The following is a 113,838-nucleotide window of genomic DNA, read 5'->3' on the forward strand; positions in this document are numbered from 1 at the left end:
CATCACACGAGTCGTATTGCTAGGGTTTCTGGAAGCAACATCCATCCCCAGCAATAACATGCTCTACCTCTTCCCGCTGGTTCCTTTTTCTCTCGTCCTGCTTCCCATCATCTTTTTGGGCTTGCTACGATGCCAAAGGCATTTTTAAACAAATAAAACCATGCAACGAGTTCAGCGACTCCAAATCCAAAAATTTTTACAACGCTATTTTAAAAATTAATAGTAATTAGTGATCAAAATTCAAAGATCCCAAGGTATTTATAATGCAAAAAATAAGCTGGCGCTGTGCACTCATAGGGATATGGATCATTACTGCCTTGGTATACATAGGCAACACATGGTCTCCCTCATCCTATGCATATCCACTGAGAAACAACTATGCCTACGTAGATATCAAACCGACATTGGGCCAAGCCCGGCCTATCCGAGCAGATGAATGGGGTGTTGTTACCCCCTTGACGCAAGCGACAGTGCGCAACCAATTTGAACGCTACAACAAAACATCGCTTTATCAAGAGGATCTGCGTATCAACTATGGCCTACCGATTGCTGATTGGGGCTTGGCCTTCAAACCTACCATGTGGCTTTATGGACTCGTCAATCCGGCGTATGCATACTCATTTCATTGGTTTGCTGTCTTTACGCTTTTCATTACGGGCTATGCATTTTTATTTACGCGATTTGGGGCCAGCAAAGCGAATGCAATACTACTGTCTTTCGGCCTTTACTTCACCGGATTCAGTCAATTCTGGTGGAATGAAAAAGGGCCGATTTTGGCAATTTTCCCTTGGGTCATCATGCCATTTTTGCTTAATTTGCGCTTACGCTGGCAGCTCATATGGTTTTACTATGCTGCTGTTTTCTGGCTACTGACCAACTTCTATCCACCTGTGCAGATTTCATTAGCATTTGCGGGATTCGTGTTATTAGCGGCCAAACAGCCGCGACTTTTCCAACCACGGACCTTGATGTTGGTACTAGTGGCTGCGGCATTGGCCGCTGGAACGGTGGGGATTTATCTGTACGACTATCTATCTGCCACCAGTGCTACCATCTACCCGGGAAGCCGACACTCTATGGGCGGAGGTGTCGGCGGCCGGTTCGTAATCTCCTGGATTTTTCCATCGATCAATTTCAGTTGGGTATACAACAGCCTTATTGGCCTCAACATTAGCGAAATCGGCACGGTAGGAATGTACTACTACATTGCTGCATTGTTCTTTCTTGATTATAAGAATTTCTCTTTACTGGGGCTGGACAGGGCAAAGCGCCGAGTTCTGCTGGTACTGGTTGCAGGCTTGACGGTTCAGTTGCTATGGATGCTGCTGCCAATCCCATCTGTATTTGGCAAGATATTGCTCTGGGACCATGTAGAGCCCGCACGCATGCAATACGCAAGTGGCGTGTTATTGACAATCATTGTGCTGTATGTAGCTAGCGTCGTGGGGTTGACTTTTTCATTAGGACGGCTACTGCTGCTCTGCACTTTTGTATGCGTAGGCTGGTGGCTCTTCAAGTATCCACTCGGAACGAAGCGGGGCGAAGATTTGTTTATTCTACTGCCGCTGGTGTTGCTTTATTTGTTCGCACGTAAACGAAATGACTTGGCCCACGAAGGGCTTGCATTAGCCTCATTGATTTTCGGAGCGGTCCTTTTTGGACGGTTTAACCCGTTGCAGTCAGCTTGGCCAATATTTAACCTACCACCCAACGAAGTGGTTAAATATCTACAAGATCAAGAAGAGAAAAATAATGGAGTTCTCGTGTTTCCCCACTTGCATGCAGCTACTGCCAATGGACTGGGATTTCGCGCTCTCAGTCATACCAATGCAGTACCACCTATGGCATTTTGGAACCGCCATTTCCCTGACACACCTACCAATGAACGCAATGCGATCTTCAATCGCTACGCGCATGTCGTCCCCGACTTGATGCCCCGGCCTCGCCTTCAGCAGACAGATGCTGTGCAGGTGCCAATGGATCGTTTTGTCAATGTAGCGCATGCTAATGTGGTGACGCACTTTCCCGACAATCTCTCCCAGGAGGGCGGTTTCGAGGTGAGCGCCCGTTACAAGGATGCGTTGGTTCTTCATGGTTGGGCCGGCTGGACAAGTGCACCAGAAGGACATGGTTTGGAGGTCGTCACCTATCCCCCCACTATCGGAACTGTGCAGTTTACACCGATGGTACGGGCCGATCTGCCTTTGAATACCCAGCAAAGAATATCGGCGTTAAATGGCTTTAAGGTCATGATTCCGCATGCAGAAAATGCCCCTCTGCAGTGCATAAGCCTGGTATCTTTGGACGCGCAAAGCGGTGAGCGACGGCTGCTTAACAACCCTGCGGAAGTCCCCACCTGCCCATCCACCTCGTTGCGCGGCTCAATTCCCAGTACCCCTTTGGGGAACCCTCCTCAGGATTTTGCACGGTGATTTATACGCAATCCAAGGCCTTCGACGGAGCTGCCTACCTCAGCAGCCGTCGAATCCCAGACAACTATTCCGCCGCGAGAAACGCTGTGCTTTTGCGTTCAAGCGAGAAATCCCTTTGGGAGGCCGCTAGGACCCCCTCGGGGAAGTTTGCCGCCGTCGCCAACTTACACCAACACCTCACCAACCTTTACCATCGCCACCAATCAACTCTTAAATATCGTGAGGTAGTGACGAATAGATCGGCACCTCCTGCCGAAAATCTAGTCTTCGGTATTGAGATGCCGTCCTCCGATGGGCCAGCTGCGTTGGAATCTGGTGCACTCAATGGACGCGGTCGTCGGGAGAGTAGCAAATCGCGGTTCACATTTGGCTTTTGTAGCGTGCTTCATCTTTTCTCCATATGTGCTGCTGCAATTGATCAAGAGCAGGGCTTTGCCTCGTGGCTACGGCAGCCAATTGCGGTCCTGTTGGCTACTACCACCCTACCATCCTCATGTCACCGGCGACGTAAGTCGTCGTCGAGGGGCAGCTTAAAGGTATGCCGCGCTCCCAACGCAATTACAGGCACAATTCGGCAGCCTCTTGAATGTTAAAAAATAACTCCGACATGACCGAGAACCCATCCAACCTCTACCGCAACCAGCGCATCGCCGTCATCCTCCCCTGCCACAACGAAGAGCTGACCGTACGCCCCGTGGTGGAAGGCTTTCGGCAGGCGTTGCCCGAGGCGGAGATCTATATCTTCAACAACCTCTCGACGGACCACACTGCCGAGATTGCCCTTGAAGTAGGCGCGCATCTGCGCAATGTCAATCTAAAGGGCAAAGGCAATGTGGTGCGCCGCATGTTTGCCGATGTGGATGCCGATATCTACGTGATGGCCGACGGCGACGCGACCTACCACGCGCCATCAGCACGCAAGCTCATCGACATGCTGATTGACCAACAGCTGGACATGGTGGTGGGCGCGCGCGTGGAGGCCGAACCCGCACCCGGCGACACAGGTATCACCTACCGCCCCGGCCATCGCTGGGGCAATAAGCTGTTGACGGGTACGGTACAGCAGATTTTTGGCGGCAGTTTCCGTGACATGCTCTCGGGCTACCGGGTGTTCTCGCGGCGCTATGTCAAATCCTTCCCTGCGCATTCGCAGGGCTTCGAGATCGAGACAGAGCTCAATGTCCATGCGCTGGAGTTGCGCATGCCTTGCACGGAAGTCGATACGCCTTATGGTGCGCGCCCCGAGGGCTCCGCCAGCAAGCTGTCCACCTACCGCGACGGCTGGCGCATCCTCAAGACCATTGGCCGCCTGGTAGTCAGCGAGAAGCCCCTGCAGTTCTTCGGCTGGCTGGGCGCTGCGCTGGCACTGATCGCCATTACACTGGCCGTTCCCATATTGATGGAGTACGGCCACACGGGCATGGTGCGACGCTTTCCCACCTTGGGTTTGGTAACCGCCATGATGGTTTGCGGAGGCGTGTCCTTTGTCACCGGCCTGATCCTGCAAGCCATCACACTGACACGGCGCGAGATCAAGCAGTTTGCCTATCTGGCATCTGTAGCCAATACACCGAGCAAGTGATGGGTTTCAAGATCAAGCGCTCGGTGCTGTGGTTTCTGATCGCAGGTTCGCTCGCTTTTGTTGTCGATGTTGCGGTACTGACCTTGCTGCGCGATGCCCTCGGTGTATATGCCGCACGGGCTGTTTCGTTCTGGCTGGCGGCCACCACCACCTGGCTGATCAACCGCAATATCTCCTTTGCCGGCCGCAGCGCCAGCGGCAGCTTGCTGACAGAGTACCTGCGTTATCTGGGGCTGATGCTGGGCGGGGGCGCAGTCAACTTGGCGGTGTACTCGTTGCTGGCCTGGATCTTTCCCCAAGGCCCACTGTGGCTGATGCTGTATGTAGCAGCCGGTACCCTGGTCGCGATGACGGTGAACTACCTCAGCATGACCCGGTTGCTGTACCGCCAACGCAGCCAACACTGAGCTTACCCAGTTGGCTATGGCTTGCACCGAATGCATCTTGCCAGCACATGCAAGACAAATTCTTAGACTGAAGCACGCATGAAACCGCAGCGCCTGCACCAGGCCAATAATTTTGACGCACTGCGCTTGGCGGCTGCCTTGGCCGTGCTGTTCAGCCACCAGTACCCGGTGACGGGGACCAAACCGCCTGAATGGATGAATGTGGCCATGGTAGGTGGTGTCGCCGTGATGGCTTTCTTTGTTATCAGCGGCTACCTAGTGACGCTCAGCTGGTTTTCGCAGCCACGCTTGTGGGTGTTTTGTGCCAAGCGCGCGCTGCGCATCTGGCCTGCCTTGGCGGTGGTCGTGCTGCTGGCCATATTTCTGCTGGGTCCAAGCCTGACAACACTGCCTCTGAGCGATTACTTCAACCACCCCATCACCTGGGACTATCTGCACAACCTGCTGCTGCAGATTCGCTGGAGCCTGCCTGGGGTTTTTGAGAACAATGCCTTGCCCCATACGGTCAACGGATCGTTGTGGACCATTCCCATGGAAGTGAGCTGCTATGCCGTACTGGCTGCAGCCGGAACTTTGGGCTTGTTGCGCTGGCATTGGGTATGGGCATGCTGTTGCCTAGGCTACCTGCTGTGGTTCCTCACCCAGATGACCATGGACCTGCGGGGCGTCATGACCCACTGGTGGGAGTTTCCTGCCTATTTTGTATTTGGGTCGCTGATCGCTACGCTCAACGACGGGTTTCTGCGCCACCGCCTGGCCTGCTGCGCTGCGGCCTGTGTGGCCGGCGGGCTGCTGTGGGCCTGCGGCTTTAGCTATTCGGCATTGCTGCTGTTTCTGCCCGCCGTTCTGGTGGGGGTGGGAACGCTGTCCTGGCCAGTGCTTCGCCAGGCAGGCGGCTGGGGTGATGTATCGTACGGGGTTTATCTATATGCCTTCCCGATCCAGCAGACGGTTCGCCATCTCTGGCCCGACTTGGGTTTTGCCAGCAGTCTGGCACTGGTGGCCACGCTGACCTTGCTGGCCGGCTGGCTATCCTGGCAGTTGGTAGAGGCACCCACCCTGCGCCTCAAACGTTTTTTACGCTGATCTCTCGCTGTTCCCTCTCTATGCTTGCTTTGAACCAATGGCTGCCGACCGCCCCCATCCTCGGCCTGCTGACCGATATCGACGACACCCTGACCACAGAGGGCAGCGTCCCTGACAACGTGGTGCAGGCCATCGCTGCCCTCAAGGCCAAGGGCCTGGCCGTGGTCCCCATCACCGGCCGGCCGGTGGGCTGGAGCGAGCCCTTTGCCGCTGCCTGGCCGGTGGATGCCATCGTGGCCGAGAACGGTGCCGTGGCGCTACGCCGCAATGCCAGCGGCGGACTGGACAAGCTCTACCAGCAGGACGAGGCCACGCGCATCGCCAACTTTGCCAAGATGCAGGCGGTGCTGACGCAGATCGAGCAGACGGTGCCGGGCGCCCAGCGCGCCACCGATTCGGCCGGGCGCGAATGCGATATCGCTGTGGACCACAGCGAGTTCACGCAGATGCCGCAGGCTGATATCGACCGCTGTGTGGCGCTGATGCAGGCGGCTGGCATGAACGCCACCGTCAGCTCCATCCACATCAATGGCTGGTTTGGCGGGCACAACAAGCTCGAAGGCGCACGCTGGATCGTCAAGACCTTGTTCGGTCGCGACCTGGACGCGGAAATCGGCCAGTGGTGCTATATCGGCGATTCCACCAATGACCAGCTGATGTTCCAGCATTTCGACAACAGCTTTGGCGTGGCCAACATCGAGCGCTTTGTGCCCCAGCTGCAGCACCTGCCGCGCTATGTGACGCGCGGCGAGCGCGGCGCTGGCTTTATCGAGCTGGCCGAACGCATCTGCGCGCTGAAGTAAGCGCTGGGGCGGCGAACCGGCCGCCCCTGCACGGCAAAAACGCCCGCGGCACCTGAGGTGCAACGGGCGTTTTGTCATGCGGAAGGCGTGGAAGCGCTATGTCTGCATCAAGGCTTGAAGTCGAACTGCTGCTGCAGGATGACCTTCATGGGCTGGTTGTTCTTCATCGCGGGGCGGTACTTCCACAGGCGCACCGCGCGCTCCACCTCGGTGGCCATATCACGGGAGGTGGTGGTCAGCGTCTTCACATCGCTGACGGCACCGTCGGTGTTGACGACGAACTGCACGCGCACGCTGGCCGGTTGAGGCTGGGCACCAGCCGGGTAAGGAAAGCGTGGCGATGCGCCGGTCAGCAGCTGGGGCGCCGTGTCGCAGGCATTGTCGGCGCAGCCGGCTGCAGCGGGGGCTGCAGTGGCGGCTGGGGCCGTGGTCGCAGCAGCGCCAGCATCAGGCGTTGGAGCCGGCCCATTGGTGGCGCAACCTGCCAGCAGTGCGGCAAGAACGGTGACAACGGCAGAACTGGTACGGATCAATGGCATGGTCTGAAGCTTCCAAAAGTCTCATGGTGGTGCGGTCCAGGCCAACCTGGCGTGCACAGGGCGCGGCGCAACAACGGTGCCCGCGCAGCAAACCCCATGTTTTACCACGGGCCTGCGGCTCTAATGTGGAGAAATCGGGTACATGCCCGCCCCAGCATGTCGAAATTGCCGTGCGTGACTACGCGTACTGGCACTAGCGGTTAGGATTTACAGCTGTTCGCCCGCAGCCGTGCCCCGGCTGCCCGCGACGGCCCGACCACTGGATACCTCCAAGACACGCAAGGAAAAATGGCAATGACCACTGCATATCCGGATACCCGACTGCTGATCAACAACGAATGGCAAGATGCCTCCGATGGCAAGACCATCGATGTGGTCAACCCCGCCACCGGCAAACCCATCGGCAAGGTTGCTCATGCCACCAAGAAAGACATGGACCGTGCATTGGAAGCCGCTCAGGCGGGTTTCCTGGTCTGGCGTGCAACCCCTGCCATCGAGCGCGCCAACACCATGCGCCGTGCTGCTGCGCTGCTGCGTGAGCGTGCCGAGCAAATTGGCCGCCTGCTGACCCAGGAGCAAGGCAAGCCTTTTGCCGAAGCCAAGGGCGAGGTGCTGGCCGGTGCCGGCATCATCGAATGGTTTGCCGATGAAGGCCTGCGCGTCTACGGCCGCATCGTGCCCGCCCGCGTGCCCAATGTGCAGCAGCTGGTGATCAAGGAGCCGGTCGGCCCCATCGCCGCGTTCACGCCCTGGAACTTCCCGGTCAACCAGGTGGTGCGCAAGCTAGGCGCCGCACTGGGCACCGGTTGCTCCTTCCTGTTGAAGGCGCCTGAAGAAACCCCCGCATCCCCTGCCGCGCTGCTGCAGTGCTTTGTCGATGCCGGCCTGCCCAAGGGCGTGCTGGGCCTGCTGTTCGGCTCGCCCGCCGAGATCTCCGAGTACCTGATCCCCCACCCGATCATCCGCAAGGTGACCTTCACCGGCTCCACCGCCGTGGGCAAGCAGCTGGCCGCACTGGCTGGCGCCCACATGAAGCGCGTGACGATGGAGCTGGGCGGCCACGCACCGGTGATCGTTGCAGAAGACGCCGATGTGGAACTGGCCGTCAAGGCCACCGCTGCCGCCAAGTTCCGCAATGCCGGCCAGGTCTGCATCTCGCCCACCCGCTTCTTGGTGCATGCCGATGTGAAGGACGCCTTTGTCAGCGCCTTCGTCAAGCACGCCGAAAGCCTGAAGCTGGGTGATGGCCTGACGGACGGCACCACCCTGGGCCCCCTGGCCAATGCCCGCCGCCTGACCGCCATGGCCCAGGTCGTCGAAGACGCCGCCGCCAAGGGTGCCAAGGTCGCCACCGGTGGCGCACGCGTGGGCAGCGAAGGCAACTTCTTCGCCCCCACCATCCTGGCCGATGTGCCGATGAACGCCTCGGTGTTCAACGATGAGCCTTTTGGCCCGATCGCCGCGATCCGCACCTTTGAAAAGCTCGAAGACGCGATCACCGAAGCCAACCGCCTGCCTTTCGGCCTGGCTGCCTACGCCTACACCCGTTCGTACAAGAACGTGCAGCTGCTGTCGAACCAGATCGAAGCGGGCATGGTCTGGATCAACCAGGCGGCCACGCCAACGGCCGAGTTCCCCTTCGGCGGCGTGAAGGACTCCGGCTACGGCAGCGAAGGCGGCCCGGAAGCCATGGAGGCTTACCTGAACTCCAAGGCAGTGTCGATCACCGCCGTGTAAAAACTGCCCAAGGGCCTGTGCGCAGGCCTTGGACACAAAAAAAGCAAGTCTGCGGACTTGCTTTTTTCTTGGGCGCAACCCTCAGGCCGCAGCAGATTCAGGAGGCTGCATCGGCCTCGCGTTCGCGCCGGCTCGGCAGGCCAAAGGCGATCGCGCCCAAGGCCCCCTGCACCAACGCATATACGCCGTAGATCAGCCCCACGCCCACCGCCAAGGCCGCCGGCACGCCAAAGGGCGCCAACGCCGCCGCACTGGCCGCTTCACGCGTGCCCCAGCCGCCCACGCTGACGGGCAAGGCCGCCATCAGAAAAATGGGGGCCATCGCAAAGGCCCAGGCGGCCAGGTCCAGATGGATGCCCAGCGCCAGCCCACCCAGCGCCAGGGCTGCGGCGGACAGCAGCTGCACCAGTGCAGAAGAGCCAGCTTGCACCAGCATCTGGCGATTGAAGTCCGGCCGCGCAGCGGCCTGCAGCAAGGGCTGCAACCAGCCCGGCAGGCTGGCCGCCTGGCGCTGGCCCAGCCACCACAGCAGCAGCCAGGGCAAAGCAATCCAGACGGCGGTGCCCAGCAGCATCAAAACCTGCAGCGCTGCTGGAGAGATTCGCAGCACAGGCGCCAAGGCGCTGGCGGACAGCACCGCGCCGATTGCGCCAATGGCGCAGAGCATCCACAGGCCGCTAAAGCGGTCGAGCAGCACCGACAGCGAGGCAGCGGCCTTGCCCTGCCCACTGCGCTGCAGCACCACGGCGCGGTAGACATCGCCGCCCACCACCGCGCCGGGCAGCAAGGCATTGAGGCCAATCGCCTGAAAATACCAGCGCAGCGCATCGGGCCAGCGCATCGGTGCGCCCAGCCACTGCGCCAGTGCACGCCAGCGCCAAGCAGACACCACGTTCGACGCGATGGCTGCCGCCAGCCCCGCCAGCAGCCAGCGCCCGTCAGCGGCACGCAAGCGGGCCCAGAGGGCGGCAGGGTCGGCAAAATAGGCCACGGCGCCCAGCAAAGCGGCGCCACACAAGGCCTTGATGCAGGCTTTTTGTGTACGGTTCACACCAGGCGGCGCTTAAAGACTCGAAGCGGCAGCGGGCTGCACAGCCTGCTCGCGCGCTGCATGGGCGTCCAGGCGCACCATGCGGGGGGTGCCGCCGGTCTCGTCGATCACATAGTCGTCCGCATAGTACTGGCGGCCACCGCCCGACTCGTAGTAGATGCGGGTCAGCAGCTCACCGATCAGGCCGGCGGCGACAAAGGTCATGCCCATCAGCACCAGCATCACGCCGATGATCAGCAAGGGCCGGCCGCCAATGCTCTCACCCATCAGCTTGACGATGAACAGGTAGGCCAGGATCAGAAAGCCGGGGGTGGCCAGCCACAGGCCCAGGCCGCCAAAGGCATGCAGCGGGCGCTGGCGGTAGCGCATCAGGAAGACCATCAGGATCAAATCCAGAATCACGCGGAAGGTGCGGTCAATGCCGTACTTGGAGACACCCGCCGTGCGTGCGTGGTGGCGCACAGGTACTTCGGTGATGCGGGCACCGGCATCGCGCGCCAGCGAGGGGATGAAGCGGTGCAGCTCGCCATAGAGGTGCACGCGGTCGATGATGTGGCGGCGGTAGGCCTTGAGCGCGCAGCCATAGTCGTGCAGCTGCACGCCGGTGGCGTTGGAGATCAAACGGTTGGCAATCTTGGACGGCAGCTTGCGCGAGATCGCGGCATCCTGGCGGTCCTTGCGCCAGCCGGAGACCATATCGACGCTCGGGTCGGTCTCCAGGCGGTTGAGCAGCAGAGGAATGTCGTCGGGCTCGTTTTGCAGGTCGGCGTCCAGGGTCACCACATAGCGGCCCTGCACCCGGTCAAAACCGGCTTGCAGCGCACTGGACTGGCCATAGTTGCGCGCGAGGATGACTGGGCGCAGCCAGGGCCGCGTGGCAGCCAACTCCAGCAGGCGCTTGGCGCTGTCGTCCTTGGAGCCATCGTCGACGGCAATCAGCTCATAGCTCAGCGGCTGCGAGCGCATGGCCGCGTCAATCCGGTCGACCAGGGCGATCAGATTGTCGAACTCGTTGTAGATAGGGACGACGATGGAAACAGCAGGGGACATAAAAGGCACATTGCAAAAAGCCGCTCAGACAGGCGGCTGGGCCGGTACCGGAAACGGTGTGCGGCGCAGCCCAACCGGGGTGGGCGACTCTTCTGGCATTGGTAAAACAGCGGTCGCCTATACTACCTGATCCGCTTTTTCCTCTGCTGCTGATGCGACAGGCTGGTGCCGCGCCTTGGGGCTGCGGGCCCTGTATGCACCAGCATTTCGTGTTTCTGCCATGACCTCTGCGTCCCCCTCCCCCGCCAAAGATTGGCAGTCCCAGCTCTACCGCCACCCGCTGGCCTGGGTGCTGCTGCTGGCCTGTGCGCATGTCATCTCGCGCGTGGCCATATCGGACGGCATGAAATGGGACGAGTCCGAACAAATCCTCTGGTCCCAGCAGTTCCTGCTGGGCTACGGCGCCCAGCCGCCCGCCTACAGCTGGCTGCAATGGCTGGTGGGCCAGCTGCTGGGCCCCACGGTGCTGTCGCTGTCGCTGGTCAAGCACAGCCTGATCGTGCTCACCTATGTGCTGGCCTGGCAAACCGGCCGCGCGTTGCTGCCGGCCAAGGGCGCCTTCTGGGTCGCTGGCGGCCTGCTGCTGATGCTGCCGTTTGGCTGGGACAGCGTGCGCGACCAGACCCACACCATTCTGGTAACCGCGATGACCTTTGGCGCCTGGTGGATGGCCTTGCGCCAGGTGCGCGCACCGGCGCTGGTCAACTTTGTCGGCCTGGGCATCTTCTGCGGCGTGGGCATGCTGGCCAAGTACAGCTTTGCGATGCTGATCGGCGTGTTTGCCGTGGCCGCCTTCAGCGTGCCCCAGGTGCGCCGCGCGCTGCTGGGCCGGGGCTGGTGGCTGGCGCCCTTGATTGGCCTGCTGATCTTTGCCCCGCACGGCTACTGGCTGCTGCACCACTGGCGTGAGGCCACGACCGAGACCATCAACAAGATGGACATCTCCACCCAGGTGTCCCACCTCAAGGGCCTGGGCGCCTTGGCGGCCGCCGTGTTCTCGACGCTGGGGCTGTGGCTGCTGGTCAGCCTGGCCAGCTACCGCAGCCGTTTGTGGAAAGCCGATGCGGCACCATCCCCCGCTGCAGATGCGGCCCTGCCGGAATGGCGGGTCTGGGCCTGGCCGCTGCTGTGGCGCTACCTGGCGCTGGTGTTTGCCATCCTGGTGGGCATGGTGCTGGTGGGCGATGTCAGCAGCTTCAAGCAGCGCTGGGTGCTGCCGCTGACGGCTGTGGCGCCGCTGGCCTTGTATGTATGGCGCCCACGCCTGCTGGCCGATGGCGTGGGCCGGGGCTACACCACCACGGTGCTGGTGTTTGCGCTGATTTTCCTGACCCTGGCAACGGTACGCCCCTGGCAGTCCAACCTGCGCAAGGATCCGGACGAGCTCAACCACCCCGTCGCGCAGCTGAGCGCGTCGCTGGCTGCTGCTGGCTACGACGGCCAAGGCGTCATCGTCGGCTCGGACAACATGGTCGCGGCGATGCTGCGCTCGCGCAACCCCCGGGCCTATGCGACGGCCTGCACGGCCGAGTTTGGCCGCATGGCCGACTGCCTCGCTCAGGCCCGCGCCAAGGCCGCGCAAACCGGCAGCGGCCTGCTGTACATTGCCCGCATGGACAAGGCCACGCCTGCCTGGTGGGAGCCGGTGCTGGCCACGGCGCCCGGCGCCGCCATCCAAGATCTGACCCTTCCGTTTTCCCATATGCGTGCCAGCACGCCGCCCATGCACTACCAGTTTGTGTGGCTGCCCGCACCCATCACACCATGAAACCTGTTCTCGTCACCGGCGCTGCCGGCTTTATCGGCATGCACTGCGCCTTGCGCCTGTTGGAGCGGGGCCTGCCCGTTGTCGGCATCGACAACCTCAACAGCTACTACGACGTCGCGCTCAAGCAGGCCCGGCTCGCGCAGCTGCAAAGCCATCCCCACTTCCGCTTCATCCAGCTCGATCTGGCCGACCGCGCCGGCATGGCCGCGCTGTTTGATGAAGTGCAGCCCCAACGCGTGCTGCACCTGGCCGCCCAGGCCGGGGTGCGCTACTCCATCGACCAGCCCAACGACTACACGGATTCGAACCTGCTGGGCTTTGGCCATGTGCTGCAGGGCTGCCGCAAGCACCAGGTGGCGCACCTGGTCTATGCGAGCAGCTCCAGCGTCTACGGCGGCAATGCCAAGATGCCTTATGCAGAGAGCGATGCGGTCGACCACCCGATCAGCTACTACGCGGCCACCAAGAAGGCCAACGAGCTGATGGCGCACACCTACTCGCACCTCTACCAGATGCCCACCACCGGGCTGCGCTTTTTCACGGTCTACGGGCCCTGGGGCCGGCCGGACATGGCCTTGTTCAAGTTCACCAAGGCTATGCTGGCGGGCGAGACCATCGACGTCTATGGCAATGGCCAGCTGGTGCGCGATTTCACCTTCATCGACGACATCGTCGAAGGCATTCTGCGTGTGCTGGACAAACCCGCCACGCCCGATGCCAGCTATGATCCTCTGCAGCCCAACCCGGGCACCAGCACCGCGCCCTACCGCATCTTCAACATCGGCAACAGCCAGCCCACCGTGCTGATGGACTACATCGCCGCGTTGGAATCCGCGCTGGGCATGCAGGCCCATAAGCGCATGCTGCCCATCCAGCCGGGCGACATGCACAGCACCTCGGCCGACACCCGGGCCTTGCAGGCCTGGGTGCAGTTCGCCCCTTCTTTCACTGTCACAGACGGAATCCAGCGCTTTGTCGACTGGTACCGCTCGTTCTACCGCGTATGAAAGTCACTGTTTTTGGAACCGGCTATGTCGGTCTTGTTCAAGGTGCCGTGCTGGCCGATGTCGGCCACCAGGTGCTGTGTGTCGATGTGGATGCGGCCAAGGTCGCCGCACTGCAGGCCGGCCAGATCCCCATCCATGAGCCGGGCCTGGACAAGCTCGTCACCAGCAACCATGCCAATGGCCGGCTGCGCTTTACCACCGATGCGGCGCTGGGCGTCAGCCACAGTGAGGTGATCTTCCTGGCCGTGGGCACGCCCCCTGATGAGGACGGCAGCGCCGACCTGCAGTACGTGCTGGCCGTGGCCCGCACCATTGCCCAGCACATGGATGGCCCGCGCATCGTCATCAACAAATCCACCGTGCCGGTAGGCACGGCCGACAAGGTGCGCGCCGTGATCGCCGAGGGCCTGGCCGCACGCGGCGCCAGCTACGGCTTCGATGTGGTCTCCAACCCGGAATTCCTCAAGGAAGGCGCCGCCGTGGCCGACTGCCAGCGGCCCGACCGCATCATCATCGGCACCAGCAACCCCACATCAGAGGCGCGGCTGCGCGAGCTGTATGCGCCCTTCAACCGCAACCACGACAAGATCGTGGTGATGGATGTGCGCAGTGCCGAGCTGACCAAGTACGCCGCCAACGCGATGCTGGCCACCAAGATCAGCTTCATGAACGAGATCGCCAACCTGGCCGAACGCCTGGGCGCCAATGTGGAAGCGGTGCGCCGCGGCATCGGCAGCGATCCGCGCATTGGCTACCACTTCATCTACCCCGGTGTGGGTTATGGCGGCAGCTGCTTCCCCAAGGATGTGAAGGCCCTGGTGCGCACCGCCGAGGAAATCGGCTTCGACCCCTTGCTGCTCAACGCCGTCGAGGCCCGCAATGCCGCCCAGCGCCATGTGCTGTTCGAGCGAATCAGCGCCTTCTACGGTGGCCAATTGCAGGGCAAGACGGTTGCGCTGTGGGGCCTGGCCTTCAAGCCCAACACCGATGACATGCGCGAGGCGCCCAGCCGCACCCTGCTGGAATCGCTGTGGGCCGCAGGCGCCCGTGTGCAGGCCTATGACCCCGTCGCGATGCAGGAGGCCCAGCGCATCTATGGCGCGCGCAGCGACCTGGTGCTGGCCGCCGACCCCGAGGCCACCTTGCAAGGCGCCGACTGCCTGGCCATCGTCACCGAGTGGCAGATCTTCCGCGCGCCCGATTTTGGCCAACTGGCCCAGCGCCTGCGCGACCGCATGATTTTTGATGGCCGCAACCTCTATGACCCGGCCTTGGTAGCCGGTTATGGCCTGGGCTATGTGTCCATCGGCCGCCAGCCAGTGCCGCGCAGCGAATAAGGCGCCCGCTGGTCAGCCCAAAAAAAAGCGAGTCCTAGCACTCGCTTTTTTGCTGCCTTGGGGGCCGCCACTGCAACCCTCCCCACTTATTTGTCGCCCAGCACCTGGCCATCAAAGCGCATGTCTTTATAGGCCACGGTGCGGCTGCCTTTGGCCAAACGGTAGCCCCACCAGATCAGCAGGAACACCGGCAGGCCGATATAGGTGGCGACCACACCGCCCCAGTCGATCTGGTCCTTCAGGAAGGCCTCGTAGTTCTGCCCCAGGGTGATGACCAGGCACAGCACAAACGCAAAGATGGGGCCGAACGGGAACCACGGCGAGACATAGGGCAGCTGCGACACCTCATGGCCCTGCGCCAGAAAGCCCTTGCGGAAGCGGTAGTGGCTGATGGCAATGCCCAGCCAGGCAATGAAACCCGTCATGCCCGAGAGGTTGAGCAGCCAGAGGTAGACCGTCTGCGGGCTGAACAGAAAGCTGAAAAAGCACAGCCCGGCCATCACCGTGGTCGCCAGCAAGGCCATCACCGGCACGCCGTGGCGCGAGAGGCGGCCAAAAATGCGCGGGGCCATGCCCTGGCAGGCGAGGGTGTAGAGCATGCGGGTGGAGGCATACATGCCCGAGTTACCGGCGGACAGCACCGAGGTCAGCACCACGGCATTCATGATGACGGCCGCCGACAGCAGGCCTGCTTTCTCAAACACCAGGGTGAAGGGGCTGACGCTGATATCGCCCACATCGTTGCGCAACAGGTGAGGGTCGGTATAGGCAACCAGCGAGCCGATCACCGCAATGGCCAGCACGTAGAACAGCAGAATGCGCCAGAACACCTGGCGCACTGCGCGCGGAATGTTCTTGGCAGGGTTCTCGGACTCGGCCGCTGCAATGCCGATCAGCTCGGTGCCCTGGAAGGAAAAGCCCACGATCATCGCCACACCGATCAGGGCCGCAAAGCCACCGGCAAACGGCGCATCGGCCACCTGCCAGTTGGCGATGGCGCCCCAGACGCCGTCGGCCGGGCCGCCTTTGAGAATGCCAAAAATCATCGCCACACCCAGCGCAATGAACACCAGCACCGTCGTCACCTTGATCGCCGCGAACCAGTACTCGGCCTCGCCAAAACCTCGCACCGAGATGGCATTGAGGGCCACCATCAGCATCAGGAACAGCGCGCTCCACCAGTAGCCCGGCACATCGGGGAACCAGTAGGCCATCACCAGCTGCGAGGCCACCAGGTCCACCGCAATCGTGATCGCCCAGTTGTACCAGTAGTTCCAGCCCAGCGCGAAGCCAAAGCCCTCGTCCACGTAGCGCGCGCCATAGGTGGCAAACGAGCCCGACACCGGCATGAAGGCCGCCAGCTCGCCCAGGCTGGTCATCAGGAAGTAGACCATCAGGCCGATGACGCCATAGGCCAGCAGCGCCCCGCCGGGCCCCGCCTGCGCAATGGTGGCACCCGATGCCACAAACAGCCCCGTACCGATGGAGCCACCAATGGCAATCATCGACAAATGGCGTGCCTTGAGATCACGGCGCAGTTCATTGACTGGCGCGCAAGAAGAGGGAGACCCAGAACCCGGCATAAACAAAAAAGCATGGCCGCAAGCGCCATGCCGACAATGACAAGGCCGCCATTATCGGGTTTTCCCCTGGCCTGCGGTAGTGGCCGCCCACAATTCCGCTACAGGGTCTGTGTTTCCCTCTTGCAGTCCAGTCCTTAGGCCAGGGTCAGGGTCTGGCTGATCGACCACTGCTGGCCCGGCGCCAGCTGCACCGGCGTGTCAATGCTCGCGGCCTCCACACAGAGCATCTGGCGCCAGCCGTCATCGGGCATATCGGCCAGGCTGTGGCTCAGCTGCACGCCCGGGTTCCAGACCACGATCTCGCTGGCCGTACCGCTGTGGACAATCTCCATCCGACGACCAGCTGGCAGACCGGGCTGCTGCAGCTGTAGCACCTTGCCCGCTGCACCCGGTGTGGAGAACACCCGGTCAAAGCCCGGTTCCGTGGTCGCGGCAAAGCCCACATCGCCCGGCGGCTGCACAAAGCGGGTATCGGCCAGCGCATCCCAGCAGGCCAGGCCCTGCAGGCCGGTCAAGCGGGTTTGCGCCACATCGTCCACCTGCAGGTAGCTGTGCAGCGCGCAGGTCATCGACCAGGGTACCTGGCCGGTGTTCTGCACATCCAGGCCAATGGTGAGCTGGCGCGCATGCACCGTGATGCGCAACCGGGCATCAAAGGCATGCGGCCAAAAGGCCCGGGTGGCCGCGCTGTCCGTCAGCTGCATCACGATACCGTCCTCATCGGCCTGCAGCATCTGCCAGCGCAGGTTGCGCGCAAAGCCATGCTTGGGCAAAGGCCCGCGCACATTGAACTGTGGAAAGCAGACCGGCACGCCGCCGCGAATGGCGGCCTGGCCATCGCGCAGGCTGGCGGGGCTCAGGTACAGGTGCTCGCGGCCATCAGCCGTCTTCCAGGACAACAGCTGCGCGCCCTGCTCCGCCACCACTGCCGACGTTCCATCGGCCCACTGGGCACACCAGGCGGGAAAGCCTTCGTAGCTGATTCGGGTCCACGCATGCGCCATCTGTTTTGCTCCTGTGAATGCAGCCATTGTGACATTGGCAGCGGCCCTGGCCGCCGTTGGCGAGCCATACAGCGGACAGCAAAAAGGACAGCCGTAGCTGTCCTTAGGTAGATGCGGTATTGAAGCAAGTGCCCCGCCGCAGCCGGGCACGCTGGCTATCAATATTCCCAGAAAATGCGCTGGATTTCCTTGGGGTCGTTGGTCTTGGTCAGCGCCAGCGCTGCCAGCAGGCGGGCTTTCTCAGGACGCAGGTCATGCGCGACCACCCAGTCGTACTTGTCATCCGGCTGCTCTGCATTGCGCAGCACAAAGCCATAAGGCACGCGTGCCGAGCGGATCACCTGCACGCCCTTGCTGCGCGCTTCCTGCAGTGCAGGCACGATGCGGTCTGCCACCGAGCCATTGCCGGTGCCGGCATGCACGATCGCCTTGGCGCCGGTGCCGACGAAGGCATCGATCGCGGTGCGCGGCACATTGCCGTAGCTGTAGACCACTTCCACCGCCGGCAGGCTGGTGATGGAGTCGATGTTGAACTCGGACTGCATCGTGTGGCGCTTGACCGGGGCACGGAACCAGTAGTTCTTGCCCTCGACCACCATGCCCAGCGGACCCCACTGGCTTTGGAACGCGCTGGTCTTGATGTTCACATCCTTGTTCACATCACGCGCGGTCTGGATCTCATCGTTCATCGTCACGACTACGCCCTTGCCTTCGGCATCCTTGGAGGCGGCGACGCTCACGGCGTTGACCAGGTTCAAAGCGCCATCGGCCGACAGCGCGGTGCCTGGGCGCATCGAGCCCACCACCACGATGGGCTTGTTGGTGTGCACCGTCAGGCTCAGGAAGTAGGCCGTCTCGGCCAGGGTGTCGGTGCCGTGGGTGATGACCACGCCATCCACATCCGGCTGCTTGACCAGCGCGGAGACGCGCTTGGCCAGCACCAGCAGGTTGTCATTGGTGAAGCTCTCGGATGCAATCTGGAAGACCTGCTCACCGCGCACCTGGGCCACCTTGGACAGCTCCGGCAGGCCTGCCAGCAGCTTGTCGACCGGCACCTTGGCGGCACTGTAGGTGGCGCTGTTCATCGCCGATGCACCGGCGCCAGCAATCGTGCCGCCAGTGGCCAGCACGACCACATTGCGCTGGCCTTGCTGGGCCGGCTGGCTGGCAGCGGCGGGAGCAGCGGCAGCGGCAACGGGAGTCGCAGGAACGGAGTCCACCATCTTGGTGGCTTGCGGGCTGCTGGCGCAGGCACCCAGGCTCAAGGTGATCGCCAGGGTCACGGCACTCAGTGCGGGAAGCCTCCAGCGGGCGTTCTGGGATGAATGGGTCATCGATTTGGATGGCATCAGTAGCACCTCGTGTCAAAAGCCGCTATCTTAGAAACTGTGTGCAGGCCGCGCATTGGTGAACACACCTATGGTTTTTTGCAAGCCCATAGGTTGCAAGATTGACGCCCAGGCGACGATCCGCCGACACAAAGACACATACATATTCAGGGCTATGTGGGCCGGCCGCCAAGCGGGAGACCGAGCCCGCTAGACTTGCCGGATCGGGGTTGTTACCACTGTTAATATCAACAGCTGCTTACCATGCAGCACCAAGAAAGCGCGGACCCGGCGCCCCAGCCCCATTGCAGGAGATCAGTGCATGTTTTCGTTTTTTGAGCGGCGGGTGCCGCCCTACCCCAATGCCGAGCCCCAGGTTCCGCCCAAGGGGTTTTTTGCTTTCATGTGGGCCTGTACGCAAGGAATGCGTGGCTGGATTGGCCTGCTCACGGCCACCTCGGCGCTGTTGGCTGTTTATGAGGCCATGCTATTTGCGGTGATGGGCCATGTGGTCGACTGGCTGGCGACCATGTCGCCCAACAACTTCTGGGCCGAGCAAGGCAGCACCGTGCTCGGCATCGTCGGCGTGCTGCTGGGCAGCGTGCTGCTGCTGGGCCTGCACACCCAGGTGATGCACCAGGTGCTGGCCATCAACTTTCCGATGCGTTTGCGCTGGGTCTTCCACCGGCTGATGCTGGGCCAGAGCATGTCCTTCTACGCCGACGAGTTTGCCGGCCGCATTACCACCAAGATCATGCAGACGGCGCTGTCCGTGCGCGAAGTGGTGTTCATGATCGTCGATGTGCTGGTGGGCGTGAGCGTCTACATGATCGGTATCCTGATCCTGGCGGCCAGCTTCGAGTGGCGCCTGATGCTGCCCTTCCTGCTGTGGCTGCTGGCCTATATTGGCGCCTGCTTCTTCTTTGTGCCGCGCCTGGGCAAGATCGGTAAGGCCCAGGCCGATGCGCGCTCGATGATGACCGGCCGCGTGACCGACGCCTATACCAATATCGCCACCGTCAAGCTGTTCGCCCACACCAAGCGCGAGGCCGAATACGCCCGCAGCGCGATGGAAGCCTTCAAGCAGACCGGCCATGCGCAGATGCGCCTGGTGAGCCTGTTCGAGATCACCAACCACCTGATGATCACCCTGCTGCTGCTGGGTGCCTCGGGCACCGCGCTGTACCTGTGGCTCAATGGCCAGGCCAGCGCCGGCGTGGTGGCCGCCGTGATCGCGATGGCACTGCGCCTGATGGGCTATTCGCACTGGGTGATGTGGCAGATGACGGGCCTGTTTGAAAACGTCGGCACCATCCAAGACGGCATCAACACCTTGACCAAGCCGCGCAGCATCGTCGATGCGAGCGGCGCCAAGCCGCTGGTGGTGCAGCAAGGCCGTATCGAGTTCGACAACGTCAGCTTTGCCTACAAGGATGCCGGCCGCCCGGTCATCGACCAGCTCAACCTGACCATCAACCCCGGCGAGCGCATCGGCCTGATCGGCCGCTCGGGCGCTGGCAAGTCGACCCTGGTCAACCTGCTGCTGCGCTTCCACGACCTGGCCGGAGGCCAGATCCGCATCGATGGGCAGGACATCGCCAAGGTGACGCAAGACAGCCTGCGCAGCAATATCGGCATGGTCACGCAAGACACCTCCTTGCTGCACCGCTCGATGCGCGACAACATTCTGTATGGCCGCCCTGACGCCAGCGAAGAAGACATGCGCCGCGCCACCGAGCGCGCCGAGGCCTCGGACTTCATCAGCACCCTGAGCGACCGCTTTGGCCGTACCGGCTACGACGCCCAGGTGGGTGAGCGCGGCGTCAAGCTCTCGGGCGGCCAGCGCCAGCGTGTGGCCATTGCCCGCGTGATGCTGAAGGACGCGCCCATCCTGCTGCTCGACGAAGCCACCAGCGCGCTGGACAGCGAGGTCGAAGCCGCCATCCAGGAAAGCCTGGACAGCCTCATGCATGGCAAGACCGTCATCGCTATTGCGCACCGCCTGTCCACCATCGCCGCGATGGACCGCTTGATCGTCATGGACAAGGGCCAGATCATCGAGCAGGGCACACACCAGCAACTGCTGGCCCAAGGCGGTATCTATGCCAAGCTCTGGGCCCACCAGAGCGGCGGCTTCCTGGCCGAGCCGGTGGATGGACCTCTGTAAAGCTGCCTATGGCCATTGAACTGAAAAAGGACGTGCACGAGCGTGCCGTCCAATCCATCGAACGCTACTTCGAGCAGAGCCAAGGCGAGCGCATCGGCAACATGGCGGCTGCCGCGCTGTTGGACTTCTTCCTGCAGGAAATCGGCCCCAGCCTCTACAACCAGGGCGTGGCCGATGCCCAGGCCCGCCTGCATGAGCGCCTGCAGGAGCTGGACTATGAGGTGCATGAGGACGAGTTTGGCTACTGGAACAAGGCCAGCGGCAAGCGAGTGCCACGGAGCTAGCGCCCTGCGCGCAGCCGCCTGCCGCGCAGGGCTCAACATGTTCCCAACCGGAGCGATACGATGTCTGCTATGACTTCCCATTCCGATCTCACCACCACTGGGGTGCTGCGGCTGGTGGCTTTCTACGAATCCCTCACGCCCGAGAACCTCCAGCACCTGGGCAACTACTACGCTGCCGATGCCTTTTTCAAGGATCCCTTCAACGAGGTGCGCGGCATCGCGGACATCCGCGCCGTCTTTGAGCACATGTTCGCAGCCTTGCATGAGCCACGCTTTATCGTCACCCAGCAGCTGGTGCAGGGCGATCGGGCGGCCCTGGAGTGGGAGTTTCGCTTCCGCTTTCAGCGCTGGAACGCGCAAGCGCCGCAGTGCATCTACGGCGCCTCGTTGCTGCGCTTCGATGCGCAGGGACGTGTGGCCCACCACCGCGACTACTGGGACGCGGCAGAAGAGCTGTACGAGAAACTACCGGCGATTGGCGTGTTGATGCGCTGGCTGCGGCGCAACGCCTCGGTCAGGCAATAGGGGCCGCTGTCGCACCAGGCGCCGCAGCAGGGCCGGCGAGGCCATGGAAGGTGGTGCCGGTGACCCATTCGATGATCTGGTCATCGCTGTACTGGCCCGATTCCTTGAGCAGGCCCAGCACCGGATCGCAGGCCCGTGCAAACAAGGTGTAGAGCACCAGCTCAGCGGGCAAGGCCGCTGGCAGTTGGCCGCCGGTCTGGGCCTCGGTGATCCAGATACTGAGCCGGTTGCTCAACGCAATGAGGCGGTCCATATAGGCATCGTTGGATTGCAGCGACGCGCTGAGGTTGGAGTTTTGCGCCGGCAGCGAGGGCATCTGCCCTTCCAGCTGGGTGCGCATGGCCCAGCGTACCACCGCCTTCAACTGCTCCAGCGCCGCCATGGGCTGGCCTGATTCGGCAGCCTCATCGGCTGCGCTGCGCAAGCCATCGACAAAGGCCAACGCGCGGTCCAGCACCCCGACCATCGCAGCGCCGGCCAATTCTTCCTTCGACGTGAACAGCTTGTAGAGGCTGGCCTTGGCCATGCCCGCCTCCGCCGCCACTTCGTCGACCGTCATGGCGTCGTAGCCCTTGGTCGCGAGCAGCCGGTTGACCGCCGTCACGATGGCCTCTTCACGCACACGCTGTATTTGTTCCTTGATGGCAGACCGAGCATTCATGCCGCCATTTTATGACGTCGAAGGTCAGTAAGAAAACTAAATGGTGCATTTTTGATATTTGTGGTTTATAGTGTGAACTCATCAGTTCAGCAATTGATCTTAATGGTCTAAACGCTTGACTGCTGCATCTACAAGGGGCCTTTCATGCAACGCATCGCTGTCATCGGATCAGGCATTTCTGGGCTGGCTGCTGCCGCCCACCTGGCCCGCACGCAGACATCGCACCGGGTCTGCCTGTTGGAGGGTGGCAGCCACTTCGGCGGCCATGCCAATACGGTAGACCTGCGCCTGAACGGCATCACGCACGGCGTGGACACCGGCTTTCTGGTCTTCAACCACCGCACCTACCCCTTGCTGACCCAGCTCTTCCAAGACCTGCAGGTCGATACGGTGGCCTCCGACATGTCGTTCTCCGTCCAGGTTCCCGCTGCCAACGGGGCCTCAGCGCTGGAATGGAGTGGCCGATCCCTGCGCAGCGTGTTTGCCCAAAAACGCAACCTGCTGCGCCCGCGCTTTTGGGGCATGCTGCGGGACATCGCCCGCTTCAACCAGCTGACCACCGAGATCGCCGAGCGCCAGGCCGAGGCGGAGATGACGGCCTCGATCGCTGCCTTCCTGGACCAGCACCGCTTCTCTGCCGCATTCCGCAGCGACTATCTATTGCCAATGCTGGGCTGCATTTGGTCTTGCCCCACGGACCAGATGCTGCACTTCCCCATCGCCACGATGATTCGCTTTTGCCACAACCATGGCCTGATCCAGGTGCGCGACCGGCCACAGTGGTACAGCGTGCGCGGAGGCTCGCGCCAGTATGTGCGCCGCCTGCTGGCCCGCTTGACGCAGGATGGCCGCCACGAGGCGCGGCTGAATACGCCGGTGCTCGGCCTGCAGCGACACCCGCAGGGCGTCATGGTGCAGATGGCCCAGGGCGCCGAATGGTTTGATGCGGTGGTTCTGGCCTGCCACAGCGACCAGGCCTTGCAGCTGCTGGGCGAGGGCGCTACGGCCGCTGAACGCGCGGTGCTCGGCAGCATCCGCTACCAGCCCAACGAGGCGGTCCTGCATACCGACAGCAGCGTGCTGCCCCAGCGCCAGGCGGCCTGGGCCGCATGGAACTACGAGCGCGCCGCCGCATCCAGCACCGAGCAAGCAGGTGTCTGCCTGCACTACCTGATCAACCAGCTCCAGCCCCTGCCCTGGCAGCAGCCGGTGCTGGTGTCGCTCAACCCGGCACGCCCCATTGCCGCAGACCGCGTACATGCCCGCATCCAGTACAGCCACCCGGTGTTTGACCAGGCGGCCATCCTGGCCCAGCGCCAGCTGCCCCAGTTGCAGGGCCAGCTGAGCACCTGGTACTGCGGCGCCTGGTGCGGCTATGGCTTCCATGAGGACGGGCTGCGGTCCGGCCTGGCAGCCGCTGAGAGCCTGTGCCAGTCGCTGGCCGGCGCAGCGCCAGCCCTGCAAGCACCTGTGCTGGAGGAGGCCGCATGAGCAACCGCTCGCTGATCGGCTTTGGCCACATCTGGCACCAGCGCTTGCGCCCGGTGGTGCATGCCTTCCGCTACCCCGGGTACTTCTTGCTGCTGCCTTTGCGCAGCTTGCGCGACCAGCCTGATGCGCTGCTGCACCGCAACCGGCGCGCTGCGATCAGCTTTCATGACCGCGACCATGGCGACGGCAGCGCGGACTGCCTGGCTTGGTTTGACCAGCTGCTGCAGCAAGAAGGCATCGACGACGCGGCAGGCGAGGTCTGGTTGCACACCTTCCCGCGCGTGCTGGGCTATGCGTTCAAACCCGTCAGCTTCTGGTATGCGCAGCGCGCAGACGGTTCGCTGGCCGCAGTGCTGGCCGAGGTCAACAACACCTTTGGCGAACGCCATGCCTACCTGCTGGCCGGGCCCGATCTGGCCTGGGGCACGGAGCAGGTCGCGGCCAAGTGCTTCCATGTATCGCCGTTTTGCACGGTCCAGGGTGAGTACCGCTTCCGCTTTGTGCGCAGCGACAGCCGCAACCTCGTGCAGGTCGATCTGCATGACGAGACCGGCCCGCTGCTGCGCACCGGCGTCGCAGGCGCACTCCAGCCCTTGACCCCAGCCACAGTGCGGCGCGCATTTTGGGGCATGCCCTTGATGACCTGGGGCGTCGTGTTCCGCATCCACTGGCAGGCGCTGCGCCTCTGGTTCAAACGCCTGCCTTTCCACCGCAAACCCACCGAGCCCAAGCGCTTCGTCACACGATGAACTCCACCACTGCATCCCTGCCGAGCCCGTCCGCCCACGCCGGACGCTCCATCCCCCGCAGCGCGCGCCAGGTGCTGCAGCTGCTGGAACAACTGCCCTGCGGCCAGCTGGACCTGCAGCTGCCCGATGGGCAACTGCGGCACTTCAGCCAACAGCCCGCAGCGCAGGCCGATGCGCGCTGTGCCATCCAGGATTGGGAGGCGCTGGAGCGCGTGCAGCGCTCGGGCGATATCGGCCTGGCCGAAGGTTATATCGACGGCCAGTGGGACAGCCCCGATCTGACCGCGCTGCTGCGCCTGTGCATCGCCAACCGCGACCACATGGAGAGCCTGGTGTACGGCCACTGGTGGGGCCGGCTGGGCTTCCGCCTGCGCCACCTGCTCAACCGCAACACCCGCTCGGGCAGTGCGCGCAACATCCATGCCCACTACGACCTGGGCAATGATTTCTACCGGCTGTTCCTCGACCCCAGCATGAACTACAGCGCGGCCTGGTTCGAGGGGCGCAGCGGGGAGGCACTGGCACAGGCCGATCTGCGGCAGGCCCAGCAGGCCAAGATGCGCCGGGCCTTGCAGGAGACCGGGCTGCAGCCCGGCCAGCGCCTGCTGGAGATTGGCTGTGGCTGGGGCGCCCTGGCCCAGACCGCCGCCACCGAGTTTGGCGCCCAGGTGACCGGGGTGACCTTGTCGCGCGAACAGCGCCAATGGGGCCTGGAGCGCATTGCGCAAGCGGGGCTGCAAGCCCAGGTCGATCTGCGCTACCAGGATTACCGCGATCTGGCCGCCCAGCACCAGTCGCAGCCCTTTGATGCGATCGTGTCCATCGAGATGTTTGAAGCGGTGGGCCAGGAGTACTGGCAGAGCTATTTCCAGTCACTGCGCCAGTGCCTCAAGCCCGGTGGTTATGCCTGCGTGCAATCCATCACTTTGCGCGATGACCTGTTTGCGCGCTACCTGCGCTCGACCGATTTCATCCAGCAGTACATCTTCCCCGGCGGCTTGCTGCCCAGCGTCCCGGCCTTTGAGCACGAAGCGCGCCGCGCCGGCTTGACGGTAGAGAAGAAGCTGCACTTTGGCAGCGACTATGCCGAAACGCTGCGGCGCTGGCGCCAGGCCTTTGAGCAGCAGATCGATGCCATCCGTGCGCAGGGCTTTGATGAACGCTTTCTGCGCATCTGGCGCTTCTACCTCGCCTACTGCGAGGCCTCGTTCGACATGGGCAACACCGATGTGGTCCAGTTCACGTTGCGCAGGCCCGACCATGCCTGAACTCCGCCGACGCCAAGCCCTGGGCTGGGGCGCCAGCCTTGTTGCTCTCTCCATGACTGCTATGACCCACGACCTCCTCGCCGCCCCCCCTGCCATCCCTGCCGAGCTGGGCACCGCCTTGCCCGGCGCGCGCCTGGTCGGCACCGGTGTGCTGCGGTTTTTTGGACTGCGGGTGTATGAGGCGCGCCTGTGGGCCACTGCCGGCTTCAACCCGCAGGACTACGCACGCCAGCCTTTTGCGCTGGAGCTGGTCTATGACCGCAAGCTGGAGGGCGAGGCGATTGCGGAGCGCTCCATTGCCGAGATGCGCCGCGTGGCGCCCTTCTCCGAAGAGCAGGCCCGCCAGTGGCTGCGCATGATGAAGCAGGCCTTTCCCGATGTGGTGGCGCAGGACCGCCTACTGGGCCTGAACGACGGCACGGGCAAGGTCGTTTTTCTGCACAACGGGCGCGAGACCGCCGCCATTGACGATGCGCTGTATGCGCGCCTGTTCTTTGGCATCTGGCTGTCGGAGCAAACCTCCGCACCGGCGCTGCGCGCTGCGCTGCTGGGCCAGGGCTGAGGACGGTCCGCCATGAACGCCATCCCGGTTCAGCAAGCGCTTTCCTGGCGCACGGGGCTGGCCTATGGTGCGCTGGCGGCACCGCTGGCCTTTGTATCGCTGCCCTTGTATGTCACCCTGCCCCACTACTACGCGGCCGTGGCCGGTGCGCCGCTGGCCGGCCTGGGCGCTGTGCTGCTTGCCACCCGGGCCTTTGATGCGCTGCTGGACCCGGCATTGGGCCGCCTGGCAGACCGCCTGCTGCAGCGCGGGCGGCATGCCGCCTGGCTGGCGGCGGCGCTGGGCAGTCTGACCATGGCCTTGGGCTTTTTTGCGCTCTGGCATCCGCCCACCAGCAACCAGCTCCAGATGCTGGGCTGGCTCGCCGCCTGCCTGCTGCTGAGCACCTTGGCCTACAGCGCGGTCGCCATCCTGCACCAGACCTGGGGCACCCGCTGGGGTGGCCAGGCAGCTTGGCGCACGCAGGTGACGGCCTGGCGCGAGGGCGCCACCTTGCTGGGCGTGCTCACCGCCAGCGTGCTGCCCAGCCTGCTGGGCATGGATGCCACCAGTGCCTTGCTGCTGGCCGCGCTGGGCCTGGGTTTGCTGGGCTTGTACCGGCTGCGCGATCCGCGCGCGGGCGCTGCGGGTGCGGTTGCACGGGCCGCACCGCGCGGTGGCCTGCCCCAGGCCTCGCCGTGGCGCGATGCCGCCTTTCGCCGGCTGCTGTCGGTCTTCATGCTCAACGGCATTGCGGCGGCGATACCGGCGACGCTCTTGCCCTTCTTTGTCGTAGACCGGCTCCAGGCGCCCGAGCTGCTGCCGCTGTTTTTGCTGTGCTACTTCGCCGCTGCCGCACTCGGCCTGCCGCTGTGGGTGAAAGCCGTTGCCCGCTGGGGCCTGGCGCCCAGCTGGCGCGCCGGGATGCTGGCCAGCGTCATCGCCTTTTTCTCCGCCTCCTTGCTGGGCGCGGGGGATGCCTGGGCCTTCGCGGCCATCTGCATCGCCAGCGGCCTGGCGCTGGGCGCCGACCTGGCGGTGCCCGGCGCGCTGCTGACCGGCGTGATCCACGAATCGGGCCATGGGGGATCCGGCGACGGCCGCTACCTGGGCTGGTGGGCCTGTGCCACCAAGCTCAACCTGGCCCTTGCCGCCGGGCTCTGCCTGCCGCTGCTCGCCGTTGCCGGCTACCACAGCGGCAGCACCGACACCGCCGGTCTGCAGGCGCTGGCCTGGGCCTACGGCGGCCTGCCCTGCCTGCTCAAGCTATTGGCCCTGGCCTCTCTCTGGCGCGCTGAGCGCCTGCAACCCTCCTGGAGGTAATGATGACATCCATGCCAAGCACCCACCGCTTTACTACCCTGCGGCGCGCCGGAATCGGCCTGGCCCTGGTCGGCACACTGGCGCTGCTCAGTGCCTGCGCCAGCCCCTCAGTCGAGGACTATGCCCAGGAGCGCCCGGCGCTGGATCTGCGCCAGTACTTCAACGGCCCGCTCACGGCGCATGGCATGTTCACCGACCGCCAGGGCAAGGTAGTCAAGCGCTTTACCGTGCAGATGACCGGCAAGTGGACGGGCAATGAAGGCGTGCTGGAAGAACACTTTGTCTACAGCGATGGCACGACGCAGGAACGCACCTGGCACATCCAGTACCTGGGTGAGGGCCGCTACAGCGGCCAGGCGGGGGATGTGGTCGGCCCCGCCACAGGCCAGGCCGCCGGCAACGCGCTGCATTGGAACTATGTGCTGGCCTTGCCGGTGAACGGCCGGGTCTGGAATGTGCGGATGGACGACTGGATGTACCTGATGGACGGGCGCATCATGCTCAACCGCACGGCGATGAGCAAGTTCGGCATCCACCTGGGCGATCTGACCATCTCCTTTACCAAGGGGTCGGAGTAATGTCGCTGCTGCAAGCCAAGCTCAATCCGCCGATGGCCGATTGGCAAGGCCAGTCGGTGTGGATCATCGGCGCCTCCACCGGCATTGGCCGGGCCACCGCTGAAGCGCTGCAAGCCCGGGGCGCGCGCGTCATCGTATCGGCCCGGGACCTGGCTGCGCTGCAGGACTTTGCCAACAGCCGCCCAGGCTGCCTGGCACTACCGCTGGATGTGAGCCAGCCCGACACCGTGGCCGCTGCCGCACAAGCGGTACACACGGCCCTGGGTGCTGCGCCAGATCTGGTGCTGTACTGCGCAGGCCACTACCGGCCGCTGCGCGCCACCGCCTTCGACCTGCCCGAGATGCAGAAACACCTGGCCGTCAACTATGTCGGCGTGCTGCATGTGCTGGACGCCATCCTCCCGATGCTGCTGCAAGCGGGCCGGGGCCATATCGCGCTGGTCGGCAGCGTTGCCGGCTACCGGGGGCTGCCGATGTCGCTCGCCTACGGCCCCACCAAGGCGGCGCTCAACAACCTGGCAGAAAACCTCTACCTGGATCTGCACCCCAGAGGGCTGGGCGTGTCCATCATCAACCCCGGCTTTGTCGAAACCCCCCTGACCGCCCAGAACAGCTTCCGCATGCCCGCACTGATCAGCCCCGCCGAAGCGGCGCAGCATATCTTGCAAGGCTGGGCGCGCGGACAGTTCGAGATGAACTTCCCCCGCCGCTTTACCCGCTGGATGCGCCTGCTGCGCTGCCTGCCGGACCGCTGGTACTTTGCCAGCGTGCGGCGGATCACCAAGGCCTGATGCGGGAGCTGGGACGACAGCAGCACGGCATGCGCGCCCATTGCCGGTAGCCCCGCAACGGGCCAGTCTTGCAGCAGGCCTGTTCATCCACTTCTCCCGTTTGGCCCTGCCCTAGACACAAAAGGAAATCTACGATGCCTTTCTCCACAAGCGCTCTCATCCGCGCCACGGCCATGGCGCTGGTCATCACCGGCGCTGCCGTCGCGCTGCCCGGTTGCGCCGTTTCCGTCCCCCCAGGTGTTCAGCCGGTCAGCAACTTTGACGCCAGCAAATACATGGGCACCTGGTATGAGCTGGCACGCCTTGACCATCGCTTTGAAAAAGGCTTGACCCAGGTGACTGCCACCTACAGCCTGAATAGCGATGGCAGCGTCACCGTGCTGAACCGTGGCTATGACGCTGCCAAGCAGAAGTGGCGCGAGGCGGAAGGCAAGGCACACTTCCTCGGGCAGGCCGATAAGGCGGCGTTGAAGGTCTCGTTCTTCGGCCCCTTCTACGGTGGCTACAACGTGGTCAGCCTCGACGACCAGTACCACACTGCCCTGGTCATCGGCAGCAGCCCGGATTACATGTGGATTCTGTCTCGCAGCAAGACCATTCCGGAGACCCAGCGGCAAGCGCTGCTGGAGAAAGCGCAGACTTTGGGTATCGATTTGGCTCAGGTGATACGGGTCGAGCAGTAACCCTGCTTGGATGGATGGCCCCCATACATAGGCGCCCATAAAAAAACGCAGCCACCCAGGCTGCGTTTTCGCATTCAAAGCCCCACACGCCCCCGCCCAAGCAGCGGCGCGCGAGCCTCTCTATCAGCAGTCGCCCACGCGCTTGCTGGTCACCGTGGTGGTCATGCCCTGGCCGGCCATGTCCATCTTGCTGGTGACGGTGTTCTCGGTGGGCGAGACGTAGACGGCTTCGAGGTCCATGCTCATCTTGCCGTCGCCGCAGCTGAAGTGCATCGATTCCTTGTTGCCATCGGTCTTCACGTCGGCGGGGCTGCAACCTGGCATGCTCTTGAGCTGCGAATCGGCCAGCGATTGCAAGGTCTTGCCAGCCATCTCGGGGGTGATGCACATCTCTTGCACCAGCTTGCCGCCTTCGATCTTGGCGTTGTCCAGGTTGGCGGCCTTCTTTTGCTCAGGCGACATGGTTTTGAGGGCCTGCTCCACACCGGTCAGCGCCTGCTGACCCATGGGGCCGCTCATCTCGGTGGTGGCCTGCCACTTGCCGGGCTGCACCTTTTGTGCAGCAGCGGCGGGCGCTGGCGCAGGGGCCGGAGGTGCTGCAGGCGCTGGCGCCGGGGCGGCGGCAGCCGGTGGGCTGCTGGGGGTTTCTTCCTTCTTGCTGCAACCCATCAAGCCGGCACAGACGACCACGGCGGCTACTGCGATTCCTGTTAGTTTTTCCATTTTTTCTCTCCTCGTTGCGTCACGGCATTGGCATGCGGCGTGCGACGCCTTGCCCTCCCTGTGAGCACAAGCGCGTGGCCGCAGTGTATCGATCTGAGACGTAGAAATGGTTACCAATTGCGTTTCCAGCGCGCTCCAACGGGAGCGGAAAAGCATCGCAAAACATGCGCTTCCGCCCTCTTACCAGGCTGGGCGACTGCCGTAGTAAAGAATGTAAACAAGCTTAAAATACCGCGAATAATTCTTATTCATAACACTTTATGCGCTCCACTTTCAGCTGGACTCTGGCCCTGCTGGCCGGTTTGCTCAGCGGCCCTGCCCTTGCCCAAACGCCCGCAGCGGCGCCTGCAGCCACCATCGCTGCCCCCCAAGCCCAAGCCACCGATGCCCGCCAGCTCTGGCAGCTGCTGGACTATGTCGCCGTCGACTACGGCGGCGCGGTCGAGAATGGCCAGATCGCCAGCGAAGGCGAATATGCCGAGATGCTGGATTTCAGCGCCAATGCCTTGCAGCAGGCCCAGGCGCTGCCGGCCCATGCCGACAAGGCGCGGGTCGTGGCACTGGCTGGGCAGTTGCGTGCAGCGGTGCAAGCCAAGGCAGCGGCCGATGACGTAGCCCAGTTGGCCCATCAGGCAGCCCAGTTGCTGGTGGCTGCCTACCCGATGCCAGTGGCACCGGCCAAGGCTCCCGATATAACAAAAGGCTCTCAACTCTTTCAACAAATCTGTGCGAGCTGCCATGGCGCCAGCGGCGGTGGCGATGGCCCGGCAGCACAAGGTCTGGATCCACAACCGATTGCCTTCAGCGATGCCCAGCGTGCCAATGCCCGCAGCCTGATGGCCTTGTACCAGGTGACCTCGCAAGGCGTGGAAGGCACCTCGATGGTCTCCTTTGGCGCGCTGCCCGAAGACGACCGCTGGGCGCTGGCCTATTTTGTCGGCGGCCTGTCGTACAACGACGAACTGCGCGCCACCGGCAAGGCGCTGTGGCAGAGCGATGCGGGCCTGCGCGCACGCTTTGGTGACCTGGCCGCCCTCAGCACCACCACCGCGCAAAGCCTGACCCCGGCCATGCCGATCGAACAGGCCCGCGCTGTGCTGGCCTATCTGCGCGCCAACCCCGAGGTCATCAGTGAAGGCAAGGCCACTGGCGTGGCCCTGTCGCGCCAGCGCCTGGCGCAAAGCCTACTGGCGCTCAAGGCGGGCGACCGCAACCAGGCGATGAAGCTGGCGCTGTCCGCCTACCTGGATGGCTTTGAGCCGCTGGAGCCGACGATTGCCGCGCGCAACAAGGCCTTGATGACCCAGGTCGAATCGGCCATGGTGCAGTACCGCGCCACGGTGGCCAGCGGCAGCCTGCCAGAGGCCGAGGCCGCCGCCCAGCAGTTGCAGACCATGTTTGGCCAGGTCGAGGCCGAGCTGAACGCAGGCGCATCGGACGCCACCGCCACCTTCGTCGGCGCGCTCACCATCTTGCTGCGCGAAGGGCTGGAGGCCTTGCTGATCGTCATCGGCATGGTGGCGCTGCTGCGCAAGGCCGGGCGCCAGGATGCACTGCGCTATGTGCATGCGGGCTGGAGCTCGGCCCTGGTCGCCGGCGGCCTGACCTGGGCGGTGGCGACCTATCTGGTCGAGATCAGCGGCGCCAGCCGCGAGGTGACCGAGGGCCTGGGCTCGGTGGTCGCCGCGCTGGTGCTGCTGAGTGTGGGCCTGTGGATGCACAGCAAGAGCAGCGCCGGCCGCTGGCAAAGCTATTTGAGCGAGAAGCTCTCGGCCAGCATGGGCCAGGGCTCCATGTGGGGCCTGTTTGCACTGGCCTTTATCTCTGTCTACCGCGAGGTGTTCGAGACCGTGCTGTTCTTCTCGGCCCTGGCCTCGGACGGCCACCACGGCGCGCTGCTGGGCGGCGGCCTGGCTGCGGTGGCGATCCTGGCAGTGATTGCCTTTGTGCTGCTGCGCAGCAGCGCGCGCATGCCGGTGGGCCGCTTCTTCTCGGCGACGTCGATCCTGGTGGCCGTGCTGGCCGTGGTGCTGGTGGGCAAGGGCGTGTCCTCGCTGCAAGAGGCCGGCTGGGTCAGCGCCACGCCGCTCAGCGCACCCCGCATCGAGCTGCTGGGCATGTTCCCCACAGTGGAGACCCTGCTGGCCCAGGCCCTGGTGCTGGCGCTGGTGGTGCTTGGCTTTGCCTACAACCGCGCTGCGGCACGCAAGGCAGCTAGCGCCAAACCCTGACCACCGCCGCATCGGCTGCCAGACCTCGCCCGGGTGCAGACCCGGGCGAGGTCTTTTTCTTTGACCGGCGCGGCGCGCAGCGACTACCATCGGCAGGGTTCCCGCGATCTCTCCACCCCTCCCCCCGACCATGCGCATCATTCACACCTCGGACTGGCACCTGGGCCAGCATTTCATGGGCCAAAGCCGCCAGGCAGAGCACAGTGCGCTGATCGACTGGCTGCTGGAACAGGTGGCGGCGCAAGCCGCCGATGCGGTGCTGATCGCTGGCGATATTTTTGACACCGGCGCGCCACCCAGCTACGCCCGCGCGCTCTACAACCGCCTGGTCGCGCGCCTGCACCAGGCCGGTGTCGCGCTGCTGGTGCTGGGCGGCAACCATGACTCGGTCGCGGTGCTGGAAGAAAGCCAGGGACTGCTCCAAGCGCTGGGCACCCAGGTGATTGCCGCCACCGGCGCTGCCGAGCAGCATGTGCGCATCCTGCCGCTGCGCGATGGCAGCCCTGGCTGCATTGTCTGCGCGCTGCCCTTTATCCGTCCCCGCGATGTGCTGCAAAGCCAGGCCGAGCAAAGCGCGCAGGACAAGCAGCTGGCCTTGCAGCAGGCGATACAGGCCACCTACCAGCAGGTGTATGCGGCGGCACTGCAGCAGCAGGCGGCGCTGCAGGCCAGCCTGGGGCGGCAGCTGCCCATCATCGCCACCGGCCACCTCACCGCCGTCGGCGCCAGCAGCAGCGAATCGGTGCGCGAGATCTATGTCGGCGCGCTGGAGGCCTTTCCGACCCAGGCCTTTCCGCCGGTGGATTACATCGCGCTGGGCCATATCCACCAGCCGCAGACAGTGGGCGGGCTGGCGCACATCCGCTACAGCGGCTCGCCGATCGCGCTGGGTTTTGACGAGGCACGCCAGACCAAACAGATGCTGCTGGTTGAACTGGGAGCGCCGGGCTTGCAGGCGGTGACCGCCCTGCCCGTGCCGGTGTTCCAGCCCATGGCGGCGCTGCGCAGCAACCTGGCGGACTTGCCCGCCGCGCTGCAGCAGGCCAGCGCGCTGGCCCAGGCCGACAAAAAGGTGTGGCTGGACATCACGATCGAAGAAGATGACTACCTGGCCGACCTGCCGCTGCGCGTGCAGGCGCTCGCCGACGGCTTGCCGCTGCAGCTGCTGCGGGTCAAACGGCAGCGCGGGCGGGCGGCTGCGCAGTGGAGCGGACCGGCCGCCGAGGCGCTGGATGCGCTGACCCCTGCACAGGTGTTTGAGCGCCGACTGGCGCTGGAAACCATGGACGCCGAGCTGCAGCAGGCACTGACCGCGCGCTACCAGAGCGTGCTGCAGTCGCTGGCCAACCCCAGCGGGGAGCCGCTATGAAGATACGCAGCCTGCGCCTCAAGAACCTGAACTCGCTCAAAGGCGAGTGGCGCATCGACTTCACTGCCGCGCCCTTTGCCGACAACAGCCTGTTTGCGATCACCGGCCCGACGGGTGCGGGCAAATCGACCTTGCTCGATGCGATTTGCCTGGCGCTCTACCACCAGACGCCCCGGCTGGCGACCATCAGCGCCGGCAGCAATGACCTGATGACGCGCCACACGGCCGACTGCCTGGCCGAGGTGGAGTTCGAGGTCAAGGGCACTGTCTACCGCGCCTTCTGGAGCCAGCGCCGCGCCCGCGACAAGGCCAGCGGCGCGCTGCAAGGGCCCAAGGTGGAACTGGCGCGCGTGGCCGATGGCGAAATTCTGAGCACCCACAGCAGCGACAAGCTGCGCCAGATGGCCGAGATCACCGGGCTGGACTTTCAGCGCTTTACCAAATCGATGCTGCTGGCCCAGGGCGGGTTTGCGGCGTTTTTGCAAGCCAATGCCAATGAGCGCGCCGAGCTGCTCGAAGAGCTGACCGGCACCGACATCTACAGCCAGATATCGCAAACCGTGTTTGAGCGCGCCCGCGATGCCCGCCAGGCGCTGGAGCGCGACAAGGCCCAGGCAGGCGGCATGCAGCTGCTGCCCGAGGCCGAGCGCGATCAGTTGCGAGCCGAAGCCCAGCAACTGCAAGACAGCCTGGCCAGCTTGCAGACGCGCCATGCCGCGCTGCAAAGCCTGCAGCGCTGGCAACAGCAAACCACCCAAGCCGCGCAGGCGCAGCAGCTGGCTCAGGAGCGCCTGCAGCAGGCCCAGCAAGCGCTGCAGGCGGCCGCCCCCGATCTGCAGCGCCTGCAGGCCCATGCCCCGGCACAAGCGATTGCCCCGCTGCATGCGGCCTGGCAGCAGGCACAAGCAGCCAGCGCAGCGGGCCAGGCCCAGCAGGCCCAGTTGCAGAGCCGCCTGGTCGACGCACAGCACCAACAGTGGCAGCTGCAGCAGCATGCCAGCACCTTGGCGCAGCAGGCCCAGCAGCAGGCCGAGCAGGCGCTGCAGCAGCTGCAAACCCAGCAGACGGATCTGCAGCACTGGCTGCAGCAGCACCCCGCCCATGCCGCGCTCGGCGACCGGCTGAGTGGCTGGCGCGAGCAGCTGGCGCAGCGCCAGCTGCAGCAGCGGCAGTTGGGGCAAGATCGGGCCGCGTTGCAGTTGGCCCAGCAACAGGGCCAGTCGCTGCAGCAGCAGCTGGCGGCACAGGCCAACAAATTGCAGCAAGCCCAAGCCGCGCAGCAGCAGGCCGCTGCAGCAGCGCAGGAAGCACAGACCGCCCAACACCAGCGCCTGGCGCCGCATGGCGGCAGCCTGGGCCAGTTGCGCAGCCAGTGGCAAACGGCCCAGCAGCACCAGCAAGCCTGGCAGCAGCTGCTGCAGCATGCCCAGCAGCGCCCAACGCTGGCGCGGGATGCAGAGCAGTTGCGCGATGCGCTGCAGGCCGGTGCTACGCCCTTGCTGCAACAGCAACAGGCTTTGGCGGCCTTGCGCAGCCAGTACAAGGCCCAGAAAGAACAGGTGGGCGACAAGCAAAAACTGCTGGCCCAGGAACAACGCATCCAAAGCCTGGAAGCCCACCGCCAGGCCCTGCAGCCTGGAGAGGCCTGCCCACTCTGCGGGGCCCATGAGCACCCCGCCATCGCAACCTATGCGGCGCTCGATGTGACCGCCACCGAAGCCGCACTGCAGGCGGCCCAGGCCGAGCTGGAAGCGCTGCAGCAGCAGGGCGAGCAGCTGAGCGCCGTGCATGCAGCGGCCCAGAACCAGCAGACCAGCCTGCAAGCCCAGCGCACAGCGGCCGAACAGCGGCTGGACGCTTGGCAACAGCAATGGCTGGCGCTGAGCGCGCGCATGGCCCAGCCCATCGCCGAATCTGCCTGGCAACAGCCGCACACCCTGGCCGAGGCCCGGCAAGCCAGCGCCGCGCAAGCGGCCCAGTTGCAACAGGACCTGACCGCTGCCGAAGCCGCCGAGCAGGCGCTGCAAAGCGCCAAAGACAGCGCCCATGCAGCCGCCCAGAGCCTGCAAGAGGCGCAGCATGCGCAAGCGCGCCTGCAGCAGAGCCAGCAAGACAACCACAGCCAGCAGCAACGCCTGGCCCAGGCGCTACAGGAGGTGCAAGCGCTGGCCGACACGGCCGAGACCGCCTTGCAAGCCAGCCTGGCCCCGCTGGGCCTGGCGGTGCCGCCCGCCAACGGCGACGATGCCTGGTTGCAGGCCCGCCAGCAGGAATGGCAGCAATGGCAACAGCACAGCACGCAGCTGCAAAGCATTACCCATCAGTTGGGGTTGCAGCAGCTCCAGGCCAGCCAGTGCGCGCAAGAGGTCCAGCAATGGCAGCAGCGTCTGGCGCATGCCACCGCGCCCGCGCTGGCTGGCACCACGCCCCTGGCACTGCCCGCCACGCTGGCAGATTGCACAGCGCTGCTGGAACAGACCCGCCAAACACTGGCCAGCCTGGAAGGCCAGGCCCAGCAAGCGGGCCAGCAACTGGCCGAGCGGCAGTTGGCCGAGACGCAGGCCCAGGCCGCCTGGAACCAGGGCTTGCAGGCCAGCCCCTTTGCCGATGCACAGGCTTTTGCACAAGCACTGCTGCCCGCAGGCGAGCTGGAGCGGCTTAGCCAGCAGCGCGATGCCTTGCAGCTGGCGCTGCAGCGCGCTGGTACGGTGGCCGAGGAGGCAGCGCAACAGCACCAGCAGTTGCAGGCCCAGGCCTTGACCGAGGAGGCACCCGAGGCGCTGGATGAACAGATACAGGCACTGGAGAATGAGCGCAACCAGACGGCAGAACGCATGGGCGCCCAGCGCGCGCGCCTGGCCGATGACGACCAGCGCCGCAGCGGCCAGCAGGCCTTGCTGGCGCAGATTGCAGCGCAGGAGCGCGACAGCGAGCTGTGGCAGCGGCTCGATGGCCTGATCGGCTCGGCCAAGGGCGACAAGTTCCGCAAGTTTGCCCAGGGCCTCACCCTGGACCATTTGCTGGCCTTGGCCAACGGCCATCTGGCGCGGCTGCATGGCCGCTACCTACTGCAGCGCAAGAGCAGCGGCGAGCTGGAGCTCGATATCGTTGACAGCTGGCAAGGCGATGTGGCGCGGGACACGCGTACCTTGTCGGGGGGCGAGGCCTTTTTGGTCAGCCTGGCACTGGCGCTGGCCTTGTCCGACCTGGTCAGCAGCAAGACCTCGATCGATTCGCTGTTCCTGGACGAAGGCTTTGGCACCCTGGACGGCGACACCCTGGAGATCGCGCTGACCGCGCTGGACACGCTGAACGCCAGCGGCAAGATGATCGGCATCATCAGCCATGTGGAAGCGCTCAAGGAGCGTATCCCGGCGCAGATCCGGGTGGAGAAAGGGGCGGGGATCGGATACTCCCGCTTAGAGCTGCAAAGCTGACGCCGCCAACACGGCTTATAAGACGTGCCAACGCGTTTACCTTATTGCGCCATGTGGATGCGCCCCGGCCGGCCGCCCTGCTGCGGCCATATCAGCTACCATCCATGCCCTTGCTTGATAGGTACAAGCCATGATCCGGATTGCAGAACTCAAACTCCCCCTCTCGGCGGTGCCCTACCACCCCGACAACCACACCGAATACGCGCCCCAGGAGGCGCTCAGCCAGCTGGCAGCCCAGCGCCTGGGCCTGCAGCCGGCGGCCATTGCCCAGCTGCAGGTGCACAAGCGCAGCTTTGATGCGCGCAAGTCCGAGCTGCTGGCGGTCTACATCGTCGATGTGACCTTGGCAGATCCTGCGCAGGAAGCGGCCTTGCTGCAGCATTTTGCGGCAGACTCGCATGTGAACCCGACGCCCGACATGGCCTGGCACCCGGTGGGCCAGGCGCCGGCGGACATGCAGGATCGCCCGGTGGTGGTGGGCTTTGGGCCCTGCGGCATTTTTGCAGCGCTGGTGCTGGCGCAGATGGGCTTCAAGCCCATCGTGCTGGAGCGCGGCAAGACGGTGCGCCAGCGCACCAAGGACACCTGGGGGCTGTGGCGCAAGCGCCGGTTGACGCCGGAATCGAATGTGCAGTTTGGTGAAGGCGGCGCAGGCACCTTCTCGGACGGCAAGCTCTACAGCCAGATCAAGGACCCGCGCCACCTGGGCCGCAAGGTGATGCAGGAGTTCGTCACCTACGGCGCGCCGCCGGAGATCCTGTTCACCGCCCACCCGCACATCGGCACCTTCAAGCTGGTCAAGGTGGTCGAGGGCATCCGCGAGGAGATCGTGCGCCTGGGCGGTGAGATCCGCTTTGAGCAAAAGGTTACCGATGTACTGGTCGAAGGCGATGCGCGCCAGCTGGTGGGCCTGCAGGTGCTGGACCAGGCCAGTGGCGAAAGCTACACGCTGCCCACCCGGCATGCAGTGATGGCACTGGGCCACAGCTCGCGCGACACCTTTGCGATGTTCTACGAGCGCGGCGTGGCCATGGAGGCCAAGCCCTTCTCGGTGGGCTTTCGCATCGAACACCCGCAAAGCGTCATTGACCGCGCACGCTGGGGCAAGGATGCCGGCCACCCGCTGCTGGGCGCGGCCGACTACAAGCTGGTGCACCATGCGAAGAATGGCCGCGCCGTCTACAGCTTTTGCATGTGCCCGGGCGGCACCGTGGTGGCCGCCACCAGCGAGCCCGAGCGCGTGGTGACCAATGGCATGAGCCAGTACTCCCGCGCCGAGCGCAATGCCAATGCCGGCATGGTCTGCGCGATCAACCCCGAAGACTATCCGCAGGATGCCGAGAGCTTTGCCTGGGCCTTTGGTGGCAAGACCTATGGCGTGGAGGCGCAGGCGCCCGGCGCCTTCCATCCGCTGTCGGGCATTGTGCTGCAGCGCCAGCTGGAGTCCAAAGCCTATCTGCTGGGCGGCCAGAACTACAGCGCGCCCGGCCAGCTGGTGGGCGATTTTGTCGTCGGCACGCCATCGACCGCCTTTGGCAACGTGGAGCCCTCGTACAAGCCGGGCATTGCGCTGGGCGACCTGCACCAGGCCCTGCCCTCCTATGCGATCGAGGCCATGCGCGAGGCCCTGCCTGCCTTTGGCAAGAAGATCCGCGGCTATGACATGCGCGATGCCATCCTGACCGGCGTGGAGACCCGCACCTCGTCGCCCGTCAAGATTGGCCGGGGCGCTGATTTCCAGAGCGACAACACGCGCGGCCTGTACCCTGCTGGTGAAGGCGCCAGCTATGCGGGCGGCATTCTGTCGGCGGGTGTCGATGGCATCAAGGTGGGTGAGGCGGTCGCCTGCGCCATTCTGGGGCTGGCGGTGCCTTCGTCGGGCTCGCGCGGCTCGGGCGGTGCTTTGTAAGGTGCGTGGCGGCGGTTCCGCCTGCAGCCCCTGAAAGCCGGCTGGAGGAGACCGGAGCGCGGGCCCATGCCCGCGCAGCAAGCAGCAGCCAGTCCCCCCAGCGCTGCAACAATTTACGGCATGTACCGCTTAACAGCCGCTTAAGAAACGGCTTCTTACAACTTTGAGGCCCAGACGCCACAAACGAATCCCGACCTTCAGCGCGTCCACCTAGAATTTTGGATTGTCCTGCTGTTGCTGAAGGTTGCCCATGTCTGCGATTCCCTCTACCTTCTGGTCCCGCCGGAACGCTTCTGGCCTGGGTGCGGCCAGCTGGTGTTCTGCCCTGCTCTGCGCACTGTCCAGCTCTGCCTGGTCAGCCAGCGTCGATGACCCGGATGGCAGCGACAGCTCCGCGCTGTCGGGCTGGACCTTGGGTTACGCCCCCTACACCTACCACTACTCCAACGCCAAGAAGGAGCGTGACTTCGAGCCCGATGACGAGCGGCACAAATATGTATGGTTGCTCAACGCCGAGAAAAAGCTCGATGACCACCAGGTGGCCGGCTTTGCCTATTTCAGCAATTCCTTTGGCCAGCCCAGCCAGTACGCGTATTACGGCTGGCAGTTCCAGCCGCTGTCCAGCACGCCACAGCTGTTTCTCAAGCTCACCGGCGGCGTGATCCATGGCTACAAATACCCGTACCACCGCAAGATTCCGCTCAACAACCGCAACGGCTGGGGCATTACCGCCATCCCTGCCATCGGCTGGAACTACAACCAGCACTGGGGCGGCCAGCTCAATGTGCTGGGCAAGTCCGCGCTGATGTTTCAGCTGAACTACACGATGCGCTGACCCGCGCTGCAGACCGTGCCCTGGTCAGGGGCCTGGCCCGCCGTGCCACTTCAGCGGCGCTCCCAATGCCCGCCACGGGCCTGCCAGCCATGGGGGCCGCGCACCCATTCACGGGGCACCCAACGGTCACCATGGTGCGGAGGTGCCGCCCAGCGGCCTTCCCGCCAGACATAACGGCCTCCACTCCAATCCCAGAAGCCGCCAATCCAGACCTGGGTCGCCATCGGTGCCACCGCTACGGGTGCTGGCTCGTAGCGCAGAGGCGGCGGCGCTTCCGCCGATACGACCACCGCCGCAGGATTGCCATAGGCATAGGGCTCGGCGGGTGCGACAACGCAGCCGGTCACCAGGAAGGTGACCGCCAGGGCCCCGGCCCCCAAAGCGGCCGAACGCCCAGGGATGCTCTGCAAAACCCTCGCCAAGCGGGATGGACGCGGATCGGGATGAGACGCAAGGCGTCTTTTGCAGTCAATAGCCGCAGCTATTGACAGGGAAGACAACGCAGCGGATCGCCCGGGATCGCGTTCGGACGCCGGCAGGGAGTTTTGCAGAGGGTCCCTTGAGGTGGAAGTGTGCGACATGGTGCATCTCCAGTCATTGCAAGAACTCCATTGAAGGCGCGCCCTCTTAACGCCCGGTGAGCGGCGCGTAAATCGGCGGTAAAAGCCGGGGTGGCCCTGCCGACACCACACCGATCCACTGGCCTGGCGCCCACAAAAAAGCACTGCCGAGGCAGTGCTTTTTGAGTGGCGACAAGCAGAAGCTTATTGCACCTGGTTGTTTTGCAGTGCAGCCACACGCTCTTCAATCGGCGGGTGCGAGCTGAACAGCTTGCCCAGGCCGCCGGTGATGCCCATGGCCTGCATGCTTTGCGGCAGGGTGCCAGGCTGCATGCCACCCAAGCGGTGCAAGGCATTGATCATCGGCTGCTTGCGGCCCATCAGGCGGGCGGCACCGGCATCGGCACGGAATTCGCGCTGGCGCGAGAACCAGGCCACGATGATGGCAGCCAGGAAGCCGAAGACGATATCGAGCACGATAGTGGTGATCATGTAGCCAATGCCGGGGCCCGAGCTTTGCTCGTCATTGCGGCGCAGGAACGAATCGACCGCATAGCCGATGACGCGCGAGAGAAACACCACAAAGGTGTTCATCACGCCCTGGATCAGCGCCATCGTGACCATATCGCCATTGGCCACGTGGGCCACCTCGTGGCCGATGACGGCCTCGACCTCTTCACGGGTCATGCCTTGCAGCAGCCCGGTGGAGACCGCCACCAGCGCTGAGTTCTTGAACGCGCCGGTTGCAAATGCATTGGCCTCACCCTGGTAGATGCCCACCTCAGGCATCTTGATGCCGGCCTGGTCCGAGAAGCGGCGCACGGTCTCGACAATCCAGGCCTCGTCAGCGCTTTGGGGCTGGTTGATGATCTTGACACCCATGCTCATCTTGGCAATGGGCTTGCTCATCAGCAAGGAGATGATGGCGCCGCCAAAACCCATGATGAAGGCGAAGCCGAGCAGGGCCCCGAGGTTCAGGCCATTGGCAGTCAGGTAGCGGTTGACACCGAGCAGGCTGGCGACAATGCCGAGCACCACAACGACGGCGATGTTGGTCGCCAGAAAAAGGAACATTCGTTTCATGGGGTTGATTCTCCAAGGAGGGGAACACAGTGCTCGATAGCTGGGGGCATTGTCTTGCTAATTCAAGACCTTACCTCCAGTTTATGGCGACGGCGGGTGCTTATGATATTTGTGGCCGTCGGGCCGAGCGAAATACGTCTGGGTCATCGTAGAAGGAAACCTGCTGGTTCTCCTGCCACCATCCCGGAACGCCCAGCACCGGCAACGGAGTAAAGGGCTTGCCAGCCAGGTGCGCAGCGTCCAGAGAGTCGGCGATGACCTCGTCGATATTGTCCACGATCGGCCAGGGCTGCGGGGGGCAAAAAACATGCGCGGTGATTGGTTTTCTGGGGGTGATGAGCTTTTCCAGCAGCGCATGGCCGATGACGATGAGCTGCGCCTGCTGCCACAGCGGCCGCAGCTCGACAAAGAGCCGCTGCCATTGGCGCTGCAGCAGCGCCTGCCACAGTGGCTGGGGTGCCAGCAGCACGGCACCGTTTTCATCGAACAGGGTCAGCGCATCGCGCAAGGGGCCCCGGCTGGCCCCGACGACGCCAGCTTGCGCAATGGCCTGGGCCTGCAAGGCGTTGAGCCGCGCCTTGGTGCGCGCAAAGCGCTGCCAGACCAAGCCGTTGAGCCCGTCGTGCATATGTTCGCGGGTGGGCACGCAGCCGCTGCGGGCGATAAAGCTTTCATAGGCCTCGCCCTCTGGCAGGGCCGACTGCGGCACAAAGCGGCGGCCGCAGTCGCCCAGGCGGTTGAGCAGATCAGGCATGGCCAGACCTTGCCGATCCAGCGCGCGGACCTGCAAACCCAGCGCCCGGTAGGGCTGCAGCCAGGGCGCCTGCCAGTCCAGCGCCGACCAGCCAGGCTCGGGCGGAAGGTCTGCAGTGGCCCTGCGGTTATTCACGCATCAAATGACAAAAATGCTCAGTCAGCCAGCTTCCAGGGCAGCGCTTCGCCCGAGCGCAGCGGCTTCAAGTCTGCCTGGCCAAAGGGATAGGACTCGGGCGGGGTCCAGGATTCACGCACCAGCGTGATGCGGTCAGTGTTGCGCGGCAGGTTGTAGAAGTCCGCACCATGTAGGCTGGCAAAGCCTTCGAGCTTGTCCAGCGCGCCAACCTTGTCGAAGGCCTCGGCATACATCTCGATGGCGGCATGGGCGCTGTAGCAACCGGCGCAGCCGGTAGCGTGCTCCTTGAGCTGGGCGGCATGCGGGGCGCTGTCGGTGCCCAGGAAGAACTTGGGGTTGCCGCTGGTGGCGGCCTGCACCAGCGCCAGGCGGTGCTCCTCGCGCTTGAGCACGGGCAGGCAGTAGTAATGCGGGCGGATACCACCGGTAAAGATGGCGTTGCGATTGAACAGCAGATGCTGGGGCGTGATGGTGGCGCCAACAAAGCGGTCGCTCTCGGTCACATACTGGGCCGCTTCGCGCGTGGTGATGTGCTCGAACACGATCTTCAGCTCGGGGAAGTCGCGGCGCAGCGGCACCATATGCTGGTCGATGAAGGCCGCCTCGCGGTCGAACAGGTCCACCTCGCTGCCGGTCACCTCACCGTGCACCAGCAGCAGCAGGCCTTCGCGCTGCATCGCCTCCAGCGTGGGGTAGATCTTGCGGATATCGGTCACCCCATGGTCGCTGTTGGTGGTAGCACCGGCGGGGTAGAGCTTGCACGCCACGACACCGGCGGCCTTGGCACGCACGATCTCCTCCGGGGCAAGCCTGTCCGTCAGGTACAGGGTCATCAGCGGCTCAAACGTCAAACCCTGGGGGATGGCCGCCACGATGCGCGCCTTGTAGGCCAGCGCCAGCTCGGCGGTCGTAACCGGGGGTTTGAGGTTGGGCATGACGATGGCACGGGCAAATTGCCGCGCGGCATGGGCCACCGTGGTGGCCAGGGCTGCGTCATCGCGCAGATGGATGTGCCAGTCGTCGGGTCGGATGATGCTGATGGAGGAGGGTGCGGTGCTCATCCCTCCATTGTCGCACTGGTCATGCGGGCGTCATCGCTGTGTCCGAGTATCGATAAAAGTAACCCAATGTTAAGGGTAGGTTCTCATAGAGTACACAGTCTCTATGCGTATCATAGATAGCTGTAGGAATTCTTAATCAAGGACTGTGCAACATGTGGCTAAACCATATTTTTCGCGGCGCTGTGCTGCTATGCATTGCCAGCAGCAGCCTGGCTCAGACCCCTTTGCCCGACAGCTGGGACAAGATCAAGGAGTCGCAGCGCATCACCGTAGGCTACCGCCCGGACGGACTGCCTTTTGCCTACGAGATGGGAGAGACCAAGAAGCCGGTCGGCTACGCCATCGACATCTGCCAGGCGCTGATTGCCAAGCTCCAGCAGAGCATGGGCCTGGCCAAGCTCGATATCCAGTACCGTGCCATCAACGGCCAGACCCGCTTTACCGATCTGGCCAGCGGCGCCATTGATGTCGATTGCAGCAATACCACCAACACCAAGGACCGGCGCGAGAGCAAGCATGTGTCCTTCAGCCTGCCCTACTACATTGCTGGCGTGCGCATGCTGGTCAAGTCCGACAGTGGCATCAACGATGTGGATGACCTCTCGGGCAAGCGGGTGGTCACCACCAAGGGCACCACCTCGCTGCAGGTGCTGGAGCGCCGTGTGGCCGTCAACGGCCTCAAGATCCAGCACACCGAATGCCTCACCCATGATGCCTGCTTCAAGGCCTTGCAAGCGGGCACCGCCGACGTCTGGCTGATGGACGACATCCTGCTGGCCGCCCACCGCGCGCAGTCGGAGAAGCCCGAGCAGGTCAAGCTGATCGGCAAGCTGATGTCGATCGAGCCGCTGTCGCTGATGATGCGCGACACCGATGTGCGCATGAAGAAGGTCTTCGACGCCGAGATGCGCGTGCTGTCGCAGAACTTCGAGATCACGCGCCTGTACAAGAAGTGGTTCGAATCGCCGCTGCCGGGCAAGAACTTTGCGCTGAACGTGCCGATGTCCTACCTGCTCACCGACATGCTGCGCTTCCCCAGCGACAAGTTCGACAACTGATGCCTCCGGGGCCGCGTTCTGCGGCCCCAGCTTCGTCACACCGCGCTAACCCGCAGCGCGCGTCATGCAGCCTCAGCGCACCGCTCCTCGACGGTGGCCCGCCCTCTCCCCCTACAAACCATCCACCCATAAAAAATGGCCGCATAAGCGGCCATGGTCGTGTGCGAGATAGGCTGCAATCAGTGTTGCAGGATCTTGCCCAGGAAGTCCTTGGTACGGGGCTGGCGCGCGTCGGGGTTGCCGAAGAAGTCTTCCTTGGAGCAGTCCTCCAGGATCTTTCCGCCCACGTCCATGAAGATCACGCGGCTGGCCACCTTCTTGGCAAAGCCCATTTCGTGCGTCACGCACATCATCGTCATGCCTTCGTTGGCTAGGCCGATCATCACGTCCAGCACTTCGCCGACCATTTCAGGGTCGAGTGCCGAGGTAGGCTCGTCGAACAGCATCACGCTCGGGTCCATCGACAGTGCACGGGCGATGGCCACGCGCTGCTGCTGACCACCGGACAGCTGACCAGGGAACTTGTCCTTGTGCGCCATCAGGCCCACACGGTCGAGCATCTTCAGGCCACGGGCCTTGGCATCGTCAGCGCTGCGTCCCAGCACCTTGATCTGGGCGATGGTCAGGTTCTCGGTCACCGACAGGTGAGGGAACAGCTCGAAATGCTGGAACACCATGCCCACGGTACTGCGCAGCTTGGGCAGATCGGTCTTGGGATCGTGGATGGGCGTGCCATTGACCCAGATCTCACCCTTCTGGATGGGCTCCAGCGCATTGATCGTCTTGATCAAGGTCGACTTGCCCGAACCCGAAGGGCCGCAAACCACCACCACCTCGCCCTTGGCAATGCTGGTGGAGCAGTCGTTGAGCACCTGGAAGCTGCCATACCACTTGGAGACATTCTTCATTTCAATCATTTGGATATCCTTTGTATTGCAGCATCAACGGATGATGGCGATCTTCTTGTGCAAACGCTTGACGAACCACGACAGCGTAAAGCAGATGATGAAGTAAAGCACGGCGGCAGCCAGATAGGCCTCGACCGGACGGCCGAAATTCTTGCCCGCCACTTCAAAGCCCTTGAGCATGTCGTAGGCGCCAATGGCATAGACCAGCGAGGTGTCCTGGAACAGGATGATGGTCTGCGTCAGCAAGACCGGCAGCATGTTGCGGAAGGCCTGGGGCAGCACCACCAGACGCATGTTCTGGCCATAGGTCATGCCCACGGCCTGACCGGCATACACCTGGCCACGCGGAATGGACTGGATACCGGCGCGCATGATCTCGGAGAAGTACGCGGCCTCGAACGCCACGAAAGTGATGACCGCTGACATCTCCGCCCCGATGGGCTTGCCGATCAGCAAAGGCACCAGCAGGAAGAACCACAGAATCACCATCACCAGCGGCACCGAACGCATGCCGTTGACATAGATCGTGGCAGGCACCACCAGGATCTTCTTGCCCGACAGGCGCATCAGTGCCAGCAAGGTGCCAAAGAAGATACCACCCAGGGTGGCCACGATGGTCAGCATCACGCTGAACATCAGACCCTTGATGATGAAGTTCTGGATCAGGTCCCAGTTGTAGAACGAAAAATCAAGATTCAAATTCATCTCAGTGACCTCCGGAGCCGCCAGCGGCAATGAAGCCCGGGATACGGCTCTTCTTTTCAATGAAGGCCATGATGCGGTTGATCACGAATGCCGAGATCATGTACAGCGCGGTCACCGCCAGGTAGACCTCGATGCCGCGAGAGGTTTCCTCTTGCGCCTGCATCGCGAACAAGGTCAGCTCGGCCACCGACACGGCAAAGGCCACGGACGAGTTCTTGAAGATGTTCATCGACTCGCTGGTGAGCGGCGGAATGATGATGCGGTACGCCATCGGCAGCAGCACATAGCGGTAGTACTGGAAGGTCGTGAAACCCAGAGCCATACCGGCATAACGCTGGCCACGGGGCAGCGCCAGGATACCGGCACGCAGCTGCTCGGCAATACGCGCCGAGGTGAAAAAGCCCAGCGCCAGCACCACCAGCAGGAACCCAGGCACTTGCTTGAGTGCGGGGAAGATGGCGGGCACGACGTGGTACCACAGGAAAATTTGCACCAGCAGTGGGATGTTGCGGAACAACTCCACCCAGGCATTGCCCAGGCGCACCGTCCAGGGCCGGTCAGGCAGGGTACGCAGGGTACCGATGATGGAGCCGACGATCAGCGCGATCACCAGCGCACACAAGGAAACGGAGATAGTCCATCCCCACGCAGACAACAACCAGTCCAGATACGTGACATCGCCGTTTTTACCGAAACAGCCCTGCACGACCTGGCGCTCAATCGTGTCTTCACAAAATACTTGCCAATCCCAATTCATAGGACTACCTCTTTTTTTGTCTTTGTAGCAATGTTTGGTGCCTGGTCGCAACTGACAGAAACCAGTACCAACAAAAACGCCCCCCCAAACCCCAGGCTGGAAGGGCGGTACCTAAATGGTGTGCTTACTTGACTTCGTAGGCTTCCATGGGCTTGTCGTTCGGGTTGGCCCAAGCATCCTTGGTTGCAGCCGACAGCGGCAGGCCCACCTTCACGTTGTTAGGAGGGATAGGTTGCATGAACCACTTGTCGTACAGCTTCTCGAGCGAGCCATCCTTGATCTGGCGCACGATGGAGTCGTCCACAGCCTTCTTGAAGGCGGTGTCGTCCTTGCGCAGCATGCAGGCGATCGGCTCGACCGACAGCACTTCGCCGACGACCTTGTAGTCAGCAGGTGCTTTGGACTTGGAGATGTTGGCGGCCAGGATGGAGCCGTCCATGATGAAGGCGTCGGCGCGGCCAGACTCCAGCATCAGGAAGCTGTCGGCGTGGTCCTTGCCCATGACTTCCTTGAAGGTCAGGCCATCAGCGCGCTTGTTCTTGCGCAGGGTCTGCACCGACGTGGTACCGGTCGTGGTCACGATGGTCTTGCCGTTCAGGTCCTTGATACCGGTGATGCCGGAGTTGGCCTTCACAGCGATACGCACTTCTTCCACATAGGTGGTGAAGGCGAAAGAAGCATCCTTTTGGCGCGACTGGTTGTTGGTGGTGGAGCCGCATTCCAGATCCACGGTACCGTTTTGCACCAGGGGCACGCGGTTTTGCGAGGTCACGGGCTGGTACTTGATGTCCAGCTTGGCCAGACCCAGTTGCTTTTGCAGGTCGCCCACGATGTGCTCAGCCATCTCGGTGTGGAAGCCAACATACTTGCCGTTACCCAGCGTGTAGCCCAGGCCCGAAGACTCGCGCACACCCAAGGTGATGCTGCCAGACGACTTGATCTTGGCCAGCGTATCGCCCGCTTGCGCAAAAGCGCTACCTGCAGCAACCGCTGCGACTGCAAAAGCCAGCAAATGTTTCTTCATCATCAGACCTCCAGATAAATCAATAAAGTTGACAACTATTGGCCTCGGAAGACGCCAAAGCGACAACTGACACGCAACGTATTGTGCAGTCCGTCCAGATAATGCCAGCAGACTGAGCGCTGCAACTATCCGGAAAAATCGCAATGAACTGATAACAATTCATAGCCTTTTTCGAACAAATCGCGTACATCTAACCAACTGCAACACGAGCAATCCGCAAGCATTGCACAGAAAATTTAAGTCGCATATTAGAAATTACCCTGCAAATCCAAAATATCTATATTCTTATAGATGTCATGAATTTCCAGCAGTGTTGCGGGATACGAGGTAGTCCCACAGGGCCTGCGCACCGGTCTTGACCGCATCACTGGACTGGGGCTTTTCGCGGTAGGCGCGCACATCCATCGCCACTTCCCACTGGGCCGAGCTGGGGTAGTCGGCACGCACCAACTTCTTGGCCTTGAGCTCCTTCTTGGCCGCACTTTGCGGCAGGAAGGCCAGACCATGTCCTTCCATCGCCATGGCCTTGAGGCCTTCGGCCATGTCGGTCTCGTAGACGCGGTCCAGGTAGGCAGGTTCGGGCGCCTGCTTGAGGGCCAGGTCGGTCACCCGGCTCAGATAGGCCCCGGGCGCATAGCCCAGAAAGGGCAAAGGCACTTCGGCCGCGCCAGGCAGCAGGAACAGCGGCAGGCCATCGAGCCCCGGCTTGCAATACGGCGCCATCACCTCGCGCCCCAGGCTCACCATTTCATAACGCTGCGGGTCCAGCTGGATGGGCTGGGATTCATGGTGGTAGGCAATCAGCAGATCACAGCCGCCTTCGACCAGGCGCATCACCGCATCGTGCACGTTGAGGGCGATCAAGCGGCTCTTGAACAGGCCGAAGTCATTGCGCAGGCCCGACACCCAGGTCGGGAAAAAGGTGAAGGCCAGGGTGTGGGGCACGGCAAAGTCGATGATGTCCTTGCCCGAGGACGAATGCACCCGCAGCATCGCACGCGTGCTCTGCACCGCCTGCAGGATCTCGATGGCCTGGTTGTACAGCGTCTTGCCCGCTGGCGTCAGCCGCGTCGGGTAGGAGCTGCGGTCCACCAGATCGGCCCCTGCCCAGGACTCCAGCGCCTGAATCCGCCGAGAGAATGCCGGCTGGGTGACATGGCGCAACTGCGCCGACCGGCTGAAACTGCGCGTTTCCGCCAGACTCACAAAATCTTCAAGCCACTTGGTTTCCATCCGCGCATTATCCACACGCCCATCACCGTTGGGGACAAGTTGCTCGCCGAGATCTGCTGCCTGCACCGGCAACACAGGCGACTGAGAGGGCCCATCCCCGGGAAAAGGATGGCTTGCAAGCCCCCTGATCAAGGCCATAATCGGGCCCCACTGGCCCACCTGCCAGGCGCGGCGCTGCCGCAGATACCGATCTATCCGATACCGATGGTCCGCCCACAAGGCGGTTTGTGTTTTCCGCATTCACCCTTGGCTTAGCCAAGCCCTCTCGCGACCGGTTGTTATGGCATCACCCTCCCCTCATGCTTCGGGCGGCAGCAGCGCTGACCCTTCCTCTTCCCTCCCCAGCGAGCCCGCCCCAGCCAAAGGGCTGTGGCTGGAAGACTGGCTCACGGTCGTGATCATGGCGCTGCTGGCGCTCATCACCTTTGCCAATGTCATCGTGCGCTATTTCACCGATGGCTCGTTTGCCTGGACCGAAGAGATCTCGGTGTTCCTGATGATTCTGCTGGCCATGGTGGCCGGCTCGGCAGCCGTCGCGCGCAACCTGCACATCCGCATCGAATACTTTGCCGAACGCGGCGACGCGCGCCGGCGCAAGGCCTTTGCCCGCTTTGGCGCGTTGACGGTGGCCCTGCTGTTTGCGCTGATCTGCGTGCTCAGCATCCGCGTCGTGTACGACGACTACCGCTATGAGGAAACCTCACCCGGCATTGGCGTGCCGCAGTGGTGGTACTCCATCTGGCTGCCGGTGTTCTCCGCGCTGATCACCTTGCGCGCGCTGGGCCTGTTCCTGCGCCAGGGCCGGGCCAGCTTTGCGCATGTGTACTCCGAAGGCAGCGATGCTGCAGCCAAGGAGCACGCATGATTGCCACCCTGCTCTTTATCGGCTTTATTGCGCTGATGCTGCTGGGCGTGCCCATTGGCGCCGCGCTGGGCCTGGCGGGCGCCGTGGCCATTGCACTGGCCAATGCCGATGCGCAATGGTTTGGCCTGCTGGCCATTCCGCAGAACTTCTATGCCGGCCTGGGCAAATACCCGCTGCTGGCCATTCCGATGTTCGTGCTGGTGGGCTCGATCTTTGACCGCTCCGGCGTAGCGCTGCGGCTGGTCAACTTTGCCGTGGCCATCGTCGGGCGCGGCCCGGGCATGCTGCCGCTGGTGGCCATTGCCGTGGCCATGTTCCTGGGCGGCATCTCGGGCTCCGGCCCCGCCAATGCGGCGGCAGTGGGCGGCGTGATGATTGCGGCGATGCGCCGTGCCGGCTATCCGGGCAGCTTCTCGGCCAGCGTGGTCGGGGCCGCTGCGGCCACCGATATCCTGATCCCACCGTCGGTGGCCTTCATCATCTACTCGGTGCTGGTGCCCGGGGCCTCGGTGCCGGCGCTGTTTGCGGCCGGCATGGTCCCCGGCATTCTGGCGGGCCTGGCGCTGATCATCCCGGCGGTCTGGATGTCGCGCAAACACAAGATGGGCGCGCTGGAAGCCAGCCTGCCCCGCCCCGCGTTCTGGAAGAGCCTGCGCGAAGCGGCCTGGGGCCTGGCCGCGCCGGTGCTGATCCTGGGCGGCATGCGCATGGGCTGGTTCACACCGACTGAGGCAGCCGTGGTCGCCGTGTTCTACGGTCTGTTCGTCGGCATGGTCGTGCACCGCACCATCGGTGTGCGCGACCTGTTCCCGATCCTGCGCGAGGCCGGTGAGCTGTCGGCCGTGATCCTGATCGTTGTGTCGCTCGCTGGCATCTTCGCATTCTCGCTGTCCACCCTGGGCGTGATCGACCCGATCACCAACGCGATCGTCAACTCGGGCCTGGGCGAATGGGGTGTGATGGCGCTGCTGATCCTGATGCTGATCACCGTGGGCATGTTCCTCGACGGCATCTCCATCTTCCTGATCTTTGTGCCGCTGCTGATGCCCATCATGCAGCACTACCACTGGGACCCCGTCTGGTTTGGCGTGATCCTGACCCTGAAGGTGGCGCTGGGCCAGTTCACGCCGCCGCTGGCAGTGAACCTGATGGTCAGCTGCCGCATTGCAGGCGTGCGCATGGAATCGACCGTGCGCTGGGTCGGCTGGATGCTGTTTGCGATGTTCTGCGTGATGGTGCTGGTCATCGCCTTCCCGCAACTGGCCCTGTGGCTGCCCGCCAAGCTGGGCTACTGATCGGAGCCCGGGCTGGGTACAGGCGCCAACGCCGCTACCCAGCCCCTGGATTTGCACAATTTCCCCTTGAACCACCCGGAGACAAAACCATGAAAACCCGTCAATTCCTCGCCACCGCCTTGGCCGCCGCTGCGGCGCTGAGCTTTGCCGCGCCCGCCGTGCAGGCCCAGGGCAACTACAAAAGCGAGTACCGCATGTCGCTGGTGCTGGGCACGGCCTTCCCCTGGGGCAAGGGCGGCGAGATCTGGGCCAACAAGGTGCGCGAGCGCACGCAGGGCCGCATCAACATCAAGCTCTACCCCGGCGTGTCGCTGGTGCAGGGCGACCAGACGCGAGAATTCTCGGCACTGCGCCAGGGCGTGATTGACATGGCAGTCGGCTCCACCCTGAACTGGTCGCCGCAGATCAAGGAGCTGAACCTGTTTGCGCTGCCCTTCCTGATGCCCGACTATGCCGCAGCCGATGCGCTGACCCAGGGCGAGCCTGGCAAGCGCCTGTTTGCCCGCCTGGAGAAAGCCGGCGTGGTGCCACTGGCCTGGGGTGAGAACGGCTACCGCGAGATCTCCAACTCCAAGCATGCGATCAAGACCCCTGCCGACATGAAGGGCCTCAAGATCCGCGTGGTCGGCTCGCCGCTGTTTGTCGACACCTTCAGCGCGCTGGGCGCCAACCCCACGCAGATGAGCTGGGCCGATGCCCAGCCGGCGATGGCCAGCGGCGCGGTGGACGGCCAGGAGAACCCGGTTGCCGTCTACCAGGCTGCCAAGCTCAACACCGTGGGCCAGAAGTACCTGACCCTCTGGGGCTACATCAATGACCCGCTGATCTTTGTCGTCAACAAGGACATCTGGGCCAGCTGGAGCAAGGCCGACCAGGACATCGTGCGCCAGGCCGCCATCGAAGCCGGCCAGGAAGAAATCGCCATTGCGCGCAAAGGCATGATCGAAGCGGACAAGCCGCTCGTCAAAGAACTGAGCGCCAATGGCGTCACCGTGACCGAGCTGAGCGCAGCCGAGCGCGAGGCCTTTGTGAAGGCCACCCGCCCGGTGTATGACAAGTGGAAGCAGCAAGTGGGCGCCGACCTGGTGACCGCCGCCGAGAAGGCGATTGCTGCACGCAAGCAGTAAGCGCTGCAGGCCTCAACGACAAAGCCACCGGTTGATGCCGGTGGCTTTTTTAATGGCCGCTGCTGCAGGCCCCGCCTGCGTGCAGCGCAGCAGGCCGCAGCCCTTATTCGATCTTGAAACCCGTCGCCTTGACCACCTGCTTCCAGCGGTCGGTCTCGGCCTGGATCTCCTGCGCAAAGCTCTCGGGCGTGGTCTTCACGGGGATGTAGTCGTACTGTTTGAGTTTGGCCAGCACATCGGGCATCTGCATGACCTTGTCGATGTTCTGCGACAGGGCGGCCACGATTTCCTTGGGCGTGCCCTTGGGCGCAAGCAGGCCGGCCCAGGAGCTGAACTCCATGTCCTTGACACCCAGCTCGACCAGGGTCGGCACATCGGGGAAGGAGGCCGCACGCTGGGGCAACACCACGGCCAGCGCCTTGACCTTGCCGGCCTTGATCATCTCCACGGCGGCAAAGGAGTCAAACGAGAAATCCACCTCGCCGGACACGACGGCCTGCATCTGCGGGCTGGTGCCCTTGTACTGCGCATTGATGATCTGCGGCGCCTTGATCACATGCTTGAACTGCTCGGTGATCAGGTTGATGATGGCACTGCCTGACGACGCCGTCAGCGGCTTGTCCTTGTTCTGCGCCAGCGCGATCAGCTCCTGCAGCGAGTTGGCTGGCAGGTCCTTGCGGGCAATGATGATGAAGCCCACCGAGCAGACCTTGGCCACCGGCGCAAAGCTGGCAGCCGCCTCATAAGGCGCCTTGTAGATCACCGGGCTCAAGGTCTGCGCACCGGCGGTGTTGAACAGCAGGGTGTAGCCATCGGCCTGGGCGCGGGCTACTTCGCCGGTGCCGATCATGCCGTTGGCGCCGCCCCGGTTGTCGATGACAAAGCTGGCCTTCATCAGCTCGCCCATCTTCTGCATCACCAGCCGGGCCACCACATCAGTGGTGCCGCCTGCGGCAAAGGGCACGATCACGCGCACCGGCTTGTTGGGGTAGGCCGTTTGCGCCTGCGCCCATTGCGGCACGCTGGCGGCGCCCGCAGCGGCTGCGAGGGTGGTGAGGAAATGGCGGCGCTGGGTCATGTCCATGCAATGTCTCCTGTCTCTGTACGATTGTTGTCAGCCCATTGTGGGCAGCGCTGCGAGTGCTGTCTAATACTTGCCAGCAATGCCACCATTCGCAGCCGCTATCGCCGGATGGTTGCACAGGGTGGGCCCGCTGCAGACCGGGGGCAGCGGCCGTCTGTCTCACAGGTGTCTTGGTGCAAGGTCTCTCACGAAGGCTGTGGAGTCAGGCACTGGGCTGACGTTGCCAGCACTGCGGCAGTATCTGGGTGCTGCATACGCCGCTGATCGCAAGCTGATGCAGCGAGGGACCAAGGACTATCCATTCGATAGCTTTTCTCTTATTAATGACTAATAAACATAGCCAATTTTTACCCATAGTAAATACCCTAATTTAGGGTAATTACCAGGGTTAGCTGTCACATATTTGTAAAAGTTCCAAGCTAATTCAGCCAAATTTCGGAACAATCCGTTTGATTTTTGGCTATTTATCAGAGATAGATACCAATATAAACTTCATTCCATCGTTAAACAAAAGCTACACCGCAAACCACAACGGCTTGCAGACGTAGCAAAAAACGATGCGAGTCGACCAACAGGCCGGACGCAATACCAAAGGAAAGAAAAATGAACGCACGTATTCTCGCTATCGCCGCAACCCTGGCTCTGGGTGCTTCCGTTGCCCAAGCCAACCCTTTTGAAGGCGACCAAGCCATCACCCCTCAAGCCGCTGCTACCAGCGCCGTGAACCGCGCTGATGTGCAAGCCCAGCTGGCTGAAGCCCGCAAGACCAACACGATGATTGCCCAAGGCAACCAGTCGACCGTCAACGCCTACGAACTGGGCAAGGGCCAGCTGAGCCGCGCTGAAGTGACCCAGGCTGCCCGCCAGGCACTGGCCAACGGTTCGATCCTGGAAGGCGAATAAGCTTTCCCCGCCTGCCGGCAACCACGAAGCCGGCATGCTATCCAGGGACGGCGCATACACTCCCCGTCCCATGGGAACAGGCCACTGCCGCGCAGTGGCCTTTTTTGCGTCTCTGTGCCTACCAGGGCACCAGTAATGGCTATAGGCTGGGGGCTACCAGCGCAAAGGCGGCGCAAGCTCTATGATGCGGGAACCTCTCCATGTATCTGTCCTCTCACCCGCCAGACAAACAGGTACCACGTGATATGCCCCATGCTTCCCTGCGTCGCTCGATAGGAGCGCTTTTTTTTACACTGCTTGTGCTGGTTTTGAGCGGCACGGCGCTGCATGCCCAGGCGCAGATCAAGCTCCAGATCGGCAGCGGCGCCAGCGCCCCTGCGATGGACACGGCCTCCAGCGCTGCAACTGGCAGCGTCGTGACCACCCCACGGGTGCGGGCCGAGCTGGTGGCACTGGCGCCCCAAGGCATTGAGCCCGGCAAAAGCATTGAACTGGGCCTGCTGCTGGACCACCAGCCCGACTGGCATACCTATTGGACCAACCCCGGCGACTCCGGCCTGCCGACCCAGCTGCAGTGGCAGCTGCCACCCGGCTGGGATGCTGGCGAGATCGCCTGGCCCACGCCCCACCCAATCCGCGTTGGCAGCCTGGTGAACTATGGCTACGAAGGCCAGGTGCTGCTGCCCGTCACGGTGCAGATCCCCAGCGATTTCTCGGCCGATGCCCGCGATGTGACGGTGCGCCTGCATGCCAACTGGCTGATCTGCCGCGTTGAATGCATTCCGGAAGAAGGCCAGTTCAGCCTGACCATTCCCACCAAGAGCAGCACCGCGCTGCTGGCCGACAGCTTTGCAAAAGCCCATGCCCAGGCGCCCGTCGCGCTGCAAGGCAGCAGCCAGGCCAGCGTCGATGGCGATACGCTGAAGCTGCGCGTCTCCGGCCTGCCCGCTGCCCTGCAGGGCCAAAGCCTGCAGGTGCTCAGCGAGAGCCCCGACACCTTGCACCATGCGATGCAGGACGGCCAGGACTTTACCCAGCAATGGGAGGGCACGGACTGGACGGCTGTGGTGCCGTTGTCGGCCAACCGGGGCCAGACGCCGGAGGACATTGCGCTGGTGCTGACTACTGACAAGCACATGGTCGTAGATGGCGCCGTCGGCTGGCGCACCGTGGCGCCTGTCAGTGGCCAATGGAAGGCCGCCGCCATCGCGCAGGTATCGCCCGAGCTGGCGGCAGCACTGGCAAAAAATGCGCAGGCTTCTGCTCCGGTTCAACCCGCGTCCTCAGGCAGCCTCTGGCTGGCACTGCTGGGTGCGCTTGTCGGCGGCCTGATCCTGAACCTGATGCCCTGCGTGTTCCCGATTCTGGCACTCAAGGTGCTGGGCTTTACCACCCATGGCAGCCAGTTGCGCGAGCAGCGCCAGGCCGGCCTGGCCTACACGGCGGGCGTGGTGCTGTCCTTCCTGGCGCTGGGCGCACTGCTGCTGGCACTGCGCTCTGCGGGCCAGCAGCTGGGCTGGGGCTTCCAGCTGCAATCGCCGCTGGTGATTGCGGCGCTGGCAGCGCTGTTTACCGTCATTGGCCTCAACCTGGCGGGCATGTTTGAGTTTGGCAGTTTTGTGCCCAGCAGCCTGGCAGGCAAGCAGGCCAAGAGCCCCATCACCAATGCCTTCCTGAGCGGTGTGCTGGCCGTTGCCATTGCTTCGCCTTGCACGGCACCGTTCATGGGTGCATCGATGGGCCTGGCCGTCAGCATGCCGGCTGCCGAGGCCTTGCTGGTGTTTGCCGCGCTGGGCCTGGGCATGGCGGCGCCCTATCTGCTGGCCAGCTGGATCCCTGCTGTGGTGCGCTGGCTGCCACGCCCTGGCGCCTGGATGGACACCTTCCGCCGCGCGATGGCCTTCCCGATGTTCGCCACCGTGGTGTGGCTGGTCTGGGTGCTGGGCCAGCAAAGCGGCATCGATGGCGCGGCCACCCTGCTGGCCTTGCTGGTGCTGCTGGCGGCCCTGGTCTGGGCACTGGGCCTGCAAGGCCGCGCACGCTGGGGCTTTGCCGTGTTGTCGCTGGCCGGCGGCCTTTACCTGGCCACTGCCATGGGCCACTACCTGACCACGCCCGCCCCTGCGCCCGGCCAGCAAGCCAGCGGCGCGCTATGGCAGCCCTGGTCGGCACAAAAGGTCAGCGAGATCAATGCCACAGGCAAGCCGGTGTTTGTGGATTTCACGGCCGCCTGGTGCGTCACCTGCCAGTACAACAAGCGCACCACCTTGAGCGACAGCCAGGTGCTGGCCGCCTTTGAGAACAAGCAGGTGAACCTGCTGCGCGCCGACTGGACCCGCCAGGACCCTGCAATCACCCAGGCACTGAACCAGCTGGGCCGCAGTGGCGTGCCGGTCTATGTGCTGTATGCACCGGGCAAGGCGCCGCAGATCCTGTCCGAGGTGCTGAGTGTCAAGGAAGTGGTGGATGCGGTGGCGCAGCTCTAGGCAGCTGTTCACAGCACTCCCCATAAGAAAAGCGCCGGCTGTGACCGGCGCTTTTCGTTGCTGCAAGGCTGAAAATCCCGCCGCTCAGCGCCGCCGCGCTGCGAGCTTGCGCACCTCTCGCACCAGCTGGTCCACCTCGTCAAAGGTGTTGTAGAAGGCCAGCGAGGGCCGCACGGCGGTCTCTACCCCAAAGCGGCGCAGGATGGGCTGCGCACAGTGGTGGCCGGTGCGCACGGCAATGCCCTCGGCATTGAGCGCCTGGCCCACCTCATCGGTGCTGTAGCCGTCCAAGGTAAAGGCCAGCACGCTGGCCTTGCCGGGCACGGTGCCGATCAGGCGCAGCCCCGCAATGCTGGCCAACTGCGCCATGCCGTAGTCCACCAGCGCATGCTCGTAGCGGCTGATCTGCGCGATGCCGATGCGCTCCACATACTCCAGCGCTGCGCCCAGGCCCACCGCATCGGCGATGTTGCCGGTTCCCGCCTCAAAGGTATTGGGCAAGGGCTGGTAGACGGTTTTCTCAAACGTCACGTCGGCAATCATGTTGCCGCCGCCCTGCCAGGGTGGCATGGCCTCGAGCACCTCGCGCCGGCCCCATAGCACGCCGATACCGGTGGGTGCAAAGATCTTGTGGCCCGAGAAGACAAAGAAATCCGCCCCCAGGTCCTGCACATCGACCGGGGTGTGCGCAATGGACTGCGCCCCGTCGATCAAGGTCGTGATACCCCGGCGCCTGGCGATCTCCACCACCTGCTTGACGGGCACCACCGTGCCCAGCACGTTGGAGACATGGCCGATGGCCACGATCTTGGTGCGGTCGTTGATCAGCTTCTGGTACTCATCGAGCCGGATCTGGCCCTGGTCATCGACCGGAATCACCCGCAGCCGCGCGCCCTTGGCCGCTGCCAGTTGCTGCCAGGGAACGATGTTGGCATGGTGCTCCAGGTGGCTGATGATGATCTCGTCGCCTTCGCCCACATTCGTCCCACCCCAGGCCTTGGCCACCAGGTTGATGGCCTCGGTGGTGCCGCGCACAAAGATCACCTCGCGCGCATCGGGCGCATGGATAAAGCGCCGCACCACCTCACGGGCATGCTCATAGGCATCGGTCGCCCGCGCGGCCAGGGTGTGGGCCGCGCGGTGGATGTTCGAGTTCTCATGCGCATAGAAATGGCTGATGCGCTCGATCACCTGGCGCGGCTTGTGCGTGGTGGCGGCATTGTCCAGCCAGACCAGCGGCTTGCCGTTGATGCGCTCGGACAGAATCGGAAAATCCCGCCGCACCGCCTGGATGTCAAAGCCCGGATGGCGGTCCTGCTGCGCGGCCACGGGCGCCGCATCGGCATGGGGATGCGCTTTGGCCGGTGTGACAAAGCCATTGGGCAGTTGCACGGCATGCACAAAGTAGTACTGCGGCGCAGCGCCCTGCCCCTGCAGCGCTTGGCCCAGCGGCGGCACATCGGCCGCGCGCGGGCCGCGCAGATCGATGCCGTCCAGATGCGGGTCGGGCGCGGCACGGCGGGCCTGGTCGGCCAGTGCCTGCAATGGCGCATCGCCGGGCGCGGCGGCTGCCGGTGCATCCAGAAAGTAATAGCCACTGGCAGCGGCGGGCAAAGCGCTTGGCACTGCGCTTGGCACAGTGCTGGGCACGGCGGCCAGCGGTGGCAGGCCTTGCACCAGCCCGCCCAGGCGCGGCTCATAGGCGGGCAACGCGCTGTGCAGCGTGTCGGGTACGCCATTGCCGGCGGCGGCATGGGGCAGCAAGGCCGGGGCGCGGTGGGCGAGCGACAGCACCGGCGTGGGCGATGCCGGCAACAGATTGCTGCCCGGCAGCACGCCGGCAGGGATGGGGGTGCCAGGCACGTTGGGGCCCAGGCCGGCCGGGCTGGCCAGCGGCGAGCCCGGTGGCGCGATGTTCACAGGGGCTTGCACACCGGGCGGCAGGCCCGCTGGCGCCGCAGGCCGCTCGGCCCAGAGCGCCGTGGCCAGCTGCGCCAGCAGCTCGGTGGAGATGGGCGCGCCCGATGGCTCGGGCAGGCCGGATACGGCGGAAACCATGGCGGCTCCTTTGCTCACTTGTAGGTATCGGGATAGTCGTGGTACTTGTTGATCTCCACGTCATCGAGCACGGCCAGCGCATCGGGCGTGTGCACCGCCAGCGAGCAGTACAGCGAGATCAGGTACGAGGCAATCGCATGGTTGTTGATGCCCATGAAGCGCACCGACAGACCTGGCCCCTGCTCGCCCGGCAGGCCCGGCTGGAACAGACCCACGACACCCTGGCGCTTGTCGCCCACGCGCAGCAGCAGGATCTTGGATTTGCCATCGGCCACCGGCACCTTGTCCGACGGGATCAGCGGCACACCGCGCCAGGTGATGAACTGCGAGCCAAACAGGCTGGTGGTGGGCGGCGGGGTGCCACGGCGCGTGGCCTCGCGGCCAAAGGCGGCAATGGTCAGCGGATGGGCCAGGAAGAAGGCCGGCTCCTTCCAGACCTTGGTCAGCAGCTCATCGAGGTCATCGGGTGTGGGCGCGCCCGTCAGCGGGAGGATGCGCTGCTCTTCGGCCACCTGGGCCAGCAGGCCGTAGTCGGGGTTGTTGATCAGCTCGCTTTCCTGGTTCTCCTTGATGGTCTCGATGGTCAGACGCAGCTGCTCCTTGATCTGGTCATGCGGGCTGCTGTACAGGTCGGAGACGCGGGTATGCACATCCAGCACGGTGCTGACGGCGTTCAGGAAAAATTCGCGCGGCTGCGATTCGTACTCGACAAAAGTGCGCGGCAGCTGGTTCTCATGGGTCTTGGCAGTGCAGGCCACCCGGATCTCCTCCGGGTTCTTGACCTGGTTGAGCCGGTAGATACCGGCCTCGACAGGCACCCATTGCAGCAGATGGGTCAGCCAGCGCGGGCTGATCGTGGAAAGCTGGGGAACGGTCTTGGTGGCGTTGGCTAACTGCCGTGCAGCACTGTCGCCCAATGCGGTCGTGCCGCCTACATTCGCTGTCATATTTCTCTCCGGTTGCGCGTGTGAATGAACAGAAAAATCATCACCTTGCAGCGCTTTTGCTTCAACCGGCTATCGCCGCCAAGCGCTGCATGTGCTGGGCCCGCACCAGGTAGTGCTGGTGCAGTTCCTCACCGCGCAGTACCAGGGTGGACTGCGGCACCTGCAGCGCCTGGGCCAGCTTGCCGATGGTGGCCAGCGACACCGCCACTTGGCCGCGCTCGACCTCGCCAACATAGGAGCGGTTCAGGTCGGCCTGCGCGGCCAGCTGCTCCTGCGACCAGCCCATGGCCTCGCGTGAGCGGCGCACGGCCAGCCCGAAATGGTGGGAAAAGTCATTCATAGCGCGGCCTCCTCAGCGGGCAACGTGGGTTCATTGCGGGGGCGCTGGGCCGCCGCCTGCAGCGATGCCTGGGTCACATGGGCGCCGGCAGCTACGCTCTGCGTCAGCCAGACATTGCCGCCAATGACAGCGCCTGCGCCCAAGGTGACCCGGCCCAGGATGGTCGCGCCGGCATAGATCACCACGCCGTCTTCGACAATCGGATGCCGGGGCTGGCCCTTTTGCAGATGGCCTTGCGCGGTCTGCACAAAGCGCTTGGCGCCCAAGGTGACAGCCTGGTAGATGCGCACCTTGCGGCCAATCACTGCCGTCTCCCCCACCACCACCCCGGTGCCATGGTCGATGAAGAAGCCCTCACCAATCTGCGCACCGGGATGGATGTCAATGCCCGTTTCGCTGTGCGCCAGCTCGGATACGATGCGGGCCAGCAGCGGCAGTTGCAGCACATACAGCTGGTGCGCTATGCGGTGGTGGATCAGCGCCAGCACACCGGGGTAGCACAGCAGCACCTCGTCAACGGTACGGGCAGCGGGGTCGCCCTCGTAGGCGGCCTGCACATCGCTGTCGAGCAGGCGGCGGATGCCGGGCAAGGCCAGCGCAAACTGGCGCGTCAGCGCCTGGGCCGGCTCCTCGGTGCCCGCGGGGCTGCGCTGGGTGTAGCGCAGCTCCAGCGCGATCTGGGTCTGCAACCGGTGCAAGGCGGCATCCAGCGTATGGTCCACATAAAAATCCTCGCTCTCCTGCAGCAGATCATGCGGGCCCAGCCGCATCGGAAACAGAACGCCCTTGAGCAGACCCAGGGTCTGCGCCAGCGCATCGCGCGAGGGGAACTCGCGCCCGCCGGGCTCCTGGCTGCGCTGGTGGGAATCACGCCAATGGCGGCGCTGCTCGGCCAACTGTGCGGCCACTTCTTGGATGGGGAAGGGGGTGGTCATGGCATACCTTCGTGGGGGGATCAAAGCGCACTTGTGGAAGGTCAGGGCCTCAGTCCTGCACCCATGGCAGCTGGTGGTAGCGCCAGCCATCGCCATGGCCGCGCTGCTGCTGCGCGTCCAGCTCGCCTTCAAAGCCCTCTTGCACATTGAAGACATGGCGAAAACCGGCAGCCTCCGCCGCCTGAGCGGCCAGCACTGAGCGTTTGCCGCTGCGGCACAGCAGCAGCGCCACGGCCTCCTTGCCGCCATGGGCGGACAGGCGAGCCTCCAGCTCGCGCACAAAACGGGGGTTGCGCGTCAGCGCCGTGCCGGTCGCCCAGGGGACATGGATGCTGCCGGGCACATGGCCGACAAAATGGCGCTCTTCGGCCGAGCGCACATCGACCAGCACGGCCAGTTGCTGCTGCACCAGTTGCCAGGCGGCACGGGGGGACACGCCGCCGGCGTAACCCAGAGCCTGGCCCTGTGCCGTCTTCCAGGCGGCCTCCAGTACATCGGGCAGGCTGGTATCGGTTGTCGTCATAAATCGCCTCTACGGTCAAATGGATGGGGATAGCCACCAATTTAGGCCGCCAGACGCTGCAGGAACACGAATAAAAATGCGCTTGCACATGCAGTTTTCACATATGCGCAGGCGCAAGCCCTCGGCTTGCGCCTATAGCCACCTGGGCTGAATAGGTCTATATTGAAGTGAAGGTGTAGCGGGTGTGCTGTACCCATCAGCCAACGTCCTCTGCGCCTCGATTGCCGCATTGCAACAGGCCACATCGTGCATGCGGTTCCTTAAAACAGGGCTGCAATGCCCGCTGTAGGCACTTGCAAGTTGCCTGCGGCCCGCAATGACAGCCTCCAACAGGAGACAAAGATGGCTGTCATCACCCATGACCATGGATTGCATTCCAACCCCAGCGAAAGCCACCACCGGCGCCATTTCAGTGCCAAGCGGATCTGCCTGGGGATCGTGCTTTTGTGCGTGGCCCTCGCCGCTCTGGTGCTGCCGCTGGTCCGTGAAGGCTTGCAGCTGATCCAGACCCAGCTGCACTGGCCGGCGCTGTCCAGCTGGCTGGCCCAGGCCCCCATGGCCAGCTGGCTGATGATGTTTGTCTGGGGCGCGCTGGTGCCGCTCTCGCTGATTGCGATGCTGCGCTACCACCGCAATGTGCTGGGTGTCGTCGTCGCCCTGGCCTTCGCGGCAGTGGCCGTCATCTGGTATGTGCACATGCCCGCCCAATCCGGTTGCGCGGCCCAGTACAAGGACAGCATCTGGTGCTCGGTCATCGCCTGGGGCTACAGCCTGAGCCTGGGTATCAGCAACGCCGTCTACCTGTTTGCATTGGTGATGGCCTTGCTCGGCGGCATCAGCTTTGCGGCGATTCCTGAGGACGATGAAGAAGACACCGGGCCGCAAGCGGCCCAGTGATGATGCTCAACGCTGGGGCATGTCGGCATCGGTGTAGCAGAGGCTCACCGTCGCATCCCCCGGGATCGGCGGCATGCTGGCATTCCAAGCCTCCCAGGCGGCCACCATGGCTTGCAGGCGCTCCGGCAGCACGGTGGCCAGGTTGGCGCGCTCACGCTCATCGGCGCGCAGGTTGAACAGATAGTCCACCCCGTCGACGCGCAGGTATTTCCAGTCGCCATTGCGCATCGCGCGCTGGCCGCGGTGGTTCATGCGCCAGAACAGAGGCTGATCGTCCTGCCAGGCCACGTCTTGCAGCAGCGGCAGCAGCGACTGGCCGTCCCAGGGGTAGTCGGCAGCGGCGGTCGCCCCGCCAATCTCCAGCATGGTGGCGCTCCAGTCCATCGTCATACAGGTCTGGCGGCTCTCGCCCGCAGGCGCAATCACACGCGGCCAGTGGGCCACCCAGGGCACGCGGATGCCGCCCTCGGTCAGGTCCATCTTGCCGCCCACCAGCGGCCAGTTGTCGGAGAAGCGCTCGCCGCCGTTGTCGCTGGTGAAGACGATCAGGGTATCGTCTGCCAGACCATGGGCCTGCAAGCGCTCCACCAGGCGGCCAATGCCTTCGTCCATGTGGTGGATCATGCGCTGGTAGCTCTCAATATTGCCGCCATGCAGGTGGTAGATGGCCTGCTTGTTCTCGACCAGCTCGCGCGACAAGGCTTCGTCGTCCCGCGTTTCCCAGGGCCAATGCGGCGCGGTGTAGTGCAGGCTCAAAAAGAAGGGAGTGTCTTGCTGCGCGCCGGCCGCCATGCGGTCGATGTAGTCCACCGCGTAGTCACTGATCAGGTCGGTCAGGTAGCCGGGTTGCTCGCGCTCGGCCTCGCCAAACCAGAGGTCATGCTGGCCGTTGGCACCGCAGTGGCTGAAATAATCCACCCCGCCCGACATGGGCCCGAAAAACTCTTCATAGCCCGATTTAAGCGGGCTGAAATGCGGCGGGTAGCCCAGGTGCCACTTGCCCATCAAGGCCGTGCGGTAGCCCGCCTCGCGCAGCAGCGATGGCAAGGTCGGGTGGCTGGGCGGCAGGCCCAGGTCCGGATTGCCGCGTGTGGCGGTGCGGATCGGCTCCTCGGCCGCACCGCGCAGGCGGTACTGGTAGCGCGCCGTCATCAGCGCAAAGCGCGTGGGCGAGCAGACCGGCGAGTTGGAATAGCCCTGCGTCAGCTTGAGGCCCCCGGCGGCGAGCGCATCGATGTGCGGAGATACGGCCCCAAAGCTGGCATTGCGGCCGCCATAGCAGCCCAGATCGGCGTAGCCCAGGTCATCGGCCACGATAAAGATGATGTTCGGTCGTTTCAACACGGGGTCTCGCTCACAGTCATGGCAGGGCAGCACCCGGTCGGTGCGCAGCCTGCGTCTGGCAGTTCAGGGGAAAACGGATCAGGGCTTGTAGCCCGAGGCCTGGATCACCGGCGCCCACTGCTTTTTGTAAGCCTGCAGCGCCTTGGCGGTCTGCTCGGAGGTGCTGGCCACCGGGTCCAGGTAGTTGGTCGCAAACTGCTTGTGCACTTCTGGATCCTGCATCACCTTGTGGATGGCGGCGGCATAGCGCTGCACCTGTGCGGCAGGCATGGACTGGGGCGCAAAAAAGGTGTTCCAGCCGGCGGCAGACAGGTTCACGCCCGCCTCCTTCAGGGTCGGCACATCGGGCACGGCGGCATTGCGGGCATCGCCACTGACGGCCAGCAGGCGCAGCTTGCCCGCCTGGTGCTGCTGCACCAAGGTGTCGAGCGTATCGACGGCCACCGGCACCTGCCCGCCCATAAGATCGGTGAGCAGGGGCGCCGAGCCCTTGTAGCCCACTGCCTCGGCCTCGACGCCGGCTTGCTGGCCCAGCATCAGCGCAAAAAAGTGCGGCAGGCTGCCGGTGGCAGGCACGCCGATATTGGCCTTGGCCGGGTTGGCCTTAAGCCAGGCCAGCAGATGCTTTATTTCCTTGACAGGCACGGCGCTGGCCACGGCCACGCCAAACACATAGCGGTTGACTTCGCTGACCGGCACAAAATCCTGCTCCGGGTCATAGCCCAGGTTGTTGACCACCAGCGGCGCCACCACCATGACGGCGGGGTTGGCCAGCATCAGCACCGGCTGGCTGGCGGGGGCGTTCTTCACAAACTGCGCAGCCACGCGGCCGCCAGCGCCCACCTTGTTTTCGACAATCACGGTGCTGCCCAGGCTGGCCTGCAGCTTGTCGGCCACGATGCGTGCGACACGGTCCGTGGCCCCGCCGGGTGGGTAGCCGACGATGATGCGCAGCACGCCGTCCTGGGCCTGCGCGGGCAGGGCCCACAACGACGAGGTGGTGGCCAGCACCGAGGCAGCCATGGCTGCGGACTGGCCGAGAAAATGACGACGTTGAACCATGGGGAGAGTCTCCGATGCTTATGAACAAGGGCCAGCAACAGCAGGCCCATGCCCTCTATGGTGCCGCGTTTGATCTAGCCGGAAGGCATAAGCTTTTTCCACTGCAGAACAAGCGCCCGCGCAGCATGTCTGCACTGTAGAAAACCAGGGCACAATTGTTCTAATCAACCATCGCCCGGATTTACCCGCAGTGCCGCCCAGCCCCCTTGCCGATCCGCAGCAGCCCAGCGACCTGCTGCTCTACCGCCTGGCCAAGCTCACCGCATCGGCGGGCCGGCTGGTCACGCGGCTGTGCGAGCGCCACTACGGCATCACCCGGCGCGAATGGGGTGTGCTGATGTGGCTGGCGCGCCAGCCCGGTCTGCAGCCCTCGCAGCTGGCCGATCTGCTCGAACTCGACCGGGCCCGCATTTCGCGCGCCCTTGCCTCGATGCAGGCCAAGGGCCTGCTGAACAAATCCACCGAATCCAGCAACCGACGCCGCGCCGCGCTGCAGCTGAGCCCCGCCGGCCAGCGCCTGCATGATGCGCTGCTGCCCCAGGTGCGGCGCATCAACACCGATCTGGTGGCCGCGCTCGACGCCGATGCGCTGCAGCAGCTGGACCAGAGCCTGCACCGCCTGCAGCAGCAGGCCAATCGGGCCGCGCAGGATGAGGCCAGCGATGCCGCCTTTCCACCGCGCCAGTCCGGCCACCGCCAGAACCACTTGGGCTGAGCCGCTGGGGCGCGATCTGCGCGAACTTTGATCCATACCCTACCCGGGCAAACCGGCATCGCTGCCCAGGCATCGGCAACTGCGCGACAATCCCTGCCCATGAGCACGACATTTGCACCGCTGACCAACGACACCTTCTTGCGCGCCTGCCGCCGCCAGGCGACGGACTACACCCCCCTGTGGCTGATGCGCCAGGCGGGCCGCTACCTGCCCGAATACAAGGCCACACGCGCACGCGCTGGCAGTTTCATGGGGCTGGCGACGAATGTGGACTACGCCACCGAGGTGACCTTGCAGCCGCTGGAGCGCTTTGCGCTGGATGCCGCCATCCTCTTCAGCGACATCCTGACCGTGCCCGACGCGATGGGCCTGGGCCTGTCCTTTGCCGAAGGCGAAGGCCCGCGTTTTGCCAAGGTGGTGCGCGACGAAGCCGCCGTGCAGGCGCTGGCCGTGCCGGACATGGACAAGCTGCGCTATGTGTTCGATGCGGTGACCAGCATCCGCCGTGCGCTGGATGGCCGCGTGCCGCTGATCGGTTTTTCCGGCAGCCCCTGGACCCTGGCCTGCTACATGGTCGAAGGCAAGGGCAGCGATGACTACCGCCAGGTCAAGTCGCTGATGTACAGCCGCCCCGATCTGATGCACCGCATCCTGGAGGTGAACGCCGACAGCGTGGCCGCCTACCTCAACGCCCAGATCGATGCCGGCGCGCAGGCCGTGATGATCTTTGACAGCTGGGGCGGTGTGCTGGCCGATGGCGCCTTCCAGCAGTTCAGCCTGGCCTACACCAAGCGCGTGCTGAGCCAGCTCAAGCGCCACGGCGCCGATGGCAGCGATGTGCCCCGCATCGTGTTCACCAAGGGCGGCGGCATCTGGCTGCCCGAGATGCGCGATCTGGACTGCGAGGTGCTGGGCCTGGACTGGACCGCCAACCTCGGCAAGGCCCGCGCCATCGTCGGCGGTGAAGCCGGCGGCCCCGGCAAGGCGCTGCAAGGCAATATCGACCCCAATGTGCTGTTTGCGCCGCCCGAGCGCATTGCCGAACAGGTGCGCCATGTGCTGGAGAGCTTTGGCACACCCCACACCGACACCAGCCGCCCCGGGCCCACGCATATCTTCAACCTGGGCCATGGCATCAGCCAGTTCACCCCGCCCGAGCATGTGGCGGCCCTGGTGGAAGCGGTGCATAGCCAGTCGCGTGCGATGCGTAAATAAGCGCTGCGCGCCCTACACAAAAGCGCTGCAATGCGCGATGCCTGGCGGCCCAACCCTCTCGCTGTCAGCCGTATTTCCTTTCAAGAGCCAGAGCAGCGGGAGGCTAAAGATCGCCCGCCTCTCTGGCATGCCTTGGCCTTAGGCTGGTCGGTAGGTGTTGCCTTGCGGAACCTCACCAGCATCCAGACTCCGTTGGATCTTCATCCGGACGCTCGCGATGAATTCTTCTCGCTGGGACCTATCCTCTGGAAACTTGCGCAGCCCATAAGCGCCAGCAGCCTGCAAGATGTTGTAGGCCCCGCTCAGCTCAGGGAAGGCGGCCATCGCTTCGTCCTCTTTCCACTCCTCGAAAGCGCAAGCCCGGCTTGGCCGGATAGCATCACGCAACAGGTCGGGCATGTTCCGATTCTCTGCAAATTGATCGAGCATCAGTGTGACCGATCGCGTGGTGCGATGGTCACGCAAATGGGGAAGCGCGAGGAGGTTCACGCTCAAATCTCTCGCAATGCAGAGAACATTGCGCCCGTGCTTGTCGATGTTGAACCGGGTCCAGTCCAACTCGTAGCCACAGTTCTCTGCCAGCGAGCGCGTGAACTCGCGCAGCGTGCGGCTGTTGCCGTCCGGAAAGGGATGGATGTAGTCCAGCTGTGCGTAGAGCTGGCCCATGGCTTGGCTGAAATTCTCGGTACTCAGTGCGCTGAGCGCAGTCAGGTTGATGCCATCAAGCGTTTGGTTGAGCTGCCCGATAGCCTTGTCGTCCATCGCTGAGTAGGCCACGACGGACGGCACAGAGATGCCTTCCATCACGCGCTCTTTCACCCAGTCCTGGTGCGGCGGCACGGCTTGGCGATATTCGCCGGGCTTCAGCGATGGGTAACCTGCCTTGGGCAAGTCCTGGAATATGCGACGGTTGATTTCTTTCAAATGGACCGCATCGAACTTGCCCTGCACCGGATGCAGATAAAGCTCGGTGATCCGCCGAGCGGTATAAAACCCCTCTATGCGTTCACGCTCCAGGGTTGCTCTGGTTTTAGCGCTCATGCACGTCGCTGTATGACGCCTGGGCAAACTGCTCCGTGCTCATCTCGCCATTGATAAAGCGTTCGGCAAAGGCTTGGGCTTCCTCGGATGGAGAAAACCCTTCGAGGCCGGCAGACGCCATGCCGTAGGCAACGGCAGCTTGGCGACGCCGGCGCTCCACCGCGTTCAGCGCTGGACTCGTGCTCTTGGCGTGCATCTGCGCCTGCTCAACATAGGCTCGCATGAAATCACGCAGCAAAAGGCTGCCATCGCGGTTGTTGGCACGCGCCCATTGGATGAAGCTGTCCTTGAGCTCGACACCGACACGGAAATTAAAGGTGCCCTGCTCCGCTCCGCCGCCTGGCTTTATACGCTGGGCGCCGCCACGCACAGGTACTGCATTCTTGGGATCGTCGATGGACGCTCGCGCCGTCGAGGCCTTGGCCGTCGTCTTGACTGCTACCCTCTTGGGTGGTCTGCCTCGGGTGGTGGTGGTCATGGCGGCTCCAGATTGCGTTGTGAGTGACTACTATTTTATTGTATATACACTGTAATTACAACCGACAGATAGGGGGGACGGCTTGCCTTGGGACAGCGCTGCTCAATAACTCAGGGAGCGAGCAACAGGGTCAACGTAGAGTTGCGGCCCTCCACAAAGAGCGGAAAAAATGCCAGTCAGATTTTGGCTGACTGGCATCTATCGCAATACGGGGCTTTGTTCAGGCTCTCAAGCCTGCGGCGGCCGATTCGCCATGCTCTGCAGCAGGTGCTCGGTGCACTGGACCATGCTGGCATGCTGCTGCGCCTCCTGCGAAGGGCAGAGCGCCGCCTCGGCATCCGGCCCACCGGGCACAGAGACCCAGTGCAGGCGCGCGCCCAGGCTGGCAGCGGCTTGCAGCAGGCTGGCGCTGCGGGCGATCACCGCGACCTTGCCCGCTTCCATGTTGAAGCGGTCCAGGATCTGGCGCAGCAGCGCGGCCTGGGCGTCCAGGCAGTCGCAGTGGTCATCGGGCGGATGGGGGCAGAAGAACACCGCATCGACCTTGGCGCCGACGGTGGCCAGCTCCTTGTACATCTGGCGGTGGTAGTCATTGAGTGCGGCGCAGTCGTAGAGGCCTCGGCCCAGACCGGGCTGGTTGGCCACCAGCACCACATGCCAGCCAGACAGGTTCAGCCGGGCGATGCTGATGGCGGCATCGGGCATACTTTGCCAGTCCTGGTGGCCGCGCAGCTGGCCCAGCACCGGCTGGCCGACAATACCGTCACGCTCGAGAATCGCAAGTTTCATCACAGGCTCCCTCAGAAGACAGGCTGCGGCACGCGGCCTTGGCGGGCTGCCGCCATGCACAATGGCGGCGCGCCCATCCAGCTTATCAGGCAGCGACCAGGCGCGACAGATCGGCGATGCGGTTCATGGCTTCATGCAAGGTTGCCAGCAGGCCCAGGCGGTTGGCCTTGAGCGCCGGGTCTTCGGCATTCACCATCACATGCTCAAAGAAGGCATCGACGGGCGTGCGCAGCGCAGCCAGGGTCTGCAGGCTGGCGGTGTAATCGCCTTCGGCAAACTGGGCATCGGCCTTGGGTGCCACGGTCTGCAGTGCGGCAAACAGGTCCTTCTCGGCCTGCTCTTGCAGCAGCGCTTCGTCCACGCGGGCGCGCACCGGGCCGTCGGCCTTCTTCAGGATATTGCCCACGCGCTTGTTGGCGGCGGCCAGTGCCGGTGCCTCGGGCAGCGCGGCAAAGGCGCGCACGGCTTCCAGGCGCTTTTGCACATCGGCCAGGCGCTGGGGGCGGTAGGCCAGCACGGCGTCCACTTCCTGGGCACCAAAGCCTTGCTCGCGCAGGCTGCCGGCCAGGCGGTCATAGATGAAGTCGGACAGCGCGGCGCTGGCATCTTCGATCTTGTCACCAAAGGCGGGCAAGGTGCTGACCAGCAAGGTGTCCAGGTCCAGCGGCAGGTCCTTTTCGACCAGCATGCGGATGACGCCCAGCGCATGGCGGCGCAGCGCAAACGGGTCGCGGTCGCCGGTGGGCAGGTTGCCAATGCCGAACATGCCGACCAGGGTTTCGAGCTTGTCGGCCAGTGCGACGATCACGCCGACGTCGCCACGGGGCAGCACATCGCCGGCAAAACGCGGCTTGTAGTGGTCTTCAATGGCGTCGGCCACTGCGGTATCGAGCTGGTCGTTGAGCGCGTAGTAGCGGCCCATCGTGCCCTGCAGTTCAGGGAACTCGCCCACCATGTCGGTGATCAGGTCGGTCTTGGCCAGTTGCGCGGCCTGGTCCACCTGCTTGCCCAGCTGGGTGGCACCCAGCTGCTGCGCAATGCTCTTGGCAATGGCGCGCACGCGCTGCACGCGCTCACCCTGGGTGCCCAGCTTGTTGTGGTAGACGACCTTGTCCAGCGCTTCCACACGCGAGGCCAGCGTTTTCTTGCGGTCCTGGTCAAAGAAGAACTTGGCATCTGCCAGGCGCGGGCGCACCACGCGTTCGTTGCCGCCGGTCACCGCCGATGCATCGGCCGGGCTGATGTTGCTCACCACCAGGAACTGGTTGGTCAGCGCGCCATCGGCAGCCAGCAGCGGGAAGTACTTCTGGTTGGCCTTCATCGTCAGGATCAGGCACTCTTGCGGCACGTCGAGAAACTCTTTCTCGAACGCGCAAACCAGTACATGCGGGCGCTCGACCAGGGCGGTCACTTCGTCCAGCAGCGCTTCGTCGTCGATCGGCTTGACGCCGCCGCCCACGCGCTCGGCTGCGGCCTGCAGCTGGCGCACGATCTCGGCCTTGCGCTCGTCAAAGCTGGCAATCACCGCGCCCTGCTCGGCCAGGGTCTTGGCATAGCTGTCGGCATCGCTGATCACCAGCGGATCGACCAGCGCCTCAAAGCGGTGGCCATGTGTGGTGTTGCCGGCCTTGAGGCCCAGCGCTTCGATCGACAGCAGCACCTCGGTGCCGTGCAAGGCCACCAGGCCGTGCGCCGGGCGCACAAACTGCACGCTGCTCCAGCCGGGCAATTCGCAGTTGCCTTCGAGTTGGTAGGTCATGACCTTGGGGATAGGCAGCTTGGCGATGCTCTCGCTCAGCGCCTTTTGCAGACCTTCGGCCAGGCTGACGCCAGCGGCCGTGCTGTCGTAGAACAGCGCTTCGGCCTTGCCGTCCTGGGCCCGCTTGAGCTGCGGCACCACCGAGGCGTCCGCGCCCAGCGCGGCCAGCTTCTTGAGCAGGGCCGGCGTAGGCTGGCCATCGGCCGACAGGCCCACGGCCACCGGCATGAGCTTTTGCGAGACCTGCTTGTCAGCGGCGCGCGGCAGCACATCGCTGATCAGCGCGGCCAGGCGGCGCGGCGAGGCATAGGCCGTCAGCTGCGAGCCGTCACCGGCCAGGCCCTGCGCACGCAATTGCTGCAGCAGCACCTGGGCAAAGGCGTCGCCCAGCTTTTTGAGCGCCTTGGGGGGCAGCTCTTCAACAAACAGTTCAACCAGAAGATTGGGAGAGGAAGTCATCAGGATTTCCGGGTATGGCGCAGCGCGAAGATGGACAGGCCCAGGGTCAGCAGCGGGAACCATACGTTGTAGAGTTCACTGACCAGGACCTGCACACCGCGCTGCGAGAAAAAGCGGTCTGCAGCAATGGGCGAGACGGCAATCGGTCGCCAAGGGCTGAAAAAACGTTCGGAGCTCAAAGGCCACAACAAGGCAATGCCGCTGCCGCCGCTGGTCATCATGTCCAGCAAGGGGTGCGACAGGGTGCAGAAGAACACCCAGGCAAAGCCGGCCAGGCGCGGCACTTTCCACCAGCGCGCCAGCCACAGGCCGAACAAGCCCATCAGCAGCGCAAACAAGGCCGTGTGGGTGATGCCACGGTGGGCCCATATGCCACTGCCGGCGCTGCCGAACTGGTAGGGAATGCCATCGAAATCCGGCGCAATCGCGGCCAGCGCGCCCACCAGCAGCATGCTGGGCGGCACACGGCGGCTGCCCAGCGCCAGCGCTGCGGCAACCGGTACGGCGACATGCGTGAAGATCGTGGGCATGGGCAGCGCGGCGGGGGTGTTTAGGCGGCAGCCTTGGGCGGGATCTGCGCCACCCACTCGCGCGGCGCCATCGGGAAGCCCAGGCGCTCACGGCTGTCGTAGTAGCTCTGCGCCACGGCGCGCGCGAGATTGCGGATGCGGCCGATGTAGGCTGCGCGCTCGGTCACGCTGATGGCACCACGCGCATCGAGCAGGTTGAAGGTGTGGCCGGCCTTGAGTACTTGCTCATAGGCGGGCAAGGCCAGTTGCTGCTCCATCAGCAGCTTGGCCTGCTTTTCATGGGCGCCAAAGGCCTGGAACAAAAACTCCGCATCGGAATGCTCGAAGTTGTAGGTGGACTGCTCCACCTCGTTCTGGTGGTAGACATCGCCATAGGTGAGGCCGTCGGTCCACTGCAGGTTGTAGACATTGTCCACGCCTTGCAGGTACATGGCCAGGCGCTCCAGCCCGTAGGTGATCTCACCGGTTGCGGGCTTGCAGTCGATACCGCCCACTTGCTGGAAATAGGTGAACTGCGTCACTTCCATGCCGTTGAGCCAGACCTCCCAGCCCAGACCCCAGGCGCCCAGGGTCGGGTTTTCCCAGTCGTCTTCGACAAAGCGGATGTCGTTCTTCTTCAGGTCGAAGCCCAGCGCTTCGAGCGAGCCCAGGTACAGATCGAGGATGTTGGCAGGCGCGGGCTTGAGCACCACCTGGAACTGGTAGTAGTGCTGCAGGCGGTTGGGGTTCTCGCCATAGCGGCCATCCTTGGGGCGGCGGCTGGGCTGCACATAGGCAGCTTTCCAGGGCTCGGGGCCGATGGCGCGCAGGAAGGTGGCGGTGTGCGAGGTACCTGCACCCACCTCCATGTCATAAGGTTGCAATAGCGCGCAGCCCTGGTCGGCCCAGTACTGCTGCAGCTTCAAAATGATTTGTTGGAAATTCAACATGGAGAGTCTGGTGGTGGACGCAGCCTGCTGTTGGCGGCCCGCGAAGTGGGCGCGCAGCGGCAAGATCGGACTGCATGCATGCCTTGCTGCCTGTCTGCACCAGCAAAGCGGTCAAAAACATTTGATTTTAGTGCTTTCAGCCGCCCCATGGGCGGCGATAGCCGAGCGCATCAGGGGCCAGGGCCGCCAAACGCCATGCTTTGCCAAGCGTGCAAGGTGTTGGTACCGCGCCTGCGCTGCATAGTCGGTCTCATTTTGATAGCACGCGAGCCACTATTCGACCGCCAAAAGAAAAGCGCCCGAAGGCGCTTTGTCAGGGGGGGCGGTGGGCCCTGGGCCGATCAGGCCGCTTCCCAGCGCTTGAGCACCAGGCAGGCGTTGGTGCCGCCAAAGCCAAAGCTGTTGGACAGCACCTGCTTCAACTCCGCCACACGTGCCTTGGTGACCAGGGGCATATCGCCCACAGCGGGATCGGGATGGTCCACATTGGCCGAGCCAGCGATGAAGCCCTTCATGAGCATGATGAGGCTGTAGATGGCTTCCTGCACACCGGTAGCGCCCTGCGAGTGGCCGGTCAGCGACTTGGTCGACGAGAACGGCGGAATGCGGTCGCCAAACACCTTGCGGATCGCGTGCAGCTCAGGCACATCGCCCACCGGGGTGGAGGTGCCATGGGTGTTGATGTAGTCGATCGGTGCGTCCAGGCCTTCTATGGCCTGGGCCATCGCGGCGACAGCGCCTTCGCCCGAAGGGGCGACCATGTCTTCCCCGTCCGACGAGATGCCGAAACCGACGATCTCACCCAGGATGGTGGCGCCACGGGCCTGGGCATGCTCCAGGCTTTCAAGCACCAGCGCACCGCCGCCGCCGGCAATGACAAAACCATCGCGGTCGGTGTCATAGGGACGGGAGGCCTTGGTCGGGTCGTCGTTGAACTTGCTGGACATCGCGCCCATGCCATCGAACAGGATGGCCAGGCCCCAGGACAGCTCTTCGCCACCGCCGGCAAACATCACATCCTGCATGCCCCAGGAGATCTGCTGGGCGGCTGCGCCCACGCAGTGGGCCGAGGTCGAGCAGGCCGAGGTGATCGAGTAGTTGATGCCCTTGATCTTGAAATTGGTCGCCAGGTTGGCCGACACGGTCGAGCCCATGCAGCGCGTGACCTGGTAGGGACCAACGCGGCGAATGCCTTTTTCACGCAGGGTATCGGCCGCTTCGATCTGGTTGGCCGGCGAGCCGCCGCCCGAGCCCATGATCAATCCGGTACGCGGGTGGCTGATTTGTTCGGGTGACAGGCCTGCCTGGGCAATCGCTTGCTGCAGGGAGATCTGTGCGTAGGCGGCAGCATCTCCCATGAAGCGCAGTTGCTTGCGATCAATGAAGTCTTCAACATTGATGCGCGGAATGCCAGCAACCTGGCTGCGCAGGCCCATTTCCTTGAACACCGGCATGTGATCGATGCCGGAGCGGCCTTCGCGCAGCGAAGTCTCCACGGCCTCCAGCCCCACACCGATACAGGAGACGATGCCGGCCCCTGTAATAACCACCCGACGCTTCATGCTGCGTTTTCCTTGCCGTCGCCCTCGCGCAGGAACAACCCCACACGCAGGTCGTTGGCGACATAGATTTCCTTGCCGTCGGCGAGCAGTCGTGCATCGCCAATGGCCATGTTCAGTTTGCGCTTGATCACGCGCTTGATGTCGATTTCGTAGGTTACCAGCTTCACGTCAGGGCCGACTTCGCCGGTGAACTTGACCTCACCGGCACCCAGGGCGCGGCCACGGCCTGGCAGGCGCAGCCAGGTCAGGTAAAAGCCGATCAGTTGCCACATGGCGTCCAGGCCCAAGCAGCCAGGCATCACGGGATCACCCTGGAAGTGGCACTTGAAGAACCACAGGTCCGGGTTGACGTCCAGCTCGGCCACAATTTTTCCCAGCCCGTGCGCGCCACCGTTTTCGCTGATCTCAGTGATGCGGTCGAACATCAGCATCGGCGGCAGTGGCAAACGGCCACTTTCGGGGGTAAACAACTTGCCCTCACCGGAGGCGATCAGTTGTTCATAGGAAAAAGATTCAGCCATTGTCAGTCCAACTTCTGGTGGCGGTCACTCCGCCGCATTTCTCTGATGGTGCCCAGGCACCACTACCTGCAGGTACGCATTATCCCGCTTCTGGGCCCGAAGGTGCGAGACAAAGCCGTGGACCGCGCTGTGCTTTGTGCACAAAATCCAGGCGATCTGCGTTTTTTAACAGCAATTACATTTGCCAGTGGCGGGCGTCTGGGCCATGCCCGCATGGCGCACACCCCAGGCTGCCGCTGTCATCTGCTGGTAATTTACCTGCTTAAGCCTGCATCTGCACCGGGCGCACAGCGCCCGGTTTTCAGCGCCGGCGACCCAGCCAGGCCCCCAGTACGACCAACAAACCCAGGCCCCACAGTGGCCAAAGACCCCAGCGGCCCGCCCACTGGGCAAACCAGGTGGGGCCGGCATCCACCCCCTGCACCTGTGCTTGCAGCACGGCGCGGCTTTGGTGCGGCAAGATCTGCTGTACCACGCCGGCCCGGTCGATTACCGCCGTGGCACCGGTATTCGTGGCCCGCAGCATGGGCCGCGCCAGCTCCAGGGTCCGCATCCGGCTGATCTGCAAATGCTGGTCGATCGCAATCGAATCGCCAAACCAGGCGATATTGCTGGCATTGACCATGATCGTCGGCGATTGCGCGCTGTCCACAAAGCGGCTGGCCAGCTCCTCGCCAAACAAATCCTCGTAGCAGATATTGGGCGCCCAGCGCTCGCCCGCCCAGGGCAGCGAAGGCTGGTTCATGCCGCCGCGGTTGAAATCGCCCAGCGGAATCTGCATCAAATCGGTGAACCAGCGGAACATCGGCGGGATGAACTCGCCAAACGGCACCAGGTGGTGCTTGTCATAGCGGTAGGCCTCGGGCTGGCCGGGCACCAGGCCAACCATCGAGTTGGTATAGCCCTGTTCAAAATCGCCCAGCGGCACACCGATCAGCGCCGCCTGCTGGCCGCTGGCAAAGCGCTGCTGCAGCTCCTGCCAGTAGCCATGCGGGGTTTGCTGCAGCAGCACGGGGATGGCCGTCTCGGGCGCAATCACCATGTCCGCCTGGCTTTGCTGCAGCTGTTGGGCATACCAGGCCAGCGCCATCGGAATGCCGGAGCTGGCCTGGAACTTCTCGCCCTGCGAGATATTGCCTTGCAGCAAGGCGACCGATACCGGCTTATTGGGCACCGCCGCTACCGATGCCTGGGGCAGGCGCTGGGCCAGCCAAAGTACCCCGGCCACCACCAGCAGCGCAACATAGCCCGGCCAACGCGCCATATGCCCGCCGCGCAGACCGGCCAGCCACATCGCAGCGGCCGATGCGACCGCGCCAATGCCGTAAACGCCAATCCAGGGCGCCAGGCTGGCCAGTGGGCCATCGACATGGGCATAGCCGCCGGCGCCCCAGGGGAAACCGGTCCACCACTGGCCACGCGCCAGCTCGGCCAGCAACCACAGTGCGGCAAACAGCAGCATCGCGCCGCTCAGGCGCTCGCCCCGCCAGGCCACAAACAGGCCGCAGACAACGGCATAGTACAGCCCCAAAAATGCCGCCAGCCCCAGCACGGCCAGAACGGCCAGCGGCGCTGGCAGGCCGCCGTAGGTGTGCATGGAGATGAACAGCCACCAAAAGGTGGCACAAAGCCAGGCACAGGCAAAGGCCCAGCCAATCAGCACACCATGCCAGGGCCGTTGCAAACGCATGAGTGCCGCAGGCAGCACCGCCAGCGACAGAAGCTGCAGCCACCACAGCGGCTGGCCATAACTGGCCGGGAAACCATCGCTATGCCAGGGCCAGGCCAGGGACCAGGCTTGCAAGACCCCGGCGACCAGTGCCAGGCAGGCCCACAGCCAGGGAAAGCGGCGGTGGGATTCAAAGGAGGAAAAAGAAGAATGGGAAGCGGGCACAGGTCAATCAGGGTTGGGCAGGGAGAGAACCACCGCGCGCTCTTCAGGCACGGCCGCTGGGCGCACTATACGCGATCCCCCTCTGCAGCGGGGCAGCCAGCCAGAGGACCAACGGCTGCGCGCGATGACGCCTGGCAACAGCCGATAGAAATCAGCAAATGCGGCAAATTAGCTACAAAAGAGAATGCATTTGAGAACAATTATCGATTGCAATATAAAATTACAAACTAGTTACCCGTCACTCACGTTCTTACCCTCTCCCTCCCCAACACCATGCAATACGCACGCTACACCCCGGTGGTCCACGCCGTTCTGCTGGCCATTGGCGCGATCGGCTTTGCGGCCCCAGCGCTGGCACAAACCGCCGACACCACCGAAGCCGCGACAGCCAACGCCAAGGCCGACGCACCCAGCACCACGCTGGAGACCGTGACCGTCATCGGCTCGGTCAACGACCTGCAAAGCCTGGACTTCTACGCACCCAACTCCAGCGCTGTGCTGCAGAAGGACCAGGTCGACGCCCTGGGCGCCCGCAAGCTGGACCAGGCCCTGCAGTACCAGGCCGGTGTGGTCAGCGAGCCCTTTGGTGCGGACAACAAGGTCGAGTGGTTCAAGATCCGTGGCTTTGACGCCTCGGTGTCGCTGGACGGCACCCCCACATCGCCCAATGGCTACTTTGTCTGGAAGCCCGAAATCTTTGGCGTGGAAACGGTGGAAGTCGTCAAGGGCGCCAACTCGCTGGTCTTTGGCGCATCCGAGTCCGGCGGCGTTGTGAACCTGGTGACCAAGCGCCCCAAGAAGGAGCGCGCGCTGCAGCTGAACACCGAAGTCGGCAACCAAAAGCGCCTGGGCGCCGGCATCGACTACAACGACATCGCCAATGCCGATGGCACCGTGTACTACCGCCTGGTCGCACAAGCACGCCGCGAAGACGGCATGCAGCGTGAAACCAATATGAAGAGCTACTACCTGGCGCCCAGCGTCACGATGGAGTTCACGCCCCAAACCTCGCTGACCCTGCTGGGCAGTGTGCAGCGCGAAGATGGCCGCCCCACCAACGGCTTCCTGCCCGCCTACGGCACCATCACCGATACGCCTTATGGCCGCATTGACCGCCGCCTCAACGCGGGCGAGCCCGGTGTGGACCACCTCAAGCGCACCCAGTCCAGCCTGGGCTGGCTGCTGAGCCACCAGATCAACAGCGACTGGAAGTTCACCCAGAACTACAAGTACACCCACCTCGATCTGGACCAGGTCAACACCTTTGCCTATGGCTCGGACGGTGACCGCACGCTGTCGCGCGGCTACACCTACACCGATGGCACCTCCAAGAGCCATTACCTGGACAACCGCATCACCGGCAAGCTCAAGCTGTCCGACAGCATCCAGCTGCTGCCCACCTTCGGTATCGACTACCTCAAGTCCGACACCGATGGCCTGAACAACGGCTTCGGTTTCGTGCCGGGCCTGGATATGTTCAACCCCGTCTACGGCGCGCCTTTCGACATCACCGGCACGCCTTATGGCCTGCACTCCAAGCAGTGGGGCGCCTATGCCTCCACCCAGCTGCGCGTGGGCAGCCACTGGAACTTCAACCTCGGCTTCCGCCATGACAAGGCCAAGAACACGGGCTCGGTCAGCGGCTCCGATGCTGGCTACGACGTGAGCAAGAACAGCGTCAACCTGGGCGCGATGTACATCACCGACTTCGGTGTCTCGCCCTACATCAGCTATTCGGAATCCTTCAAGCCCATCACTGGCGTGGACAGCGAAGGCAGGGCCTACAAGCCCTACGAAGGCAAGCAAAGCGAAATCGGTCTGAAGATGGAGCCCACCTGGCTCAACGGCACCCTGACCCTCGCCTACTTTGACATCCAGGAAAAGAACGCGCTGATCTCGGACGCCTCCAACATCCAGACGCAATCGGGCAAGCGCACCAACAAGGGCATCGAGCTGCAAGGCGACTTCAAGCTGGGCCCGGCGACTGCCATCAAGGCGGCCTACACGCATAACAACTCCAAGCAGGACATCTCGGCCACGCAGACCGTGCGCACGCCGCTGATCCCGGACAACCAGGTCAGCCTGTGGCTGAGCCACAGCCTGAGCCTGGCCAACAGCCAGAAGCTGACGGTGGCTGCCGGTGCCCGCTACAACGGCCAGACCGAAGACCAGCGCTACAGCCCCGGCAAGCGCATCTCCGGCTACACCTTGCTGGACCTGATGGTGCGCTACGACCTGAGCCGCGAATGGGCGCTGCAACTCAATGCCCGCAACCTGACCGACAAGACCTATGTCAGCGGCTGTGACTTCTACTGCTACTACGGCGGTGGCCGCACGGTTGACGTGCAACTGCAGTACCAGTGGAAGTAAGCCACTAAGATGGAATGCATAGTGCCAGTGCTGCGGGCCGCGCCCGTGGCACTGGATTGGCTTCTTCTCTGTCTTTCTCTCCATGACGACTTCTTCCGGCAGTGCCGCCCCCTCTGCCGCCGACACCGGACCCGCGCAGTGGTCCGTTCGTGCTTTGCTGACGGTCGTTTTTCTGGGCCTCACCGCCGGGGTGCAGATGAGCGACTATGGCCTGCAGGCCATCTCGCTGTCAGCCATCCAGAAAAGCTTTGCAATCAGCGATGCCGCCATTGGCGCGCTGCAGGGCCTCGCCGGTGTGCTGCTGGGCAGTGCGCTGGCGATTCCGCTGGCGCGGTTTGCCGACCGTTTCTCGCGCAAGCGCGTGCTGCTCTGCCTGATTGCCGCCTCCACCGCGATGATGGTGCTGAGCGCGCTGGCACCCACCTTCCCCCTCTTCTTCCTGGGCCGCTCGGCCGCCGGCATCACCGAGTTTGCGATGGTGCCACTGGTCTACTCGATGATCCCCGACCTGGCACCGCAGCGCCACCGCGTGCTGGCCAACCTGGGCTTTGCGGCTCTGGTCTCCAGCGGCGCCAGCGCGGGCTTTTATTTTGCCGGTGATATCCAGAGCGCGGCCGTCGCGCTGATTCCGGGCGACATGGAGGCCTGGCGCAAGGCCTTCATGCTGCTGTCGGTGGCCGGCCTGCCCTTGCTGCTGGCGGGCCTGTTCACCGCCGATCCGCCGCGCTACATCGCCAGCAGCGATGGCGCCAGCGGTGCCTCGCTGCGCCAGTTTCTGCGTGCGCGCTGGCAGTCCATTGGCCTCTTTGTCGGCATTGCCGGCAGCCTGATGATTGCCGTGCAAGGCCTCAACCAGCTGATCGCCTTGGCGCTGGAGCGCCGCTTTGAGGCCACGCCCGCCCATATTGGCGAGGTGATGGGCCCGATCCTGCTGGTCAGCACCCTGGGCTGCCTGCCCGTGGTGGCCTGGCTGGACCGCTGGCTGGCCCGGCGCCTGGGCCAGGCGGTGCGCCCGCTCATCATGGGCGTCTGCGCGCTGCTGGCCATCCCGGCCATCCTGATGCTGTTCTCCACCGCATCGCTGCCGCAGGCCTTTGTGGTGGTGGGGCTCTTCCTCTTCATCACCTGCACCGCCAATGCGCTGGTGCCGACCATGCTGCAGGACCTGACCCCCGCCGCCTTGCGCGCCCGCATCTTTGCGCTGTGGAGCTTTGTGGTCTCGGTGTTCAGCGCGCTGGGCCCCTTGCTGGCGGGCTTTATCTCCACCTGGGTGGTGCAGGGCCATTTGCTCAGCGCCATCTCGGTCACGGCCGTGCCGGCGCTGCTGGTGTCGGCCTGGTGCGCCTGGGGGCTGTTTCAACGCAGCCGTCCCCAGGCGGGTCAGGCGATCTAAACGGCTGGCGGCTTGCCGGCCGTTGCGCAGTGCTGCGCAAAAGCCCAGAGGCGCGCCGCCTGGCCAAACACGCTCTCCTGCTGGTCACTTTCCTGGTGGCCGCTGTCCGGGTTCAGCAGCAACAGGGCAGGCGCTGCACTGGTGGAGCGGCGGCGCACATTGGCCATCAGCTTGACCGGCTCCCAGTACGGCACGCGGTCATCCTTCAAGCCCGCCGTGCACAGCAGCGGCGGGTAGGCCGCCTCGCGCACGTTCTCGTAGGGCGACAACGCGGCGATATAGTCGTAAGCGGCAGGATCGGACAGCGGATCGCCCCAGTCCGGGCGCAGCAGTGGCACCAGCGGGTGGTCGGCATCGCTCATGGTGTTGAGCATGTCGACAAATGGCACCTGTGCAATCACGCCTGCCCATTGCTCGGGCCGCATGTTCATCGCGCCGCAGACCAGCAGGCCGCCGGCCGATATGCCCTGCGCCACCGTCTGCTGCGGCGTGCTGTAACCCAGTTGCTGCAAATGCTGGGCGCAGGCGATGAAGTCGGTCAACGAGTTGCGCTTGTGCTCGCGGCAGCCACCCTGGTACCAGTCATGGCCCTTCTCGGAGCCGCCCCGCACATGGGCAATCGCATAGCGGTAGCCGGCATCGACCCAGGCCAGCGCTGGCAGCGAGAACGAGGCCTCATGTGCAATGCCATAGGCGCCATAGCCGGTCAGCAGCAGCGGCTGGGGCTGGCTGGCATCGATGTCCTTGCGCGAGAGCACCGTCAGCGGCACCCACTGGCCGTCGTCGGCACGGGCCTGCAGGCGCTCGATGCGGTAGTTGGCCGGGTCCAGCCCGCTCCAGGTCTCACGGCCCATCTCGGTCATCTGGCCGTCGGCCAGGCGGATGTCCAGCCAGCGCGGCGGCTGGGCCGGCGTCTGGTGCTTGATGCGCACATGGCTGGCATCCCAGTGCTGGCCGGGCAGCAGGTCCAGGGTGTAGGCGGGATCGTCAAAGCGGATTGTGGTTTCTGTCCCGTCGCGCTGCAGCAGCACCAGCTGGTGCAGGCCATCGACCCGCTCCAGCCGCACCAGGGTGCTGGCAAAGGGCTGCATCTTGATGATGGGCACGCCATGGCGGTGGGTGGCCAGGGTTTGCTGGGGCTGCAGATGCGCGGGGTCGAGCCGCAGGATCTGACGGTCCGTGGCGCCGCCGGCATTGGTCAGTGCCACCAGGCTGCCATTCCATTCATTGACCTCGTAGCGGATGCCGCGCTCGCGCGGGCGCAGCACGCGGGGCGCGGCATGCTCCTGGCCGGCAGCAATCAGCCGCACCTCGCTGGTGTCCGGCCCAAACAGGCTCAGCACCACAAAGCCATTGGCCGCCGTGCGCACCACGCGCATGAAGAGCGCCGGGTCGGCCTCCTCATGCACCAGCACCGGCTGCCCGCCCTGCAGCGCGCTGCGGTACAGGCGCGATGGCCGGCTGTGCGCGTCGCGCCAGATCCAGAACAGGTCCTGCGACGATGGCGAAAAAGTCAGGCCGCCATAGCCAAAGGCGTCGCCCTCCACCAGCACCTGGGTCTGGCCCGTGTGGGTGTCAAGCACGCAGATGCGGTGGCGGTCATTGCCGATCAGGTCTTCGGCCCAGGCGTAGTAGCGGTCGTCCGGGCTGGCCTGGTGGTCGGTCGCGCGGTAGTACACATGGCCCTGCGATTGCACGGCCTCGTCGACCAGGGTCTGCACCCGGCCATCCGAATGGCTGCGCACAAACACCCGCTGGCCGCCCGCCCCGGGCCGGCTGCTGTAAGCCCAGCCTTGCAGCGCCGCGGGCGGCGCCAGAGCGGTGCTGCAGACATGGGCTGCCATCGCATCGTAAAAGCGCTGCGCCAATGCGGCCAGCGGCGCCAGCATCTGCTGCGCATATTCGCGCTCGGCCTGCAGCAGGCTGCCCAGGGGCTCGGGCAGGTTGTCCATGCTGCGTGTGCCTGCCTCGGGGATGTACTTCAGCCAGGCAAAGTCATCATTGCGCCGGCGGCCCAGCTGTTCAATCCAGTGGTCCTGGGGCGCCGCATGCGGGGCGGCCAGGGCGGGCCAAACCGGCTGGGGGGCCTTGGCGGCAGGGTCAGCGGCAGGCGCCGAGGTGGGGGCTTTTGCAATCGTGGGCATGGTGCAGCATTTTAGGGAGGCTGTGCTACAGCCCAGTCCCTAAGGCCAAACACCGGGCAGGCCCAGCGAGCGTCCATGAAAAATGGCAGCGAACCGGGATTAGCTGCCATGGTTTGCAGCCCTGCTGCAGGCGGTATGGGTGCCTATGCGGCGCGGACTCAAGCGTCTGCGGCCGGGTCCGATACCGGTGCGGCCCGCTGCACGCGGAACCAGCGCACGGCGCCGCCCTTGGTCAGCAGCACCTCAAAGTGCAGGCCGCCCAGCATGATGTGGGCGCCGCGCTTGGGCACATGGCCCAGCTCATGGGCAATCAGGCCGCCGATGGTCTCAAACGATTCATCGGGGTCGCTGCTCTCGAGCACCACGTTGAACTCGTCGGCCACCCGCTCTACCGGCGTATCGCCCGAGATGCGGAAGGTGTCATCGGCCAGCGCAAAGATATCGCCCTCGTCTTCTGGCAGATCGAACTCGTCCTCGATCTCGCCGACGATCTGCTCGAGCACGTCTTCAATCGTGACCAGGCCGGCCACACGGCCGAACTCATCGATGACGATGGCCAGGTGGTTGCGGTTGCCCCGGAACTCGCGCAGCAGGTCGTTGAGGCCTTTGCTCTCGGGCACAAACACCGCCGGGCGCAGCAGCGCACGCAGATTGAGTTGGGGGGAACGTTGCAGCTTGAGCAGGTCCTTGGCCATCAGGATGCCAATGATGTTTTCCTGCTCGCCCTGGAACACCGGGAATCGCGAATGCGCGGTGTTGATGACGGTGTGCAGCACCGATTCGTAATCGGCCTCGATGTCGACCAGGTCCATGCGTGGTGCCGCCACCATCACATCGCCTGCGGTCATGTCTTCCATGCGGATGACCCGCTCCAGCATCACGCGGGAGTCGGCGTTGATGACATCGTTGCTTTCGGCTTCGGCCAGGGTTTCGATCAACTCGTCCGGAGAGTCCGGGGCCGGGTGAATCAGTTCGGCGACCTTCTGAAAAAAGGTGCGTTTGTCTTCCTTGTCAGGGAAGCGCGAGGGATGGGGGTCGGACACTGTCTTGGAATGCAGGACGTGCGGTAGTGAAACAAGCGATCAGCATAACGGATTGCGGATTTCCTCCGAAATCGCTGCCCAATCCTTCAGCAATTCCAGAGACAAACCGGCTGTTTACTGGCCCGACTTGTGCCGGCCGTCCTGTACATCGCGGCGCACTTCCTGCACCGTCGACAGGAAATGCCAGAACTGGCGCGCCTGCTTTTTGAACTGGTAGTCCATCTCGCCCATCTGGTCCTCGACCAGATCGGCCATGCGCGTGTCAAAGCCTGCGGGCGGCAGCTTCAGATAAGCCTCGGATTCCGAGCCATCGCGCTCCACCGTGGCGCCGGCCTTGCGGGCGATCTTCAGCATCGCGGTGTTCTCCGACAGTGCATGGATGAACAGCATCTGCACGCCTTTGGTGCGGGCGTCCATCGCGGCGCGCTCGAACAAGCGGCTGCCCAGGCCCTTGCCACGGCCGGACTTGAGCACGGAGACGCCGAACTCGGCGCAGCTGGCCATGTTCGACGACGGCGGCGCATAGGCCACATGGGCCATCGCAATCAGCTTGAGGCTGCGGTTGTAGATGCCAAAGATCTCGTCACGCTCGAAGTTGAGCCCGTCCACATAGCGCTCGATCTGCGCATCGCTGGCCTGGTAGCCAAAGCGCAGATAGCGGTCCTGCGCGTCGAGGCCCAGCAGATGGGCGAGGATGCGCGGGCGGTGACGCTCACTGAGGGCGCGGATAGGAACCATAGAGGCGGAAGGTCGTGGCTTCTTGCCGTCGGGCTGCTGCGGGCTCTCGCCCCACCGGCCAAAGAAGGGGAAAAACGCCATCATGCCGTTCGCAACGGATGAAGGGAACCATTCTTTCGTCGTGATCATGGGGTAAATATACGGGTTAACCCGCGTATTATCAATCATGCTGCGATGCAGCATATTTCGTGCCTATGGCTTACCCCCGGCTTACAAAGGGTATTCAGCGCCCCCAGCCATGCGGCTTTGCGCCGGGAGTGGGCACTTGGGCAAGCGGTTTCAGGGGCCGGTGAAGGGCCACGCGATTGCAGCGCGGTTTGCGCTGGCGCAAAAAGGAGCCGGTCTTAGAGCCCGGGTAACACCGGCAATGCTGTGGTGAGCTTGACACGGTCCAGCACAAAGCTGGTCTTGCAATCCTGCACGGCAGGGTGGCGCAGCAAGGTGTCCATCACAAAGCGGCTGTAGTGCGCCATGTCGGCGACGACCACGCGCAGCAGATAATCCATGTCGCCGGTCAAAGCTACGCACTCCACCACCTCGGGCCAGCTTTGCACGCTGGCGCGGAAGAGATCAAGCGGGTTGCGCTTGCTCACCTCGGTGAACTTCTCCAGCCGCACATTGAGGTAGGCCGTCATCGACAGGCCCACGGCCTCGGGCTTGACCAGCGCCACATAGCGCTCGATGACCCCAACCTCTTCGAGGCGCTTGACCCGGCGCAGCACGGCGCTGGACGACAGGCCCACCTGCTCGCCCACGACGTCATAGGTCTCGCGGCCGTTGTGCTGCAGGCGCTGCAGGATGGCACGGTCAAGCTTGTCCAGGGGGTAGGCAGAGGTGGTCATGGCAGAGGTCCGGATGGCATTGCTGCACCGCAGCAGCGCGACACAACAGGATCGCGCAATTTTAATGCTTGATTTTTAGCAAGAACACATTAATCAAGCTTTACATGCCGCGCGACTGGGATAAATCGCCAAAATGCTGCGCGTCAAGGCCGGTACAGTGGAACCAAAGCACCCAGCCAATGCTGGCGACACCAGAGACGACGATCCACAGGAGACCTGCGATGACAGCCGCCATCCCCCACCAGACAACAGAGTTCACGACCTGGGACAACCCCATGGGCACCGACGGCTTCGAGTTCATCGAATACGCCGCACCCGATCCGGTCGCGATGGGCAAGGTCTTTACATCGATGGGCTTCAAGCCCGTCGCGCGCCACCGCCACAAGAACGTGACCCTGTACCGCCAGGGCGAGATCAACTTCATCATCAACGCCGAGCCCGACAGCTTTGCCCAGCGCTTTGCCCGCCTGCATGGCCCCAGCGTCTGCGCCATCGCCTTCCGCGTGCAGGATGCCAAGGCCGCCTACGAACGCGCACTGGGCCTGGGCGCCTGGGGCTATGCCGGCCAGGCCGGCCCGGGCGAGCTGAACATCCCCGCGATCAAGGGCATTGGCGACAGCCTGATCTACCTGGTGGACCGCTGGCGCGGCAAGAACGGCGCCCAAGCCGGTGACATCGGCAACATCGGCTTTTTCGATGTGGACTTCGAGCCGCTGCCCGGCGTCAGCGCCGAGGAAGCGCTGAACCCGCACGGCCATGGCCTGACCTATATCGACCACCTGACCCACAACGTGCACCGTGGCCGCATGGACGAATGGGCCGGCTTCTACGAGCGCCTGTTCAACTTCCGCGAGATCAAGTACTTCGACATCGAAGGCCAGGTCACCGGCGTCAAGAGCAAGGCCATGACCAGCCCCTGCGGCAAGATCCGCATCCCCATCAACGAAGAGGGCAAGGAAAAGGCCGGCCAGATCCAGGAGTACCTGGACATGTACAACGGCGAAGGCATCCAGCACATTGCGATGGGCTCGGACAACCTCTACGAAACGGTGGACCAGCTGCGTGCCGGAGGCGTCAAGCTGCTCGACACCATCGACACTTACTACGAGCTGGTGGACAAGCGCCTGCCCGACCATGGCGAGGACGTGGCCGAGCTGAAAAAGCGCAAGATCCTGATCGATGGCACCGGCCAGAAACTGCTGCTGCAGATCTTCAGCGAAAACCAGCTGGGCCCCATCTTCTTCGAGTTCATCCAGCGCAAGGGCGACGATGGTTTTGGCAATGGCAACTTCAAGGCGCTGTTCGAGAGCATTGAGCTCGATCAGATGCGCCGTGGAGTGCTATAGGAAAAATTGAACGGCCGCAGCGTTGATATTCCTCAATTTGCCATGCGGCCTCTCTATACTCCGGAGCGATTTATCAATCTGGAAACAATTGTGAAACGCTCCGTCATCCTCGCCGCCGCTCTATCTGGCTTCATGTTGGCTGCCAGCGCGCAGAACGCCAGCCAGCCCCTGACCTTTGTGGTTCCCTACCCAGCTGGCGGCCCGCTGGACACCTCGGCCCACCTGCTGGCCCAGGGCGCCGAAAAGCAACTGGGCGCCATCACGGTGGCCAACAAGCCCGGCGCCGGCGGTGCCACCGGGGCCACCCTGGTGGCCCAGGCCAAGCCCCAAGAGAACATGGTGCTGATGGGCGCGGTGGCCACGCATGCGGTGCTGCCCTACCTGGGCACGCCGCCGCAGTACGACGCACAAAAGGATTTCAAGCCGCTGATCCTGGTGGCGCGCGTGCCCAACGTGCTGGTGATGAAAAAGAGCCGCGCGGACCAGCTGGGCATCAAGACCACCTCGGAGATGGTCACCTACATCAAGGGCCACCCTGGCAGCCTGAAGATGGGCTCGGGCGGCAACGGCAGTATCGGCCACATCTCGGGCGAGATGCTCAAGTCGCTGGCCAACCTGCAGATGCCCAGCGTGCCCTACGCCGGCGCAGCACCGGCCCAAAAGGCGCTGTTGAGCGGCGAAATCGATGTGGTGTTTGACAACCTGGCCTCGGCCCTGCCGCTGATCAAGTCCGGCGAGCTGCTGGCCTTGGCGGTGACCACCTCGGACCGCAATGTCGCCCTGCCCCAGGTGCCGCCGGTGAACGAGTCGGTGCCAGGCTTTGATGTGTCCACCTGGTTTGGCGTGTTTGCGCCTGCCAGCCTGCCCGACCAGGAAGCGCAAAAGTATGCCTACGCCTTCCAGGGCGCGCTGACCGATCCGCGCTTCAAGGCCGAGTACCTGAAGATGGGCATTGCCCCCGAAGACATGCGCCTCAAGGAGCTGTCGCACTTTGTATCGCAGGAAGCACGTAAGTTTCAGTTTCTGATCAACACGATCAAGATCAAGACCAACTGAGCGCCTGCAACCTCTTAACTGCGGGCGCCCGGCTGGTCTCTATAAAAAATGAAGGAGCACAGCATGGGACAAGCACCTGTGGTTTATGGACAATCCGACCGCCCACCCCGAGGCGACTACAGCCGCGCGCAGGACGACTACACCTGCGCGCAAGACTACGCCGCCTACACCGAGGCCGACCACGACACCTACCGGCGCCTGTATGCGCGCCAAAAGGCCTTGCTGCCGGGACTGGCGAGCCAGGCCTTCATCGATGCGCTGCCCTCGCTGGGCGTTGAAGACCGCATCCCCCGCTTTGAAGACATCAACCAGCGCCTGCGCCAGGCGACAGGCTGGGAGATCGTCGCCGTGCCCGGGCTGATCCCCGAGGTGCCTTTTTTCAGCCTGCTGGCCAACCGTAAATTCCCGGTCACCGACTGGATCCGCAAGCCCGAAGAGTTCGACTATGTGGTCGAGCCCGATATCTTCCACGACCTGTTTGGCCATGTGCCCCTGCTGTTCAACCCGGTGATTGCCGACTATGTGCAGCGCTACGGCCAGGGCGGGCTCAAGGCCGAGCGCCTGGGCGCCTGCGAGATGCTGAGCCGCCTGTACTGGTACACGATCGAGTTCGGCCTGATCCGCGAGCAAGGGGAGATCCGCGCCTATGGCGCTGGCATCCTGAGCTCATCGGGCGAGCTGCAGCACGCGGTGACCAGCCCGCTGCCCCAGCGCCTGCCGCTGTCGCTGGAGCGCACCATGCGCACCCGCTACAAGATCGACACTTACCAGCAGACCTACTTCGTCATCGACGATTTCCAGCAGCTGTTTGACATGACCGAAGGCGACTTCACCCCCGTGTACGCCGCATTGCGCGGCTTGCCGGAGCTGGCAGCAGACGCCCGCGACTGAGACAATGCGCGCGCCGCTCAGCGGTAGCGCTTGCAAGTGTGGGAGGGCAGCTCGGCAAACAGCGCCTTGTACTCCTGTGCAAAGCGGCCAAAGTGCCAAAAGCCCCAGGCCAGTGCGGCGTCGGAGACGCTGCTGCCCTGCTTGATGGCGCGGCGTGCCCCATTGAGGCGCACGGCGCGCAGATAGCTTTGCGGCGAGATGCCCAGCACCTCCTGGAACGAGTACTGCAAGGCCCGGCGGCTCACCGCCAGCGCCTGGCACAGGTCCTCCACCGTCAATGAGCCGTCGGCGCCCGTCGCCACCACCCGCTCCCGCGCCATGCTGACGATATGCGCGCGCCGCTGGTAAGACAGCTGCTCATCGGCCTCGCTGCCCACCCCATCACGCAGCACGGCGGCGATGGCGGCAAGCACATCGCCGGCCATCTCTTCCAACTGCTGGGGCGGTAGCGCCTCGGGCGCCGTCTGCGCCAGGCACTGCTGCATGTCGGACAGCAGAATCGGCAGGCGCCAGCGCTCATGGGCCGAGACCGGCCGCAGATGCGGCTGCGCCAGCTGGGCCTGCAGCTGCTCGCGCTCGCTGGCGGTCAGATAGGGGTCGAGGCTGCCCTGGTCCACGACAAAGTCGATGATCTCCAGGCCGCCGGGCGAGACAAACTCGAACGGGCCATCGCCCGAAAACACAATCGCATGCCCTTCGCTGCAGGAGCGGTTGCAGAACATGGTGTTGCCCGGAATGCTGCTGGGCAGCCCGATGGCCAGTTGCCCCGCACGCAATGCCCCGGTCTGGTGCAGTGCCTGGCTGGAGAACTCACGCCAGGCCTGGATGGGCCCCAGATGCAGGCTGGTCACCCGGCCCTCGAAGCTGCCCGCTGACAGCTGCTCGTAGCGCTGGTTCCAGCCCTGCAGCAGGGCCGCCTGCTCGTCGACATCACAGGTCTGCGCCACCTGTGCGGCCGGGGCGCCTGCAGTCGCGCAGCGCTCAGCCCGGAGGCTGCTCAGCGCGGGCGATGGACAAGGGGCGCTCAAGGACATGGAGGCGCTGTGGCGTGGCGAGGCATACAGGCATGGTCATGCAAAAAGCGGACCAAGGTCAACCCAGCCTTCCCCTTAGCCAGATTTGCCGAAATCGGATAGAGCCCGGCCCGCATTCTTGCCACCATCGGGGACACCACCGACAACAAGGCAGTCCATGGCCAACAACCCTACTTCTGCAGGCGCCGGCGCCGCGCACTCCAGCAACTATTTCGAGCAGCGCCAGCTGCGGCGTGGCGCCGCCGGCTGGCTGCTGCTGGTGGGCCTGGGCGTGGCCTATGTCATCTCGGGCGACTATGCCGGCTGGAACTTCGGCCTCAAGACCGGCGGCTGGGGCGGCCTGCTGGTGGCCTCGGCGCTGATGGCCACGATGTACACCTGCATGTGCTTTGCGCTGGCCGAGCTGGCCACCATCGCCCCCACGGCCGGCGGCGGCTATGGCTTTGCGCGGCGCGCCTTTGGGCCCTGGGGTGGCTTTCTCTGCGGCGTAGCAATCCTGATGGAGTACGCGATTGCACCGGCGGCCATCGCCACCTTTATCGGCGCCTACTGCCAGTCGCTGTTCGGCATCGATGGCTGGATGGTCTACCTGGGCTTCTATGCCGTCTTTCTGGGCATCCACATTTATGGCGCCGGCGAGGCCCTGCGCCTGATCTTTGCCGTCACCGCACTGGCCGTCGTGGCACTGGTGGTCTTCATCGTCGCGATGGTGCCGCATTTCCAGGTCAGCAACCTGTTCGATATCGCCCCCACCGACGCCTGGGGCGCCAGCGAGTTCCTGCCGTTTGGCTACCTGGGCATCTGGGCCTGCATTCCTTATGGCATCTGGTTCTTTCTGGCGGTGGAAGGCGTGCCGCTGGCCGCCGAAGAAGCGCAGGACCCGCGCCGCGATCTGCCCAGGGGCCTGATCGGCGCCATCGCCGTGCTGGTGCTGTTCTGCGGCCTGATCCTGGTGCTGGCACCGGGTGGTGCCGGTGCAGCGGCCTTGATGAACTCGGGCAACCCGCTGGTCGAGGCACTGGAATCGAGCAAGGTGCTGGGTGGCCCCACCTGGATCAGCCGCTTCGTCAACTTTGTCGGCCTGGCAGGGCTGATCGCCAGCTTCTTCTCGATCATCTACGGCTACTCGCGCTTGGTGTTTGCGATGTCCCGCGCCGGCTACCTGCCCCGGGGTTTGTCCCTGACCACGCAGCGCAAGACCCCCTACCTGGCGCTGCTGGTGCCCGGCGCCATCGGCTTTGCGCTGTCGCTCACCGGCCAGGGCGATCTGCTGATCCTCGTCGCGGTGTTTGGCGCCACGATCTCCTACGTGATGATGATGGCCTCACACATCTGGCTGCGCATCAAGGAGCCGCATCTGCCCCGCGCCTACCGCACGCCGGGCGGCGTATTCACCTCGGGCATCGCACTGGTGCTGGCCTGCATCGCCGTGGTGGCCGGTTTTCTGGTCGATCCCCGGGTTCTCATCGGCGCCCTCATCGTATACGCTGTCTTCGTCGCCTACTTTGCGCTGTACAGCCGCCACCACCTGGTGGCCGACGCTCCCGGCGAGACAACCCCCTGAGGAAGCGCTGCAACCATGCCCCATTCCCATACCGTTGGCGCCGAGCGCCATGTGTTTGCATCGCTGCGCGAGCTGATGGCCAAGGCCACGCCGGCCCGCTCGGGCGACAACCTGGCGGGGGTCGCGGCCCGCCATGACACCGAGCGCGTTGCCGCGCAGATGGCGCTGGCCGATCTGCCGCTGGCCCACTTCCTGCAAGAGGCACTTGTGCCCTATGAGAGCGACGAAGTCACCCGCCTCATCATCGACAGCCATGACCGCGCCGCCTTTGCGCCGGTGGCGCACCTGACGGTGGGCGGCTTTCGCGACTGGCTGCTGTCTGATGCCGCCAACGAGGCCAGCTTGAGCGCGCTAGCACCCGGCCTGACTCCGGAGATGGTGGCCGCCACCTCCAAGCTCTGCCGCAACCAGGACCTGGTCCTGATCGCGCAGAAATGCCGCGTCGTCACCCGCTTTCGCAACACCATCGGCCTGGCCGGCCGCATGTCCACCCGCCTGCAGCCCAACCACCCCACCGATGACCCCTCAGGCATTGCCGCCAGCCTGCTCGACGGCCTGATGTATGGCAATGGCGATGCCGTCATCGGCATCAACCCAGCCAGCGACAGCATTGCCGCCGTCAGCACCTTGCTCTACATGCTCGACGAGGTGATCCAGCAATACCAGATCCCCACCCAGTCCTGCGTGCTGACCCATGTGACCACCAGCATCGAGGCCATCGAGCGGGGCGTGCCAGTGGACCTGGTGTTCCAGTCCATCGCTGGCACCCAGGCCGCCAACCGCAGCTTCGGCCTGGACCTGGCCCTGCTGCAGGAGGGCTATGACGCGGCCCAGAGCCTGGCGCGCGGCACGGTCGGCAACAACGCCATGTACTTTGAAACCGGCCAGGGCAGCGCGCTGTCGGCCGGCGCCAACCACGGGCTGGACCAGCAGACCTGCGAGGCGCGCGCCTATGCGGTGGCGCGCAAGTTCCAGCCGCTGCTGGTCAACACGGTGGTCGGCTTCATCGGGCCCGAGTACCTTTACGACGGCAAGCAGATCATCCGCGCCGGGCTGGAAGACCATTTCTGCGGCAAGCTGCTGGGCCTGCCGATGGGCTGTGACATTTGCTACACCAACCATGCCCAGGCCGACCAGAACGACATGGATATGCTGCTGACCTTGTTTGGTGTGGCCGGCATCAACTTCATCATGGGCATTCCCGGCTCGGACGACATCATGCTGAACTACCAGACCACGTCCTTCCACGATGCGCTCTACCTGCGCAAGACCCTGGGCCTGCGGCCCACGCCGGAGTTCGAGGCCTGGCTGCAGAGCATGGGCATCACCCAGGCCGGCGGCCCGGGACTGCGCCTGGCCCAGGACCTGCCCGCCCCCTTCTCGCAAGCGCTGGCCCAGCTCCATTGACATTCGCCATGCCCCCACGCCCTTCTGCCCCTTCTGCTCCCGCATCCCTGCCCACCGCCGAGCCCGCCAGCGCGGCCGTCACCCCCAACCCCTGGGAGCGGCTGCGCCAGTTCACCAGCGCCCGCATTGCGCTGGGCCGCGCCGGCACCAGCCTGCCCACACGCGCGCATCTGGACTTTGCGCTGGCCCATGCCCAGGCGCGCATGGCCGTGCACACCGAGGTCGATATGGACCTGCTCGCCAACGAGCTGCAGGCGATCGCCCCCTCCGGCCAGCCAGTGCTGCGCCTGCACAGTGCCGCGCAAGACCGCCCCACCTACCTGCAGCGGCCCGACCTGGGCCGGCGCCTGGACAGCGAATCGCGCACCTTGCTGCAAGGCCAGCCGCCCGCCCAGGCCGATGTGGTGTTTGTCGTCGCCGATGGCCTATCATCGCTGGCGATCGAGCGCAATGCCCTGCCCTTTTTGCGCCAGATGCTGCCATCGCTGGCCGAGCAATGGCGCGTCGGCCCGATCAGCCTGGTGCGCAATGCCCGGGTGGCGCTGGGCGACGAGATTGGCGCAGCCCTGGGCGCCTCGCTGGTGGTGGTGCTGATCGGCGAGCGTCCGGGCCTGAGCTCCCCCGACAGCATGGGCCTGTACATGACCTGGCAGCCCCGCCCCGGCATGACCGATGAGTCGCGCAACTGCATCTCCAATGTGCGCGAGCAGGGGCTGAGCTATGCGCAGGCGGTGCACAAGCTGCACTACCTGATGCAGCAGGCGCGCCAGCGCCAGCTCTCGGGCGTGCAGCTCAAGGACGAATCCGATACGCTGGCCGCGCCCGAGCAGGCCAGCCAGGCCTTTATGCTGGGCAACAGCGCTGCGCAGCCGCCGCGCTGACACCTGGGCGCCAGGCAGGCATGCGCCGCCGGTGCTTGTCTGCTAGGCTGGGGGTCTTGCCCCCGCCGCCGCCTGCACCACCATGTCCGCCTCTGCCCTGTCGCTGCCTGCCGATCTCCAGTTCATCGAGCGCGGCTGGCTGTCCGCAAACAATGCCGTGTTTGTGCGTGGCGTCACGGCGGTGGTCGATACCGGCTACTGCATCCATGCCGAACAGACCGTGCATCTTGTCGAGGCCAGCCTGCAAGGCGCGCCGCTGCAGCGCATCGTCAACACCCATTTGCACAGCGACCACTGCGGCGGCAATGCCGCTTTGCAGCAGCGCTGGCCCCAGGCCCGCACCAGCATTGCACCCGGCCATGCGCAGGCGGTCATCGATTGGGATGAGCACCAGCTGAGCTACCGCCCCACCGGCCAGGACTGCCCGCGTTTTCAGATGGACGAGGTGCTGCAGCCCGGCACCGACACCCCGCTGGGCGAGCAGCGCTGGCAATGCCATGCCGCGCCCGGCCATGACCCGCATTCGGTGATTCTGTTCGAGCCCGCGTCGCGCACCCTGATCTCGGCCGATGCGCTCTGGGAAAACGGCTTTGGCGTGGTCTTTCCGGAGATAGAAGGCACAGCGGCCTTTGACGAGGTGGCAGCCACCTTGGATGTGATCGAGCGCCTGCAGCCCCGCCTGGTGCTGCCCGGCCATGGCAGTGCGTTCAGCGATGTGACCACCGCATTGCAAACCGCGCGCCAGCGGCTGGAGCGCTTTGTGCAAAGCCCCGAGCGCCATGCGTTCTATGCCGCCAAGGTGCTGCTCAAGTACAAGCTGCTGGAATGGCAACAGCTGCCGCTGGCGCAGGTACAGGCCTGGCTGGCCGCCACGCCCTACTACGGCCTGCTGCACCAGCGCTACTTTGCCGACCAGGAGCTGGCGCAGTGGCATGCATCGCTGGTGGCCGACCTGGAGCGCTCAGGCGCCGCGCGGCGTGAGGGCGCGCTGCTGGTCAACCAGTAAGCCTCTTCGCTATCAGGGCAGCTCTTTGGACAGGTCCGGCTCGCCCTCGGGCTTGGGGCCCACCGAGCCCAGGCGCGCACGCAGCGACTGGGGCTGGCCGGTCAGAATGGCCGCGTAGCTGGTCGTGTTGGAGAGCACCTTTTTCACATAGTCGCGCGTCTCGGCAAAGGGCACGTTCTCGGCCCAGATGGCGCCGTCCAGCACCGGGCCATTGCGCCAGTTGCGCGGCCGGCCGGGGCCGGCGTTGTAGCCAGCGGCAGCCAGCGCCATCGAGCCGTCGAAATCGTCCAGCGCCAGCTTCAGGTAGGCGGTGCCCAAGGTGATATTGGTGTCGCGGTCATTGATGCTGGCCGGCGTGAAATCGGTCATGCCGATCTTGCGGGCGGTCCAGCGGGCGGTCGCCGGCATGATCTGCATCAGGCCCGAGGCGCCGACGCCCGAGCGCGCATCCATGATGAAACGGCTTTCCTGGCGGATCAGGCCGTAGACATAGGCGGGATCCAGCCCGATCTCGCGCGAGCGGTTGACCACGGCCTCCTTGAACGGCATCGGGTAGCGCTGGCCGACATCGACCACCGTCTTGGTGCGCTCACTGGTGTTGATGCAGCGGTCCCAGATCTGGCGCTGGCAGGCCAGCTCGGCAGCGGCCAGCAGTTGCGCATCGTCCATGCCGCCGCGCTGGTGCAGGTTGGTCATGTAGTTCCACTCACGCACGCCTTCGCTGCGCAGCCCCAGCTGGATCGCATACAGCGCACGTGCCAGGCCCGCATTGCTGCGCACCGACTCACGCGCCTGCGCATCGATAGGCACCGGCTGCGCCGGGATGACGATGGGCTGGCCCAGCTCCTCCTGCGCCAGCTGCTCATAAAAGCCTTGCGTCCCGGCAATCTTCTGCAGCAGTTGGCGCGATTGCTGGGTCTGCGCCTCGCTGATGCGGCCCGCCTGCAAGGCCTTGGCCTGCCAGTAGATCCAGGTCGGGTCTTCGCGCTCCTCGGCGCTCATCGCCTCGATGCTCTTGCGCACCTGCTGCCATTGGCCGGCACGCAGCGCAGCGCGGGTCTTCCAGGCCAGCAGGTCGTCGCTCAGGTGGGCATCCTTGCCGACCTTCGCGAAGCTGGCCATCGCATCGGGCGACAGGCGCGTCGCCTGGGTCTTGCCGATCACCCCCCAGACCCAGTCACGGCGCGGCTGCGTCAGCATCTCGTTCCAGCGGCCTTCCATCAAGGTTGCCGCGCCATCAGGGTTGTCCGCTGCCAGCTTGATCAGCGCCAACGTGGCCAGCTCCTGCTGCTCCTTCGAAGACGTCTTGGCCTGGGCCGTCAGGAACTTGCTGGGCGATTGCAGCATCGTGGCAAACGCGGGCAGTTGCATGGGGGCCACCACTTCCACCGCAGCGCGGGCGGCGCGGGGGCGGCCCGCCTCCATCGTCTGGCGCGCCCTGCGCCAGATGTCATCGGCCTGCAGGCCGCCGGCCGAAAACAGCTCCGACGCCGCCAGGTTGCAGCCGTCCTCCGAATCGCGCTGCGCATACCAATTGCTCTTGACCGTGTTGGCCAGCGACTCGCGATCGCCGCCCTTGGCCAGATCGATCACTGCCGCATAGCAGCGCAGCTCGCGGTCATCGCCCATGCGGAACGCCGGGTACATCGCATCGAAATTGCTCCAGTCGCGGCGCTGGCCCAGCAGGCGCAGCCAGTCGTTGCGCAAGCGGTCTTCCTGGTAGGTGCCGGCCCAGCGGGTCAAAAAGGCCTGCACTTCGTCTTGCGTGGCCTCGTTCAGGCGAGCGCGCAGCTCCCAGTACGCAGCCCAGGGCTCCAGCACATGGCCACGCGCGCCAGGCAAGAGCTGGGTCAGCTTGCTTTTTTCGCGCTTGCGAAAGGCCTGCTGCATGTCGACGATCACATCGTCGTTGACCATGCCGCTGCTCATCGAGGGGCTCGACTGCAGTTGCACAGGCGTTTGTACCGACGCAGGTGCAGCCGTTGCACCCTGCAAAATCGTCTGAGCAGCCAGCGGCAGCGCGCTACAGGCCAGCAAGGCCGCCATCAAAGGGGTAAAAACATTCCGAGGCATAGCCGCTCCAAGTTGCAAGAAAGCGGCGCTATCCAGCGGCGCCCAAGTCATCCCTAAAATCATACACATCAGCCAACGCGCCCGCCGTCCCAAAGGCTGCAACACCCGGCCTCCTCTTACATACGCTTACGGAAACTGCCCCAATATGTAAAAAAGCTATCTGGTTTTCACGGTAGCCAATTTGCTGGGAACCTCACTTTTGGCTGTCAGAATGGGTGACCCAGCCTGTTTCTGTAGGGATATTTGCAATGGATAAAAAAGCCGTACGCCAAGCGCTCATCGAACAGCGTCTGCATATGCCCGATCGTCTGGAGCGCGCCGAACAGCTCCAGCAAGTACTGCGTTTTTGGCTGATGGAACGCCAGGATGCCGTGATCGGCGCCTACTGGCCGATCAAGGGCGAGTTCGACCCGCTGCCCGCGCTGCACCGCTGGAAGGAAGACGGCGCGCTGATGGACGAGCCCAAGCTGCGCCGCATCGCCCTGCCGGTGGTGAACAAGCAGCACAAGACCTTGAGCTTCCATGCCTGGTACCCCGGCTGCCCGATGGAGATGGACGCCTACGACATCCCCAAGCCGCAAAATACCGAGCTGGTCGTGCCCACCTTGCTGTTTGTGCCCTGCGTGGGCTATGGCCCGGGTGGCTACCGCCTGGGCTATGGCGGCGGTTTTTATGACCGCACCCTGGCCGCGCTGGAGCCGCGCCCCTTCACCGTGGGGCTGGGCTTTACCAATGGCTTTGTCGATGACTTCGAGCCCGAAGCCCATGACCTGCCGCTGGACGCCATCCTCAATGACAACGGTGTGGTCTGGCCGATGGCTAAGTCGTAGACACTGCTCCGACAGCCCTGTGCGAGCCTTCTGTAGGCTCGCACATACGGTATAAAGCAAATGACGCCTCATCCACTGATTGGTCTAGATCATGCTGCAGCTTTATATCGGCAATAAAAATTATTCTTCCTGGTCCATGCGCGCCTGGGTGTTGCTGCGCCAGGCGGGCATTCCATTCGAAGAGAAGTTTGTCCGTTTCGACGGCTTTGACAGCCAGTCGGAGTTCAAGCGCACGATGACGGCCCTTAGCCCCACCGGCACGGTGCCGCTGCTGCGCGATGGCGATATCAGCGTCTGGGACAGCCTGGCGATTGCCGAATATGCGGCCGAGCAATTTCCGGACAAGCAGCTCTGGCCCCAGGACAAGGCAGCCCGTGCCAGCGCCCGCAGCATCTGCGCCGAAATGCATGGCGGCTTCACCGCGCTGCGCAGCGCCTGCCCGATGAACATCGAGGCTGACCTGGCCGAGGTCGGCCGGATCGTCTGGCGCGACAATGCCGCTGTGCGCAAGAATGTCGAGCGCCTGTGCAGCATGTGGAGCCACCTGCTGGCCCAGCATGGCGGCCCCATGCTGTTTGACCAGTTCAGCATTGCCGATGCCTACTACGCACCGGTGTGCTCACGCCTCAAAACCTACCAGCTGCCCATCCCCGGCGAGATCGCCGCCTATATCGAGCGCGTGCACCAGCTGCCCGGCGTCAAGGCCTGGATCGATGCGGCGCTGGCTGAACAGGATTTTGTCGCGATGGACGAGCCCTACCGCGCGGAGCGCTGAGCATCGTCGGCCTTTGCGCAGTGTCTGGCACCGCGCTGCTGGGGTGCCAGAGCACAGGCATCGGCCGCCTGTTGGTCAGAGTGCTTGCGGCCGGTACACCCGCGTATCCAGCGGCGCATTGATGCTGATCAGGTAGACAAAACGCTCGTCTTCCGGCAGCAAGCGCTGGATCGCCTCAAACAGCTCGGCATGCGCCAGGTTCTGGCGCAGCAGCGCTTCCACCTGCGCGGCATCCGTCGTCAAGGCACTGCGGCGCAGGGCGCGCTCTGCAACCTCTTCAGAACCTAAAAGCGCATGGACATAGACCAGCTCATGGGACATGGCCTGCCACTGCGCAGCAGACACCTGGCCACTGCGCAGCACATGGTCTTGCAGGGCCTCCTCGGTAGCGGTTTGCTGGCTCTCGCGCTGCGCATCGTAGGCGGCCTGCCATTGCGGCTCGGTCAAGGTCGGCAGGGCACTGCCCAGCGCGGCGGCATCCTGCAAAGCCATGCGCTTCCAGGCCTCCAGGCTGGGCAGGGGTTGGGATAGCTGATAGTCCATCATCTCCGCGTACATGCGGGCATTGAGCTGGCGCAGATTCTTGGGCGTGGCCGCGATCACCGCTGATTGCAGGGGCCGTGCGTCCAGCCACTGGACCAGGTCCTGCATGGCCGTATCGCGTGGAAACTGGCGGTACTGCACATGGCTGGGATAGTGCTCGGCATGGAACACCGGGTTGGTGCCCGCGCCCAGCGCTGCGCCATTCTCATAAAACCGGACCACATCTGCGGAGAAGTAGCGGTCTGCCAGCTCCAGCACCAAGGCCAGACTGCCGTTCTGCGGATGCGTTCCCGCCCAGATCTTGACTCCGGGCATTTCATCCACCGTGTAGCGCCCGGCCGATGCATAGCCCAGCGCCTTGAACTCCTGCATCACCTTCCGAACCTGCGGGTCGCTGAACTGCAGCTTCTCCAACTTCATCGTTATGCGTGCCACCACGCCTTGCTGCGCGCTGCCCAGCGCCTGCACATGCTTGAGCATGCGCGAAAAATACCAGCGAATGCCGAACTTGAGCAGCACAAACAGACCGACAAACGTCAATCCAATGGTCACCAGCACCACGCCCATGGTTGTCCACATAAATCCCTCCCTCTTTGTCTTATTTCGAATCAGCCCATAGGGCCAACTAAGCAGCATAGCGAGGAAGTGCGGCGGAGGCAAAGCGCCTGGAACAAGTGGGCGGCCGCAGTCAGGCCAGGCCGCGCCCCGGCTGGCGGGCCTGCTGCAGGCTGGCCTGCAAGGCCTCGATCAGCTGCTGGGCCACCAGCTTGACGACCGGGCCGGGCGGCCGCGTGGCGTCAACGGCCACGCTGATATCCTGCGGCTCGGCGCCCTGGTCCCGGATGGGGATGAAGACCAGTGCACCGGCTGCCAACTCAGGCGCCACATCCAGCTCCGAAGTGAATATCAGGCGCTGCCCGCCCAGCGCCAGCTGTTTGACCAGCTGCAGCGAATTGCTCTCGACAAAGCCCCGCGCATCCTTGAACAGCCAGCTGAACTGCGCCTCCAGCAGGCGGCGGATGGTGATGGCGCGGCTTTGCAGCGCGATCGGGTAGGCGGTGGCCTCCTGAAAACTGACGGTCTTGCGCCCGGCCAGCGCATGGCCCGGCGCCACGACACAGCCCAGTGGCAGCTGCGCTTTCCACAGCACCAGCAGCTCACGGCGCGGCGCCAGGTTGAAGATGGCGGCCAGGTCGGCCTTGCCGGTCATCAAGGCGGTCTCGGCATCGTCAGGGGTGCTCAGCTCCACCGACAGGCTGACCAGGGGGTGCTGGGCATTGAGGCTGTCGATCAGTGTGGGCAAGACGCCGGTGGCATGGCTGTCCATCGCCACCAGCGACACATGGCCCTGGTGGATGCCCTGGATGCGCCGCACCTCGGCCACCATGCGGGTTTCATCTTGGCGCCAGCGGCGGGCCATCGTGATGAGCGCATCGCCAGAGGCCGTCAGCCGCATGCCTCTGGGCATGCGCTCGAACAGTGGCACGCCCAATTCCTCTTCCAGCGCCAGAATCTGGCGGTTGATGGCCGATGCGGCCACATGCAACTCGCGTGCGGCTTTCTGGATCGAGCCCGAGCGGGCCACCTGGTCCGCATAGCGCAGCGCGGTAGGTACAAGCGAATGGCGCATAGGGGTCTCTCCGGAATGCGGCGATTGTACTAATTTTGCGTATGCATCATTGCCAAACCTGTGATGGACGGCAATGCTCTGCAGCCCTAGCATGGCCTGCATGACACCTGCTGAACGCCTCGACCACCTCAACCATTGCAGCCCCGACGACTTCTGCGCAGCGATGGCCGACATCTGGGAGCATGCGCCCTGGGTGGCGGCGCAGACCGTGGCGCAGCGCCCCTTTGCCAGCGCCGATGCCTTGCACAGCGCCATGCTGGCTGTGGTGGCCGGGCTCGATGAACCGGCGCGCATCCGCTTTTATGCGGGCCATCCGGAGCTGGGCGGCGAGCTGGCCCGAACAGGGGCGATGAATGCCGCATCCACCGACGAGCAGGCCAGCCTGGGCCTGGGCCAGCTGCAGGCCGCCGAGGCCCAGCGTTGGGATGGCCTGAACCGCGCCTACCGCGAGCGCTTTGGCTTTCCCTTCATTCTCTGCATCCGCCAGCACAGCCTGGCATCGGCCTTGCTTGTGTTCGAGCAGCGTCTGGGGCACACCCGGCAGCGGGAGCTGCAACTGGCGCTGAACGAGATAGCCGCCATCAGCCGCCTGCGGCTCGCGCGTTACCTGCAGGAAGCCGATCCCGCCCCGGTCTGCACGCATTGACTTTTCAGGAGTGTTCACCATGCATCGTCGTCTCTACCTTGTCAGCCTGGCCGCATCGCTGGGTCTGCTGGCCTTCAGCGCGCAGGCGCAGACTGCCAGCTATCCGAACCACCCCGTCAAGGTGGTGGTCGCCCTGCCCGCAGGCGGCGGTGTGGACATGATCGCGCGCCTGGTGGGCCAGCAGCTGCAGGCAGGAACCGGCCAGCCTTTCATCGTCGACAACCGCGCGGGCGCCTCAGGCCGCATCGGCCTGCCGGCCGTTGCCAAGGCCAGCCCCGATGGCTACACCCTGATGGCCTCGCCGGCGTCCTTTCTGACCACCAACAAAAGCATCTTCAAGGACCTGCCCTACGACCCGCAGGCCGACTTTGCGCCCATCACCAAGCTGGCCAACCAGGACATGGTGCTGGTGGTCAAGGACCGCAAGAAATTCCCCAACGCCGCTGCCGTGCTGGCCGCAGCCAAGGCCCAGCCCACCATCCTGACCTATGCCAGCTCGGGCGAAGGCAGCCCCCAGCATCTGGCGGCGCTGATGTTCGAGACCCGGGCCCAGCTGCAGATGACGCATGTGCCCTACAAAGGCGGCGCCCTCGCCATCAACGACATGCTGGGCGGCAATGTGGACCTGCTGTTTGCGCCGCTGCCCGAGGCCCTGCCCCACCTCAAGTCCGGCAAGCTCACGGCCCTGGCGCTGATGAGCGACAAGCGCTCGCCCTTGATTGCCGAGGTGCCGACGATGGCGGAGGCCGGCATTCCCGACATGGTGATGCAGACCTGGATCGGCCTGCTGGCCCCGGCGCGCACGCCGCGCCCCATTGTCGATGCGCTCAACCGCCAGGTGCAGGCCATCTTGCTGCGTGACGACATCAAGCAGCAGTTGCAGGACGTGGGCATGGAAGTGGCGCCCACGACACCGGAGCAGTTCCAGCAAACCATTGCGCAGGAGATCAGCCTGCATGCACAGCTGGTGAAGGCCGCTGGCCTGGTGCCGCAATAACGCAAAAAGACCAGGGGGCTGGCCCCTGGTCCTTGTCTCTTGCTCCATGGCTGCCAGTGGTCAGCAGCCAGACTGCAATAGCGGCTCAGATCCCCTTGGACGAGGGGTTGGCAAAGGCATCACGCGTTTCGGCGTTCAGCGGGTAGTTGATATTGATGCCCTTGGGCGCAATCGGCGACATGAACCAGCGGTTGTAGAGCTTCTCCATCTCGCCCGATTGCATCAGGCCCGAGACCGTGTCGTCCACCAGCTGCTTGAAGGCCGGGTCATCATTGCGCAGCATCAGCGCCTGGTTCTCGGTGCGCAGGCTCTCGCCCACGATCTCGTAGTTCTGCGGATCACGCGCATTGGCGATCTGGCCGGCCAGCAGGATGTCGTCCAGCACAAAGGCGGCGGCCTTGTCGCCCTGCACCAGCAGGAAGGACTCGGTATGGTCCTTGCCCGGCACATTGGTGATGTCGAGCCTGCTGGCCCGGTCGGCCTGGCGCAGCAGGCGGAACGAGGTGGTGCCGGTGGTGGTGGCGACCGACTTGCCCTGCAGATCGGCAATGCTCTTGATGCCCGAGCTCTTCTTGACCAGCATGCGCACGTTGTAGCGGAAGATGTCCGGCGAGAAGGCCACCTGCTTTTGGCGCTCCACCAGGTTGGTGGTTGAGCCGCACTCCAGATCCACCGTGCCGTTTTGCACCAGCGGGATGCGGTTGGCCGAGGTGACGGCCTGGTAGTTCACCTTCAGCGCCGGCAGCTGGAGCTTGGTTTTGACCGCATCCAGAATGTGCGCGCAGATGTCCATGCTGTAGCCGATGGGCTTGAGGTTGGCGTCCAAGTAGGAGAAGCCGAACGAGGCCTCGCGGTAGCCCAGCGTGATGGCGCCCGAGCTCTTGATCTTGTCCAGCGTGCTGCTGCTTTGCGCCATTGCGCCCATGGAAGCCAACACCAGCGCAGCCAGCGCCACCGCGCGCTTCACACCCATTTTTCCTTGCATATCCATGATCCTCCTGGCACCCGCGTGGTACCGGCCAATGCCTTGCGGCGTTTTAGAACTTTTGCTCCTTATTTATTTTTTTTGGATCATATGTTCCATATCGCACAATAGCTACCCGTGATTTCCCTAAATCTGAAGAAAGACCCGCCGCCATGGGCGTAATCGACCAACTGCGAGACCGCTTTGCCTCCCTGAGCCCTTCGCTGCAGCAAGTGGCGCGCTATGTGCTCGACCACCCCAACGATGTGGTGACGCAATCGATGCGCACCGTGGGCCAGCATGCCCAGGTGCCGCCCACCACCCTGGTGCGCTTTGCCCAGACCTGCGGCTTTGAAGGCTGGAACCCCTTCAAGCAGGCGTTGACCGCCGACATGGGACTGGCCAGTGAGGCGGGCAACCAGTATGGCGAACGGGCCCGCAGCCTGATGGGCCGCGCGCGCGACAAGCAGCTCACCGCCGAGATGTTTGCGATGCAGCGCAGCAACCTCGACCTGACCGAGCAGCACAGTGCAGCGCGCCTGGTGACTGCCGCCAAACTGCTGGAGAAGGCCGACCAGGTGCATGTGATGGGCATGCGCGCCTGCTTTCCGGTGGCCTTTTCGCTGGTCTATGTCTACCGCCTGTTTCGCCGCTCGGTGCATCTGCTCGAAGGCATGGGCGGCGTGCGCGAGATGCAGCTGCGCGCCATCGACCAGGGCGATGTGCTGGTCGCCATCAGCTTTGCGCCCTACTCGCAAGAGACCGTGCATGCGGTGGAACTGGCCCGTGCGCGGGGCTGCAAGGTGCTGGCCTTGACCGACAGCCTGGCCTCGCCGCTGTCGCTGGCGGCCGATGAGACCCTGCTGTTTGCAGTCAACAGCCCCTCCTTCTTCCCCTCCGTCACTGCTGCCCAGGCGCTGTCCGAATCGCTGCTGGAAGTGCTGGTCAGCCGCGCCGGCCCGCAGGCGGTGGCCCGCATCGAGTCGGCCGAGGGCGAGCTGCACGACAGCGGCGTCTACGTGCAACCAGTACGCAAGTAAACTCGTACGATGAAAACTTATATGGTCGGCGGCGCAGTGCGGGACCGCCTCTTGGGACTGCCGGTGAATGACCACGACTGGGTGGTCGTCGGCTCCACACCCGAGGCCATGCTGGCCCAGGGCTTTGTGCCGGTCGGCAAGGATTTCCCGGTCTTTCTGCATCCGCGCACGCATGAGGAATATGCGCTGGCCCGCACCGAGCGCAAGTCCGGCCGGGGCTACCGGGGCTTCAGCATCGCCACCTCGCCCGATGTGACCTTGGAGCAGGACCTGGCCCGGCGCGACCTGACCATCAATGCGATGGCCGCCCCCGTCGACTGGAATGGCAGCGAGCCCGTCACCGACCCCTATGGCGGCCAGGCCGATCTGCAGGCCCGGGTGCTGCGCCATGTGACCGATGCCTTCCGCGAAGACCCCGTGCGCATCTTGCGGCTGGCGCGCTTTGCGGCACGCTTCCATGACTTCTCCGTCGCCCCGGAAACCCTGGCGCTGATGCGCCAGATGGTCGCCGACGGCGAGGTCGATGCGCTGGTTCCAGAGCGCGTCTGGCAGGAACTGGCACGCGGCCTGATGGAGGCTCGGCCCTCACGCATGTTCGAGGTGCTGCGCGATTGCGGCGCCCTCGCCCGCCTGCTGCCCGAGCTGGACCGCCTGTGGGGCGTGCCCCAGCGCGCCGACTACCACCCCGAAGTAGATACCGGCATCCACGTGATGATGGTGCTGGACCGCGCCGCCCAGCTGGAGGCACCACTGCCCGTGCGCTGGGCCTGCCTGGCGCATGACCTGGGCAAGGGCACGACGCCGGCCGATGTGCTGCCCCGCCATATCGGCCATGAGGAGCGCAGCGTCGATCTGGCCCGCCAGCTGCAGCAACGCCTGCGCGTGCCCAGCGACTGCGCCGAGCTGGCGCTGATGGTCGCCGCCGAGCACGGCAATATCCACCGCAGCCCGGGCATTGCAGCCGCGGCCGTGGTGCGCCTGCTGGAGCGCTGCGACGTGTTCCGCAAACCCGAACGCTTTGCGCAAGCGCTGCTGGCCTGCCAGTGTGATGCGCAGGGGCGGCTGGGGCTGGAAGACAAACCTTACCCGCAACGCGCGCAGCTGCTGCGCCTGCTGGCCGCCGCGCAGGCCGTCAGCACCAAGGAGGTGGCAGAACGCGCCGCCCGCACCGGCCGAAAAGGTGCCGAGATTGGCGCGATGGTGCACGAGGCGCGCTGCCAGGCGGTGGCGCAAATGGTGGCAGCGGACGCTGCCGCTGCCAACGGGTAGCCCTGAGCCGCTGAGGCACGGGGTCAGGCAGCGCCAGGTCAAGCCGGCGGTGCCGGCACCGAATGCAGCAGCACCGGCACATTGCCATCGCCGTTCACACTTTCCAGCTGCACCCCAAAGCCCCACAACCGCGCCGCGTGCTTGAGCACTTCCTGCACATCGTCGGACAGCGGGCGGCCCTGGTACTGGGTGTGGCGCAGGGTCAGGCAGCGGTCGCCGCGCAGGTTCACATTCCAGACCTGGATGTTGGGCTCGCGTGCGCCCAGGTCGTACTGCTGTGACAGCGTCTGGCGCAGGTTGCGGTAGCCGTCCTCGTTGTGGATGGCGCTGACCAGCAGCTCGCGTTCGCTGGCATCGTCATGGATGGAGAACAGGCGCATGTCGCGCATCAGCTTGGGGCTCAGGTACTGGCCGACAAAGCTTTCGTCCTTGTAGTTCTGCATGGCATGGTGCAGCGCCGGCAGCCAGGGTGTGCCGGCCAGATCGGGGAACCAGCGCCGGTCTTCGTCGGTCGGGTGCTCGCAGATGCGCTGGATGTCGCGGTACATCGCAAAGCCCAGCGCATAGGGGTTGATGCCGCTGTAGGCACGGTGGCCGGCAGGCGGCTGGTAGATCACATTGGTGTGCGACGACAGCCATTCGATCATCACGCCATCGGTGAGCCAGCCCTCGTCGTACAAGGTGTTGAGCAAGGTGTAGTGCCAGAAGGTGGCCCAGCCCTCGTTCATCACCTGGGTCTGGCGCTGCGGGTAGAAGTACTGGGCAATCTTGCGCACAATGCGCACCACCTCGCGCTGCCAGGGCTCCAGCAGCGGGGCGTTCTTCTCGATGAAGTACAGCAGGTTTTCTTCCGGCTCCTTGGGAAAGCGCTCATGGTGCTGGGCTGGGCTGTTCTTGTCCGGGCGGGCAGGCAGGGTGCGCCACAGCTCGTTGACCTGCTGCTGGGCATAGGCCTCGCGCTGCTCGCGCTCGGCACGCTCGCGCGCCAGGGTCTTCTTGGACGGGCGGCGGTAGCGGTCCACCCCCAGGTTGGCCAGCGCATGGCAGGAATCCAGCCACTGCTCCACCGTATCGATGCCGTGCTTCTCTTCGCACTGCGCGATGAAGTCGCGCGCATACACCAGGTAGTCAATGATGCTGCCGGCATCCGTCCACATGCCAAACAGGTAATTGCCCTTGAAGAAGCTGTTGTGCCCATAGGCTGCATGGGCGATCACCAGCGCCTGCATAGCGGTGGTGTTCTCCTCCATCAGGTAGCTGATGCAGGGGTTGGAGTTGATGACGATCTCGTAAGCCAGGCCCATATGGCCCCGGCGGTAGCGGCGCTCGGTGGCCAGAAACTCCTTGCCATAGCTCCAGTGGCGGTAGCCCACGGGCATGCCGACGCTGGCATAAGCGTCCATCATCTGCTCGGCCGAGATCACCTCGAGCTGGTTGGGGTAGGTGTCCAACCCATAGCGCTCGGCCGTCGCGGCAATGGCGGCGTGGTAGCGCTCGATCAGCTCGAAGGTCCAGTCGCTCGGGTCGGGCAAGGGCTGGTTCGGGCGCTGGCCCGCAGGCCGGGGCGTGGCGGGCACATCGCGCTGGGAGCGGTCTCCCGAAAACGGCACCTTCCAATGCGGGGAGCCCTTGCGCCGTGCGAGCACGGGGTATTGCGACGGGTTCATACCGTGACCCCTTCCTTCTTGAACAGGTCACGGAACACCGGGTAGATATCGCCGGGCTCCGCCACCTTGCGCATCGCGAAATGCGGGAACAGCGGCAACAACTGGCTGTATTCCTGCCACAGGCTTTGCTCGTCGGGAGCCACCTGCACATAGGCAAAGTAGCGCGCCAGCGGCAGGATCTTGTCGGCCAGCAGGTTGCGGCAGTTGCCGCCATCGTCGCCAAAGTTGTCACCGTCGCTGGCCTGGGCCACGTAGATGTTCCAGTCGGCTGCCGGGTAGCGTGCGCGGATGACCTGGTCGAGCAGCACCAGCGCGCTGCTGACCACGGTGCCGCCGCTTTCGGTGGAATGGAAGAACTCGTCCTCGCCCACCTCGGCCGCCTGGGTGTGGTGGCGGATGAAGACGATCTCGATCTTCTCGTAGTGGCGGGTGAGAAACAGGTAGAGCAGGATGAAGAAGCGCTTGGCCAGATCCTTGCGCGACTGGTCCATGGAGCCCGAGACATCCATCACGCAGAACATCACCGCCTGGCTGCTGGGTTCGGGCACCTTGGTGCGGCTGCGAAAGCGCAGGTCCAGCGGATCCAGAAAGGCCACCTTGCCCATGCGCGCCTGCAGCCCGGCAATGCGCTGCTGCAGCTCGGCCACCGCTTCGCTGGTGCCGTCATCCTGCGCCAGCAGGTCTGCCAGTTCCTCTTCCAGCGCCTTGAGCTCGCGGTTGGGCGCCTTGGTCAGCGCAATGCGCCGGCCCAGCGCGCCGCGCATGGTGCGCAGCACGGCCAAGTTGTGCGGCGTGCCGTCATGGCTGTAGCCGGCCCGGCGCGTCTTGTACTGCAAGGTGCTGGCGATATGGGTGCGCAGCAGGCGCGGCAACGCCAGGTCTTCAAAGAAGAGCTCCATGAACTCTTCCTTGGTCAGGGTGAAGGTGAAGTCGTCTTCGCCCTCGCCGCTGTCACTGGCCTGAGAGCCACCACCACCGCCTGCGCCACCCTGGGGCCGCGCAATGCGGTCGCCCCGCACATGCTCGGTATTGCCCGGGTGCACGGTGTCGCGCACACCCCCTTGCCCATGGTGAAAGATGGGCTCCTGGATGTCCTTGCGCGGAATGGTGATGTTCTCGGCCTGCTCGATGTGGCGGATGTCGCGCTTGGCCACCGCGCGGCGTACGGCGTCGGCAATCTGCGTCTTGTAGCGGCGCACAAAGCGCTCGCGGTTGCCCACCGACTTGTTCTTGCCGGCGAGCCTGCGGTCGATGATTTGCAATGCCATCTCTGCCCCCATCCATGACCCGGCTCGTTCGGTGCCGGCGCGCCGTTTTTGTCTGCGTCAGCTGCTCTTGCGCACACGCAGGTACCACTCGCACAGCAGGCGTACCTGCTTGGGCGTGTAGCCCTTGGCTTCCATGCGGGTGACAAAGTCCTCGTGCTTGCGGGCATCCTCGGCATTGGCCTTGGCGTTGAAGCTGATGACGGGCAGCAGCTCTTCGGTGTTCGAGAACATCTTCTTCTCGATCACCAAGCGCAGCTTCTCATAACTGGTCCAGCTGGGGTTCTTGCCCTGGTTGTTGGCACGCGCGCGCAGTACGAAGTTGACGATCTCGTTGCGGAAATCCTTCGCATTGGCAATGCCGGCGGGCTTCTCCACCTTCTCCAGCTCGGCATTGAGCGCATTGCGGTCGAACACCTCGCCGGTGTCGGTATCACGGTACTCGCTGTCCTGGATCCAGTAGTCGGCGTAGGTGACATAGCGGTCAAAGATGTTCTGGCCGTACTCGCTGTAGCTTTCCAGATAGGCGGTCTGGATCTCCTTGCCGATGAACTCGGCGTAGTGCGGCGACAAATACTCCTTGATGTAGCCGGTGTACTTGGTCTCCAGCTCGGCGGGGAACTGCTCGCGCTCGATCTGCTGCTCCAGCACATACATCAGGTGCACCGGGTTGGCCGCCACCTCGGTGCTGTCGTAGTTGAAGACCTTGGACAGGATCTTGAACGCAAAGCGGGTCGAGATGCCGGACATGCCCTCGTCTACCCCGGCATAGTCGCGGTACTCCTGGTAGCTCTTGGCGCGCGGGTCGGTGTCCTTGAGGCTTTCGCCGTCGTATACCTGCATCTTGCTGAAGATGCTGGAGTTCTCGGGCTCCTTCAGCCGCGTGAGCACCGCAAACTGCGCCATCATCTTCAAGGTGCCGGGCGCGCAGACCGCGCTGGCCAGCGAGGACTCGCGGATCAGCTTCTCGTAGATGCGCACCTCCTCGGATACCCGCAGGCAGTACGGCACCTTGACAATATAGACCCGGTCCAGGAAAGCCTCGTTGTTGCGGTTGTTGCGAAAGGCCTTCCACTCGCTTTCATTGCTGTGGGCCAACACGATGCCATCGAAGGGTATGGCGCCAAAGCCTTCTGTGCCTTTGTAATTGCCTTCCTGGGTCGCGGTCAGCAAGGGGTGCAGCACCTTGATCGGTGCCTTGAACATTTCGACAAACTCCAGCAGGCCCTGGTTGGCCAGGCACAGGCCGCCCGAGTAGCTGTAGGCGTCGGTGTCGTCCTGGGCAAAGTTTTCCAGCTTGCGGATATCGACCTTGCCGACCAGGCTGGAGATGTCCTGGTTGTTCTCGTCGCCCGGCTCGGTCTTGGCCACGCCCACCTGGCGCGAGATGCTGGGGTAGCGCTTGACGACCCGGAACTGGCGGATATCGCCACCGTATTCATCGAGTCGCTTGACGGCCCAGGGCGAGAGCACATGGTTGAGGCAGCGGCGCGGAATGCCGAACTGCTCTTCGAGCACCGGGCCGTCCTCCATCGGATCGAACAGTGCCAGCGGGGATTCGTTGACCGGCGAGCCCTTGAGCGCATAGAACGGCACCTTCTGCATCAGGTACTTCAGGCGCTCGGCGATGGAGCTCTTGCCGCCGCCCACCGGACCCAGCAGGTAGAGGATCTGCTTGCGCTCTTCCAGCCCCTGGGCAGCATGCCGGAAAAAGCTCACCACCTGCTCGATGGAGTCTTCCATGCCATAGAACTCGGCAAATGCGGGGTAGCGGCGGATCACCTTGTTGGCAAACAGCCGCGAGAGGTGTGGATCGTTGCGGGTGTCAATCATCTCCGGCTCGCCGATCGCCGCGAGCATGCGGTGTGCGGCGCCCTCGTAGACCATCGGGTCGCGCTGGCACAAGGCAAGAAACTCGTCGAGCGACATTTCCTCTTCGCGCAGGCGCACGTAGCGGGCGGCAGAGTTGCTGATGACATCCATACGACCTCCGTGGCGGCACCAAAGGGGCTGACCGTGCCGCAAACTTGTTAGGACCCCTTTGCAAAACTCTCTGCCCTGGCCGGAATGCGTCCATACCATTTGGCGAGGGTTTTGCAGAGCCTCCCTAGGCAACCGTTATCGTGACTTGGTTTTAGCACCTTAGCGGCGCTTTGACCAGATCACATGTCCTACACACGGATGACCACAATGCAGGCAATATTTCTGGTTACGGCGCCAGCCGCCGCGCTGGCCTCCGATAGATTTTCCCGCCCTCTCAGCAGCGCACAGCCGCACGCTCAACGCATGGCCGCAATGGCCGCAATGGCCCAATTGGGCGGCTGAAGACGGCAAGGCGCCCCGCCTGCATCGTCATAAAAACGACACAACAGCGTCATGCCTCTGCCATGGTCGCCACCGATACTCCGTGCGCACCACAGAGCATGTTGGCCCGGATCTCTCATGGGCCTCTGTGGTGCATCCAACACTACATAACACCCCACGGAGTTACCGATATGAGCGCAGTGCTGACCTCGCGTCGCCGTCTTTTGCAATTTTTGGGCAGCGCACCATTGCTGCCTTTGTCCGGCTCCCTGTCTGCAGCAGGCCTGCTGACCGCCTGTGGCGGTGGTGGTGATGACGATGGCCCAACGGCGGCGTTCAAGTCGGTGAGCTTCTCCAACATGGCAGCGCCCAACCTGACCAACCCCGCAGCGATGGCCACGACCTCGACCAGCGCTGTGATGACCATCCTGTACGCCGACGACAGCAAGCGCGAAGTCGCACTGGCCTATGAGTCCTTCTTCGTGACCGGCGACATGGTTGCTGACGGCAAGGGCGGCAAGATCCTGGCTGGCGGTTACTACGACATCAACAACCAGCCGATCATGGACAACTCCGTGGCTGGCAGCGAGCGCCACTTCTTCTCCGACTGCCCCGATGGCTCCTCGATCATCCAGGTCGCCGATGCCAAGGTGGACGGCGTCAAGGGCAAGCCCGTGTTTGCCGTGGTGCAGTTCGAGTACACCTCCAAGGACCAGTCCGGCGCCGATGCCTACGGCACCCTGCCTTCGCCTATCGCCGTGCTGACCCTGGACCAAGACCAGGACACCGGCAAGCTGAGCCTGGTCAAGTACCACAACGTGGACATGTCCAAGGCCCACGGCCTGTGGATCACCTGCGGCGCCAGCCTCTCGCCCTGGAACACCCACCTGTCCAGCGAAGAGTACGAACCCGATGCCTTCACCGCTGCCAGCTCGGCCCAGTTCAAGGCCTTCAGCAAGCACGTGTACGGCAACGAAACCACGGCCAACCCTTACCACTACGGCCACCTCCCAGAAATCACCGTCAACAAGGACGGCACCGGCACGGTCACGAAGCACTACTGCCTGGGTCGCATCTCGCACGAGCTGATCCATGTGATGCCCGACAACCGCACCGCGCTGATGGGCGATGACTACACCAACGGTGGTCTGTTCATGTTCGTGGCCGACAAGGAAAAAGACCTGTCCGCCGGCAATCTGTACGTTGCGCATTACACCGACGTGCTGACCGACACCTCGACCGCCAAGATGGAGTGGATCCACCTGGGCCACGCCACCAGCGCCGAGATCGAAGCGCTGGCGGGCAGCCTCAAGCCGACCGACATCATGGAGTCGCTGACCACCGACCCGCAAGATGCCAGCTACACCGCTGTGTTCCTGGACGGCAAGGCCGCCTGGCTCAAGCTCAAGCCCGGCATGGAAAAGGCTGCCGCCTTCCTGGAAACCCACCGCTACGCCAACCTGGTCGGCGGCTCGATGGCCTTCACCAAGATGGAAGGCACCACCGTCAACATCAAGGACAAGGTCGCCTACTCGGCACTGGCCAACATCCAGACCTCGATGATCAATGGTGACAAAGCCTGGAATGCCAAGCACAATGTGACCTTCCCCAAGACCGTGAAGGCCGGCGGCGTGCTGGCCCACAACCTGGGCGGTGGCATCAAGGACCGCCAGGGCGCCCCCATCAACAGCGAATGGGTGCCACAGCAATCGCACATGCTGATGATGGGTGAGGACATTGCCGCAGACGCACTGGGCAACACCTCCAACCCCGACAAGATCGCCAGCCCGGACAACCTGAAGTTCTCCGAAAAGATGCGCACCTTGTTCATCGGCGAAGACAGCGGCAACCACGTAAACAACTTCCTGTGGGCCTACAACGCCGACACCAAGCAGCTGTCGCGCATCCTCTCGACCCCTGCGGGCGCCGAATCCACCGGCCTGCACGCCGTGGACGAGGCCAACGGCTGGACCTACATCATGAGCAACTTCCAGCACCCGGGCGACTGGAGCGCGCTGCACGCCAAGATCAAGGACCAGCTCGATCCGCTGATCAACGCCAACTACAAGAACAAGTTTGGCGCCTCGGTCGGTTACCTGACCGGCAAGCCGCAAGCCGTGAAGCTGTAATCTGCATACAGAGCGCGCGTGGCCACGCGCGCACGCGCCCCATAGACAACGATGCCATCCGGACGGATGGCATTTTTCATGGCCCTGCGCGACTACAACACCGATTGCAGCCAGCGCACGATCTCACCGGGCGGCAGCGCACCGGAGATGCGTGCGGCCTCCTGACCGCCCTTGAACACCACCATGGTCGGAATGCTGCGGATATTGAAGGGCTGGGCCACATGCGGGTAGGCCTCGGTATCGAGCTTGGCAAAGCGCAGCCGGGGCTCCAGCTGTTTGGCGGCCAGTGCATAGCCGGGGGCCATCTGCAGGCAGGGGCCGCACCAGGGCGCCCAGAAATCCACCACCACGGGGATGTGGTTGCGCCCCAGCTGCTTGGCAAAGCTGTCGGCATCCAGCGCGACCGGCTCACCGGTGAACAAGGGCTGGTGGCAGCTGCCGCAATCGGGCTGCTGGGCCAGCTGCGCGCGCTGCACGCGGTTGGTGGTATGGCAATGGGGGCACACGATGTGCAAGCTGTCATCCGTCATGGGGCAATCTCCTGCTGCCCATCATAGGCAGACCTAGAAGCCGCAGGTGCAGGCCAAGGCCGCATATTTCAAGCTAGTGTCAGGAGTACCGGCTGGTGGTCGGACAGCTGCGTGGCGCTGTCGCTGTGCCAGGCCCGCACATG

Annotated in this window: 99 protein-coding genes (2 of these 99 cut by a window edge); 51 read left to right on the forward strand and 48 right to left on the reverse strand. The window is 64.0% G+C overall.

All coding sequences use genetic code 11. From position 1 onward, the window contains the following. From LPW39_RS22025 to LPW39_RS22050, 6 genes are all read left to right on the forward strand, one after another. Positions 1-148: the 3' end of a hypothetical protein gene (locus LPW39_RS22025; RefSeq protein WP_230780528.1), read on the forward strand. Its footprint begins 1,469 nt before the window's first position; only the last 148 of its 1,617 coding nucleotides appear in the window; its start codon lies off the left edge, out of view; its stop codon occupies positions 146-148. 115 nt (positions 149-263) lie between these two features. Then, the gene (locus tag LPW39_RS22030; protein WP_230780532.1) at positions 264-2,432 is read left to right on the forward strand and encodes a DUF7657 domain-containing protein; all 2,169 of its coding nucleotides are present in this window, start codon (positions 264-266) and stop codon (positions 2,430-2,432) included. 607 nt (positions 2,433-3,039) lie between these two features. Next, complete coding sequence (locus LPW39_RS22035) at positions 3,040-4,014, forward strand: glycosyltransferase family 2 protein (RefSeq protein ID WP_230780535.1); 975 nt, start codon at positions 3,040-3,042, stop codon at positions 4,012-4,014. After that, on the forward strand, positions 4,014-4,421 hold the full coding sequence (locus LPW39_RS22040; RefSeq protein ID WP_230780538.1) for a GtrA family protein: 408 nt from the start codon (positions 4,014-4,016) through the stop codon (positions 4,419-4,421). The genes LPW39_RS22035 and LPW39_RS22040 overlap by 1 nt, the downstream gene beginning before the upstream one ends. 78 nt (positions 4,422-4,499) lie before the next feature. Then, positions 4,500-5,507, forward strand: coding sequence for an acyltransferase family protein (locus LPW39_RS22045; protein WP_230780541.1), 1,008 nt, complete (start codon positions 4,500-4,502; stop codon positions 5,505-5,507). Between the two features lie 20 nt (positions 5,508-5,527). Further along, positions 5,528-6,310: an HAD-IIB family hydrolase gene (locus LPW39_RS22050; RefSeq protein WP_230780544.1), complete on the forward strand. Its 783-nt coding sequence runs from the start codon at positions 5,528-5,530 to the stop codon at positions 6,308-6,310. Positions 6,311-6,417: 107 nt separating this feature from the next. Here the strand turns inward: LPW39_RS22050 and LPW39_RS22055 are convergent, their stop codons facing one another. Continuing rightward, the gene (locus tag LPW39_RS22055; RefSeq protein WP_230780547.1) at positions 6,418-6,849 is read right to left on the reverse strand and encodes a TonB family protein; all 432 of its coding nucleotides are present in this window, start codon (positions 6,847-6,849) and stop codon (positions 6,418-6,420) included. 294 nt (positions 6,850-7,143) lie between these two features. Here LPW39_RS22055 and LPW39_RS22060 point away from each other — a divergent pair, with 294 nt between their 5' ends. Then, complete coding sequence (locus LPW39_RS22060; protein WP_407928898.1) at positions 7,144-8,586, forward strand: NAD-dependent succinate-semialdehyde dehydrogenase; 1,443 nt, start codon at positions 7,144-7,146, stop codon at positions 8,584-8,586. Between the two features lie 97 nt (positions 8,587-8,683). On the opposite strand, the gene LPW39_RS22065 is transcribed toward LPW39_RS22060, so the two are convergent. Together LPW39_RS22065 and LPW39_RS22070 are read right to left on the reverse strand one after the other, a co-directional pair. Further along, a complete protein-coding gene (locus LPW39_RS22065) occupies positions 8,684-9,637 on the reverse strand; it encodes a lysylphosphatidylglycerol synthase transmembrane domain-containing protein (protein ID WP_230780553.1) in 954 nt (317 codons plus the stop codon). Positions 9,638-9,649: 12 nt separating this feature from the next. Further along, positions 9,650-10,687, reverse strand: a complete 1,038-nt coding sequence (locus tag LPW39_RS22070) for a glycosyltransferase family 2 protein (protein ID WP_230780556.1) — start codon at positions 10,685-10,687, stop codon at positions 9,650-9,652. A gap of 220 nt (positions 10,688-10,907) precedes the next feature. Here LPW39_RS22070 and LPW39_RS22075 point away from each other — a divergent pair, with 220 nt between their 5' ends. From LPW39_RS22075 to LPW39_RS22085, 3 genes are read left to right on the forward strand one after another with little or no spacing between them, the layout of a single operon-like run. After that, positions 10,908-12,455 (forward strand): ArnT family glycosyltransferase, encoded by a 1,548-nt coding sequence (locus LPW39_RS22075; RefSeq protein WP_230780561.1) that lies wholly within the window; start codon positions 10,908-10,910, stop codon positions 12,453-12,455. Beyond that, positions 12,452-13,462 (forward strand): NAD-dependent epimerase, encoded by a 1,011-nt coding sequence (locus LPW39_RS22080; protein WP_230780566.1) that lies wholly within the window; start codon positions 12,452-12,454, stop codon positions 13,460-13,462. Before LPW39_RS22075 ends, LPW39_RS22080 begins: the two co-directional genes overlap by 4 nt. Further along, on the forward strand, positions 13,459-14,799 hold the full coding sequence (locus LPW39_RS22085; RefSeq protein WP_230780569.1) for a UDP-glucose dehydrogenase family protein: 1,341 nt from the start codon (positions 13,459-13,461) through the stop codon (positions 14,797-14,799). The genes LPW39_RS22080 and LPW39_RS22085 overlap by 4 nt, the downstream gene beginning before the upstream one ends. An 86-nt stretch (positions 14,800-14,885) precedes the next feature. Here LPW39_RS22085 and LPW39_RS22090 read toward each other — a convergent pair whose 3' ends face one another. From LPW39_RS22090 to LPW39_RS22100, 3 genes are all read right to left on the reverse strand, one after another. Beyond that, positions 14,886-16,382 carry an amino acid permease gene (locus LPW39_RS22090; protein ID WP_230780572.1) on the reverse strand — a complete coding sequence of 499 codons (1,497 nt, stop codon included), beginning with the start codon at positions 16,380-16,382 and terminating at the stop codon, positions 14,886-14,888. Positions 16,383-16,516: 134 nt separating this feature from the next. Further along, positions 16,517-17,386, reverse strand: coding sequence for a D-hexose-6-phosphate mutarotase (locus LPW39_RS22095; RefSeq protein ID WP_230780575.1), 870 nt, complete (start codon positions 17,384-17,386; stop codon positions 16,517-16,519). A 158-nt stretch (positions 17,387-17,544) separates the two neighbouring features. Next, positions 17,545-18,609 carry a type II asparaginase gene (locus LPW39_RS22100; RefSeq protein ID WP_230780942.1) on the reverse strand — a complete coding sequence of 355 codons (1,065 nt, stop codon included), beginning with the start codon at positions 18,607-18,609 and terminating at the stop codon, positions 17,545-17,547. 427 nt (positions 18,610-19,036) lie between these two features. Here LPW39_RS22100 and LPW39_RS22105 point away from each other — a divergent pair, with 427 nt between their 5' ends. Genes LPW39_RS22105 through LPW39_RS22115 form a run of 3 tightly spaced genes read left to right on the forward strand, consistent with a single transcriptional unit; the run spans position 19,037 to position 21,690 of the window. Next, positions 19,037-20,881, forward strand: coding sequence for an ABC transporter ATP-binding protein (locus tag LPW39_RS22105; protein WP_230780578.1), 1,845 nt, complete (start codon positions 19,037-19,039; stop codon positions 20,879-20,881). Positions 20,882-20,889: 8 nt separating this feature from the next. After that, the gene (locus LPW39_RS22110; RefSeq protein ID WP_230780581.1) at positions 20,890-21,165 is read left to right on the forward strand and encodes a DUF2164 domain-containing protein; all 276 of its coding nucleotides are present in this window, start codon (positions 20,890-20,892) and stop codon (positions 21,163-21,165) included. A 60-nt stretch (positions 21,166-21,225) separates the two neighbouring features. After that, positions 21,226-21,690 (forward strand): nuclear transport factor 2 family protein, encoded by a 465-nt coding sequence (locus LPW39_RS22115; RefSeq protein ID WP_230780585.1) that lies wholly within the window; start codon positions 21,226-21,228, stop codon positions 21,688-21,690. On the opposite strand, the gene LPW39_RS22120 is transcribed toward LPW39_RS22115, so the two are convergent. Further along, entirely contained in the window at positions 21,680-22,351 is a 672-nt protein-coding gene (locus tag LPW39_RS22120; RefSeq protein ID WP_230780588.1) for a TetR/AcrR family transcriptional regulator, read from the reverse strand. The two genes, LPW39_RS22115 and LPW39_RS22120, sit on opposite strands and share 11 nt — an antisense overlap. Positions 22,352-22,495: 144 nt before the next feature. Between LPW39_RS22120 and LPW39_RS22125 the strand changes: the two genes are divergently transcribed. The 8 genes from LPW39_RS22125 to LPW39_RS22160 all read left to right on the forward strand — a co-directional run bounded on the left by LPW39_RS22125 (position 22,496) and on the right by LPW39_RS22160 (position 29,775). Then, positions 22,496-23,842, forward strand: coding sequence for an NAD(P)/FAD-dependent oxidoreductase (locus tag LPW39_RS22125; protein ID WP_230780593.1), 1,347 nt, complete (start codon positions 22,496-22,498; stop codon positions 23,840-23,842). Beyond that, the gene (locus LPW39_RS22130) at positions 23,839-24,591 is read left to right on the forward strand and encodes a DUF1365 domain-containing protein (protein ID WP_230780596.1); all 753 of its coding nucleotides are present in this window, start codon (positions 23,839-23,841) and stop codon (positions 24,589-24,591) included. Before LPW39_RS22125 ends, LPW39_RS22130 begins: the two co-directional genes overlap by 4 nt. After that, on the forward strand, positions 24,588-25,859 hold the full coding sequence (locus tag LPW39_RS22135) for an SAM-dependent methyltransferase (RefSeq protein ID WP_230780599.1): 1,272 nt from the start codon (positions 24,588-24,590) through the stop codon (positions 25,857-25,859). Before LPW39_RS22130 ends, LPW39_RS22135 begins: the two co-directional genes overlap by 4 nt. Beyond that, positions 25,852-26,421 (forward strand): chalcone isomerase family protein, encoded by a 570-nt coding sequence (locus tag LPW39_RS22140; RefSeq protein ID WP_230780602.1) that lies wholly within the window; start codon positions 25,852-25,854, stop codon positions 26,419-26,421. Before LPW39_RS22135 ends, LPW39_RS22140 begins: the two co-directional genes overlap by 8 nt. Positions 26,422-26,433: 12 nt before the next feature. Further along, positions 26,434-27,723 (forward strand): MFS transporter, encoded by a 1,290-nt coding sequence (locus tag LPW39_RS22145; protein WP_230780604.1) that lies wholly within the window; start codon positions 26,434-26,436, stop codon positions 27,721-27,723. 2 nt (positions 27,724-27,725) lie between these two features. Further along, positions 27,726-28,301, forward strand: a complete 576-nt coding sequence (locus tag LPW39_RS22150) for a DUF3833 domain-containing protein (RefSeq protein WP_230780607.1) — start codon at positions 27,726-27,728, stop codon at positions 28,299-28,301. Then, positions 28,301-29,092: an SDR family NAD(P)-dependent oxidoreductase gene (locus LPW39_RS22155; protein ID WP_230780620.1), complete on the forward strand. Its 792-nt coding sequence runs from the start codon at positions 28,301-28,303 to the stop codon at positions 29,090-29,092. Before LPW39_RS22150 ends, LPW39_RS22155 begins: the two co-directional genes overlap by 1 nt. A gap of 134 nt (positions 29,093-29,226) precedes the next feature. Beyond that, positions 29,227-29,775: a lipocalin family protein gene (locus LPW39_RS22160; RefSeq protein WP_230780622.1), complete on the forward strand. Its 549-nt coding sequence runs from the start codon at positions 29,227-29,229 to the stop codon at positions 29,773-29,775. Between the two features lie 123 nt (positions 29,776-29,898). On the opposite strand, the gene LPW39_RS22165 is transcribed toward LPW39_RS22160, so the two are convergent. Next, entirely contained in the window at positions 29,899-30,498 is a 600-nt protein-coding gene (locus tag LPW39_RS22165) for a DUF3617 domain-containing protein (RefSeq protein WP_230780625.1), read from the reverse strand. Positions 30,499-30,758: 260 nt separating this feature from the next. Between LPW39_RS22165 and LPW39_RS22170 the strand changes: the two genes are divergently transcribed. The 5 genes from LPW39_RS22170 to LPW39_RS22190 all read left to right on the forward strand — a co-directional run bounded on the left by LPW39_RS22170 (position 30,759) and on the right by LPW39_RS22190 (position 40,279). Next, positions 30,759-32,729: a cytochrome c/FTR1 family iron permease gene (locus tag LPW39_RS22170; RefSeq protein ID WP_230780639.1), complete on the forward strand. Its 1,971-nt coding sequence runs from the start codon at positions 30,759-30,761 to the stop codon at positions 32,727-32,729. Positions 32,730-32,859: 130 nt separating this feature from the next. Next, positions 32,860-34,098 carry an exonuclease subunit SbcD gene (gene sbcD / locus LPW39_RS22175; RefSeq protein WP_230780642.1) on the forward strand — a complete coding sequence of 413 codons (1,239 nt, stop codon included), beginning with the start codon at positions 32,860-32,862 and terminating at the stop codon, positions 34,096-34,098. Then, positions 34,095-37,535 carry an SbcC/MukB-like Walker B domain-containing protein gene (locus tag LPW39_RS22180; protein WP_230780645.1) on the forward strand — a complete coding sequence of 1,147 codons (3,441 nt, stop codon included), beginning with the start codon at positions 34,095-34,097 and terminating at the stop codon, positions 37,533-37,535. Before sbcD ends, LPW39_RS22180 begins: the two co-directional genes overlap by 4 nt. Before the next feature lie 130 nt (positions 37,536-37,665). Then, positions 37,666-39,444: an NAD(P)/FAD-dependent oxidoreductase gene (locus LPW39_RS22185; protein ID WP_230780650.1), complete on the forward strand. Its 1,779-nt coding sequence runs from the start codon at positions 37,666-37,668 to the stop codon at positions 39,442-39,444. Positions 39,445-39,694: 250 nt separating this feature from the next. Next, the gene (locus tag LPW39_RS22190) at positions 39,695-40,279 is read left to right on the forward strand and encodes a hypothetical protein (protein ID WP_230780652.1); all 585 of its coding nucleotides are present in this window, start codon (positions 39,695-39,697) and stop codon (positions 40,277-40,279) included. A 50-nt stretch (positions 40,280-40,329) separates the two neighbouring features. On the opposite strand, the gene LPW39_RS22195 is transcribed toward LPW39_RS22190, so the two are convergent. The 4 genes from LPW39_RS22195 to pyrC form a co-directional block, all read right to left on the reverse strand. Beyond that, positions 40,330-40,689: a hypothetical protein gene (locus tag LPW39_RS22195; RefSeq protein ID WP_230780655.1), complete on the reverse strand. Its 360-nt coding sequence runs from the start codon at positions 40,687-40,689 to the stop codon at positions 40,330-40,332. A 354-nt stretch (positions 40,690-41,043) separates the two neighbouring features. Next, the gene (gene htpX, locus LPW39_RS22200) at positions 41,044-41,922 is read right to left on the reverse strand and encodes a protease HtpX (RefSeq protein WP_230780658.1); all 879 of its coding nucleotides are present in this window, start codon (positions 41,920-41,922) and stop codon (positions 41,044-41,046) included. A gap of 100 nt (positions 41,923-42,022) precedes the next feature. After that, complete coding sequence (locus LPW39_RS22205; protein ID WP_230780660.1) at positions 42,023-42,811, reverse strand: DUF3025 domain-containing protein; 789 nt, start codon at positions 42,809-42,811, stop codon at positions 42,023-42,025. A 20-nt stretch (positions 42,812-42,831) separates the two neighbouring features. Beyond that, positions 42,832-43,875, reverse strand: a complete 1,044-nt coding sequence (pyrC, locus tag LPW39_RS22210) for a dihydroorotase (protein ID WP_230780663.1) — start codon at positions 43,873-43,875, stop codon at positions 42,832-42,834. Between the two features lie 152 nt (positions 43,876-44,027). Here pyrC and LPW39_RS22215 point away from each other — a divergent pair, with 152 nt between their 5' ends. Beyond that, positions 44,028-44,933 (forward strand): amino acid ABC transporter substrate-binding protein, encoded by a 906-nt coding sequence (locus LPW39_RS22215; RefSeq protein ID WP_230780666.1) that lies wholly within the window; start codon positions 44,028-44,030, stop codon positions 44,931-44,933. Positions 44,934-45,112: 179 nt separating this feature from the next. Here LPW39_RS22215 and LPW39_RS22220 read toward each other — a convergent pair whose 3' ends face one another. From LPW39_RS22220 to LPW39_RS22240, 5 genes are all read right to left on the reverse strand, one after another. Next, entirely contained in the window at positions 45,113-45,850 is a 738-nt protein-coding gene (locus LPW39_RS22220) for an amino acid ABC transporter ATP-binding protein (RefSeq protein ID WP_230780669.1), read from the reverse strand. Between the two features lie 24 nt (positions 45,851-45,874). Then, a complete protein-coding gene (locus LPW39_RS22225) occupies positions 45,875-46,546 on the reverse strand; it encodes an amino acid ABC transporter permease (protein ID WP_182344908.1) in 672 nt (223 codons plus the stop codon). Between the two features lies 1 nt (position 46,547). Continuing rightward, positions 46,548-47,303 (reverse strand): amino acid ABC transporter permease, encoded by a 756-nt coding sequence (locus LPW39_RS22230; RefSeq protein ID WP_230780671.1) that lies wholly within the window; start codon positions 47,301-47,303, stop codon positions 46,548-46,550. Positions 47,304-47,427: 124 nt separating this feature from the next. Further along, positions 47,428-48,327, reverse strand: coding sequence for an amino acid ABC transporter substrate-binding protein (locus LPW39_RS22235; RefSeq protein WP_230780944.1), 900 nt, complete (start codon positions 48,325-48,327; stop codon positions 47,428-47,430). A 294-nt stretch (positions 48,328-48,621) separates the two neighbouring features. Continuing rightward, positions 48,622-49,560, reverse strand: a complete 939-nt coding sequence (locus LPW39_RS22240; RefSeq protein ID WP_230780688.1) for a LysR substrate-binding domain-containing protein — start codon at positions 49,558-49,560, stop codon at positions 48,622-48,624. 280 nt (positions 49,561-49,840) lie between these two features. On the opposite strand from LPW39_RS22240, the gene LPW39_RS22245 reads away from it, so the two are divergent. From LPW39_RS22245 to LPW39_RS22255, 3 genes are all read left to right on the forward strand, one after another. Then, positions 49,841-50,425 (forward strand): TRAP transporter small permease, encoded by a 585-nt coding sequence (locus LPW39_RS22245; protein ID WP_230780690.1) that lies wholly within the window; start codon positions 49,841-49,843, stop codon positions 50,423-50,425. After that, complete coding sequence (locus tag LPW39_RS22250; protein ID WP_230780693.1) at positions 50,422-51,720, forward strand: TRAP transporter large permease; 1,299 nt, start codon at positions 50,422-50,424, stop codon at positions 51,718-51,720. Before LPW39_RS22245 ends, LPW39_RS22250 begins: the two co-directional genes overlap by 4 nt. Before the next feature lie 89 nt (positions 51,721-51,809). Continuing rightward, entirely contained in the window at positions 51,810-52,847 is a 1,038-nt protein-coding gene (locus tag LPW39_RS22255) for a DctP family TRAP transporter solute-binding subunit (protein WP_230780695.1), read from the forward strand. A 103-nt stretch (positions 52,848-52,950) separates the two neighbouring features. On the opposite strand, the gene LPW39_RS22260 is transcribed toward LPW39_RS22255, so the two are convergent. Continuing rightward, positions 52,951-53,931 (reverse strand): Bug family tripartite tricarboxylate transporter substrate binding protein, encoded by a 981-nt coding sequence (locus LPW39_RS22260; protein WP_230780697.1) that lies wholly within the window; start codon positions 53,929-53,931, stop codon positions 52,951-52,953. Positions 53,932-54,534: 603 nt separating this feature from the next. Between LPW39_RS22260 and LPW39_RS22265 the strand changes: the two genes are divergently transcribed. Further along, positions 54,535-54,834, forward strand: a complete 300-nt coding sequence (locus LPW39_RS22265; protein WP_230780699.1) for a hypothetical protein — start codon at positions 54,535-54,537, stop codon at positions 54,832-54,834. 245 nt (positions 54,835-55,079) lie between these two features. Next, a complete protein-coding gene (locus LPW39_RS22270) occupies positions 55,080-57,320 on the forward strand; it encodes a protein-disulfide reductase DsbD family protein (RefSeq protein ID WP_407928899.1) in 2,241 nt (746 codons plus the stop codon). Between the two features lie 84 nt (positions 57,321-57,404). Here LPW39_RS22270 and LPW39_RS22275 read toward each other — a convergent pair whose 3' ends face one another. The 5 genes from LPW39_RS22275 to LPW39_RS22295 form a co-directional block, all read right to left on the reverse strand. Then, positions 57,405-59,378 (reverse strand): family 2A encapsulin nanocompartment cargo protein cysteine desulfurase, encoded by a 1,974-nt coding sequence (locus tag LPW39_RS22275; RefSeq protein WP_230780701.1) that lies wholly within the window; start codon positions 59,376-59,378, stop codon positions 57,405-57,407. Positions 59,379-59,392: 14 nt separating this feature from the next. Then, complete coding sequence (locus LPW39_RS22280; protein ID WP_230780703.1) at positions 59,393-60,325, reverse strand: family 2A encapsulin nanocompartment shell protein; 933 nt, start codon at positions 60,323-60,325, stop codon at positions 59,393-59,395. Positions 60,326-60,386: 61 nt separating this feature from the next. Continuing rightward, the gene (locus tag LPW39_RS22285; RefSeq protein ID WP_133855029.1) at positions 60,387-60,665 is read right to left on the reverse strand and encodes a helix-turn-helix domain-containing protein; all 279 of its coding nucleotides are present in this window, start codon (positions 60,663-60,665) and stop codon (positions 60,387-60,389) included. Then, a complete protein-coding gene (epsC, locus tag LPW39_RS22290; protein WP_230780705.1) occupies positions 60,662-61,600 on the reverse strand; it encodes a serine O-acetyltransferase EpsC in 939 nt (312 codons plus the stop codon). Before epsC ends, LPW39_RS22285 begins: the two co-directional genes overlap by 4 nt. A gap of 49 nt (positions 61,601-61,649) precedes the next feature. Then, positions 61,650-62,123: a rhodanese-like domain-containing protein gene (locus tag LPW39_RS22295; protein ID WP_230780706.1), complete on the reverse strand. Its 474-nt coding sequence runs from the start codon at positions 62,121-62,123 to the stop codon at positions 61,650-61,652. Between the two features lie 342 nt (positions 62,124-62,465). Here LPW39_RS22295 and LPW39_RS22300 point away from each other — a divergent pair, with 342 nt between their 5' ends. Next, positions 62,466-63,020 (forward strand): hypothetical protein, encoded by a 555-nt coding sequence (locus tag LPW39_RS22300; protein WP_230780708.1) that lies wholly within the window; start codon positions 62,466-62,468, stop codon positions 63,018-63,020. A 6-nt stretch (positions 63,021-63,026) separates the two neighbouring features. Here the strand turns inward: LPW39_RS22300 and LPW39_RS22305 are convergent, their stop codons facing one another. Together LPW39_RS22305 and LPW39_RS22310 are read right to left on the reverse strand one after the other, a co-directional pair. Beyond that, complete coding sequence (locus LPW39_RS22305; protein WP_230780710.1) at positions 63,027-64,364, reverse strand: sulfatase family protein; 1,338 nt, start codon at positions 64,362-64,364, stop codon at positions 63,027-63,029. A gap of 78 nt (positions 64,365-64,442) precedes the next feature. Further along, complete coding sequence (locus LPW39_RS22310; protein WP_407928900.1) at positions 64,443-65,426, reverse strand: Bug family tripartite tricarboxylate transporter substrate binding protein; 984 nt, start codon at positions 65,424-65,426, stop codon at positions 64,443-64,445. Between the two features lie 190 nt (positions 65,427-65,616). Between LPW39_RS22310 and LPW39_RS22315 the strand changes: the two genes are divergently transcribed. Together LPW39_RS22315 and hemE are read left to right on the forward strand one after the other, a co-directional pair. Then, positions 65,617-66,141, forward strand: coding sequence for a MarR family winged helix-turn-helix transcriptional regulator (locus tag LPW39_RS22315; RefSeq protein ID WP_230780712.1), 525 nt, complete (start codon positions 65,617-65,619; stop codon positions 66,139-66,141). A gap of 99 nt (positions 66,142-66,240) precedes the next feature. Continuing rightward, positions 66,241-67,356: a uroporphyrinogen decarboxylase gene (gene hemE / locus LPW39_RS22320; protein WP_230780714.1), complete on the forward strand. Its 1,116-nt coding sequence runs from the start codon at positions 66,241-66,243 to the stop codon at positions 67,354-67,356. A 138-nt stretch (positions 67,357-67,494) separates the two neighbouring features. Here the strand turns inward: hemE and LPW39_RS22325 are convergent, their stop codons facing one another. The 9 genes from LPW39_RS22325 to lnt all read right to left on the reverse strand — a co-directional run bounded on the left by LPW39_RS22325 (position 67,495) and on the right by lnt (position 77,318). Next, positions 67,495-68,397, reverse strand: coding sequence for a Fic family protein (locus LPW39_RS22325; RefSeq protein WP_230780724.1), 903 nt, complete (start codon positions 68,395-68,397; stop codon positions 67,495-67,497). Next, entirely contained in the window at positions 68,387-68,875 is a 489-nt protein-coding gene (locus tag LPW39_RS22330; RefSeq protein WP_230780727.1) for an antitoxin VbhA family protein, read from the reverse strand. The genes LPW39_RS22325 and LPW39_RS22330 overlap by 11 nt, the downstream gene beginning before the upstream one ends. A gap of 228 nt (positions 68,876-69,103) precedes the next feature. Continuing rightward, positions 69,104-69,664, reverse strand: coding sequence for a histidinol phosphate phosphatase (locus tag LPW39_RS22335; protein ID WP_230780728.1), 561 nt, complete (start codon positions 69,662-69,664; stop codon positions 69,104-69,106). An 85-nt stretch (positions 69,665-69,749) separates the two neighbouring features. Further along, positions 69,750-71,882 (reverse strand): glycine--tRNA ligase subunit beta, encoded by a 2,133-nt coding sequence (gene glyS, locus LPW39_RS22340; protein ID WP_230780730.1) that lies wholly within the window; start codon positions 71,880-71,882, stop codon positions 69,750-69,752. Further along, the gene (locus LPW39_RS22345) at positions 71,882-72,412 is read right to left on the reverse strand and encodes a metal-dependent hydrolase (RefSeq protein ID WP_230780732.1); all 531 of its coding nucleotides are present in this window, start codon (positions 72,410-72,412) and stop codon (positions 71,882-71,884) included. Before LPW39_RS22345 ends, glyS begins: the two co-directional genes overlap by 1 nt. A gap of 20 nt (positions 72,413-72,432) precedes the next feature. Next, a complete protein-coding gene (gene glyQ, locus LPW39_RS22350) occupies positions 72,433-73,341 on the reverse strand; it encodes a glycine--tRNA ligase subunit alpha (RefSeq protein ID WP_116926715.1) in 909 nt (302 codons plus the stop codon). A gap of 341 nt (positions 73,342-73,682) precedes the next feature. After that, on the reverse strand, positions 73,683-74,903 hold the full coding sequence (gene fabB, locus LPW39_RS22355) for a beta-ketoacyl-ACP synthase I (protein ID WP_230780734.1): 1,221 nt from the start codon (positions 74,901-74,903) through the stop codon (positions 73,683-73,685). Next, positions 74,900-75,424, reverse strand: a complete 525-nt coding sequence (gene fabA, locus LPW39_RS22360; RefSeq protein WP_133855041.1) for a bifunctional 3-hydroxydecanoyl-ACP dehydratase/trans-2-decenoyl-ACP isomerase — start codon at positions 75,422-75,424, stop codon at positions 74,900-74,902. Before fabA ends, fabB begins: the two co-directional genes overlap by 4 nt. Positions 75,425-75,725: 301 nt before the next feature. Then, a complete protein-coding gene (gene lnt / locus LPW39_RS22365; protein WP_407928901.1) occupies positions 75,726-77,318 on the reverse strand; it encodes an apolipoprotein N-acyltransferase in 1,593 nt (530 codons plus the stop codon). A gap of 273 nt (positions 77,319-77,591) precedes the next feature. On the opposite strand from lnt, the gene LPW39_RS22370 reads away from it, so the two are divergent. Then, positions 77,592-79,688 (forward strand): TonB-dependent siderophore receptor, encoded by a 2,097-nt coding sequence (locus LPW39_RS22370; RefSeq protein WP_230780736.1) that lies wholly within the window; start codon positions 77,592-77,594, stop codon positions 79,686-79,688. 82 nt (positions 79,689-79,770) lie between these two features. Continuing rightward, on the forward strand, positions 79,771-81,081 hold the full coding sequence (locus LPW39_RS22375) for an MFS transporter (RefSeq protein WP_230780738.1): 1,311 nt from the start codon (positions 79,771-79,773) through the stop codon (positions 81,079-81,081). On the opposite strand, the gene LPW39_RS22380 is transcribed toward LPW39_RS22375, so the two are convergent. The 4 genes from LPW39_RS22380 to LPW39_RS22395 all read right to left on the reverse strand — a co-directional run bounded on the left by LPW39_RS22380 (position 81,078) and on the right by LPW39_RS22395 (position 85,848). Continuing rightward, complete coding sequence (locus LPW39_RS22380) at positions 81,078-83,225, reverse strand: prolyl oligopeptidase family serine peptidase (RefSeq protein WP_230780740.1); 2,148 nt, start codon at positions 83,223-83,225, stop codon at positions 81,078-81,080. The genes LPW39_RS22375 and LPW39_RS22380 overlap by 4 nt on opposite strands. A 158-nt stretch (positions 83,226-83,383) precedes the next feature. Then, complete coding sequence (locus LPW39_RS22385) at positions 83,384-84,268, reverse strand: HlyC/CorC family transporter (RefSeq protein WP_021028764.1); 885 nt, start codon at positions 84,266-84,268, stop codon at positions 83,384-83,386. 114 nt (positions 84,269-84,382) lie between these two features. Continuing rightward, positions 84,383-85,135 carry a GNAT family N-acetyltransferase gene (locus LPW39_RS22390; RefSeq protein WP_230780742.1) on the reverse strand — a complete coding sequence of 251 codons (753 nt, stop codon included), beginning with the start codon at positions 85,133-85,135 and terminating at the stop codon, positions 84,383-84,385. A gap of 215 nt (positions 85,136-85,350) precedes the next feature. After that, on the reverse strand, positions 85,351-85,848 hold the full coding sequence (locus LPW39_RS22395; RefSeq protein ID WP_230780744.1) for an Lrp/AsnC family transcriptional regulator: 498 nt from the start codon (positions 85,846-85,848) through the stop codon (positions 85,351-85,353). Between the two features lie 221 nt (positions 85,849-86,069). Between LPW39_RS22395 and hppD the strand changes: the two genes are divergently transcribed. From hppD to phhA, 3 genes are all read left to right on the forward strand, one after another. Then, positions 86,070-87,194: a 4-hydroxyphenylpyruvate dioxygenase gene (gene hppD / locus LPW39_RS22400; protein WP_230780746.1), complete on the forward strand. Its 1,125-nt coding sequence runs from the start codon at positions 86,070-86,072 to the stop codon at positions 87,192-87,194. Positions 87,195-87,284: 90 nt separating this feature from the next. Next, on the forward strand, positions 87,285-88,250 hold the full coding sequence (locus LPW39_RS22405) for a Bug family tripartite tricarboxylate transporter substrate binding protein (RefSeq protein WP_330166629.1): 966 nt from the start codon (positions 87,285-87,287) through the stop codon (positions 88,248-88,250). 63 nt (positions 88,251-88,313) lie between these two features. Then, entirely contained in the window at positions 88,314-89,141 is an 828-nt protein-coding gene (phhA, locus tag LPW39_RS22410; protein WP_230780749.1) for a phenylalanine 4-monooxygenase, read from the forward strand. 17 nt (positions 89,142-89,158) lie between these two features. On the opposite strand, the gene LPW39_RS22415 is transcribed toward phhA, so the two are convergent. Beyond that, on the reverse strand, positions 89,159-90,175 hold the full coding sequence (locus tag LPW39_RS22415) for a helix-turn-helix domain-containing protein (RefSeq protein ID WP_230780751.1): 1,017 nt from the start codon (positions 90,173-90,175) through the stop codon (positions 89,159-89,161). 157 nt (positions 90,176-90,332) lie between these two features. On the opposite strand from LPW39_RS22415, the gene eat reads away from it, so the two are divergent. The 4 genes from eat to LPW39_RS22435 all read left to right on the forward strand — a co-directional run bounded on the left by eat (position 90,333) and on the right by LPW39_RS22435 (position 95,033). Then, entirely contained in the window at positions 90,333-91,739 is a 1,407-nt protein-coding gene (eat, locus tag LPW39_RS22420) for an ethanolamine permease (RefSeq protein WP_230780753.1), read from the forward strand. A gap of 15 nt (positions 91,740-91,754) precedes the next feature. Next, the gene (locus tag LPW39_RS22425; RefSeq protein WP_230780756.1) at positions 91,755-93,146 is read left to right on the forward strand and encodes an ethanolamine ammonia-lyase subunit EutB; all 1,392 of its coding nucleotides are present in this window, start codon (positions 91,755-91,757) and stop codon (positions 93,144-93,146) included. Between the two features lie 8 nt (positions 93,147-93,154). Further along, positions 93,155-94,027, forward strand: a complete 873-nt coding sequence (gene eutC, locus LPW39_RS22430; protein WP_230780758.1) for an ethanolamine ammonia-lyase subunit EutC — start codon at positions 93,155-93,157, stop codon at positions 94,025-94,027. A gap of 82 nt (positions 94,028-94,109) precedes the next feature. Further along, a complete protein-coding gene (locus tag LPW39_RS22435; RefSeq protein ID WP_230780760.1) occupies positions 94,110-95,033 on the forward strand; it encodes an MBL fold metallo-hydrolase in 924 nt (307 codons plus the stop codon). A 12-nt stretch (positions 95,034-95,045) separates the two neighbouring features. Here the strand turns inward: LPW39_RS22435 and LPW39_RS22440 are convergent, their stop codons facing one another. After that, complete coding sequence (locus LPW39_RS22440; protein ID WP_230780954.1) at positions 95,046-96,962, reverse strand: lytic transglycosylase domain-containing protein; 1,917 nt, start codon at positions 96,960-96,962, stop codon at positions 95,046-95,048. 392 nt (positions 96,963-97,354) lie between these two features. On the opposite strand from LPW39_RS22440, the gene LPW39_RS22445 reads away from it, so the two are divergent. Both LPW39_RS22445 and LPW39_RS22450 read left to right on the forward strand, forming a co-directional pair. Next, positions 97,355-97,936, forward strand: coding sequence for a 5-formyltetrahydrofolate cyclo-ligase (locus LPW39_RS22445; protein ID WP_230780763.1), 582 nt, complete (start codon positions 97,355-97,357; stop codon positions 97,934-97,936). Between the two features lie 91 nt (positions 97,937-98,027). Continuing rightward, a complete protein-coding gene (locus LPW39_RS22450; protein WP_230780765.1) occupies positions 98,028-98,711 on the forward strand; it encodes a glutathione S-transferase family protein in 684 nt (227 codons plus the stop codon). A gap of 75 nt (positions 98,712-98,786) precedes the next feature. Here LPW39_RS22450 and LPW39_RS22455 read toward each other — a convergent pair whose 3' ends face one another. Next, a complete protein-coding gene (locus LPW39_RS22455; protein ID WP_230780767.1) occupies positions 98,787-99,833 on the reverse strand; it encodes a hypothetical protein in 1,047 nt (348 codons plus the stop codon). 109 nt (positions 99,834-99,942) lie between these two features. After that, a complete protein-coding gene (locus LPW39_RS22460; protein WP_230780769.1) occupies positions 99,943-100,884 on the reverse strand; it encodes a LysR family transcriptional regulator in 942 nt (313 codons plus the stop codon). Between the two features lie 100 nt (positions 100,885-100,984). On the opposite strand from LPW39_RS22460, the gene uraD reads away from it, so the two are divergent. Both uraD and LPW39_RS22470 read left to right on the forward strand, forming a co-directional pair. Next, a complete protein-coding gene (gene uraD / locus LPW39_RS22465; protein ID WP_230780771.1) occupies positions 100,985-101,530 on the forward strand; it encodes a 2-oxo-4-hydroxy-4-carboxy-5-ureidoimidazoline decarboxylase in 546 nt (181 codons plus the stop codon). Positions 101,531-101,549: 19 nt separating this feature from the next. Then, positions 101,550-102,527 (forward strand): Bug family tripartite tricarboxylate transporter substrate binding protein, encoded by a 978-nt coding sequence (locus LPW39_RS22470; protein ID WP_230780772.1) that lies wholly within the window; start codon positions 101,550-101,552, stop codon positions 102,525-102,527. 85 nt (positions 102,528-102,612) lie between these two features. On the opposite strand, the gene LPW39_RS22475 is transcribed toward LPW39_RS22470, so the two are convergent. Then, positions 102,613-103,518: an amino acid ABC transporter substrate-binding protein gene (locus tag LPW39_RS22475; RefSeq protein WP_407928902.1), complete on the reverse strand. Its 906-nt coding sequence runs from the start codon at positions 103,516-103,518 to the stop codon at positions 102,613-102,615. Positions 103,519-103,664: 146 nt separating this feature from the next. On the opposite strand from LPW39_RS22475, the gene LPW39_RS22480 reads away from it, so the two are divergent. Together LPW39_RS22480 and LPW39_RS22485 are read left to right on the forward strand one after the other, a co-directional pair. Beyond that, entirely contained in the window at positions 103,665-104,531 is an 867-nt protein-coding gene (locus LPW39_RS22480) for a MurR/RpiR family transcriptional regulator (protein ID WP_133855058.1), read from the forward strand. Between the two features lie 9 nt (positions 104,532-104,540). Continuing rightward, on the forward strand, positions 104,541-105,800 hold the full coding sequence (locus tag LPW39_RS22485; protein WP_230780774.1) for a multifunctional CCA addition/repair protein: 1,260 nt from the start codon (positions 104,541-104,543) through the stop codon (positions 105,798-105,800). 38 nt (positions 105,801-105,838) lie between these two features. On the opposite strand, the gene LPW39_RS22490 is transcribed toward LPW39_RS22485, so the two are convergent. Genes LPW39_RS22490 through LPW39_RS22500 form a run of 3 tightly spaced genes read right to left on the reverse strand, consistent with a single transcriptional unit; the run spans position 105,839 to position 110,715 of the window. After that, positions 105,839-107,467 (reverse strand): SpoVR family protein, encoded by a 1,629-nt coding sequence (locus tag LPW39_RS22490; RefSeq protein WP_230780776.1) that lies wholly within the window; start codon positions 107,465-107,467, stop codon positions 105,839-105,841. Next, positions 107,464-108,735 (reverse strand): YeaH/YhbH family protein, encoded by a 1,272-nt coding sequence (locus tag LPW39_RS22495; protein ID WP_230780778.1) that lies wholly within the window; start codon positions 108,733-108,735, stop codon positions 107,464-107,466. The genes LPW39_RS22490 and LPW39_RS22495 overlap by 4 nt, the downstream gene beginning before the upstream one ends. Positions 108,736-108,792: 57 nt before the next feature. Next, positions 108,793-110,715: a PrkA family serine protein kinase gene (locus LPW39_RS22500; protein ID WP_230780780.1), complete on the reverse strand. Its 1,923-nt coding sequence runs from the start codon at positions 110,713-110,715 to the stop codon at positions 108,793-108,795. A 512-nt stretch (positions 110,716-111,227) separates the two neighbouring features. Between LPW39_RS22500 and LPW39_RS22505 the strand changes: the two genes are divergently transcribed. After that, a complete protein-coding gene (locus LPW39_RS22505) occupies positions 111,228-113,165 on the forward strand; it encodes a PhoX family protein (RefSeq protein WP_230780782.1) in 1,938 nt (645 codons plus the stop codon). 92 nt (positions 113,166-113,257) lie between these two features. On the opposite strand, the gene trxC is transcribed toward LPW39_RS22505, so the two are convergent. Both trxC and LPW39_RS22515 read right to left on the reverse strand, forming a co-directional pair. Beyond that, on the reverse strand, positions 113,258-113,695 hold the full coding sequence (gene trxC / locus LPW39_RS22510) for a thioredoxin TrxC (protein WP_230780784.1): 438 nt from the start codon (positions 113,693-113,695) through the stop codon (positions 113,258-113,260). Positions 113,696-113,763: 68 nt separating this feature from the next. Then, positions 113,764-113,838: the 3' portion of an endonuclease/exonuclease/phosphatase family protein gene (locus LPW39_RS22515; protein ID WP_230780794.1), read on the reverse strand. 792 nt of this gene lie beyond the right edge of the window; the window shows 75 of its 867 coding nt (coding positions 793-867); the start codon falls outside the window, past its right edge — the gene reads right to left on this strand; it ends in the stop codon at positions 113,764-113,766.

The organism is Comamonas koreensis (genome assembly GCF_021026195.1).
GTDB classification, from domain to species: domain Bacteria; phylum Pseudomonadota; class Gammaproteobacteria; order Burkholderiales; family Burkholderiaceae_C; genus Comamonas; species Comamonas koreensis.

Coding starts and splice junctions, on each gene's coding strand:
- LPW39_RS22030 (WP_230780532.1), top strand. CDS start 264: ATGCAAAAAATAAGCTGGCGCTGTGCACTCATAGGGATATGGATCATT.
- LPW39_RS22035 (WP_230780535.1), top strand. CDS start 3,040: ATGACCGAGAACCCATCCAACCTCTACCGCAACCAGCGCATCGCCGTC.
- LPW39_RS22040 (WP_230780538.1), top strand. CDS start 4,014: ATGGGTTTCAAGATCAAGCGCTCGGTGCTGTGGTTTCTGATCGCAGGT.
- LPW39_RS22045 (WP_230780541.1), top strand. CDS start 4,500: ATGAAACCGCAGCGCCTGCACCAGGCCAATAATTTTGACGCACTGCGC.
- LPW39_RS22050 (WP_230780544.1), top strand. CDS start 5,528: ATGCTTGCTTTGAACCAATGGCTGCCGACCGCCCCCATCCTCGGCCTG.
- LPW39_RS22055 (WP_230780547.1), bottom strand. CDS start 6,849: ATGCCATTGATCCGTACCAGTTCTGCCGTTGTCACCGTTCTTGCCGCA.
- LPW39_RS22060 (WP_407928898.1), top strand. CDS start 7,144: ATGACCACTGCATATCCGGATACCCGACTGCTGATCAACAACGAATGG.
- LPW39_RS22070 (WP_230780556.1), bottom strand. CDS start 10,687: ATGTCCCCTGCTGTTTCCATCGTCGTCCCTATCTACAACGAGTTCGAC.
- LPW39_RS22075 (WP_230780561.1), top strand. CDS start 10,908: ATGACCTCTGCGTCCCCCTCCCCCGCCAAAGATTGGCAGTCCCAGCTC.
- LPW39_RS22080 (WP_230780566.1), top strand. CDS start 12,452: ATGAAACCTGTTCTCGTCACCGGCGCTGCCGGCTTTATCGGCATGCAC.
- LPW39_RS22085 (WP_230780569.1), top strand. CDS start 13,459: ATGAAAGTCACTGTTTTTGGAACCGGCTATGTCGGTCTTGTTCAAGGT.
- LPW39_RS22090 (WP_230780572.1), bottom strand. CDS start 16,382: ATGCCGGGTTCTGGGTCTCCCTCTTCTTGCGCGCCAGTCAATGAACTG.
- LPW39_RS22095 (WP_230780575.1), bottom strand. CDS start 17,386: ATGGCGCATGCGTGGACCCGAATCAGCTACGAAGGCTTTCCCGCCTGG.
- LPW39_RS22100 (WP_230780942.1), bottom strand. CDS start 18,609: ATGGTGGACTCCGTTCCTGCGACTCCCGTTGCCGCTGCCGCTGCTCCC.
- LPW39_RS22105 (WP_230780578.1), top strand. CDS start 19,037: ATGTTTTCGTTTTTTGAGCGGCGGGTGCCGCCCTACCCCAATGCCGAG.
- LPW39_RS22110 (WP_230780581.1), top strand. CDS start 20,890: ATGGCCATTGAACTGAAAAAGGACGTGCACGAGCGTGCCGTCCAATCC.
- LPW39_RS22115 (WP_230780585.1), top strand. CDS start 21,226: ATGTCTGCTATGACTTCCCATTCCGATCTCACCACCACTGGGGTGCTG.
- LPW39_RS22120 (WP_230780588.1), bottom strand. CDS start 22,351: ATGAATGCTCGGTCTGCCATCAAGGAACAAATACAGCGTGTGCGTGAA.
- LPW39_RS22125 (WP_230780593.1), top strand. CDS start 22,496: ATGCAACGCATCGCTGTCATCGGATCAGGCATTTCTGGGCTGGCTGCT.
- LPW39_RS22130 (WP_230780596.1), top strand. CDS start 23,839: ATGAGCAACCGCTCGCTGATCGGCTTTGGCCACATCTGGCACCAGCGC.
- LPW39_RS22135 (WP_230780599.1), top strand. CDS start 24,588: ATGAACTCCACCACTGCATCCCTGCCGAGCCCGTCCGCCCACGCCGGA.
- LPW39_RS22140 (WP_230780602.1), top strand. CDS start 25,852: ATGCCTGAACTCCGCCGACGCCAAGCCCTGGGCTGGGGCGCCAGCCTT.
- LPW39_RS22145 (WP_230780604.1), top strand. CDS start 26,434: ATGAACGCCATCCCGGTTCAGCAAGCGCTTTCCTGGCGCACGGGGCTG.
- LPW39_RS22150 (WP_230780607.1), top strand. CDS start 27,726: ATGACATCCATGCCAAGCACCCACCGCTTTACTACCCTGCGGCGCGCC.
- LPW39_RS22155 (WP_230780620.1), top strand. CDS start 28,301: ATGTCGCTGCTGCAAGCCAAGCTCAATCCGCCGATGGCCGATTGGCAA.
- LPW39_RS22160 (WP_230780622.1), top strand. CDS start 29,227: ATGCCTTTCTCCACAAGCGCTCTCATCCGCGCCACGGCCATGGCGCTG.
- LPW39_RS22165 (WP_230780625.1), bottom strand. CDS start 30,498: ATGGAAAAACTAACAGGAATCGCAGTAGCCGCCGTGGTCGTCTGTGCC.
- LPW39_RS22170 (WP_230780639.1), top strand. CDS start 30,759: ATGCGCTCCACTTTCAGCTGGACTCTGGCCCTGCTGGCCGGTTTGCTC.
- sbcD (WP_230780642.1), top strand. CDS start 32,860: ATGCGCATCATTCACACCTCGGACTGGCACCTGGGCCAGCATTTCATG.
- LPW39_RS22180 (WP_230780645.1), top strand. CDS start 34,095: ATGAAGATACGCAGCCTGCGCCTCAAGAACCTGAACTCGCTCAAAGGC.
- LPW39_RS22185 (WP_230780650.1), top strand. CDS start 37,666: ATGATCCGGATTGCAGAACTCAAACTCCCCCTCTCGGCGGTGCCCTAC.
- LPW39_RS22190 (WP_230780652.1), top strand. CDS start 39,695: ATGTCTGCGATTCCCTCTACCTTCTGGTCCCGCCGGAACGCTTCTGGC.
- htpX (WP_230780658.1), bottom strand. CDS start 41,922: ATGAAACGAATGTTCCTTTTTCTGGCGACCAACATCGCCGTCGTTGTG.
- pyrC (WP_230780663.1), bottom strand. CDS start 43,875: ATGAGCACCGCACCCTCCTCCATCAGCATCATCCGACCCGACGACTGG.
- LPW39_RS22215 (WP_230780666.1), top strand. CDS start 44,028: ATGTGGCTAAACCATATTTTTCGCGGCGCTGTGCTGCTATGCATTGCC.
- LPW39_RS22220 (WP_230780669.1), bottom strand. CDS start 45,850: ATGATTGAAATGAAGAATGTCTCCAAGTGGTATGGCAGCTTCCAGGTG.
- LPW39_RS22225 (WP_182344908.1), bottom strand. CDS start 46,546: ATGAATTTGAATCTTGATTTTTCGTTCTACAACTGGGACCTGATCCAG.
- LPW39_RS22230 (WP_230780671.1), bottom strand. CDS start 47,303: ATGAATTGGGATTGGCAAGTATTTTGTGAAGACACGATTGAGCGCCAG.
- LPW39_RS22235 (WP_230780944.1), bottom strand. CDS start 48,327: ATGAAGAAACATTTGCTGGCTTTTGCAGTCGCAGCGGTTGCTGCAGGT.
- LPW39_RS22240 (WP_230780688.1), bottom strand. CDS start 49,560: ATGGAAACCAAGTGGCTTGAAGATTTTGTGAGTCTGGCGGAAACGCGC.
- LPW39_RS22245 (WP_230780690.1), top strand. CDS start 49,841: ATGGCATCACCCTCCCCTCATGCTTCGGGCGGCAGCAGCGCTGACCCT.
- LPW39_RS22250 (WP_230780693.1), top strand. CDS start 50,422: ATGATTGCCACCCTGCTCTTTATCGGCTTTATTGCGCTGATGCTGCTG.
- LPW39_RS22255 (WP_230780695.1), top strand. CDS start 51,810: ATGAAAACCCGTCAATTCCTCGCCACCGCCTTGGCCGCCGCTGCGGCG.
- LPW39_RS22260 (WP_230780697.1), bottom strand. CDS start 53,931: ATGGACATGACCCAGCGCCGCCATTTCCTCACCACCCTCGCAGCCGCT.
- LPW39_RS22265 (WP_230780699.1), top strand. CDS start 54,535: ATGAACGCACGTATTCTCGCTATCGCCGCAACCCTGGCTCTGGGTGCT.
- LPW39_RS22270 (WP_407928899.1), top strand. CDS start 55,080: ATGCCCCATGCTTCCCTGCGTCGCTCGATAGGAGCGCTTTTTTTTACA.
- LPW39_RS22275 (WP_230780701.1), bottom strand. CDS start 59,378: ATGGTTTCCGCCGTATCCGGCCTGCCCGAGCCATCGGGCGCGCCCATC.
- LPW39_RS22280 (WP_230780703.1), bottom strand. CDS start 60,325: ATGACAGCGAATGTAGGCGGCACGACCGCATTGGGCGACAGTGCTGCA.
- LPW39_RS22285 (WP_133855029.1), bottom strand. CDS start 60,665: ATGAATGACTTTTCCCACCATTTCGGGCTGGCCGTGCGCCGCTCACGC.
- epsC (WP_230780705.1), bottom strand. CDS start 61,600: ATGACCACCCCCTTCCCCATCCAAGAAGTGGCCGCACAGTTGGCCGAG.
- LPW39_RS22295 (WP_230780706.1), bottom strand. CDS start 62,123: ATGACGACAACCGATACCAGCCTGCCCGATGTACTGGAGGCCGCCTGG.
- LPW39_RS22300 (WP_230780708.1), top strand. CDS start 62,466: ATGGCTGTCATCACCCATGACCATGGATTGCATTCCAACCCCAGCGAA.
- LPW39_RS22310 (WP_407928900.1), bottom strand. CDS start 65,426: ATGGTTCAACGTCGTCATTTTCTCGGCCAGTCCGCAGCCATGGCTGCC.
- hemE (WP_230780714.1), top strand. CDS start 66,241: ATGAGCACGACATTTGCACCGCTGACCAACGACACCTTCTTGCGCGCC.
- LPW39_RS22325 (WP_230780724.1), bottom strand. CDS start 68,397: ATGAGCGCTAAAACCAGAGCAACCCTGGAGCGTGAACGCATAGAGGGG.
- LPW39_RS22330 (WP_230780727.1), bottom strand. CDS start 68,875: ATGACCACCACCACCCGAGGCAGACCACCCAAGAGGGTAGCAGTCAAG.
- LPW39_RS22335 (WP_230780728.1), bottom strand. CDS start 69,664: ATGAAACTTGCGATTCTCGAGCGTGACGGTATTGTCGGCCAGCCGGTG.
- glyS (WP_230780730.1), bottom strand. CDS start 71,882: ATGACTTCCTCTCCCAATCTTCTGGTTGAACTGTTTGTTGAAGAGCTG.
- LPW39_RS22345 (WP_230780732.1), bottom strand. CDS start 72,412: ATGCCCACGATCTTCACGCATGTCGCCGTACCGGTTGCCGCAGCGCTG.
- glyQ (WP_116926715.1), bottom strand. CDS start 73,341: ATGTTGAATTTCCAACAAATCATTTTGAAGCTGCAGCAGTACTGGGCC.
- fabB (WP_230780734.1), bottom strand. CDS start 74,903: ATGAAGCGTCGGGTGGTTATTACAGGGGCCGGCATCGTCTCCTGTATC.
- fabA (WP_133855041.1), bottom strand. CDS start 75,424: ATGGCTGAATCTTTTTCCTATGAACAACTGATCGCCTCCGGTGAGGGC.
- LPW39_RS22370 (WP_230780736.1), top strand. CDS start 77,592: ATGCAATACGCACGCTACACCCCGGTGGTCCACGCCGTTCTGCTGGCC.
- LPW39_RS22375 (WP_230780738.1), top strand. CDS start 79,771: ATGACGACTTCTTCCGGCAGTGCCGCCCCCTCTGCCGCCGACACCGGA.
- LPW39_RS22380 (WP_230780740.1), bottom strand. CDS start 83,225: ATGCCCACGATTGCAAAAGCCCCCACCTCGGCGCCTGCCGCTGACCCT.
- LPW39_RS22390 (WP_230780742.1), bottom strand. CDS start 85,135: ATGATCACGACGAAAGAATGGTTCCCTTCATCCGTTGCGAACGGCATG.
- LPW39_RS22395 (WP_230780744.1), bottom strand. CDS start 85,848: ATGACCACCTCTGCCTACCCCCTGGACAAGCTTGACCGTGCCATCCTG.
- hppD (WP_230780746.1), top strand. CDS start 86,070: ATGACAGCCGCCATCCCCCACCAGACAACAGAGTTCACGACCTGGGAC.
- phhA (WP_230780749.1), top strand. CDS start 88,314: ATGGGACAAGCACCTGTGGTTTATGGACAATCCGACCGCCCACCCCGA.
- LPW39_RS22415 (WP_230780751.1), bottom strand. CDS start 90,175: ATGTCCTTGAGCGCCCCTTGTCCATCGCCCGCGCTGAGCAGCCTCCGG.
- eat (WP_230780753.1), top strand. CDS start 90,333: ATGGCCAACAACCCTACTTCTGCAGGCGCCGGCGCCGCGCACTCCAGC.
- LPW39_RS22425 (WP_230780756.1), top strand. CDS start 91,755: ATGCCCCATTCCCATACCGTTGGCGCCGAGCGCCATGTGTTTGCATCG.
- eutC (WP_230780758.1), top strand. CDS start 93,155: ATGCCCCCACGCCCTTCTGCCCCTTCTGCTCCCGCATCCCTGCCCACC.
- LPW39_RS22435 (WP_230780760.1), top strand. CDS start 94,110: ATGTCCGCCTCTGCCCTGTCGCTGCCTGCCGATCTCCAGTTCATCGAG.
- LPW39_RS22440 (WP_230780954.1), bottom strand. CDS start 96,962: ATGAGCAGCGGCATGGTCAACGACGATGTGATCGTCGACATGCAGCAG.
- LPW39_RS22445 (WP_230780763.1), top strand. CDS start 97,355: ATGGATAAAAAAGCCGTACGCCAAGCGCTCATCGAACAGCGTCTGCAT.
- LPW39_RS22450 (WP_230780765.1), top strand. CDS start 98,028: ATGCTGCAGCTTTATATCGGCAATAAAAATTATTCTTCCTGGTCCATG.
- LPW39_RS22455 (WP_230780767.1), bottom strand. CDS start 99,833: ATGTGGACAACCATGGGCGTGGTGCTGGTGACCATTGGATTGACGTTT.
- LPW39_RS22460 (WP_230780769.1), bottom strand. CDS start 100,884: ATGCGCCATTCGCTTGTACCTACCGCGCTGCGCTATGCGGACCAGGTG.
- uraD (WP_230780771.1), top strand. CDS start 100,985: ATGACACCTGCTGAACGCCTCGACCACCTCAACCATTGCAGCCCCGAC.
- LPW39_RS22470 (WP_230780772.1), top strand. CDS start 101,550: ATGCATCGTCGTCTCTACCTTGTCAGCCTGGCCGCATCGCTGGGTCTG.
- LPW39_RS22475 (WP_407928902.1), bottom strand. CDS start 103,518: ATGGATATGCAAGGAAAAATGGGTGTGAAGCGCGCGGTGGCGCTGGCT.
- LPW39_RS22480 (WP_133855058.1), top strand. CDS start 103,665: ATGGGCGTAATCGACCAACTGCGAGACCGCTTTGCCTCCCTGAGCCCT.
- LPW39_RS22485 (WP_230780774.1), top strand. CDS start 104,541: ATGAAAACTTATATGGTCGGCGGCGCAGTGCGGGACCGCCTCTTGGGA.
- LPW39_RS22490 (WP_230780776.1), bottom strand. CDS start 107,467: ATGAACCCGTCGCAATACCCCGTGCTCGCACGGCGCAAGGGCTCCCCG.
- LPW39_RS22495 (WP_230780778.1), bottom strand. CDS start 108,735: ATGGCATTGCAAATCATCGACCGCAGGCTCGCCGGCAAGAACAAGTCG.
- LPW39_RS22500 (WP_230780780.1), bottom strand. CDS start 110,715: ATGGATGTCATCAGCAACTCTGCCGCCCGCTACGTGCGCCTGCGCGAA.
- LPW39_RS22505 (WP_230780782.1), top strand. CDS start 111,228: ATGAGCGCAGTGCTGACCTCGCGTCGCCGTCTTTTGCAATTTTTGGGC.
- trxC (WP_230780784.1), bottom strand. CDS start 113,695: ATGACGGATGACAGCTTGCACATCGTGTGCCCCCATTGCCATACCACC.